Origin of the sequence: Variovorax sp. RCC_210 (assembly GCF_041355175.1) — a bacterium.
In the GTDB taxonomy this organism is placed as follows: domain Bacteria; phylum Pseudomonadota; class Gammaproteobacteria; order Burkholderiales; family Burkholderiaceae_C; genus Variovorax.
Window position 1 is genome coordinate 1,585,386 of sequence record NZ_JBFUPJ010000001.1, and the last position, 100,492, is coordinate 1,685,877.

At 66.8% G+C, this 100,492-nt stretch carries 91 protein-coding genes, 2 tRNA genes, 1 other RNA gene and 2 pseudogenes (1 of these 96 running past the window's edge); 31 read left to right on the forward strand and 65 right to left on the reverse strand.

What is annotated here, in order from left to right; all coding sequences use genetic code 11:
* Positions 1 to 531 carry the start of a phospholipase D family protein gene (locus tag AB6807_RS07475; RefSeq protein ID WP_371084058.1) on the reverse strand. It extends 1,044 nt beyond the left edge of the window, so the window shows 531 of its 1,575 coding nt (coding positions 1–531); its start codon is at positions 529 to 531; its stop codon lies beyond the left edge, outside the window.
* Positions 532 to 685: 154 nt separating this feature from the next.
* Between AB6807_RS07475 and AB6807_RS07480 the strand changes: the two genes are divergently transcribed.
* Complete coding sequence (locus AB6807_RS07480; RefSeq protein ID WP_371084059.1) at positions 686 to 1,258, forward strand: peroxiredoxin; 573 nt, start codon at positions 686 to 688, stop codon at positions 1,256 to 1,258.
* A 95-nt stretch (positions 1,259 to 1,353) separates the two neighbouring features.
* Positions 1,354 to 2,787: an aldehyde dehydrogenase family protein gene (locus tag AB6807_RS07485; protein WP_116907411.1), complete on the forward strand. Its 1,434-nt coding sequence runs from the start codon at positions 1,354 to 1,356 to the stop codon at positions 2,785 to 2,787.
* 114 nt (positions 2,788 to 2,901) lie between these two features.
* On the opposite strand, the gene AB6807_RS07490 is transcribed toward AB6807_RS07485, so the two are convergent.
* The gene (locus AB6807_RS07490; RefSeq protein ID WP_371084060.1) at positions 2,902 to 3,831 is read right to left on the reverse strand and encodes a ZIP family metal transporter; all 930 of its coding nucleotides are present in this window, start codon (positions 3,829 to 3,831) and stop codon (positions 2,902 to 2,904) included.
* An 11-nt stretch (positions 3,832 to 3,842) separates the two neighbouring features.
* Entirely contained in the window at positions 3,843 to 4,478 is a 636-nt protein-coding gene (locus tag AB6807_RS07495) for a superoxide dismutase (protein WP_371084061.1), read from the reverse strand.
* Between the two features lie 194 nt (positions 4,479 to 4,672).
* On the opposite strand from AB6807_RS07495, the gene AB6807_RS07500 reads away from it, so the two are divergent.
* From AB6807_RS07500 to glp, 4 genes are all read left to right on the forward strand, one after another.
* Entirely contained in the window at positions 4,673 to 5,410 is a 738-nt protein-coding gene (locus tag AB6807_RS07500; RefSeq protein WP_371084062.1) for a hypothetical protein, read from the forward strand.
* A gap of 111 nt (positions 5,411 to 5,521) precedes the next feature.
* Entirely contained in the window at positions 5,522 to 6,694 is a 1,173-nt protein-coding gene (gene moaA / locus AB6807_RS07505) for a GTP 3',8-cyclase MoaA (RefSeq protein WP_371084063.1), read from the forward strand.
* Positions 6,695 to 6,708: 14 nt separating this feature from the next.
* A complete protein-coding gene (gene mobA / locus AB6807_RS07510; RefSeq protein ID WP_371084064.1) occupies positions 6,709 to 7,353 on the forward strand; it encodes a molybdenum cofactor guanylyltransferase MobA in 645 nt (214 codons plus the stop codon).
* Positions 7,350 to 8,696, forward strand: a complete 1,347-nt coding sequence (gene glp, locus AB6807_RS07515) for a gephyrin-like molybdotransferase Glp (RefSeq protein ID WP_371084065.1) — start codon at positions 7,350 to 7,352, stop codon at positions 8,694 to 8,696. Before mobA ends, glp begins: the two co-directional genes overlap by 4 nt.
* Positions 8,697 to 8,706: 10 nt before the next feature.
* Here the strand turns inward: glp and AB6807_RS07520 are convergent, their stop codons facing one another.
* The 13 genes and pseudogenes from AB6807_RS07520 to AB6807_RS07580 all read right to left on the reverse strand — a co-directional run bounded on the left by AB6807_RS07520 (position 8,707) and on the right by AB6807_RS07580 (position 20,759).
* The gene (locus tag AB6807_RS07520; RefSeq protein ID WP_371084066.1) at positions 8,707 to 9,213 is read right to left on the reverse strand and encodes a GAF domain-containing protein; all 507 of its coding nucleotides are present in this window, start codon (positions 9,211 to 9,213) and stop codon (positions 8,707 to 8,709) included.
* Positions 9,214 to 9,241: 28 nt separating this feature from the next.
* Positions 9,242 to 10,237, reverse strand: a complete 996-nt coding sequence (locus AB6807_RS07525) for an acetamidase/formamidase family protein (RefSeq protein ID WP_371084067.1) — start codon at positions 10,235 to 10,237, stop codon at positions 9,242 to 9,244.
* A 20-nt stretch (positions 10,238 to 10,257) separates the two neighbouring features.
* Positions 10,258 to 10,968 (reverse strand): ABC transporter ATP-binding protein, encoded by a 711-nt coding sequence (locus tag AB6807_RS07530; RefSeq protein ID WP_371084068.1) that lies wholly within the window; start codon positions 10,966 to 10,968, stop codon positions 10,258 to 10,260.
* Positions 10,958 to 11,683 carry an ABC transporter ATP-binding protein gene (locus AB6807_RS07535; protein ID WP_371084069.1) on the reverse strand — a complete coding sequence of 242 codons (726 nt, stop codon included), beginning with the start codon at positions 11,681 to 11,683 and terminating at the stop codon, positions 10,958 to 10,960. The genes AB6807_RS07530 and AB6807_RS07535 overlap by 11 nt, the downstream gene beginning before the upstream one ends.
* Positions 11,680 to 12,774, reverse strand: a complete 1,095-nt coding sequence (locus AB6807_RS07540) for a branched-chain amino acid ABC transporter permease (RefSeq protein ID WP_371084070.1) — start codon at positions 12,772 to 12,774, stop codon at positions 11,680 to 11,682. Before AB6807_RS07540 ends, AB6807_RS07535 begins: the two co-directional genes overlap by 4 nt.
* Positions 12,775 to 12,793: 19 nt before the next feature.
* Entirely contained in the window at positions 12,794 to 13,660 is an 867-nt protein-coding gene (locus tag AB6807_RS07545; RefSeq protein ID WP_116907400.1) for a branched-chain amino acid ABC transporter permease, read from the reverse strand.
* Positions 13,661 to 13,707: 47 nt separating this feature from the next.
* Positions 13,708 to 14,931 (reverse strand): urea ABC transporter substrate-binding protein, encoded by a 1,224-nt coding sequence (locus AB6807_RS07550; protein ID WP_371084071.1) that lies wholly within the window; start codon positions 14,929 to 14,931, stop codon positions 13,708 to 13,710.
* A 59-nt stretch (positions 14,932 to 14,990) separates the two neighbouring features.
* The gene (locus AB6807_RS07555; RefSeq protein WP_371084072.1) at positions 14,991 to 16,391 is read right to left on the reverse strand and encodes an amidase; all 1,401 of its coding nucleotides are present in this window, start codon (positions 16,389 to 16,391) and stop codon (positions 14,991 to 14,993) included.
* Between the two features lie 222 nt (positions 16,392 to 16,613).
* Positions 16,614 to 18,025 (reverse strand): annotated as a pseudogene (locus tag AB6807_RS07560) (amidase).
* Positions 18,022 to 18,258 carry a hypothetical protein gene (locus AB6807_RS07565; RefSeq protein ID WP_371084073.1) on the reverse strand — a complete coding sequence of 79 codons (237 nt, stop codon included), beginning with the start codon at positions 18,256 to 18,258 and terminating at the stop codon, positions 18,022 to 18,024. The pseudogene AB6807_RS07560 and the gene AB6807_RS07565 overlap by 4 nt, the downstream one beginning before the upstream one ends.
* Before the next feature lie 118 nt (positions 18,259 to 18,376).
* Positions 18,377 to 19,312, reverse strand: coding sequence for a helix-turn-helix domain-containing protein (locus tag AB6807_RS07570; protein ID WP_116907395.1), 936 nt, complete (start codon positions 19,310 to 19,312; stop codon positions 18,377 to 18,379).
* Between the two features lie 192 nt (positions 19,313 to 19,504).
* Complete coding sequence (gene rnhA / locus AB6807_RS07575) at positions 19,505 to 19,954, reverse strand: ribonuclease HI (protein WP_116907394.1); 450 nt, start codon at positions 19,952 to 19,954, stop codon at positions 19,505 to 19,507.
* A gap of 34 nt (positions 19,955 to 19,988) precedes the next feature.
* Positions 19,989 to 20,759, reverse strand: a complete 771-nt coding sequence (locus AB6807_RS07580; RefSeq protein ID WP_286515859.1) for a class I SAM-dependent methyltransferase — start codon at positions 20,757 to 20,759, stop codon at positions 19,989 to 19,991.
* Here AB6807_RS07580 and gloB point away from each other — a divergent pair.
* Positions 20,758 to 21,594, forward strand: coding sequence for a hydroxyacylglutathione hydrolase (gloB, locus tag AB6807_RS07585; RefSeq protein ID WP_371084074.1), 837 nt, complete (start codon positions 20,758 to 20,760; stop codon positions 21,592 to 21,594). The genes AB6807_RS07580 and gloB overlap by 2 nt on opposite strands.
* Complete coding sequence (locus AB6807_RS07590; protein ID WP_371084075.1) at positions 21,591 to 23,189, forward strand: transglycosylase SLT domain-containing protein; 1,599 nt, start codon at positions 21,591 to 21,593, stop codon at positions 23,187 to 23,189. The genes gloB and AB6807_RS07590 overlap by 4 nt, the downstream gene beginning before the upstream one ends.
* 42 nt (positions 23,190 to 23,231) lie before the next feature.
* On the opposite strand, the gene AB6807_RS07595 is transcribed toward AB6807_RS07590, so the two are convergent.
* The 8 genes from AB6807_RS07595 to dnaX all read right to left on the reverse strand — a co-directional run bounded on the left by AB6807_RS07595 (position 23,232) and on the right by dnaX (position 30,846).
* The gene (locus tag AB6807_RS07595; protein ID WP_116907390.1) at positions 23,232 to 24,422 is read right to left on the reverse strand and encodes a low temperature requirement protein A; all 1,191 of its coding nucleotides are present in this window, start codon (positions 24,420 to 24,422) and stop codon (positions 23,232 to 23,234) included.
* Between the two features lie 86 nt (positions 24,423 to 24,508).
* Positions 24,509 to 25,354, reverse strand: a complete 846-nt coding sequence (locus AB6807_RS07600; protein WP_371084076.1) for an ABC transporter permease — start codon at positions 25,352 to 25,354, stop codon at positions 24,509 to 24,511.
* Positions 25,354 to 26,250: an ABC transporter ATP-binding protein gene (locus AB6807_RS07605; protein WP_371084077.1), complete on the reverse strand. Its 897-nt coding sequence runs from the start codon at positions 26,248 to 26,250 to the stop codon at positions 25,354 to 25,356. Before AB6807_RS07605 ends, AB6807_RS07600 begins: the two co-directional genes overlap by 1 nt.
* A gap of 55 nt (positions 26,251 to 26,305) precedes the next feature.
* On the reverse strand, positions 26,306 to 27,343 hold the full coding sequence (locus tag AB6807_RS07610) for an ABC transporter substrate-binding protein (RefSeq protein WP_116907387.1): 1,038 nt from the start codon (positions 27,341 to 27,343) through the stop codon (positions 26,306 to 26,308).
* Between the two features lie 185 nt (positions 27,344 to 27,528).
* Complete coding sequence (locus AB6807_RS07615; protein ID WP_371084078.1) at positions 27,529 to 27,921, reverse strand: MAPEG family protein; 393 nt, start codon at positions 27,919 to 27,921, stop codon at positions 27,529 to 27,531.
* 36 nt (positions 27,922 to 27,957) lie between these two features.
* Positions 27,958 to 28,548 carry a recombination mediator RecR gene (gene recR, locus AB6807_RS07620; RefSeq protein ID WP_116907385.1) on the reverse strand — a complete coding sequence of 197 codons (591 nt, stop codon included), beginning with the start codon at positions 28,546 to 28,548 and terminating at the stop codon, positions 27,958 to 27,960.
* Positions 28,549 to 28,555: 7 nt separating this feature from the next.
* Entirely contained in the window at positions 28,556 to 28,888 is a 333-nt protein-coding gene (locus AB6807_RS07625; RefSeq protein WP_007836669.1) for a YbaB/EbfC family nucleoid-associated protein, read from the reverse strand.
* Between the two features lie 71 nt (positions 28,889 to 28,959).
* Positions 28,960 to 30,846, reverse strand: coding sequence for a DNA polymerase III subunit gamma/tau (gene dnaX, locus AB6807_RS07630; protein WP_371084079.1), 1,887 nt, complete (start codon positions 30,844 to 30,846; stop codon positions 28,960 to 28,962).
* Positions 30,847 to 31,036: 190 nt separating this feature from the next.
* Here dnaX and ffs point away from each other — a divergent pair.
* Positions 31,037 to 31,133, forward strand: an RNA gene (gene ffs / locus AB6807_RS07635) — signal recognition particle sRNA small type.
* Positions 31,134 to 31,273: 140 nt separating this feature from the next.
* Positions 31,274 to 32,638 carry a chloride channel protein gene (locus tag AB6807_RS07640; protein WP_371084080.1) on the forward strand — a complete coding sequence of 455 codons (1,365 nt, stop codon included), beginning with the start codon at positions 31,274 to 31,276 and terminating at the stop codon, positions 32,636 to 32,638.
* Between the two features lie 46 nt (positions 32,639 to 32,684).
* On the opposite strand, the gene AB6807_RS07645 is transcribed toward AB6807_RS07640, so the two are convergent.
* The 3 genes from AB6807_RS07645 to AB6807_RS07655 are packed head-to-tail and all read right to left on the reverse strand — an operon-like array spanning position 32,685 to position 39,738.
* The gene (locus tag AB6807_RS07645; protein WP_371084081.1) at positions 32,685 to 33,923 is read right to left on the reverse strand and encodes a TIGR03862 family flavoprotein; all 1,239 of its coding nucleotides are present in this window, start codon (positions 33,921 to 33,923) and stop codon (positions 32,685 to 32,687) included.
* Positions 33,920 to 37,186: a UvrD-helicase domain-containing protein gene (locus AB6807_RS07650; RefSeq protein ID WP_371084082.1), complete on the reverse strand. Its 3,267-nt coding sequence runs from the start codon at positions 37,184 to 37,186 to the stop codon at positions 33,920 to 33,922. Before AB6807_RS07650 ends, AB6807_RS07645 begins: the two co-directional genes overlap by 4 nt.
* Entirely contained in the window at positions 37,183 to 39,738 is a 2,556-nt protein-coding gene (locus AB6807_RS07655; protein WP_371084083.1) for a PD-(D/E)XK nuclease family protein, read from the reverse strand. The genes AB6807_RS07650 and AB6807_RS07655 overlap by 4 nt, the downstream gene beginning before the upstream one ends.
* 158 nt (positions 39,739 to 39,896) lie before the next feature.
* On the opposite strand from AB6807_RS07655, the gene trxA reads away from it, so the two are divergent.
* On the forward strand, positions 39,897 to 40,229 hold the full coding sequence (gene trxA / locus AB6807_RS07660; RefSeq protein ID WP_042578306.1) for a thioredoxin TrxA: 333 nt from the start codon (positions 39,897 to 39,899) through the stop codon (positions 40,227 to 40,229).
* Between the two features lie 179 nt (positions 40,230 to 40,408).
* Entirely contained in the window at positions 40,409 to 41,674 is a 1,266-nt protein-coding gene (rho, locus tag AB6807_RS07665) for a transcription termination factor Rho (protein ID WP_013540932.1), read from the forward strand.
* Between the two features lie 54 nt (positions 41,675 to 41,728).
* Here the strand turns inward: rho and AB6807_RS07670 are convergent, their stop codons facing one another.
* A complete protein-coding gene (locus tag AB6807_RS07670; RefSeq protein WP_371084084.1) occupies positions 41,729 to 42,796 on the reverse strand; it encodes an oxidoreductase in 1,068 nt (355 codons plus the stop codon).
* 180 nt (positions 42,797 to 42,976) lie between these two features.
* Between AB6807_RS07670 and AB6807_RS07675 the strand changes: the two genes are divergently transcribed.
* The 3 genes from AB6807_RS07675 (at position 42,977) to AB6807_RS07685 (ending at position 46,410) form a co-directional block, all read left to right on the forward strand.
* Complete coding sequence (locus tag AB6807_RS07675; RefSeq protein WP_116907378.1) at positions 42,977 to 43,246, forward strand: type B 50S ribosomal protein L31; 270 nt, start codon at positions 42,977 to 42,979, stop codon at positions 43,244 to 43,246.
* An 87-nt stretch (positions 43,247 to 43,333) separates the two neighbouring features.
* Complete coding sequence (locus AB6807_RS07680; protein ID WP_116907377.1) at positions 43,334 to 45,070, forward strand: hypothetical protein; 1,737 nt, start codon at positions 43,334 to 43,336, stop codon at positions 45,068 to 45,070.
* On the forward strand, positions 45,067 to 46,410 hold the full coding sequence (locus AB6807_RS07685; RefSeq protein WP_371084085.1) for an MATE family efflux transporter: 1,344 nt from the start codon (positions 45,067 to 45,069) through the stop codon (positions 46,408 to 46,410). Before AB6807_RS07680 ends, AB6807_RS07685 begins: the two co-directional genes overlap by 4 nt.
* Before the next feature lie 24 nt (positions 46,411 to 46,434).
* Here the strand turns inward: AB6807_RS07685 and phoR are convergent, their stop codons facing one another.
* Genes phoR through pstS form a run of 7 tightly spaced genes read right to left on the reverse strand, consistent with a single transcriptional unit; the run spans position 46,435 to position 53,090 of the window.
* Positions 46,435 to 47,775 carry a phosphate regulon sensor histidine kinase PhoR gene (gene phoR / locus AB6807_RS07690; RefSeq protein ID WP_116907375.1) on the reverse strand — a complete coding sequence of 447 codons (1,341 nt, stop codon included), beginning with the start codon at positions 47,773 to 47,775 and terminating at the stop codon, positions 46,435 to 46,437.
* 50 nt (positions 47,776 to 47,825) lie between these two features.
* A complete protein-coding gene (gene phoB / locus AB6807_RS07695; protein WP_007836652.1) occupies positions 47,826 to 48,518 on the reverse strand; it encodes a phosphate regulon transcriptional regulator PhoB in 693 nt (230 codons plus the stop codon).
* A gap of 28 nt (positions 48,519 to 48,546) precedes the next feature.
* On the reverse strand, positions 48,547 to 49,248 hold the full coding sequence (gene phoU / locus AB6807_RS07700; protein ID WP_093122816.1) for a phosphate signaling complex protein PhoU: 702 nt from the start codon (positions 49,246 to 49,248) through the stop codon (positions 48,547 to 48,549).
* A 10-nt stretch (positions 49,249 to 49,258) separates the two neighbouring features.
* The gene (gene pstB, locus AB6807_RS07705; RefSeq protein WP_116907374.1) at positions 49,259 to 50,041 is read right to left on the reverse strand and encodes a phosphate ABC transporter ATP-binding protein PstB; all 783 of its coding nucleotides are present in this window, start codon (positions 50,039 to 50,041) and stop codon (positions 49,259 to 49,261) included.
* Between the two features lie 20 nt (positions 50,042 to 50,061).
* On the reverse strand, positions 50,062 to 50,946 hold the full coding sequence (pstA, locus tag AB6807_RS07710) for a phosphate ABC transporter permease PstA (RefSeq protein ID WP_371084086.1): 885 nt from the start codon (positions 50,944 to 50,946) through the stop codon (positions 50,062 to 50,064).
* Positions 50,943 to 52,025, reverse strand: a complete 1,083-nt coding sequence (gene pstC, locus AB6807_RS07715) for a phosphate ABC transporter permease subunit PstC (protein WP_116907372.1) — start codon at positions 52,023 to 52,025, stop codon at positions 50,943 to 50,945. Before pstC ends, pstA begins: the two co-directional genes overlap by 4 nt.
* 30 nt (positions 52,026 to 52,055) lie before the next feature.
* Positions 52,056 to 53,090 (reverse strand): phosphate ABC transporter substrate-binding protein PstS, encoded by a 1,035-nt coding sequence (gene pstS / locus AB6807_RS07720; RefSeq protein WP_116907371.1) that lies wholly within the window; start codon positions 53,088 to 53,090, stop codon positions 52,056 to 52,058.
* A 275-nt stretch (positions 53,091 to 53,365) separates the two neighbouring features.
* On the opposite strand from pstS, the gene AB6807_RS07725 reads away from it, so the two are divergent.
* A complete protein-coding gene (locus AB6807_RS07725) occupies positions 53,366 to 54,886 on the forward strand; it encodes an exopolyphosphatase (protein WP_371084087.1) in 1,521 nt (506 codons plus the stop codon).
* Positions 54,887 to 54,914: 28 nt separating this feature from the next.
* Here AB6807_RS07725 and AB6807_RS07730 read toward each other — a convergent pair whose 3' ends face one another.
* The 3 genes from AB6807_RS07730 to AB6807_RS07740 all read right to left on the reverse strand — a co-directional run bounded on the left by AB6807_RS07730 (position 54,915) and on the right by AB6807_RS07740 (position 58,676).
* Complete coding sequence (locus tag AB6807_RS07730) at positions 54,915 to 55,376, reverse strand: histidine phosphatase family protein (protein WP_371084088.1); 462 nt, start codon at positions 55,374 to 55,376, stop codon at positions 54,915 to 54,917.
* A gap of 19 nt (positions 55,377 to 55,395) precedes the next feature.
* Entirely contained in the window at positions 55,396 to 57,534 is a 2,139-nt protein-coding gene (gene ppk1, locus AB6807_RS07735) for a polyphosphate kinase 1 (RefSeq protein ID WP_116907368.1), read from the reverse strand.
* Between the two features lie 191 nt (positions 57,535 to 57,725).
* A complete protein-coding gene (locus AB6807_RS07740) occupies positions 57,726 to 58,676 on the reverse strand; it encodes a GNAT family N-acetyltransferase (RefSeq protein WP_116907367.1) in 951 nt (316 codons plus the stop codon).
* A gap of 178 nt (positions 58,677 to 58,854) precedes the next feature.
* Here AB6807_RS07740 and AB6807_RS07745 point away from each other — a divergent pair, with 178 nt between their 5' ends.
* The 3 genes from AB6807_RS07745 to AB6807_RS07755 all read left to right on the forward strand — a co-directional run bounded on the left by AB6807_RS07745 (position 58,855) and on the right by AB6807_RS07755 (position 61,457).
* The gene (locus AB6807_RS07745) at positions 58,855 to 60,534 is read left to right on the forward strand and encodes an FAD-dependent oxidoreductase (protein ID WP_371084089.1); all 1,680 of its coding nucleotides are present in this window, start codon (positions 58,855 to 58,857) and stop codon (positions 60,532 to 60,534) included.
* Positions 60,535 to 60,640: 106 nt separating this feature from the next.
* On the forward strand, positions 60,641 to 61,345 hold the full coding sequence (locus AB6807_RS07750) for a glutathione binding-like protein (protein ID WP_371084090.1): 705 nt from the start codon (positions 60,641 to 60,643) through the stop codon (positions 61,343 to 61,345).
* 35 nt (positions 61,346 to 61,380) lie between these two features.
* Positions 61,381 to 61,457 (forward strand) — tRNA-Pro (locus tag AB6807_RS07755).
* Positions 61,458 to 61,594: 137 nt separating this feature from the next.
* Here the strand turns inward: AB6807_RS07755 and AB6807_RS07760 are convergent.
* The gene (locus AB6807_RS07760; RefSeq protein ID WP_371084091.1) at positions 61,595 to 62,161 is read right to left on the reverse strand and encodes a GAF domain-containing protein; all 567 of its coding nucleotides are present in this window, start codon (positions 62,159 to 62,161) and stop codon (positions 61,595 to 61,597) included.
* A gap of 36 nt (positions 62,162 to 62,197) precedes the next feature.
* The gene (locus AB6807_RS07765) at positions 62,198 to 62,329 is read right to left on the reverse strand and encodes a hypothetical protein (RefSeq protein WP_371084092.1); all 132 of its coding nucleotides are present in this window, start codon (positions 62,327 to 62,329) and stop codon (positions 62,198 to 62,200) included.
* A gap of 21 nt (positions 62,330 to 62,350) precedes the next feature.
* Between AB6807_RS07765 and AB6807_RS07770 the strand changes: the two genes are divergently transcribed.
* The 5 genes from AB6807_RS07770 (at position 62,351) to AB6807_RS07790 (ending at position 66,285) form a co-directional block, all read left to right on the forward strand.
* Positions 62,351 to 62,427: transfer RNA gene (locus tag AB6807_RS07770), tRNA-Arg, on the forward strand.
* Positions 62,428 to 62,561: 134 nt separating this feature from the next.
* Positions 62,562 to 63,752, forward strand: coding sequence for a site-specific integrase (locus AB6807_RS07775; RefSeq protein WP_371084093.1), 1,191 nt, complete (start codon positions 62,562 to 62,564; stop codon positions 63,750 to 63,752).
* Positions 63,753 to 63,828: 76 nt separating this feature from the next.
* On the forward strand, positions 63,829 to 64,473 hold the full coding sequence (locus AB6807_RS07780; RefSeq protein WP_371084094.1) for a hypothetical protein: 645 nt from the start codon (positions 63,829 to 63,831) through the stop codon (positions 64,471 to 64,473).
* Between the two features lie 2 nt (positions 64,474 to 64,475).
* Entirely contained in the window at positions 64,476 to 65,549 is a 1,074-nt protein-coding gene (locus tag AB6807_RS07785) for a helix-turn-helix domain-containing protein (protein WP_371084095.1), read from the forward strand.
* Between the two features lie 208 nt (positions 65,550 to 65,757).
* Complete coding sequence (locus tag AB6807_RS07790) at positions 65,758 to 66,285, forward strand: hypothetical protein (protein ID WP_371084096.1); 528 nt, start codon at positions 65,758 to 65,760, stop codon at positions 66,283 to 66,285.
* A 15-nt stretch (positions 66,286 to 66,300) separates the two neighbouring features.
* Here the strand turns inward: AB6807_RS07790 and AB6807_RS07795 are convergent, their stop codons facing one another.
* From AB6807_RS07795 to AB6807_RS07810, 4 genes are read right to left on the reverse strand one after another with little or no spacing between them, the layout of a single operon-like run.
* Entirely contained in the window at positions 66,301 to 66,837 is a 537-nt protein-coding gene (locus AB6807_RS07795; RefSeq protein ID WP_371084097.1) for a DUF2514 family protein, read from the reverse strand.
* The gene (locus AB6807_RS07800) at positions 66,834 to 67,031 is read right to left on the reverse strand and encodes a hypothetical protein (RefSeq protein WP_371084098.1); all 198 of its coding nucleotides are present in this window, start codon (positions 67,029 to 67,031) and stop codon (positions 66,834 to 66,836) included. The genes AB6807_RS07795 and AB6807_RS07800 overlap by 4 nt, the downstream gene beginning before the upstream one ends.
* Positions 67,028 to 67,594, reverse strand: a complete 567-nt coding sequence (locus AB6807_RS07805; RefSeq protein ID WP_371084099.1) for a lysozyme — start codon at positions 67,592 to 67,594, stop codon at positions 67,028 to 67,030. The genes AB6807_RS07800 and AB6807_RS07805 overlap by 4 nt, the downstream gene beginning before the upstream one ends.
* A complete protein-coding gene (locus AB6807_RS07810; RefSeq protein ID WP_371084100.1) occupies positions 67,594 to 67,905 on the reverse strand; it encodes a hypothetical protein in 312 nt (103 codons plus the stop codon). Before AB6807_RS07810 ends, AB6807_RS07805 begins: the two co-directional genes overlap by 1 nt.
* Positions 67,906 to 68,010: 105 nt before the next feature.
* On the opposite strand from AB6807_RS07810, the gene AB6807_RS07815 reads away from it, so the two are divergent.
* Positions 68,011 to 68,196, forward strand: a complete 186-nt coding sequence (locus AB6807_RS07815; RefSeq protein ID WP_371084101.1) for a hypothetical protein — start codon at positions 68,011 to 68,013, stop codon at positions 68,194 to 68,196.
* Between the two features lie 32 nt (positions 68,197 to 68,228).
* Here AB6807_RS07815 and AB6807_RS07820 read toward each other — a convergent pair whose 3' ends face one another.
* The gene (locus tag AB6807_RS07820; protein WP_371084102.1) at positions 68,229 to 77,519 is read right to left on the reverse strand and encodes a PLxRFG domain-containing protein; all 9,291 of its coding nucleotides are present in this window, start codon (positions 77,517 to 77,519) and stop codon (positions 68,229 to 68,231) included.
* A gap of 108 nt (positions 77,520 to 77,627) precedes the next feature.
* On the opposite strand from AB6807_RS07820, the gene AB6807_RS07825 reads away from it, so the two are divergent.
* Complete coding sequence (locus tag AB6807_RS07825) at positions 77,628 to 77,864, forward strand: hypothetical protein (protein WP_371084103.1); 237 nt, start codon at positions 77,628 to 77,630, stop codon at positions 77,862 to 77,864.
* Positions 77,865 to 78,153: 289 nt separating this feature from the next.
* On the opposite strand, the gene AB6807_RS07830 is transcribed toward AB6807_RS07825, so the two are convergent.
* On the reverse strand, positions 78,154 to 78,486 hold the full coding sequence (locus tag AB6807_RS07830) for a HigA family addiction module antitoxin (protein WP_371084104.1): 333 nt from the start codon (positions 78,484 to 78,486) through the stop codon (positions 78,154 to 78,156).
* An 11-nt stretch (positions 78,487 to 78,497) separates the two neighbouring features.
* Positions 78,498 to 78,776 (reverse strand): type II toxin-antitoxin system RelE/ParE family toxin, encoded by a 279-nt coding sequence (locus tag AB6807_RS07835; RefSeq protein ID WP_371084105.1) that lies wholly within the window; start codon positions 78,774 to 78,776, stop codon positions 78,498 to 78,500.
* A gap of 235 nt (positions 78,777 to 79,011) precedes the next feature.
* Here AB6807_RS07835 and AB6807_RS07840 point away from each other — a divergent pair, with 235 nt between their 5' ends.
* Complete coding sequence (locus tag AB6807_RS07840; RefSeq protein ID WP_371084106.1) at positions 79,012 to 79,434, forward strand: hypothetical protein; 423 nt, start codon at positions 79,012 to 79,014, stop codon at positions 79,432 to 79,434.
* Position 79,435: 1 nt separating this feature from the next.
* On the opposite strand, the gene AB6807_RS07845 is transcribed toward AB6807_RS07840, so the two are convergent.
* Complete coding sequence (locus tag AB6807_RS07845) at positions 79,436 to 81,172, reverse strand: hypothetical protein (RefSeq protein WP_371084107.1); 1,737 nt, start codon at positions 81,170 to 81,172, stop codon at positions 79,436 to 79,438.
* 895 nt (positions 81,173 to 82,067) lie between these two features.
* On the opposite strand from AB6807_RS07845, the gene AB6807_RS07850 reads away from it, so the two are divergent.
* From AB6807_RS07850 to AB6807_RS07860, 3 genes are all read left to right on the forward strand, one after another.
* The gene (locus AB6807_RS07850) at positions 82,068 to 82,298 is read left to right on the forward strand and encodes a hypothetical protein (RefSeq protein ID WP_371084108.1); all 231 of its coding nucleotides are present in this window, start codon (positions 82,068 to 82,070) and stop codon (positions 82,296 to 82,298) included.
* A 106-nt stretch (positions 82,299 to 82,404) separates the two neighbouring features.
* Complete coding sequence (locus tag AB6807_RS07855; RefSeq protein WP_371084109.1) at positions 82,405 to 82,695, forward strand: hypothetical protein; 291 nt, start codon at positions 82,405 to 82,407, stop codon at positions 82,693 to 82,695.
* Between the two features lie 755 nt (positions 82,696 to 83,450).
* Positions 83,451 to 83,987, forward strand: coding sequence for an ankyrin repeat domain-containing protein (locus tag AB6807_RS07860; protein ID WP_371084110.1), 537 nt, complete (start codon positions 83,451 to 83,453; stop codon positions 83,985 to 83,987).
* A 127-nt stretch (positions 83,988 to 84,114) separates the two neighbouring features.
* Here AB6807_RS07860 and AB6807_RS07865 read toward each other — a convergent pair whose 3' ends face one another.
* Genes AB6807_RS07865 through AB6807_RS07940 form a run of 16 tightly spaced genes read right to left on the reverse strand, consistent with a single transcriptional unit; the run spans position 84,115 to position 99,135 of the window.
* A complete protein-coding gene (locus tag AB6807_RS07865; protein WP_371084111.1) occupies positions 84,115 to 86,223 on the reverse strand; it encodes a hypothetical protein in 2,109 nt (702 codons plus the stop codon).
* 3 nt (positions 86,224 to 86,226) lie between these two features.
* Entirely contained in the window at positions 86,227 to 86,919 is a 693-nt protein-coding gene (locus AB6807_RS07870; RefSeq protein ID WP_371084112.1) for a hypothetical protein, read from the reverse strand.
* Between the two features lie 3 nt (positions 86,920 to 86,922).
* Positions 86,923 to 87,510 (reverse strand): hypothetical protein, encoded by a 588-nt coding sequence (locus AB6807_RS07875; protein ID WP_371084113.1) that lies wholly within the window; start codon positions 87,508 to 87,510, stop codon positions 86,923 to 86,925.
* Positions 87,500 to 87,868: a hypothetical protein gene (locus tag AB6807_RS07880; RefSeq protein ID WP_371084114.1), complete on the reverse strand. Its 369-nt coding sequence runs from the start codon at positions 87,866 to 87,868 to the stop codon at positions 87,500 to 87,502. The genes AB6807_RS07875 and AB6807_RS07880 overlap by 11 nt, the downstream gene beginning before the upstream one ends.
* Before the next feature lie 43 nt (positions 87,869 to 87,911).
* Complete coding sequence (locus AB6807_RS07885) at positions 87,912 to 88,946, reverse strand: hypothetical protein (protein ID WP_371084115.1); 1,035 nt, start codon at positions 88,944 to 88,946, stop codon at positions 87,912 to 87,914.
* Entirely contained in the window at positions 88,946 to 90,676 is a 1,731-nt protein-coding gene (locus tag AB6807_RS07890) for a hypothetical protein (protein WP_371084116.1), read from the reverse strand. The genes AB6807_RS07885 and AB6807_RS07890 overlap by 1 nt, the downstream gene beginning before the upstream one ends.
* Positions 90,669 to 92,195, reverse strand: a complete 1,527-nt coding sequence (locus AB6807_RS07895) for a hypothetical protein (RefSeq protein WP_371084117.1) — start codon at positions 92,193 to 92,195, stop codon at positions 90,669 to 90,671. Before AB6807_RS07895 ends, AB6807_RS07890 begins: the two co-directional genes overlap by 8 nt.
* Positions 92,192 to 92,659, reverse strand: a complete 468-nt coding sequence (locus tag AB6807_RS07900; protein ID WP_371084118.1) for a hypothetical protein — start codon at positions 92,657 to 92,659, stop codon at positions 92,192 to 92,194. The genes AB6807_RS07895 and AB6807_RS07900 overlap by 4 nt, the downstream gene beginning before the upstream one ends.
* Before the next feature lie 2 nt (positions 92,660 to 92,661).
* Positions 92,662 to 93,096 carry a hypothetical protein gene (locus AB6807_RS07905; RefSeq protein ID WP_371084119.1) on the reverse strand — a complete coding sequence of 145 codons (435 nt, stop codon included), beginning with the start codon at positions 93,094 to 93,096 and terminating at the stop codon, positions 92,662 to 92,664.
* An 8-nt stretch (positions 93,097 to 93,104) separates the two neighbouring features.
* Entirely contained in the window at positions 93,105 to 93,605 is a 501-nt protein-coding gene (locus AB6807_RS07910) for a hypothetical protein (RefSeq protein ID WP_371084120.1), read from the reverse strand.
* Positions 93,602 to 94,846, reverse strand: coding sequence for a hypothetical protein (locus AB6807_RS07915; RefSeq protein ID WP_371084121.1), 1,245 nt, complete (start codon positions 94,844 to 94,846; stop codon positions 93,602 to 93,604). The genes AB6807_RS07910 and AB6807_RS07915 overlap by 4 nt, the downstream gene beginning before the upstream one ends.
* Before the next feature lie 3 nt (positions 94,847 to 94,849).
* Positions 94,850 to 95,551, reverse strand: coding sequence for a DUF6682 family protein (locus AB6807_RS07920; RefSeq protein WP_371084122.1), 702 nt, complete (start codon positions 95,549 to 95,551; stop codon positions 94,850 to 94,852).
* Positions 95,552 to 95,553: 2 nt separating this feature from the next.
* A complete protein-coding gene (locus AB6807_RS07925; RefSeq protein ID WP_371084123.1) occupies positions 95,554 to 96,120 on the reverse strand; it encodes a hypothetical protein in 567 nt (188 codons plus the stop codon).
* Between the two features lie 56 nt (positions 96,121 to 96,176).
* Positions 96,177 to 96,656, reverse strand: a complete 480-nt coding sequence (locus AB6807_RS07930) for a hypothetical protein (protein WP_371084124.1) — start codon at positions 96,654 to 96,656, stop codon at positions 96,177 to 96,179.
* Positions 96,657 to 96,713: 57 nt separating this feature from the next.
* Entirely contained in the window at positions 96,714 to 98,003 is a 1,290-nt protein-coding gene (locus AB6807_RS07935; RefSeq protein WP_371084125.1) for a DUF4043 family protein, read from the reverse strand.
* Positions 98,004 to 98,043: 40 nt separating this feature from the next.
* Positions 98,044 to 99,135 (reverse strand): hypothetical protein, encoded by a 1,092-nt coding sequence (locus tag AB6807_RS07940; protein ID WP_371084126.1) that lies wholly within the window; start codon positions 99,133 to 99,135, stop codon positions 98,044 to 98,046.
* A gap of 101 nt (positions 99,136 to 99,236) precedes the next feature.
* On the opposite strand from AB6807_RS07940, the gene AB6807_RS07945 reads away from it, so the two are divergent.
* Entirely contained in the window at positions 99,237 to 100,202 is a 966-nt protein-coding gene (locus AB6807_RS07945) for a hypothetical protein (RefSeq protein ID WP_371084127.1), read from the forward strand.
* On the opposite strand, the pseudogene AB6807_RS07950 reads toward AB6807_RS07945, so the two are convergent.
* Positions 100,172 to 100,492, reverse strand: a pseudogene (locus AB6807_RS07950) (hypothetical protein); the annotation flags it as partial. The gene AB6807_RS07945 and the pseudogene AB6807_RS07950 overlap by 31 nt on opposite strands.

Genomic DNA, 100,492 nt, shown 5'->3' on the forward strand with positions numbered 1-100,492 from the left:
CTTGTTGTGCATGCGGTGGTTGAGCCGCACGATGTCGAACGGCGACGCCGCGAAGCGCGACAGGAAGCCGTTGCGCCCGCAGCAGAACGGGTTGAACAGGCGCACGTCGACGTTCGGCGTCTCGGACAGCGCCAGCAGCAGCTGCTGGCTCTTCACGGTGTACAGGTCGTCCACCAGCACGCGCACCTTCACGCCGCGCGCGGCCGCCTCGCGCAGGGTGCGCAGCAGCAGCCGGCCCACGGCGTCGTTCTCGAGCTGGTAGTACTGCACCACCAGCGAGCGCTGCGCGCGCTGGGCGAGCTGGATGCGCGCGTCGAGCGAGTACACGCCCAGCGGCATCAGCCGGAAGCCCGAATGCTCGTCGGGCGGCGTGGAGGCCGCGGCAATCTTCGCCAGCGTGGTGCCGGGGTCGGCCGAGGCGGCGAACTCGGCGGGCCGCTCGCGCGTGGGCGGCAGCGAGCTGCAGGCGGCCAGCGCCGCCATCAGGAAGCCCGCGAGCGCGATGCGCAGGAAGGAGAGCGAGGCGTTCATGACGATGAGTGGTCCAGGTGATCCAGGTGATTCAGTCGGTTCTTGCGGGTCGGCCGTTGCTTCAGGTACGTCCGCCGGCCGGCGGCGGTTTCAGAAGCCCTTGCGCGGGGTGGCCGGGCCTAGAATTCCCGCCACACCGCACCGGAGTTACATCATGGCCCGTCCGACCCCCTCGCGCATCGCCCTGATGACTGTTTTTGCAGCCCTCTCGGCCCTGTCCCTCGTTTCCCGCCCCGCCTGGGCCGCGCTGGACATCGGCGACCCCGTCCCCCGCTTCACCGCCGACGCCGCCCTGGGCGGCAAGACCTTCCGCTATTCGCTGAACGACGCGCTCGCCAAGGGCCCGGTGGTGGTCTATTTCTTTCCGGCCGCCGACTCGGCCGACTGCTCCATCGAGGCCCACGCCTTCGCCGAGGCCATCGACAAGTTCGCCGCGCTGGGCGCCACCGTGATCGGCGTGTCGGCGGACGACATCGGTACGCTGTCGAAGTTCTCGGTCAAGTCGTGCCAGAGCCGGTTCCCGGTGGCGTCCGACGAGGCCAAGAGCGTTATCCAGGGCTTCGATGCCCTGATGCAGACCCGGCCCGACTTCGCCAACCGGCTGTCCTACGTGGTCGCGCCGGACGGCAAGGTGGCTTACTACTACCAGAACCTGAACCCGGACAAGCACGTGGAGCGCACGTTGAACGCGTTGCGGGCGCTGCCCAAGGCCACGGCGGCCAAATAAGGAAAAGAAAACGAAGGGCAGGCCCGGGCGCAAGCCCAGGGCCAGCCGCTTCGCCCGGCCACGGATTCGGCGCGCTTCGCGCAAAATCCTGCCCCATGCAGCTCAACTACATCGCCAACGCGGACGTTCCGTCCTCCTCCGGCCGCACCCTGCCGGTCATCGACCCCTCCGACGGCCAGGCCTTCGACGAAATCCAGCGCAGCAACGCCGCCGACATCGACTCCGCCGTGCGCGCCGCGCGCGACTGCTTCGAGGGCGTGTGGCACAAGGTGAGCGCCGCCGACCGCGGCCGCCTGCTCTACAAGCTCTCGCAGAAGATCGCCGAGCACGTCGACGAGCTCGCGCTCATCGAGCAGCGCGACTGCGGCAAGCCCGTGAAGCAGGCCCGCGCCGACGCGGTGGCGCTGGTGCGCTACTTCGAGTTCTACGCCGGCGCCTGCGACAAGCTGCACGGCGAAACCATTCCCTACCAGGACGGCTACAGCGTGTTCACCTGGCGCGAGCCACACGGCGTCACCGGCCACATCATCCCGTGGAACTACCCGATGCAGATCTTCGGGCGCAGCGTGGGTGGCGCCCTGGCGGCGGGCAACGTGTGCGTGGTGAAGCCGGCCGAAGACGCCTGCCTGTCGCTCATTCGCGTGGCGCAGCTGGCGGCCGAAGTCGGTTTTCCGGCCGGCGCGCTGAACATCGTGACCGGCTACGGCCACGAGGTGGGCGACGCGCTGGCGCGGCACGAAGGCATCGATCACATCAGCTTCACCGGCAGCCCGAAGATCGGCACGCTCATCCAGCAGGTGGCGGCCGAGCGGCACTGCCCGGTCACGCTGGAGCTGGGTGGCAAGAGCCCGCAGATCGTGTTCGCGGACGCCGACCTGAACGCCGTCATTCCGGTGGTCATCAACGCGATCGTGCAGAACGCCGGCCAGACCTGCTCGGCCGGCTCGCGCGTGCTGATCCAGCGCGACATCTACGAGCCGCTGCTCGAGCGCCTGGGCCACGCCTTCGAGGCCCTGCGCGTGGGCCCCGCGGCCATGGACCTCGACGTGGGCCCGCTCATTCGCCAGACGCAGCAGCAGCGCGTGTGGGACTTTCTGAGCGACGCCCAGCACGCCGGCATTCCGATGGTGGCGCAGGGCGTGGTGGTCGAAGAGGCGCCCGAGACCGGCTTCTACCAGGCTCCCACCCTGCTGCGCGACGTGCCCGTGGGCCATCGGCTGGCGCAGGAAGAAGTGTTCGGCCCGGTGCTGGCGGCCATGTCTTTCACCGACGAAGACGAAGCCGTGGCGCTGGCCAATGCCACTCAGTTCGGCCTGGTCGCAGGCGTGTGGACGCAGGACGGCTCGCGCCAGTTCCGCATGGCCAAGCGCGTGCGCAGCGGCCAGGTGTTCATCAACAACTACGGCGCCGGCGGCGGCGTGGAACTGCCGTTCGGCGGCGTGAAATCCTCGGGCTACGGCCGCGAAAAGGGCTTCGAGGCGCTGTACGGCTTCACCACGCTGAAGACCGTCGCGGTCAAGCACGGCTAGGACCTGGCGCTCCCCCAGGCTGCGCGCACTTCGTGTCGCTTCGCCAACCCCCTCGCCGGGGGCGACACCTGCGGCCCGGCGAAGCCGGTTCCGCGGTGTCCCACGAAGGGACACCTACCCCAGCGCGGTGTCCAGCAGCATCATCAGCACGAAGCCGATCATCAGCCCGCTGGTGGCAAAGGCCTCGTGCCCCTTGCGGTGCGATTCGGGAATGATCTCGTGGCTGATCACGAACAGCATCGCGCCCGCCGCGAAGCCCAGGCCCCAGGGCAGCAGCATGGCCGAATGGCCCACCACGGCCGCGCCCAGCACCGCGCCCAGCGGCTCCACCAGGCCCGAGGCCATGCCGATCAACACCGCGAAGACGCGGCTGTAGCCCGCGGCCAGCAGCGCCACGGCCACCACCAGCCCCTCGGGCACGTCCTGGATGGCGATGCCCGTTGCCAGCGCGTCGGCGCGCAGGCCGTTGTTGGCCGCATAACCCACGCCGATCGCCAGCCCCTCGGGCACGTTGTGCAGCGCAATGGCGAACACGAAGAGCCAGGTGCGGCGCAACTGCTTGGCCGTCTGCCCTTCGCGGCCCTTGATGAAGTGCTCGTGCGGCAGCACGCGGTCCATCAGCATCAGCACGGCGCCGCCCAGCAGGATGGCCGAGCCGATCACGCCGCCCGCGGCCCAGTTGCCGCCGCCGAACACGCCCACGTTCCTGGCCGCCTCCAGCCCCGGAATGATCAGGGAGAAGGCGCTGGCTGCCAGCATCACGCCGGCGCCGAAGCCGAACAGCGTGTCCTGCAGCCGGTCGGGCAGCTTCTGCGAGAACAGCACCGGCAGCGTGCCCAGCGCGGTGGCCAGCGCCGCGACCGAGCCGCCCACCAGCGCACTCCACACCAGCGGATCGGCGCGCACGAACTGCCAGAACTGCGAGGCCGCCACCAGCACGCCGGCCGCCACGATGGCCAGGCCGATCCATTCGCGCGCCGGACGCGCCGGGCGCGGCGGCTTGCGTTGCGCTCCGGGCACCGTGGCCTGCAGGGGGTCGTTCATGCGCGTGCTCCTCAGCCGCCGGTGGCCGCGGCGTGGCGCCGGGCCACCTCGGCCCAGCTCACCACGTTGTAGAAGGCCGCGATGTACTCTGGGCGGCGGTTCTGGTACTTCAGGTAGTAGGCGTGCTCCCACACGTCCAGCCCCAGGATGGGCGTGTTGCCCGAGCCGATGCCGCGCATCAGCGGGCTGTCCTGGTTGCCGCTGCTTTCCACGGCCAGCTTGCCGCCCGCGCCCACCGACAGCCAGGCCCAGCCGCTGCCGAAGCGCGTGAGCGCGGCCTTGGTGAAGGCCTCCCTGAAGGCGTCGAGGCCGCCCAGGTCGGTGTCGATGGCCTGCGCCAGCGCACCCGTGGGCGCACCGCCCCCGCCCTGGCCGACCGGCGCCATCACGCGCCAGAACAGGCTGTGGTTGGCGTGGCCGCCGCCGTTGTTGCGCACGGGCGCGCGCAGCGCCTCGGGCAGTTGCTCGACGCCGGCGATGAGCTCTTCGACCGGCACTTCCGCATGCGGCGTGTCTTTCAGCGCTGCATTCAGGTTGTTCACATAGGTCTGGTGGTGCTTGCCATGGTGGATTTCCATCGTCTGCGCGTCGATGTGCGGTTCGAGCGCATCGAAGGCATAGGGCAAGGCTGGCAGGGTGTACGGCACGGTCGAAAGCTCCTAGGTTGGAAGAGCCCTTTGCGTTGTCGACGGTGCTTGCGTACTCAGGCAGACAAATGATAGGAATTCTCATTGGCTACGTCAAGACATCGGCGACGCGTTGATTCAAACCGGCCAATACAAGAAGCTTTTGGCAACGATCGATACACTGCCTGCGGTACGTTTTTAGGGAGATTCCAACGATGAAATCCACGCGCTTCCTTCCGCTGTCACTGTCCCGTTCGCTGGCCGTTGCCCTGCCGTTTGCCCTGCCGTTTGCCGTGCTGCTGGCCACCGGCGCGGCCGGCGCCCAGACCGCCAACCCGCCCGCGGGCGACTACATCTTCGAGCGCGGCAGCGGCGCCCTGCGTGTCAAGGCCGACGGCCATTTCGACATCACCACCATCGGCGCCAACGCCCACACCTGCGCGCTCGACGGCACCATCGTGCGCGGCAAGGCCAAGATCGACGACACGGCCTGCGTGGTGAGCTTCGCGGTCAGTGCCGACAAGGTGCAGGTCAGCACCAACGGCGTCGACCAGTGCCGCGAAAGCTGCGGCGCGCGCGCCACCTTCGAAGGCACCTACACCCGACCCACCCCGGGCTGCACCGACAAGGCCGTGGCCGGCGCGCGCAAGAGCTTCAAGCGCCAGTACGACGCCAAGGACTACGCCGCCGCCCGCACCACCCTGACCCCGGTGCTGGCGGACTGCGCCCCGACGCTCGACTGGATCACCACGGGCTGGATCCGCAACGACGTCGCGCTGGCGCAGCTGCGTGCCGGCGACCGCGCCGCCTGCCTGCAGACCCTGCAGCCGCTGGCCGAGGACGCCGCGCTGAGCGACGACGGCATCAAGGAAAACTACCCGCCCGCCGACGCCGAGATCTACCTGCCCGTGGTGCGCGCCACCCGCACCAACCTCAAGCTCTGCCGTAGCTGACGGCAGGGTCAGCCCCGGCTGAAGGCGGGCGATGCCGCGGGTATGTGCCAGTAGCCTGCGCCGAACGGGCCCATGGTCGATGGCGCAAAATCGGGCCTCCCCCCTGAAGCCATGAAGAACAGCAGCAGCACCGTCATTCCGATTTCCGCCGTCGGCCACGCGCGTCCCGCCGTGGCCGTGCCGGACATCGCCGTGCCGGCCACCGGCGCGCTGCACGACCGCCTGGGCCGGCCCCTGACCGACCTGCGCATCAGCGTGACCGACCGCTGCAACTTCCGCTGCAGCTACTGCATGCCCAAGGACGTGTTCGACAAGGACTACCAGTACCTGCCGCACAAGGCGCTGCTGAGCTTCGAGGAAATGACGCGGCTGGCCCGCCTGTTCGCCGGTCACGGCGTGCGCAAGATCCGCCTCACCGGCGGCGAGCCGCTGCTGCGCAAGAACATCGAGGGGCTGATCGCGCAGCTCGCCGACATTCGCACGCCCGGCGGCGAGCCGCTGGCGCTCACGCTCACCACCAACGGATCGCTGCTGCAGCGCAAGGCCGCCGCGCTGAAGGCCGCCGGCCTGCAGCGCGTGACCGTGAGCCTCGACAGCCTGGACGACGCCGTGTTCCGCCACATGAACGACGTCGACTTTCCGGTGGCCGACGTGCTGGCCGGCATCGACGCGGCGCTGGCCGCGGGCCTGGGGCCCATCAAGGTCAACATGGTGGTCAAGCGCGGCACCAACGAGCAGGAAATACTGCCGATGGCGCGCTACTTCCGCACGCACCACGGCGGCAAGGTGGTGCTGCGCTTCATCGAATACATGGACGTGGGCGCCACCAACGGCTGGCGCATGGACGAGGTGCTGCCTTCGGCCGACGTCGTCGCGCGCATCCACGCCGAATTTCCGCTGGTGCCGCTGGAAGCCTCCACGCCCGGCGAAACCGCGCAGCGCTGGGCGTATGCGGACGGCGGCGGCGAAATCGGCGTGATCAGCAGCGTGACCCAGGCCTTCTGCCACGACTGCAGCCGCGCGCGCCTGTCCACCGAAGGCAAGCTGTACCTGTGCCTGTTCGCCACAGCTGGCCACGACCTGCGCCCGCTGCTGCGCGGCACGGCGAGCGACGACGACATTTCCTCGGCCATCGGCCACATCTGGCAGGGGCGCGCCGACCGCTATTCCGAACTGCGGGCCCTGCGCGGCCCCGAAGGCGACCACGGCCCCAGTGCGGGGAATGCAGGCGACGCTGGCGACAAGCCGCCCCGCCGCGTCGAGATGAGCTACATCGGCGGATGACGCAGGCGCCCGCCATGCCTGTGCACGCCATCGCGCCTGCCGACATCACGGGTTTGCTGCTGGCCGGCGGACGCGGCGCGCGCATGGGCGGCGTCGACAAGGGCCTGCAGCCCTTCCACGGCGAGCCGCTGGCGCTGCATGCCATTCGCCGCCTGCGCCCGCAGGTGGGCACGCTGATGGTCAACGCCAACCGCAACCGCGCCGCCTACGAGGCCTTCGGCGCGCCCGTGTGGCCCGACAGCCTGGCCGACTTCCCCGGCCCGCTCGCCGGCTTCCTGAGCGGGCTCGAACACTGCGCCACGCCCTGGCTGCTGACCGTGCCCTGCGACACGCCGCTGTTCCCGCTCGACCTGGCGGCCCGGCTCGCCGAAGCCGCAGCGAGTTCCGGCGCGGACATCGCCATGGTCGCCGCGCCGGAAATCGCCGAGGCCGGTGCCGACGCCGTACCTGTGCTGCGCCCCCAGCCCGTCTTTTGCTTGCTGCGCACAGACCTGCACGACAGCCTGCGCCGCTACACCGAGGCCGGCGGCCGCAAGGTGCAGGCCTGGGCCGCGCAGCACCGCACCGTGCGCGTGCCCTTCGACCGCCCCGGCGACGCGCCGCAGGCCTTCTTCAACGCCAACACCCTGACCGAGCTGCACGCGCTCGAGAACCGATGAGCCGCATCGCAGACATCGCCACCGCCCTGCCGGGCTACGACGCCGCCGACCTGAGCGTGGAGGCCGTGCACGCCTTCCTGCGGCAACTGACGGCGCAGGCTGTGGTTGCGCAGCGGGAGAGCGTGACGCTGTTCGACGCGCTGGGCCGCGTGCTGGCCGAGGACATCGTCTCGCCCATCAGCGTGCCGCCGCACGACAACTCCGCCATGGACGGCTACGCCTTCGACGGCGCCGTGCTCAGGCCCGACGCGCCCAGCGACGCATCGATCACGCTGCGCGTGGCGGGCACGGCACTGGCCGGCGCGGCATGGCGCGGCGCGCTGGGCGCCGGCGACGCGGTGCGCATCATGACGGGCGCCATGATGCCGGCCGGGCTGGACACCGTGATCCCGCAGGAGTTCTGCAACGTCGAGGGCGACCGCGTGCGCTTTCCGGCGCACGTGCTGCGCCGCGGCGACAACCGCCGCTTCGCCGGCGAAGACCTCATGCAGGGCCAGCCCGCGCTGCGCAAGGGCGAGCGACTGTCGCCGGCGGCGCTGGGCATGGTCGCGAGCCTGGGCCTGCCCGGCGTGAACGCGCTGCGCCGGCTGCGGGTGGCGTACTTCTCGACCGGCGACGAAATCCTGAGCCTGGGCGAGGCCCCGCGCGAGGGCGCGGTGTACGACAGCAACCGCTACACCGTGTTCGGCCTGCTCACCCGCCTGGGCTGCGAGGTGATCGACCTCGGCCTGGTGCGCGACGACCCCGCCACCCTGGCCGCCACGCTGCAACGCGCCGCCCGCGAAGCCGACGCCATCGTCACCAGCGGCGGCGTCAGCGCGGGCGCGGCGGACCACACGCGCGACGTGATGCAGCAGCTGGGCGACATGGCCTTCTGGCGCGTCGCGATGCGCCCGGGGCGGCCGCTGGCCGTGGGGCTCATCCCTCGTGCCATCTCTCGTGCCATCCCTCGTGTCGTCCCGCATGAACCCGTGCCGCAGCCGGCGCTGCTGTTCGGCCTGCCCGGCAATCCGGTGGCCGTGATGGTGACCTTTCTGGCCTTCGTGCGGCCGGCCCTGCTGCGCATGATGGGTTGCCACGAAACAGCCTGCGCCCCGCCGCCCCTGCTGCGCGCGCGCAGCACCGGCCCCATCCGCAAGAAGCCGGGCCGCACCGAATACCAGCGCGGCTTCGTCAAGCCAGTGGCCGGCGCGTTGCCGGAAGTGACCGTGGCCGCCAACCAGGGCTCGGGCGTGCTGAGCTCGATGGTCGAGGCCAACGGCCTGGTGGTGCTGCACCACGCGCAAGGCAGCGTCGCGCCGGGCGACGAGGTCGACGTGATGGTGTTCGACGGGGCGATCTGAGCCGGGCCGGCTAGCCTCGCGACCCCGCGTCGTGGGCCTGCTCATCGAGCGCCCGCTCCTCCAGCCGGGTGACCACCTGCTGCGCCAGGAACCGCAGCTGCTCGAGCGCCTCGGGGCTGATCTCGCGTGGCCGGGTGTCGATCACGCAGACCGTGCCCAGCGCCTCGCCGTTGCGCATCACCAGCGGCGCGCCCGCGTAGAAGCGGATGCTGGGGTCGCCCGTGACCAGCGGGTTGGCCTTGAAGCGCTCGTCGGCCAGCGCGTCGTTGACCACCATCACCTGGTCCGGCACCTGGATGGCATGTGCGCAGAACGCATGCTCCCGGGGCGTTTGCGCCGCGTTCAGGCCCACGCGCGACTTGAACCACTGCCGCCGCTCGTCGATCAGCGAAATGAGCGCGATCGGCGTGCCGCACATCTGGGCCGCCAGGCGGGTGATTTCGTCGTAGGCAGCCTCTTCGCTCGTGTCGAGGATGGCCACTCGGCGCAGTTCCGCCAGTCGGGTGATTTCGGTCATGCGGCGATTATCAGGCCCTCGAAAGTATTCATGGCACCAGGTACGTCTTCAAGATGCCCGCGCCCACCGTGTATTTCGGGTCCACGAAGTTGCCCAGCCGCACCTTGCCGCACTGGCTCAGCATCATGTAGGCGTCCCAGCGGTCGTAGCCGTACTCGGCCTCCATCCACAGCACCAGCTCCTTGTAGGCGATGCGGGTCGCGTCTTCCAGCGGGCGGGCGCTGCCGATGGCCATGATCATCCCGGCCGTTTCCAGCCGCGGCCACTCCAGCGTCCAGCCCTTGACGAGGTCGACGCGGATGGTCGTCAGGCTCGGGTACTCCACCGCCGTGCCGCACACCTCACCGTCGCCCTGGCAGGCGTGCGCGTCGCCGATGAACAGCCGCGCGCCCGGGGTGCGCACCGGCAGGTAGGTGATGCTGCCGGGGCCCATGTCGGGCAGGTCCATGTTGCCGCCATGCTGGTCGGGCGTGAGGCTGTTGATGGAGTCGATCTCGGGCGAGCAGCTCAGCGTGCCGATGTGCGGCCTGTAGGGCAGCGTGACGCGCTTGCTCCAGTACACGCCCTCCTCGTCCACGTCGATCTTGCGGGTGATCTCGGGCAGCGAGTCGCCCAGCAGCGCGGTGAAGGCGGTGCCGCTCAGGGCGCCGAACTGCGGAATCATGCAGCAGGTGCCGCGCGGGTTGGGGCCGCGCGGCGCCATCGACTCGATGTGCACCGCCAGCGTGTCGCCGGGCTCGGCGCCCTCGACCATGATCGGCCCGTTCTGCGGGTTCACGAAGGGCATGGTCAGCACCTTCGAGGGCAGGTCTTGCTCGGTCTTGACCTTGCCGTCGAAGGCGTCGCGTGTTTCCACCACGATGCGGTCGCCGGGCTTCACCGTCATCACCGGTTGCGAATACGGGCCGATGGTGAAGTGGAAGGTGCCCTGCTTCGCCTCGGTGAGTTCATGCGTGACGATGCTGCGTTCGCGGCCGATGCCGCGCGTGTGCATGATCGATTGGTCGAGCCAGCTCGTGGTCATGGTGGTGTGCCCTTGCGTTGTCAGATCATCAGGTGGTTGCGCACTGTCTGCGCGTTCATGTGGCCCGGCTCGATGAGGCCCACCACGCGGCCCTTCTCCATCACGTAGGCGCGCTCGCCCACGTCCAGGATGGTGTCCAGGTTCTGCTCGACGAACAGAATCGTCGTGCCCAGGTCGCGCCGGATGGCGCGCAGCACGTCGCAGATCAGTTGCACGATGGAAGGCTGTATGCCTTCGGACGGCTCGTCGAGCAGCATCAGCGCCGGGTTGCCCACCAGCGCGCGGCCGATGGCCAGCTGCTGCTGCTCGCCGCCCGACATGGTGCCGGCCAGCTGGTTGCGCCGCTCGGCCAGGCGCGGAAAGTACTGGTACACCAGGTCGGGCAGCTTCTTGCCCTGCGGCCCGCCGACCAGTTCGCCCACCATCAGGTTCTCGGCCACGGTCATGCGCGCGAACACCTCGCGGCCCTGCGGCACGTAGCCGATGCCCAGCCGCGCGCGGGCGTCGCTCGACAGCGCAGACACCTCCTGCCCGCGCAGGTGCACGCTGCCGCCGCGCGTGCGCAGCAGGCCGATCAGGCAGCGCATGGTGGTGGTCTTGCCCACGCCGTTGCGCCCGATGAGGCTCACGATTTCGCCCTTGCGCACCGTGAGGTCCACGCCCTGCAGGATGGGCGTGGCACCGTAGCTGGCGCGCAGGCCCTTCACGTCGAGCACGACTTCAGTGTTCATTGGTCTTCCCCAGGTAGATCTCGGCCACGCGCGGGTCGGCGATCACCTCGCCGATGGAGCCCTCGGCAAACACCTTGCCGAAGTGCAGCACCGTCACGCGCTGCGCGATCTGGCGGATGAAGGCCATGTCGTGCTCCACCACCAGCACCGTCATGCCCTCGGCGTTGAGCTTCTGGATGAGCTCGCCGGTCTTGAAGGTTTCCTCGGGCGACAGACCCGCGGTGGGCTCGTCCATCAGCAGCAGCACGGGCTTGAGCGCCAGCGCCATCCCTATCTCCAGCCACTGCTGCTGGCCGTGGGCCAGCTCGCCCGCGGGCTTGGCGGCATCGGCCGCGAGGTCGAGCAGCTCCAGCAGCCGGTCTTCCTCGCGCGTGAGTTCGGCGCGGCCCGCCACGTGGTGCTGCAGCGCGATGTGGATGTTCTGCCGCACCGGCAGTTCCTTGAACACGCTGGGCGCCTGCATCTTGATGCTCATGCCCTGCTGCACGCGCTGGAACGGGCGCTTGCGCGTCACGTCCGCGCCCTGGAAGGCGATGTGGCCCGAGGTAGCCTCGTGCGTGCCCACGATGAGCTTGAACAGCGTGCTCTTGCCCGCGCCGTTGGGGCCGATGAGGCAATGGATTTCGCCCTGCTTCACCGACAGGTCGACATCGGACACGGCCGCGTGGCCGCCGAAGTGCTTGGTGAGCGAGCGGGTTTGCAGCAGCGTGGTCATGCGCGCACCTCCTGTCCTTCGGCCACGGGCTGCACGGCGCGCTCTTTCACGACACCGCCGCCGCGCCGCGCGAACACGCGCCGCACCGCCTGCACCACGCCGATGACGAAGCCCTGCGGCGCCACCATCACCGTGCACAGCAGCATCGCGCCCATCAGCAGCAACGCCGCCTGCTGGCTGTACACCGTGATCGTCTGGAACGCCCACAGCACCAGGAAGGAGCCGACCAGCGTGGCCGTGATGTCCCCGCGCCCCGAGAACGCCACCCACACGATGGGCATGGCCGCCGCCGGCAGCCCGATGCTCGCGGGCGTGATGAACTGGCCCCACGAGGTGTAGAGCACGCCGCTCAGCCCCGCCAGCGCCGAGCCGATGACGAAGGTGGCCAGCTGGTACTTGCGCACGTCGTAGCCCAGCAGCTCGGCGCGCTGCGGGTCTTCGCGCACCGCGACGATCACGTTGCCGAAGCGCGAGTTCAGCAGCATGCGCAGGCCGATGTACACCACCACGATCAGCCCCACCACCAGGTAGTAGAGCGGTATGCCGTCGAAGTACAGCGTTTCGCCGCCCGGCAACGGGAGGTTCAGCGGCGCCATGTCCTTCATGCCGTTGAAGCCGTTGAGCCGCGCGCTGCCGATGTGCCATTCGGGCCCTGCCGTCTGCCCCAGGAAGAAGGCCAGCACCAGCGTGGCCGACAGCGTGACGATGCCGAAGAACACGCCGCCCACGCGCCCCCAGATCATGAAGTAGCCCAGCACCGCCGCGGCCAGCGCCGAGAGCAGCAAGGCCACCAGCAGCGCGAGAAAGGTGGTGCCCGCCTCGCCGCCCAGGTTGATGGCCAGCACGCCGTAGCCGTAGCCCGCGATGCCGAAGAACAGCGTCTGCCCGAAGGACAGCATGCCGCCGTAGCCCCACACCAGGCACAGGCCCATGGCCATGAACACCCAGGTCAGCAGGTAGGCCATGTTGCCCACGTCGTAGGCGTCGGCCACCAGCGGGTACAGCAGCACCGCGGCGAGCACCGCCAGGAAGGGAAGCCAGAACACGCGCGTGCTGCCCAGCGTCTGCGGTCCGTTGATGAGTTGGAACATGAAGAATGACTCCGTCGGTTCAGCGTGTCTTGCGGGCCAGCCAGCCCGAGACGCCTTCGGGCAGGATGCGGATGACCACGATCACCGCGAGCAGCATGCCGATCTGTCCCACGATCTGCCCGCCCCAGCCGTTCAGCCCGGTGCGGATCACCGCCAGCAGAATGCCCGCCGGCGCCGTGCCCAGCAGCACGTTGGCGCCGCCCACCACCACCGTGACGAAGCTCTCGACCAGAAAGGCCGCGCCCATGGTCGGTATCAGCGTCATGGTGGGCGCATAGAGCGCGCCGCACAGCCCGGCCAGCGCCGCGCCGATGCCGAAGCTCAGCGCATACACCCGCCCCACCCGCACGCCGGTGGCCTGCGCGATGGACGCGTTCTGCATCGTGGCCCGCGCATGCACCCCGAAGCGGGTGCGCATGAACACGAAGTAGATGCCGCCGAGCACCGCCACGGCGGCCGCGAACAGCACCATGCGGTACACAGAGAAGGTGTAGCCGCCCACCACGAAACTGCCCTCGGGCGTGCCGATGCCCGTGACCGACGAGCCCACCGTCAGCAGCATGCCCTGCGTGACGATCAGGCTCAGGCCCCAGGTGGCGAGCAGCGAATCGAGCGGGCGCTTGTACAGCTTGCGCACCAGGCTCCACTCCAGCAGCACGCCGATGAGCCCGGCGGCCAGCGTGCCGCACAGCTGCGCGAGCGGCAGCGGAAAGCCCGCATGCACCAGGCCCACCGTCACGTAGGCCCCGCACATGATGAACTCGCCGTGCGCCATGTTGATCACGCCCATCATCCCGAAGACGATCGCCAGGCCGGCGGCCGACAGGATGAGGAACGCGAACACGTCCGCGAACTGATAGAAGAACGAAAAGATTTCGGCGAACACCGCAAGGTCCTCTCAAGTGCGCAGGGGAAAGACGCGGGGGCTGTACGTCAGGACTTCTTCGGCAGGTCCGACGGCGTGTACTGCTTCTTGTCGTTGTTCTTGGTGAGGTCGCAGCCGATCTTGCCGAGCCAGTAGGGCTGGATGGTCCCGTAGTCCTTCAGCACGTTCACCTTGTGCTTCTCGTCCACGGCAATCAGGCGCATCTGGTGCGAGGCGTGCTGGCTCTTGGGGTCGATGCAGACCTTGCCCTCGCCCGCGTCGATGCAGGCCTCGCCCGCGGCGATCACCTTGCGCAGGTCGGCCAGCTTGGTCGACTTGGCCTTCTCGACCATGGTCTTGTACATGTACAGCGTGTTGTAGGCGTTGTAGCCCATGTCGTTGATGTACGGCTCGTTGGGGAACTTGGCGTGCCAGCGCTTCTTGAAGTCGGTGGCGGCGGGCGAGTCGATTTCCTCGAACCAGTTGGCCGTGGCGTGCATGCGGTTGAGCGCCGGCGGCGCGAAGCGCTTGTGCTCGAAGCCCAGCATCACCTTCACCGACGAGCCCATCGGCAGGTTCAGCTTGGCGGCGGCGGCCTGCTCGAAGAACGAGTCCTGCGCGGCGCCCACGTTCAGCATCAGCAGCCAGTCGGGCTTGGCCTTCTGGATGTTCTGGATGGTCTGCGCGAACTGCGACACGCCCAGCGGAATGAACTCTTCTCCGACCACGGTGCCGCCGATGTCCTTCAGGATCGAGCGGTTCCACTCGGCGCTGATCTGGCCGAAGTTGTAGTCGGCCGCCACCACGTAGACCTTCTTGCCGAACTTCTCGACCATGTACGGAATGAGCGTGGAAAACTGCTGCTCGGGCACCGCGCCCATGCTGATCATGTTGGCGTCGCACACGCCGCCTTCGTACTGGTTGGTATAGAAGTACGGCGTTTGCGTGCGGTCGACAATCGGGCGCACCGCCTCGCGCGAGGCCGAGGTGATGCCGCCGATGAGCACGTCGACCTTGTCCTTGCTCAGCAGGCGCCGCGTGAACTCCTGGTAGCGCGCGTTGTCGCCCTGCGGGTCGAGGTGAATCAGCTCGACCTGCCGGCCCATGATGCCGCCGGCCTTGTTGATTTCTTCCACGGCCAGCAGCGAGCCGTTGAGCTTGGGCTTGCCCATGAAGGCGAGGTCGCCCGAGACGTCTTCCATCAGGCCGACCTTCAGCGGGTCGGCGGCCCATGCGGAGGTGGCGAGCGCCACCGTGCAACCCAGGGAGACAAGCGCGTGACGTAGTTTCATGGTGATGTGCTTTCGAGGGATGTGATGAAGAAACGAAATGGGTTCGGAGCGGGAACGCTTCAGACCGCCGGGTGCTTGCGGTGCCAGTCGGTCGCCTGCTGGAAGGCGGCGCCCGCGCGCACCAGCAGCGCCTCGTCGAAGTGGCGCGCCACGAACTGGAAAGCCACCGGCATGCCCGCGGGCGTGAAGCCGCCAGGCAGCGTGATGGTCGGGCTGCCGGTCATGTCGAAGGGGCAGGTGTAGCGCAGCATCGCGGCCATCAGGTCGGCATCGACGCCCATCTGCGCCATGCGCTCCATGGTGGGCGACGCGATGCCCGTGGCCGGAATCAGCAGCAGGTCGATGTCCTGGAACATCGCCCTCACCTTGCCGCTGAAGTCATGGCGGCGCAGCACGATCTTCTGGTAGTCGACACCGCGCTGCGCCAGCCCCAGCTCGACCAGCCCGGCCACGGCGGGGCCGTACATGTCCTTGCGCGAGGGGTAGGTTTCTTCGTGCACCACGGCGGCCTCCATGCCGCACAGCGGGAACCAGTCTTCGATGGCCTGCGTGGGGTCTGGAAAGCGCACTTCGCGCACCTCGCCACCCAGCGACTTCACGGCGGCCACGGCCGCGTCGAACACGGCGCGCGTCGGCGCATCGACGCCTTCGGTGGCCCAGCGCGTGTCGATGCCCACGCGCAGCCCGGCCAGGCCCTTGGCCATGTCGGCGAGGTAGTCGGGCACGGGCAGCAGGCTGGCGGTCGGGTCCTTCGCGTCGGCGCCGGCAATGGCGCCCAGCATCGCGCCCGCGTCGGCCGCGCTGCGCGTCATGGGGCCGATGTGGTCGAGCGTGGCGGCCAGCTCGAAGGCGCCGTAGCGGCTCACGCGGCCCCAGGTCGGCTTCAGGCCCGTGAGGCCGTTGGCGGCCGAGGGAAAGCGGATGGAGCCGCCGGTGTCGGTGCCCAGCGAGCCGTAGCACAGCCCCGCCGCCGTGGCCACGCCCGAGCCGCTGGACGACACGCCCGGCCAGTGCGCCGCGTTCCACGGGTTGACCGGCGGCGACACCGAGGGGTGGTGGTCGGCATAGGCGCTCTCGGTGAGCTGCAGCTTGCCGAGAATGACCGCGCCCGCCTCGCGCAGCTTGCGCACCACGGTGCCGTCTTCGGTGGGCACGAAGTCCTTGTAGAGCGTCATGCCGGCGGCGGTGGGCACGCCCTGCGTCCAGCACAGGTCCTTCACGCCCACGGGCACGCCCTGCAGCGGGCCGCGCAGCTCGCCCTTGGCAATCTCGGCATCGGCGCGCGCGGCTTCGGCCAGGGCCGAATCGTTCATCGTGCGCACGTAGCTCTTCAGCGCGCCGTCGAGCTGGTCGATGCGCGCGAACTGCGCCTTCGTCACTTCGACCGACGACAGTTCGCGGGACTGGATGAGGCGGCCGACTTCAAGAAGCTCGAGGTAGTGCAGATCGTTGTTCGACATGGCGGGAGGACTCCGTTCGTTGTGTCAGTTGGGTCAGTTGGGTCGGGTGGTGTCGGGTGGTGTCGGGAACAGGCTCTGGGAGCGCTTTGGAAGCACGTTGGAAGCACGTTGGAAGCACATTGAGAACAGGTACCGAAGTTATCGGCCGGCGGCGGCGGGCGCTTTGCTGGCAGCGCCATTGCGATGTGCTGGTTCGGTCAGCCGCTGGTTTTCAGCCCAGGGTCAACCCAGCCGGGGCGCGCGCAGGTGGAAGGCGCTCGCAAGCTGGAAGGCATGCCCGGCGCGCAGCAGCGTGGCCTCGGCAAAGGGCCGGCCGATGAGCTGCATGCCGATGGGCAACCCGTCGGGGTCGAAGCCGCAGGGCACGTTCAGCGATGGCAGGCCCGTGAGGCTGGCCACGCCGGTGAACTGCATGATGGCCGAGAGCATGTCCTCGGGCTGGCCCGGCACGATTTCCACCGTGGTCTCGCCCATCCGCGTGGCCACGAACGGCAGCGAGGGGCAGACGAACACGTCCACGTGGCGGAATGCCTCCAGGAATTCGCTGCGCAGCAAGGCGCGGTAGCGCTGGGCCTGCAGGTAGTGCGTGGCCAGCAGCAGCTCGCCGGCCTCGAGCAGCGTGCGCACGTCGTCGCCGTAGTCCTGCGGACGCTCGCGCAAGGTGCGCTGGAGGTAGGTGCTGGGCTCGGCCGACTCGATGGTGAGCTGCGCCGAGATGTTGCCGTGGATGTTGCGGATGTCGACATCGACAGCTGCGCGCCCAGGTCGACGAAGGTGGCCAGCGCTTCTTTCACCGCGTCGTGCACGGGCGCCTGCAGGTGCTCGAAGAAATAGCCCGGCACCACGCCGATGCGCAGGTGCTTGCAGCCGTCGGCCAGGTCTTTCAGGTAGTCGTCGGTGGTGCGCTGCGCGCTGCCCGCGTCCTTGGCGTCGAAGCCGGCGATGGCGCCGAACATGAGCGCGCAGTCTTCCACTGTGCGCGTCATGGGGCCCACGGTGTCCATGCTCCAGGCGAGCGGCACCACGCCGTGGTTGCTCACGCGGCCGTAGGTCGGGCGCAGCCCGACGATGCCGTTGACCGCCGACGGCAGGCGAATGGAGCCGCCGGTGTCCGTGCCGATGGCACCGAAGCACAGGCGCGCCGCCACCGCCACGGCCGAGCCGCCGCTGGAGCCGGCGGGAAAGCGCGTCGGGTCCCAGGGGTTGCGCACCGCCCCATAGTGCGGGTTGGCCGAGGTTCCGCCCCACGCGAACTCGTGCATGTTGGTCTTGCCGATGAACACCGCGCCCGCCTGCCGCAGCCGCGTGGCGACGGTGGCGTCGGACGCGGGGAGCCAGTCGGCCAGCACCTTGCTGCCCGCGGTGGTGCGGGTGCCGCGCACGGCGACGTTGTCTTTCAGCGCGATCGGAATGCCCTGCAGCGGGCCGAGTTCGTGGCCCGCGCCCGAGAGCAGTTCGGCGGCCCGCGCGACCTGCAGCGCCTGTTCCTCGAACACGGTGATGAAGGACTTCAGCACGCCGTCGTGCTGGCGGATGCGCGCGAGCGAGGCTTCGACCAGCTCGACCGGCGACAGCTTGCGCTCCCGCACCAGCCGCGCCGCCTGCGAGAGCGTGAGTTCGAGCACGTCGCTCATTCGCCGCCCTCCGGCGCTTCGTGAGCGTGCGTGAACATGGTCACCGGCATGAGCGCCTGGTGCGCGGGCTCGCTCATCTTGCGGCTCAGCTCGTTGGCCGCCGGAATCCAGGCGGACAGGATCGCCTCGACCGCCGCGAGGCGTTCGGGGCTTAAGTCGAGCGCGGCGCAGCGGGCCAGCGCCGCTACATCGACCTCGACAGCGACATGCCCTGCGGGCGGTGGGGTTTGCATCGTCGTCTCCATGCGTGAAGGGTTGGCTTCACGATAGGGAACCACGGCAGCAAGGGCTTGGCTGCCGGCGCCAATGCATTGGACTGGAACCGCCAGCCGCGGCAACGACCCCGTGCGCTCAGTGCCGGCGCAGCAGCGTCTGCGGCGTCACGCCGTAGGCCTTTTTGAAGACGCGGCAAAAGTGCGACATGTCGCTGAAGCCGTGCTGGAACGCCGCCTGCGTCACCTGCCGCACACGCCCTTCCATCAGCGCGCGGTGGCTGGCCTCGAGCCGCTGCTTCCACAGCCATTGAATCGGGGTGGTGCCCTGCTCGGCGAACACGCGCGCCAGGGTGCGGGCCGAGACGTTCTGCGCGCGGGCGATCTGCTCGACATCGAGCTCGCAATCGTCCAGGTGCGCGGCGATGTAGTCGCGCGTTTTCTGGAACAGCGCGCTGTGGCCGGAGCGCGCCGCGTCGGTGCCCGCGGCCTGCACCTGCAGCACGGTGGAGAGCATGTCGAGCAGCGAGCTGGCCAGGCTGGCCTGCATGCCGTCGAGACCCGACAGCTCGAGCACCGCGGCCTCGCGGATCATGGTGCCCAGCAGCCGCGCCACCGGGTGGCCCTCGGCCAGGTGCATGGCCGTGAGGTGGTGCGCCTCGGGCACGCGGCACAACAGCTGCATGCGCGGAATGCGCACCAGCAGCGCCGACTCGGGCGCGAGGTCGAAGGTGAAGGGGCGCGCCGCGTCGTACAGCACGATGTCGCCGTTGCGCTGCACAACGCTGCGGCCCGACTGCGACAGCACGCCCTGGCCCGAAACCATCAGCCCCAGCATGAAGTCTTCGTTGGGGCCGCTGCGCAGGCACTGGGCATCGCGCTCCCACAGGCAGCGCGGGGACGACATTTCGGCGAGCGTGAGGCTGCCCAGCGAGCGCACCTGGAAGCGCGCATTGAAATGGGCGCGGTCGGGCACCAGGCTTTTTGCGGGAATGAAGTGCCTGCAGACCACGTCGCTCCAGTAGTCGAAGCGCTGGCTGGGGTCGACCGCGTCGGTGGTGTAGTCGAGGTTCATGCTGCGAGGGAGTGAGTGGCCGCGAGGCGGTAACTGGCCGGTGGCGCCCCGGTTGCTGCCGACGGCGCCACGCTCACATCACTCTAGCAACAACCATGCCCCTTGCGCAGGGGCCCGACCCTGAGACGGATGCGCGGCGGGAGCGCATCGCGGAGGGATCGGATGCGGGTCAGATGCGGGGTCTGATGCAGCTCAGATGCGTCCCAGCGCCTTGTCCACGCCCTTGTTGGCCAGCATGTCGGCGCGCTCGTTGCCGGGGTCGCCCGAGTGGCCCTTCACCCAGCGCCACTCGATCTGGTGGCCGCCCTCGGCCACCAGCTTGTCCAGCCGCTGCCAGAGCTCGACGTTCTTCACGGGCTGCTTGCTGGCGGTCATCCAGCCCTTGGCCTTCCAGCCGCGGATCCACTCGGTGATGCCCTTGCGCACATACTGGCTGTCGAGGTACAGCAGCACCTTGCACGGCCGCTTGAGCGCGGCCAGGCCTTCGATGACGGCGGTGAGCTCCATGCGGTTGTTGGTGGTGTTGAGTTCACCGCCGAACAGGTCCTTCTCGGTGGCGCCGGACTTCAGCCACGCGCCCCAGCCCCCGGGGCCCGGGTTGCCCTTGCATGCACCGTCGGTGTAGATCACGACTTCGTTCAAACTGATTTTTCCTTGTTCATTCGTTCGTTCATTTTCAATTCTTGCCAGCGTCCTGCCGGTGCACCTTGCCCGCGATGGGCACGGGCGCCGTGGCGCGCGCACCGGCACGTCGCCAGTCGGCGCTGAGCAGGCGCATGCCGCGCACGCGCTTCACCGCCACCAGGAAGTAGGCGGCACCGAAGATCGGCCACCAGCGCTCGCCCGCGGCGTCCATCCAGCGCGCGCGCTCCAGCCAGGCCTCGCTGCGCACGGCCGGCCGGTAGATGCCGAAGCGGCCCGACTCGACCTCGAAGCTCAACAGCCGCAGCCAGTCGCGCATGCGCCAGTAGCCGATGAACTCCCCGCCCTCGGGCAGGTAAAGATCGCCGACGCCCAGCTTGCGGTAGAGGTGCGCGCGGCGCTGCCGCATGCCCCACAGGCTGGCCGGGTTGAGCCCGCAGATCACCACGCGGCCCTCGGGCACCAGCACCCGCTCGACCTCGCGCAGCGTGGCGTGCGGGTCGGGGCTGAGCTCCAGCGCGTGCGGCAGCACCACCAGGTCGAGGCTGTTGGCCGCGAAGGGCAGCGCCGCGAAGTCGGTCAGCAGCGTGGCCTTGCCGCGGCGGGCCGGGTCGTCGAGCGCCAGCCAGCGGTGCGGCATGCGGTTGGTGCGCAGGGCATCGACCTCGGCCGCGCCCAGCTGCAATGCGTGGTAGCCGAACACGTCGGCCACCGCCTGGTCGAACTGGGCCTGCTCCCAGGCCAGCAGGTAGCGCCCCGGGGGGGTCGCGAACCAATCATGCAAACCTATAATTTGACCGCTCATGACCCTTGTTCCGCTGCCCGCCTTCGCCGACAACTACATCTGGATGCTGCACGACGGGTCCCACGCCATCGTGGTGGATCCGGGCGATGCCCAACCGGTGTTCGACGCGCTGGCGCGCCACAAGCTGCAGCTCGCCGCGATTCTAGTCACGCACCACCACGCCGATCACACGGGCGGCGTGGCCGCCTTGCATGCGGCCACCGGCGCGCCGGTGTGGGGCCCCGCGACCGAGCGCATCCCCGAGCCCTTCACCCCGATGGCGCAGGGCGACGTGGCCGAGATGCCCGGCGTGTTCGAGGTTGCCGGGGGCCTGCGCTTCCAGGTGATCGACGTGCCGGGCCACACGGCCGGGCACATCGCGTACTTCCTGCCGGCACTGCCCTCTTTGCATGCCCTTCCAGATTCACCAACGGCGCCCTCCCAGGCGCCGTTGCTCTTCTGCGGCGACACGCTGTTCTCCGGCGGCTGCGGGCGGCTGTTCGAGGGCACGCCCGCGCAGATGCTGCATTCGCTGGACGCGCTGGCCGCGCTGCCCGGCGACACGCAGGTGTGCTGCGCACATGAATACACACTTTCTAACCTGCGTTTCGCCCTCGCCGTGGAACCGGGCAACACCGAACTGAGTCACTACAACGCGCACTGCGAAAGCCTGCGCGCGCAAGGGCGGCCCACGCTGCCCTCGCACCTGGCCACCGAACGCCAGATCAACCCCTTTCTTCGCAGCCGCGAAGCCACTGTCCTTAGAGCGGTGCGTGCCCACGCCGAACTGGCTGCCGACGCAGCCGAAGCCGACGTGTTCGCCGCACTGCGCCAATGGAAAAACGACTTCCGATGAAATTCTTTGCTGCCACCTGCCTCGCAGGTTCACTGGTGCTTGCGGGCTGCGCGGGCACGAACAACGGCTCCGCACCCTCCTCTTCTTCCAACCCCTCAGCCGGCGGCACCGGCAGCGCGGCACCGGTCTATCCCCGCAGCGCGCTTTCTCCCCTGGCCAACGGCCAGGCGCAATCGCAGAGCGTGGTCACGCTGGCACCGCCGGTGGACATGTGGGACCGCATTCGCCGCGGCTTCAAGATGCCCAACCTCGACAGCGACCTGGTGCGCGACCGCGAGCAGTGGTACGCCAGCCGGCCCGACTACATCCAGCGCATGACCGCGCGCTCTGACAAGTACATCTTCCACATCGTCGAGGAGCTCGAGCGCCGCAACATGCCCACCGAGCTGGCGCTGCTGCCGTACATCGAGAGCGCCTTCAACCCGCAGGCCGTGTCCAGCGCGCGTGCCGCGGGCATGTGGCAGTTCATGCCGGCCACCGGCACCGACTTCGACCTGAAGCAGAACATCTTCCGCGACGACCGCCGCGACGTGGTGGCCTCCACCCGCGCCGCGCTCGACTACCTGCAGAAGCTCTACGGCATGTTCGGCGACTGGCAGCTCGCCCTGGCGGCCTACAACTGGGGCGAAGGCAGCGTGAGCCGCGCCATCGCCAAGAACCAGCGCCTGGGCCTGCCCACCACCTACAGCGACCTCACCATGCCGGCCGAAACGCGCATGTACGTGCCCAAGCTGCAGGCCGTGAAGAACATCGTGGCGAACCCGCAGGCGTTCAACGCCGAGCTGCCGGTGATTGCCAACCACCCGTACTTCCAGACCGTGACGCTCACGCGCGACCTCGACGTGGAGCTGGCGGCCAAGCTGGCCGACGTGCGGCTGGACGACTTTCGCGCGCTGAACCCCGCCGGCCACAAGCCGGTGCTGCTCGCCGCGGGCACCCCGCAAATCCTGCTGCCGTGGGACAACGCGGCCGTGTTCCAGCGCAACTTCGACGCCTACACGCAGGGCCAGTACGCCAGCTGGACGGCCTGGGTGGTGCCCACCACCATGACCGTGGCCGACGCGGCCCAGCGCTCGGGCATGAGCGAGGCCGACCTGCGCGCGCTGAACAGCGTGCCGCCGCGCATGCTCATCAAGGCCGGCTCCACGCTCATCGTGCCGCGCGGCGCGCGCGTGAAGGAAGACGTGGCCGCCGTGGTGGCCGACGAGGGCCACCTGAGCTTCCAGCCCGAGATCGTCACGCGCCGCACCACGGTGAAGGCCGGCCGCGCGGACAACGTGGCCAGCATCGCGCGGCGCTACAACCTCAAGCCGGCGGCCGTGGCCGAGTGGAACGACGTGCAGCAGAACCATGCGTTCAAGCGCGGCTACAGCGTGGTGGTGTACCTGCCGATCCGCGCGAGCGTCGCGGCGCGCGTGGGCACCGGCGTGCGCCCGGTCGTGCACACGATGGCGGCCGCCCCGGCGCGCCGCGGCAGCGTGCCCGTGAAGGCGGCGGCGCCACGCGGCGCCAACGTGGCCAAGGTGCCGGCGAGCAGCAAGCAGCAGGTCGTGCGCGAGAAGCGCGGCGGCACGCCGGCTAAAAAGAAGCGCTAAAAAAGAAACGCCGAGGCGCCGGGCGCCGACACCCCTGCGGTGTCAGTGCGCCTGCGCGGCCAGCGCCCTTCGCCGCACCACCGCTTCGAGCGCGGCCACGGCGATCATGATGAGCGTGGTCAGCGTGCCCACCGCCATCACCGTCAGGTGCGACACGAACACCACGTACACCGCCAGCACGGCCAGCAGCCCCAGCCCGTACAGGTGCGACTGCGGCGTGAAGCCGCGCACCACGCGCTTGAACAGCGCATTGCCGAACAGGTAGAGCGCCGGCCCGCCGATGAGCGCGCCCAGGTACTTGAGCTCGGCGTGGTGCCCGCCCTCGCCGATGGTCAGCTCGTCGGCCACGGCGCACACGATGATGCCGGCCACCAGGATGACGTGCGTGTAGTGGAACTTGGCGCCGATGCCGCCCGGGTCGCTCGAATGCTCGATGACATGCGACGCCTCCTTGGCGCTGGTGTCGAAGTACATCCACCACATCGCCAGGCTGCCCGCGAAACCGACCAGCAGCGCGAACAGGTCCGCGGCATGCCACTCGGCGTGGTGCCCGAAGGCGATGCCGGTGGCCAGCACCGACTCGCCCAGCGCGACGATCACGAACAGCTGGCAGCGCTCGGCGAGGTGGCCGCCGTCCACGGTCCAGTCGCTGGTCGACGAGCGCCCCAGGCCCGGAAAGCGCAGCCCGATCATCGGCGCGATGTACTCGCACAGCACGCCGCCGAACCACAGCGCGAGCCGCAGCGACCCGTCGGCGAAACCGCCCGCGATCCAGAACGCGCCGGCCACGCAGTTCCACGCCAGCAGGCGCCGAAAGTTGGGCGTGAGCGGGTCGTTGGGGCCGATGGCGATCAGCATGCACAAGGTGCGCCCCGCCTGGATGCCCACGAAGCACAGCGCGAACACCAGCCCGCGCTCGCCGAAGGCGCCGGGCAGCGCCGAGGCCATCACCATGGCCAGCAGCATGATCGCGAACAGCACGCCGCGGATGCGCAGCGTGCCGGGGTTGAACCAGTTGGTGGTCCAGGCCGTGTACTGCCAGCCCAGCCACACCGCGAACCACATCACCAGCGTCTGCAGCGCGCCCAGCAGCGTGAGGTGGTCCAGAAGATAGTGCGAGAGCTGCGTGACCGAGAACGCGTAGACCAGGTCGAAGAACAGCTCCTCGTTCGACACCCTGGCCGCCTGGTCGCGCGAACGCAAGGTCGTGGCCCGCTTGTGGTCCTGGCTCATTGTTTACCCCTGTGGATTCGTTGCGGCGCTCTGGTCGCCGCGCGGGATCATCGCACGCAAGCGCCGGGCCACGGCGGCCGGGCGCGCTACAGCTTCTCTGTCTCGCCGGTGCGGGGTTGCCACTTCATGAGGCGCTTCTCGACCAGCCCCACGATGCCGTCGAGCACCAGCGCGAAGGCCGTGAGCACCACGATGCCGGCGAACACGGTGTTCACGTCGAAGGTGCCCTCGGCCTGGAGAATGAGGTAGCCCACGCCGCGCGCCGAGCCCAGGTACTCGCCCACCACCGCCCCCACGAAGGCCAGCCCCACCGATGTGTGCAGGCTGGAGAACACCCAGCTGGTGGCGCTCGGCAGGTACACGGTGCGCAGCAGCTGGCGCTTGTTGGCGCCCAGCATCTTCGCGTTGGCCAGCACCACCGGGCTGACCTCGCGCACGCCCTGGTACACGTTGAAGAACACGATGAAGAACACCAGCGTGACCGCCAGCGCCACCTTGCTCCAGATGCCCAGTCCGAACCACAGCGCGAAGATGGGCGCGAGGATCACGCGCGGCATCGAGTTGGCGGCCTTGATGTAGGGGTCGAGGATGAGGCTGGCCGTGGGCGCCAGCGCCAGCCACAGGCCGCAGGCCAGCCCCATCACCGTGCCGATGCCGAAGGCCAGCACCGTCTCCAGCAGCGTGGTGCCCAGGTGCAGGTAGATGTCGGCGTTGCCCTTCAGCCCTTCGGGAAAGAGCGCGTTGGCCGGCACCTCGAACGGCAGGAACCAGCTCCAGATGCGCCCCGCCACCTGGATGGGTTCACCGAGGAAGAAGGCGAACTGCTGGTTGCGCGAAGCCACGTGCCACGCCACCAGAATGACCACCAGCAGCGCCAGCTGCCAGAAGCGCGCGTTGCGCTCATTCAGACCCAAGCGGCCAGGGCGGCTCATCACGCGGCCTTCCGGAGTTGCTGCGCATAGCCCTTGAGCACCTCGTCGCGCAGCACCTCCCAGATCTGCGTGTGCAGTTCGACGAAGCGCGGCTGCGTGCGCACCTCGGCCACGTCGCGCGGACGCGCCAGGTCGATGGCGAACTCGCCAATGGGGTGCGTGGCCGGCCCGGCCGACAACACCACCACGCGGTCGCTCATGGCAATGGCCTCGTCGAGGTCGTGCGTGATGAAGAGCACCGCCTTGCGACCTTGTGAGCCCCCGGGCGCTGCACGCTCGCTCGCAGCGGTGGTGAGCTCCGGCCTTGGGGCGGCCCGGCGGCCTTCGCTCGGCGCGCTCCAGAGTTCGAGCACCTCGTTTTCCATCAGCTGGCGCGTCTGGATGTCGAGCGCGCTGAATGGCTCGTCCATGAGGATGATGTCGGGGTCGAGCACCAGCGTCTGCGCCAATGCCACGCGCTTGCGCATGCCGCCCGAGAGCTGGTGCGGGTAGCGGTCGCCGAAGCCCGAGAGGCCCACGCGAGAGAGCCACGCCTGGGCCAGCGCGCGCGCATCGGCGTCGGGCACGCCGCGGTATTGCAGGCCCACCATCACGTTGTCGATGGCGCTGCGCCACGGCATCAATGCCTCGGTCTGAAACATGTAGCCCGCGCGCGCGTTCACGCCGTCGAGCGTCTTGCCGAACACTTTCACGCTACCCGACGAAGGCGCCAGCAGGCCCGCACCCACGTTCAGCAAGGTCGACTTGCCGCAGCCCGTGGGCCCCACCACCGAGACGAACTCGCCCGCCTTGATGCGCAGCGTGGTGTCGGCCACCGCCGTGTAGCGCTGGCCGGGGTCGTCCTTCGAGTGGAAGGTGCAGCTGATGTCCAGGAGTTCGAGAGCGTGGTCTTGCATCGTCGCAGGGGGAAGAAAAAACCCGGCCAAGGCCGGGTCGCGGGGACGTTCGGAATCAGGCTTTGAACCTGTCTTTCGCGCGCCTGGCAAAATCGTTGGTGTAGGTCTTGGCGAGGTCGATCTTGTCGGCCTTCACGCTGGTGTCGAAGCTGGCAATGGCGGTGAGCGCAGTCTTGGGGCCGTCGGCCGGCACCAGGCCGTCGGTGGCGATCGATTCGCGCACCTTGTCGAAAGACGCCAGGTACAGCGCGCGGTCGCCGAGCAGATAGGTCTCGGGCACCGTCTTGATGATGTCGCCGGGCCCTGCCGTCTGCAGCCATTTCAGGCCGTGCACGATGGCGTTGGCCAGCGCCTGGCAGGTGTTGGGGTTCTTCTGGATGAAATCGGCCGAGGCGTACAGGCAGGCCGCGGGCATCGTGCCGCCGAACACCTGCTGCGTGCCCTTGAGGGTGCGCGTGTCGCTGATGATCTTCACGTCGCCCTTCTGCTCGAGCATGGTCATCACCGGGTCGGTGTTGCTGATGGCGTCGATCTGCCCCGAGCGTAGCGCGGTGAGCGCGCCGGCGGCCACGCCCACGCCGATGAAGCTCACGTCGCTGGCCTTCAGCCCGCCGCGCGAGAGCACCAGGTTGGCGACCATGTTGGTCGAAGAGCCCGGTGCCGAGACGCCGATCTTCTTGCCCTTCAGGTCCTGGATGCCGGTGTAGCCGGCCATGTTCTTGGTCGACACGCCCACGGCGATCTGCGGTGCGCGGCCCTGCAGCACGAAGGCCTGGAAGATCTGGTTCTTGGCTTGCAGGTTGATGGTGTGCTCGTACGCGCCCGAGCACACGTCGGCCGAGCCACCCACCACCGCCTGCAGGGCGCGCGCGCCGCCGGCGAAGTCGGAAATCTCGACATCGAGCCCTTCGGCCTTGAAGTAGCCGAGCTGCTCCGAAATGGTGAGCGGCAGGTAGTAGAACGCCGCCTTGCCGCCGACCGCGATGGAGATCCTGGTCTTCTCCAGCTTCGCCTGCTGCGCAAAGACGCGCGGCAACGCGATGGTTGCGGCGGCGATGGCGGAGGCTGAGATGAGGGCGCGGCGATGGAGCATGAACGGTGCCTGTAACGTGGCCTGTAACGGGGCCTTTGACGTGGCCTGAAGCTGTGCCTGTGGGCTCTGTGATTCCTGTGGACTGAATCGAGCTTAGGGGCCGCACCACGCCACGGCATCGGGGTCATCCCGTGCGGGTTTTCACGTAAGCATGAAGGCCTCGCCGCGAAGCCTTCGCCCCAGCGTCAGCGCGCCAGGAAAAGTATCGCGATGTTCACCAGGAACGCGAGTGCCCAGACCGCGCTGCGCGCGCCGCCGACACCCTTGATGTACAGCGCGATGTAGATCGCGCGCAGCACCACGTAGGCCACGGCCAGCATGTCGAGGTGCGACTGCGCCGCGCCAAGCTGGTGCGCGATGACGACCGCGCCGATGAAGAAAGGCAGGCCTTCGAAACTATTCGCTTGCGCACTGTTGGCGCGTGCGCGCCAGCCGCTCTGCCTGGCGGCCCAGTCGCGCGGATGCTGGTTGTCGCGCGGGCCGAAGCTGCCCGCCTTGGCGATCCACGCCGAGAGGTACGGCAGGCCGCAGGCGACGAACACGCACCAGTAGGCGACGGTGAGCAATGAGAAGGTCATGGGGTCCAGTTGGCTTGGTCGTGGCCCGGCCGCGGCCTACCTGCGGTCGACCAGCGCGTGCGCGATGGTGCCGAGGTCGACGTACTCGAGCTCGCTGCCCGCGGGCACGCCGCGCGCGAGCCGCGTCACGGTGAGGCCGTGCTGCTTGAGCGCCTCGCCGATCACGTGCGCGGTGGCTTCGCCCTCGGCGGTGAAATTGGTGGCCAGGATCACCTCGCTGACGGTGCCGTCGCGTGCGCGGTCGAACAGCTTCTGCAGGCCGATGTCGTTGGGCCCGATGCCGTCGAGCGGGCTGAGCTTGCCCATGAGCACGAAGTAGTAGCCGCGGAAGGCGCCCGTGCGCTCCAGCGCGGCCTGGTCGGCCGGCGTCTCGACCACGCAGAGCTTGGTGCCGTCGCGCCGCGAGTCCATGCAGACATTGCAGATGGGCGCTTCGGTGAAGGTGTTGCAGAGCTGGCAATGCCGCACGTTGCCCGCGGCCTGCTGCAATGCGCGCGCGAGCAGCTGCGCGCCGTCGCGGTCGTGCTGCAGCAGGTGGAATGCCATGCGCGAGGCCGACTTGACGCCGACGCCCGGCAGGCGGCGCAGCGCATCGACCAGGGCGTCGAGCGAACTCGCGTCTGCCATGCAGCGCTTAGAACGGGAGCTTCATGCCGGGCGGCAGGCCGGGCATGCCGGCCGTGAGCTTGCCCATCTTCTGCTCGCTGGTTTCCTCGGCCTTGCGCACGGCGGCGTTGAAGGCGGCGGCCACGAGGTCTTCGAGCATGTCCTTGTCGTCGGCCAGCAGGCTGGGGTCGATGGTGATGCGCTTGACGTCGTGCTTGCAGGTCATGACGACCTTGACGAGGCCGGCGCCGGACTCGCCTTCGACCTCGATGTGCGCCAGTTCTTCCTGGGCCTTCTTGAGGTTGTCCTGCATTGCCTGCGCCTGCTTCATGAGGCCGGCGAGTTGTCCTTTGTTGAACATCGTGTGGTCCTGATCGGTTGAGATGGGTTGAAAAACGGGGGAAGGATAAGAGAGGCTGGAGCGACCTGCGCTCAGACCGGCTTGAGCGTGCCGGGGACGATCTTCGCATCGAAGTCGCGCATCAGCGCCTGCACTTCGGGGTCGCTCAGGATGGCGTCCTCAGCCACGCGCTGGCGCTCTTCGGCCGCGTGCTTGTTGCGCCGCGCGGGGCTGTCGACCACGCTGCCGATCTCGATGGACAGCTTGACGTCGTGGCCGATGTTGTTCAGCGCCGCCGTCAGCTTTTCGCGGCTGGAGGGCTGGTTGAGCGTTTCGCGCTCGATGCGCAGCATCCACTGGTCGGTGTCGCGCCCCACCAGCTGCGACTGCAGCGCGAGTTCGCGCGCAAGCGCCGCGATGGCTTCGGACGCGACCAGCTGCGTGACCGTGGCGTACCAGAAGTCGCCGTCTTCGCTGGGGGGAATGGGAACGAAAGGCGCGCGCTGCCCTTGGGCATGAGGCTCGTCGCGCGCGCCCGGCGGCGGTTGCACGCGAATCGGGACGCCGACGACCTTGGCGGGAGTGCTGTCCGTGGGGGTCGGGCGGGGGTCGGCGTGGCGTGGCTCGTCGACGACTGCGAGGCGTTGGCCGGCGGGGGCCTGGTTGACCGGTGGCGTCGGTGCGGCGGGCGCAGCGGATGCGATGGGTGCGACAGGTGCGGGAGCGACTGCTGCAGGGGCCTGCACAGGCGGCTTCGGCGTTACGGCCACCGGCGCTGGTGCGGGAGCGGCCACCGGCGCTCGCGGCGCAGCGGCCGCAGCTTCATTCAGAGTTTTTTTTTCCGTGGAGGCCGTCGCAGCAGCCGCGTTGGAGGGCTTGAAGGCCAGCAGCCGCAGCAGCACCATGGTCAGCGCCGCGTACTCGTCGGGCGCCAGGCCCAGCTCGCCGCGGCCGTGCAGGCAGAGGCTGTAGAGCAGCTGCGTTTCGTCGGCCGGCATCAGCGTGGCGAGCCGGGCCGTGTCGGCCGCGTCGGGGTCGGTGGCCGAATCGGCCGACTCCGCCCGCGAGGGCACGGCCTGCAGCACGGCGATGGCCTGCAGCACCGCCGTCATTTCTTCCAGCGTGGACGCGGCGGACATGCCGTCGACGCGCAGCGCCTCCGAAGTCTCGACCACCGTCTTGCCGTCGCCCTGCGCCAGCGCCTCGATCAGCTTGAACACATGGCCGCGGTCGACACTGCCGAGCATCTGGCGCACACCCGTTTCGAGCAGCTCGCCGTTGCCAAAGGCGATGGCCTGGTCGGTGAGCGACAGCGCATCGCGCATCGAGCCGCGCGCCGCGCGCGCCAGCAGGCGCAGCGCCTGCTGCTCGGCCGGCACCTGCTCCGTTTGCAGCACGCTGGTGAGGTGCTCGAGCACCGTCTCGGGCGCCATCGGGCGCAGGTTGAACTGCAGGCAGCGCGACAGCACCGTGACTGGCACCTTCTGCGGATCGGTGGTGGCCAGCACGAACTTGAGGTACTCGGGCGGCTCTTCGAGCGTCTTCAGCATCGCGTTGAACGCGGTGTTCGTGAGCATGTGCACTTCGTCGATCATGAAGACCTTGAAGCGCCCTTGCACCGGCTTGTAGACGGCTTGCTCGAGCAGCGACTGGACCTCGTCCACGCCGCGGTTGGAGGCCGCGTCGAGCTCGGTGTAGTCCACGAAGCGGCCCGAATCGATGTCGCGGCAGGCCTGGCAGACACCGCACGGCGTGGCGGTGATGCCCCCCTGCCCGTCCGGCCCCTGGCAATTGAGCGACTTGGCCAGGATGCGCGACACGGTGGTCTTGCCCACGCCCCGCGTGCCGGTGAACAGGTAGGCGTGATGCAGGCGCTGCGTGGTCAACGCGTTCTCGAGCGCCTGCACCACGTGCCCCTGGCCGACCATCTCGGCGAAGGTTTTCGGGCGGAACTTGCGGGCGAGCACGAGATAGGACATTGCGGGCATTCTAAAAGGCACGGGACACCCTTCCGGCCCACGCGGCAACAAACGCAAACCCTTTCCTTTTTCGTTTTTTTCATTTCCTTGCAGACGATGCGCGTCCGTCCTGCGCGCTTGTCCCGCCTCGGCGCAGGGGGTTGGCCCGGCGCGACGGAATGGCCGAAGTCTCGTGGTTAGAATGCAGGCTGACGGGCCTCCCTGCATGGTGAAGTGGCCAACCGGGTCAGGTGGGGAACCAAGCAGCCCTAACTGCGTAGTCAGTGCCAGGGGTAAGGCTCGTCAACCTAACATCAGAAAAGCTGCAAGTTCCCTGCAACTTGCGCGCCTCCAGGGGCTTGCAAAGCCCCTCCTCTCCAGTCTCCATCGAACCCGCCATGAACTTCAAGGCGGCTTCGCTCCGGTGCCTGCGTAAACTGGCCGCGGTATGAACCGAGAGCCGGATTTCCTCGAACACCTGCGCGCCGAACTGCGCGGCGGCCGCGTCTGGCTCGACCGCGCCATCGTGCTCGGCTACGCCATCGCGGCCGGCATCTTCGTGGTGGGGTTCACCTACGCCAGCGACTGGGTCTTCGGCCAGTTCCATCGCTTCTACCGTGCGTGGCCCTGGGCCGTGCTGCTGACGACGCCGCTGATCACCGCCGGCATCGTCTGGGCGACGCTGCGCTTCTTTCCTGGCGCGGGCGGTTCGGGCATTCCGCAGATCAAGGCGGCGCTGCACCCCGAACTGCCCGAAGAACGGCGTTTCATGTTCGCCTCGCTGCGGCTCACGCTCGCCAAGATCGGGCTGGGCGCGGCCGGTTTCGCGGCCGGCCTGTCGATCGGGCGCGAAGGCCCTTCGGTGCAGGTGGCGGCCGGCGTGATGCAGCACGCGCGGCGCTGGCTCTCGCCCGGCACCACCATCGACGCGCGTGCGCTGCTGGTGGCCGGCGGGGCCGCCGGCATCGCTGCCGCGTTCAATGCGCCGCTGGCGGGCGTGGTCTTCGCCATCGAGGAACTCTCGGGCCGGCTGGAGGCGCGTTCCAGCGGCCTGATCATCACGGCCATCGTGCTGGCCGGCCTGGTGGCTGTGTCGGCCTTCGGCAATGCCAGCTATTTCGGCGTGATCCGCGTACCCCGGCTGGGCTGGGACGCCCTGGGCCCCGGCTTGCTGGTCACGCTGCTGAGCGGCGCGGCCGGCGGCCTGTTCGCGCGGCTGCTCATCGCCTCGCTGACCGGCACGCCCGGGCGCTTCAACCGCTGGCGGGCGCGCTTTCCGGTGCGCTTCGCCGCCGTCGGCGGGCTGGCGGTGGCGGTCATCGGCCTGGTGACGGGCGGCGTCACCTTCGGCGCGGGCTCCGAGGCGGTCAAGCAGATGCTGCAGGGCCACGACGAACTCACGCCGCTGTACACCGTGCTGAAGTTCGTCGCCACATGGCTCACGGCCTGGTGTGGGGTGCCGGGCGGCATTTTCGCGCCGTCGCTGTCGATCGGCGCGGGCATCGGCGACCTCGTCGCGCGGCTGGCCAGCAGCGACCTGGGGCCGGCGCTCATCGCGATGGGCATGGCAGGCTTCCTGGCGGCGGTGACCCAGGCGCCGCTGACCGCCTTCATCATCGTGATGGAGATGGTCGACGGCCATTCGATGGTGCTGAGCCTGATGGCCGCCGCCATGCTGGCCAGCCTGGTCTCCCGGATGATCAGCCGCCCGCTGTACGACACGCTGGCCGAGCACATGGTGGGACGCGCCATCTCGTCCACGGTGCCCACGGTGCATCAGGATTCAGGCTCGACGCGTCCTTCGTCGCCATAAGCGACGGTTTCAGCGGATCAACGACCCGCGCGAAAGCACCGAAACGTCAGAGTCCCAGTTGCTGCATGGCACCGCGCGCCGCCGCGGCGCCGCTGGCCATCGACGCCGTGAGCAGGTAGCCGCCGGTCGGCGCTTCCCAGTCCAGCATTTCCCCCGCCACGAACACGCCCGGCAGCGCGTTGGCCATGAGCCGGGCATCGAGCGCATCGAAGCGCACGCCGCCGGCCGTGCTGATGGCCTCATCGACCGGCCGCGTGGCGACCAGCTTCAGCGGCACGGCCTTGATCGTGGCAGCCAGCTGCGCGGCGTCCTGCATCGCCTCGCGGCCCAGGGCTTCGTGCAGGACGCCGGCCTTGATGCCTTCGAGCCCGAGCCGGCTCTTCAGGTGGCTGCTCAAGGAACGGGCACCGCGCGGATGCGTCACCGCGGCCAGCACCTGTTCGGCGCTGCGGTCGGGCAGCAGGTCGAGCAGCAGCGTGGCGCTGCCGTTTGCGGCGATTTCGTCGCGCAGCAGCGCCGACGCGGCATAGATCAGGCTGCCTTCGATGCCCGTCGCCGTGGCCACGAACTCGCCCTTGCGCGCAAAGTGCCGGCCCTGGCTGTCGGTGAACGAAACGGCGACCGACTTGAAGGGCTGGCCGGCGAAGCGGCTGGAGAAATGCTCGCTCCAGCCCGCGCCGTCGAATCCGGAGTTGGCGGCCAGCAGCGGCGCCACCTCCACGCCCTGGGCTTGCAGCCAGGGCGCCCAGGCGCCGTCGGAACCCAGCCGCGCCCAACTCGCGCCGCCCAGCGCCAGCACCACGGCATCGGCCTTGGCCGTGACTTCGCCAGCCGGCGTCGCGAAGCGCAGCGCACCCAGGTCCAGCGTGCCGTCGCCCTGCCAGCGATGGCGCATGTGAAATTGCACCCCGGCCGCGCGCAGCCGCTGCAGCCAGGCGCGCAGCAGCGGCGCGGCCTTCATGTCGGTCGGAAACACACGCCCCGAGGTGCCCACGAAGGTCTCCACGCCCAGGCCGGCGGCCCAGTCGCGCACCTGCTGCGGGCCCAGCTGCGCGAGCATCGGCTCCAGCTGGGCGCGCCGCTCGCCGAAGCGGCTCATGAACACGTCGAAGGGTTCGGAGTGCGTGAGGTTCAACCCGCCGCGCCCGGCCAGCAGGAACTTGCGGCCCACCGAGGGCATCGCGTCGTACACATGCACCTGCGCGCCGGAGGCGCCCAGTACTTCGGCCGCCATGAGGCCGGCGGGTCCGCCGCCGATCACGGCAACGGTAGGGGAAACAGTCATTCGAGATTTACCAGTTCGCCCTGCCCGGTCAGGAACGCGACGCGCACCGTGGCACCGGGGTAGGCATGTTGCACCGCGGCGCGGTAGCGCTGCATCTGTGCGATCAGCGCGGCGTCCCGTTCAGGGCGCGCCGCGGATTTGTAGTCGAGGATCCACCAGGCGCCGCCGTCGCGCTCGCGCACCAGGCGGTCGATGCGCAGGGTTTCTCCTTCATGCACCAGCGTGACTTCGTTGCCATGCCAGTCGACCCTGCGATCGTCCCACACCCAGGCGCCCTCGCCCGCGCGGATGCGCTGGGCCAGCGCCGCGGCGCCGCGCGCCTGCTGGGCGTCGAGCATGAACTCGCGGGCCGCGGCGCGCACGTGCGCCGCCGGCAGCGCCTCGCCGGGCACGGCCCATTCGAGCAGCCGGTGCATGGCCTGGCCGAAAGCCGCGGCGCGCGCATCGACGGTGGTGTCGGCGGCTTTCTTCGCAGTCGCCGCTGGCGCATCGGACACGGCCAGGGGCGCCGCGGGCATCTGCTTCATCGCGAACGTGGCCGCGCCGGCTTCCGTCGGCAACGCGACCAATGGCTCGTCGGCCTCGGTGGGCGCGCACAGCGGCTCCAGCCGCGCCCACCAGCTGCCTTCGTTCGCGCGCGCGGGCCGCACCGACGACAGCACCAGCCGCTCGCGCGCCCGCGTGGTCGCCACATAGAGCCCGTTGAGTTCCTCGCGATGCCGCGCACGCTGCTCTTCCTCGAGCAGCGAGGCCGCGCAGGCCGGCGGCGTCTTCTCGCTCGCGAGGAACACGAAGCGCGTGGGCGCGCTGTCGCTGCCCTTCCATTCGACCAGCACGCCCATGGTCTGCGCGCGCGGCGGCGGGGCGTCGCAGTCGAGCATCAGCACGGTGTCGGCTTCGAGGCCCTTGGCGCCGTGCACGGTCAGCAGCTGCACCGCGTCGGGCGCGGCCACGTTCGGCGCGCGCACGCCGCCGGCACGCAGCGCGCGCACCAGCGCGTAGGGCGTGACGAAGCGCGCCCCGTCGATGTCGAGCGACGCCGTCAGCACGCCGCGCAGGTTGGCCAGCGCGCCCTGGCGCATCGTGGCGGGCACGGCAGCGCCGAACCTGGCGAGCAGGTCGCCGTCGTGAAAGATGGCGTCGAGCGCATCGTGCGGCGGCAGCGTCATCAGCCAGCGTTGCCACTTCTTCAGCTTGACGCCTGCTTCGATGAGCGCCGGCGGCAGGCTCTCGTCTTTCTGCACCAACGCGAACCAGCTGACCATGCCGCGCTCGCGCTGGCGCAACGCCAGCTGCACCAGCGCCTCGTCGTCGATGCCGAACACGGGCGACTTGAGCGCGCGCGCCAGCGACAGGTCGTGCGCGGGAGAGACCAGCGCGTCGATCAGCGCGACCACGTCCTGCACCTCGGGCGCGTCGTACAGCTCGTTCTTCTCGGGCTGCTGCACGGGAATGTGGCGCTGGCGCAGCGCGTCCTGCATGGCGGAGAGCCGGCTGCGGCGACGCGCCAGCACCATGATCTGCCGCGGCGGCGTGCCGTCGGCGATGCGTTGCGCGACCCATTGCGCGGCCTGCTCGCATTCTTTCTGCAGCAGTTGCTCCTCGGGCAGCACGCGCGGCGTGACCAGGCTGTCGCGCCAGTGCAGCATGCCGTCGTCGGCCGGTGCGGCAGCGCTGTCGCCGAGCGCGTCGCGCTCGATGGCCGGCAGCCTGAGCAGTTCGCCCTCGTCGCTGCGCTCGGTGGTGTGGGCGCGGTACCCGTCGAACTCGCCGGCGTCCTGCGCGGCCAGCATGGCCGTGTTGACCAGCCCGACCACGCCGCGTGCGTTGCGGTGCGTGTGGTCGCAGTTCAGCAGCTCGCCGCCCAGGCCTTCGCGCACGAACTTCTTCGCGGCGATGAACACCTGCGGCTCGGCGCGCCGGAAGCGGTAGATGCTCTGCTTCGGGTCGCCCACGATGAACACGCGCGGCGCGCTGCTGCCCGCGCCCACGTAGGCGCTGAGCCAGCCGTAGAGCGCCTGCCACTGCAGCGGGTTGGTGTCCTGGAACTCGTCGATCAGCAGATGCGCGATGCGCGCGTCCAGCCGCTCCTGCACCCAGCCCGACAGCGCCGACTGGCCCAGCAGCAGCTGCGCGGCCTGCTCGACGTCGTTCATGTCGACCCAGCCGTGGGCGCGCTTGACGTCTGCGAAGGCGGCGATCAGCAGGCGCGTGAGGCGCGTCATGCGCTGCTGGTAGAGCCAGGCGGCGTGCTGCGCCTGCGCGCCGCACAGCACCTGCAGTTCGGCCTCGGCCTCCTGGGCGGCCGGGAACTTCTGCAGGTTCTTGTTGAGCCGGTCTTCGGTCGCGACGAAGAAGCTCTTGCGCAACAGCGCGAGCGCGGCCGCCAGCGATTCGGCCGCGGGCTCGCCCGTGCCGAACACGTCGATGATGGCTTCGGCGGCCTTCTGCGGCGTCTTGTTCGACTCGCGCCCGAGCGCGGCGGCGCGGTCCAGCCAGCGGCGGCGCACCGGCTCGCCGCGCAGCGCATCCGTCGGCTCTAGCAGCCCTTCGAGCGAGGGATAGAACGCGCTGAAGTGCTGGACGGCGTTTTCAGCGTCGGCCAGCGAGAACTCCACCCGCTTGGACAGCGCCTCGCCCAGCGCCTTGGCGGTCTGCGAGCGGCCGTGCGTGGCGACGACGGCGTAGTAGTCGGCCAGCGCGCCGCTGTCGGCGGTCACGGCTTCGAAGAAGGGGCGCCACGTGTGGCCGCGCGCTTCGGCATCGTCTTCGAGCAGTTCGTAGTTCGAAGGCAGGCCCAGCTCGCGCAGCACCGCGAGCGGCGCATTGCGCAGCAGGCCCGCGAACCAGGCGTGGAAGGTGCGGAACTGCACCGGCCTGCCGCCTTCCAGCAAGCGCCGGTAGAGGCCCTTCAGGCGCGGCACCGCGGCGGCGGCGGCCGCGGGTTCGACACCGCGAATCACCAGCTCGCGCACCAGTTCTTCAGGCGTGCGCTCCGCGAAATCTTCGAGCCACTGGTCGAGCCGCTCGCGCATTTCGCCAGCCGCCTTCTTGGTGAAGGTGATGGCCAGGATCTCATGCGGCTCGCAGGCGGAATCGCCCTCCTCCAGCAAGGCACGCAGGATGCGCGACACCAGCATCCAGGTCTTGCCCGCGCCGGCGCAGGCCTCGACGGCCACCGAGCGGCGCGGATCGCAGGCGACGGTGTAGAAGGCCTCGCGCGCGACGTGGCGGCCGTTGTGTTCGTAGGCGGCGCCGTTCATTTCGAGAGTTCCCAGAAGTCCTTGCGGCACAGGCCGCGTGCCGCGCAGTAGTCGCACACGGCGCCCTCGCCCAGCGGGGGCAAGGCCGTGCCCTGCGCGATGCGCGAGAAGTCTTCGATGATGCCGGCCACCAGCGCGTCGCGCGCCTCGACCACGGCGGGCTGCTCGACGGTCTGCGTGCCGGAAGACTTCTCGCCCACGTTCACGTAGGCCGCGCGCAAGGTGTCGTCGGCCACCAGCGCGGCGTAGAACGCGAGCTGCGTGTCTTCGGTCGGGTCCTTGACGCGCTCCTTGGTCACCGACGACGACTCGGTCTTGTAGTCGATGACGAAGACCTGGCCGTCGGGCATGCGGTCGATGCGGTCGAGCCGGCCGATCAGCCGCAGGTTGCCCAGCGCCTGCTCCTTCCAGGGCTCGGCCTCGACGAAGACGGCACCGTTCGCCTCGTGGCCCGTGAGCCAGCCGAGGTAGCCGTCGCGCACCGCGGGCCATGCCGCGGCGAAGGGAAGGAACTCGGCGTCGGACAGCGCCATCTCGCGCGTAGCGCGCTGCGCGGCGGCCTCGATGAGCGCGAGGCGCTCTTGCGCGCCTTGCGTCGGTGTTTCGATCAGCGCCTCGTGGAAGTGGCCCAGCACGGCGTGCAGCCAGTTGCCGAAGTCGCGCTTGTCCACCTCGGCATCGAGCTCGTCGGCGCTGCGCAGGCCGAGCTGGCGCAGCGCGAAGAAGCGATACGGGCAGCGGCGCAGGTCTTCGTACACGCTGGTGGAGATGTTCTCCAGCGGCAGCAACGCGCCCGAAGGTTGCGGGCAGGCGGTCGGCTGCACGGGCACCTCGCGCGGCAGGCGCGGATCGGCGGAAGGGATCAGGAGGTGGTCGAGCCGCAGCGCCTGCACCAGCGGGCTCGGGCTGACCGGCTCGCCGGTGACGTCGGACTCGCGCCACAGCAGCTCGCAGCACGGGTTGCGCAAGGCCGCGGCCCAGGCGGCGCGCTGCGCGGCCTCGAGCACTTCCCGCAGCGGCAAGCCGAGCTCCATGCGCTGCGCCGCGCTCCAGTTGCCCGGCGGCTCGGGCGATGCGGGCAGGCGCCGGTCGTCGCACCCCGGAATGACCACGGCGCCGAACGCGCGGCCCAGCAGCTGGTACAGCGGCAGCACGACCACGCGCGGCGCCTGGTCGCCAGCGGGCGGCACGAAGCTCGCGTCTTCGAGCACGTCGCGAGCCCAGGCGGTGAACTCGGCCAGCGTGTGGCGGCCGCCGGGAAATTCTTCGTCGTCGCCGTGCGCGCCGGCATCGAGCCACAGCGCGCCGATGACCTTGCCGCCCGCGAAGTCATCGACCAGCAGTTGCCAGTGGCCGCCCGCCTCGAGCAGTTCACGCAATGCCTGCAGCCATTCGGCCAGCGGACGCGCGCGCGCCATGGGCATGCGGCGCGCCTCGACGGCATCGGTGAAGGGAAGCAGCGCGACGTCCTGCGCCTTCTCGCTGCGCGCCACCAGCGAGCACCAGGCCGACCAGTCGCGCAGACCTTCGCGTCGCAGCCGCGCCTCGAGCGTTTGCACGGTGGGGGCGTCGCCGTCGGCGCTGCCCTTGAGCCATTCGAGCACCTGGTCGCTGCCGGCGTCGTGTGCGCACGCCCGCAATGCGCTCATGAGCGTGGCGGCGGCGCGCGTGGTCGAGAGCTTCCAGCCGGTCTCGTCGTGCGTGACCACGCCTTGCGCGGCCAACTGGGCGTTGATGCGTCGGGTGAGTGCGCGGTCGGTGGCAATCAGCGCGACGGGGGCGCGGTCTTCGGCCAGGTGGCGCAGCACGCAGGCGGCGGCGAGCTGCGCCTCGTCCTCGGGGTCGAGCGCCACGTGGGACGCCGCCGGCTGCACCGGGGCGGCAGCCGGCACGAGCGAGAAACGCAGCGCGTCGTCACCCCACAGCGCGCACAGCGACTGGGTGAGCGGATCGGTCTGGAAGCCTTCGAGCACGATCAGCGCATCGACCTGCGCACGCGTCGAGTCGCGCAGCAGCACGTCGGTGGCATAGCCCGAGGTGGAGACCCACGCGACGGCGATTCGGATCAGCGCGCTTTCGGTGCGGAACCACTCCGATTCGCTGCCCGCCTCGGCCACGCCCGCCGCGCGCTGCGCCCAGGCGCCGACGCGCTCCTCGGGCGTTACGGCCGCGGCCAGCGGTGCCAGTTGGTAGGCCAGCTCGACCACGCGGCCGGCCAGGGCGAAGCGTTCGGCGGCGAAGCCGGACTGCGAAAGCAGCGCCTGCGCGGTGACCAGGTCGCGCGCCATGTCATGTGCGATGTCATAGCCGGTGGCCACGAAGCCGCCCGCGCTGCGCGCCCAGTTGTGCGTGGTCTCGAAACGCGGCACGAAGCCGGGACTGCCGCAACGCGCCCACATGGCGCGGGCCACGCCCATCAATTGCGCGTAGGGCACCAGCACCACGGTGCGCGCGGCGTGCAGCCGGCGCTCGGCAAGCGTACGGACGATGCGCGCGACGACGCCGTCGGCGGGGTCGCACCACAGGGCCTGGACGGGGTGGCCTTCGTTCATGTTCTATAGAGGGAATTCGAGAGCGTGGGGACGTGATGCGCAAGGGCTTTGGCTATCGGCGCCATAGCGTCCCGCACGGCACGCCACCCCTTGGTTTCTGTCACAATGACCAGCACTTTAGCTGCACCGAAACTCTCTGCGCACCAAGGACACATCACATGGCCAGCGAACTCATCAAACACATCTCCGATTCCTCTTTCGAGGCCGACGTGCTCAAGTCCAGCCAGCCCGTGCTGGTCGACTACTGGGCCGAATGGTGCGGCCCCTGCAAGATGATCGCCCCGATCCTCGACGAAGTGTCGGCCACCTACGAAGGCAAGCTGCAGATCGCCAAGCTGAACGTGGACGAGAACCGCGACATCCCCGCCAAGTTCGGCATCCGTGGCATCCCCACGCTGATGCTCTTCAAGGACGGCCAGCTGGCCGCCACCAAGGTCGGTGCCATGAGCAAGGCGCAACTCACGGCCTTCATCGACCAGCAACTCGCCTGAGCGATTTCAACCGGCCAGCGCGCAATGCGTTGGCCGGCGCGTTTTTCCTGTCATAATCTCCCACAGATCACCGGCCCTTTCAGGCAACCGGTTCGAGTTCCCCGGTTAGTGAAGCACTTCTCGCTTCACATTCAACCTCCCCCCGTTTTCCGTTCGATTACCCCGCGAGGGGTCATTCCATGCACTTAAACGAACTCAAGGCACTCCACGTGTCTGAAGTCCTCAAGCAAGCTGAAGCGCTTGAGATCGAAAACGTCGGCCGCATGCGCAAGCAGGAGCTGATGTTCGCGATCATCAAGAAGCGCGCCAAGGCGGGCGAGCAGGTCTTCGCAGACGGCGTGCTCGAAATCCTGCCGGACGGCTTCGGCTTCCTGCGCAGCCCCGACACCAGCTTCACGGCCAGCACGGACGACATCTACATCTCGCCCAGCCAGGTGCGCCGCTTCAACCTGCACACCGGCGACATGATCGAAGGCGAAGTGCGCACGCCCAAGGACGGCGAACGCTACTTCGCGCTGACCAAGCTCGACAAGGTCAACGACGGTCCGCCCGAGCAGAACAAGCACAAGGTGATGTTCGAAAACCTGACGCCCCTGTTCCCCAAGGAACAGATGAAGCTGGAACGCGACGGCGTCAAGGGCGAAGAGAACATCACGGGCCGCATCATCGACATCATCGCCCCCATTGGCAAAGGCCAGCGCGCCCTGCTGGTGGCACCGCCCAAGAGCGGCAAGACGGTGATGATGCAGCACATCGCCCACGCCATCAGCGCCAACTACCCCGACGTGCACATGATGGTGCTGCTCGTGGACGAGCGCCCTGAAGAAGTGACCGAAATGCAGCGCACGGTGAAGGGCGAGGTCATTGCCTCGACCTTCGACGAGCCCGCAGCGCGCCACGTGCACGTCGCCGAAATGGTGATCGAGCGCGCCAAGCGCCTGGTCGAACTCAAGAAGGACGTGGTGATCCTGCTCGACTCGATCACCCGCCTGGCCCGCGCCTACAACAACGTCGTGCCCTCGTCGGGCAAGGTGCTGACCGGCGGTGTCGACTCCAACGCCCTTCAACGCCCCAAGCGCTTCCTGGGCGCGGCGCGCAACGTGGAAGAAGGCGGCTCGCTGACCATCATCGGCACCGCGCTGATCGACACCGGCAGCCGCATGGACGAAGTGATCTTCGAAGAGTTCAAGGGCACCGGCAACTCTGAAATCCACCTCGACCGCCGCCTGTACGAAAAGCGCGTGTTCCCGTCGATCCAGCTCAACCGCAGCGGCACGCGCCGCGAAGAGCTGCTGCTGGCACCCGAGATCCTGCAGAAGACCCGCATCCTGCGCCAGCTCATGTACAACATGGACGAGATCGAGTCGATGGAGCTGATGCTCAAGAACATGAAGGCGACCAAGACCAATGTCGAGTTCTTCGACATGATGCGTCGCGGCGGCTGAGCACCACGCTCTTCCGCAAAAGCGCGTCGGCCCTCACGAGTCGACGCGCTTTTTTCATGGGCGCTCGATGCGGATGGCGCGGCCTTCCGCGGCGCTCTGGCGGCCGATGTCGAGCAGTTCCATGAGCGCGACGGCCTGCTCGGGCGGAACAGGGTTGGGCCCGACGCCCAGGATCGCATCGCGCACCGCGGCGTAGTAATCGACATAGTTGCCCGCGCGCGTGGGCACGGCACGCCGGCTTGCCATGCCGTCGATGCCGATCAGCGTGAGTTCGCCATCCAGCGGATCGGCGCCCCAGCCTTGCGCTGGCGGACGCTGCCCGGCGCGCAGCGCGTCTTCCTGCGTATCGACACCGTGCTTGACGTAGCTCCCTCGCGTGCCATGGACGATGTAGCGCGGCGCGGCATGCGCGGCCAGCGTCGTCGAATGCAGCACCACGCGCAAAGGCGCATGCGGGCCGCTTTCGTAGCGCAGCACCGCGTGAAAGTAGTCGTTGACCACCGCGCCGTCTCGCAGGACGGCGGTGTCGAGCTGGAGCGTGTCGGGCCGGCCGAACAGCTGCACGGCCTGATCGACCAGATGCGCGCCCAGGTCCACCCAGAGCCCCGAACCCGGCACCGCCTGCTCGCGCCAACGCACCTTCACCTCAGGCCGGAAGCGGTCGAAATGCGATTCAAGATAGACGACTCGGCCCAGTTCGCCACTGGCCAGCAGGTCTTTCAAGGTCAGGAAGTCGGCGTCGAATCGACGGTTCTGGTAGACGGACAGCATTCGATTGTTGCGCGAAGCCAACAGCTCAAGCTCCCTCGCCTGCGCGACATCGAGGGTGAACGGCTTGTCGACCACCACGTGCTTGCCGGCCTCCAGCGCCGCCTTGGCGACGGGATGGTGCTGCTCGTTCGGCGTCGCGACCACGACCAGGTCGATGTCCGCCCGTGCGACCAGCGCCGCCACGTCGGGCACCACCGCCACACCGGGCCAGTCCGCATGAACCTTGTGCGGCTGCGAACTGGCCACCGCCGCCAACGCGAGCCCGGGCACGGCGGACAGCACCGGCGCATGGAAGGTCTGGCCGGCAAAGCCATAGCCGACGAGGCCGGCGCGCAGGGGTCTGGAGGTCATGGAAGGGGCCGGTTTGCTCTGAAAAGGGGCAGTATGCGATAATCATGGGCTCCGCGAAAAGTGCGGCTGGGCAGCGTCGCCCGGCTCCCCAGGCTTCCCTGGGGCGGCAAGCCAGATCTGGCAAGCCGGTGGCTCTCGCATCGACCGCGCATTGATTCCAACAGCGCAAAAGGAAAGACCATGGCAAAAGAAGGCATCCACCCCAATTACCGCGACATCCTGTTCGTCGACATGTCGAACGGCTTCAAGTTCGTGACCCGTTCGTGCGCGAACACCAAGGAAATGGGCAAGACCGATGACGGTCGCGAGCTGCCCCTGTTCAAGCTGGACACCACCAGCGAATCGCACCCGTTCTACACCGGCACGCAAAAGTCGGTCGACAACATGGGCGGTCGCGTCGAGAAGTTCCGCAACCGCTTCGGCAAGACCACCGGCGCTGCTTCGAAGTAAGACACGCGCCTTGGCGTCGAGGGCAGCCCGGTTTACCGCGCTGCCCTTTTTCATTTTGAATCCCCCGCAACCTCTGCCTCCCGCCTTTTGAACCAGCCCACTCCCGCGATCGTTGCCCAGAGCGCCGTGCGCCGCCTGCCGCGCATCGCGTTGCTCCTGCTGTGCGCGGCCTACCTGCTGCCGGGCCTTGTCGGCCGGGGTCCGTGGAAAAGCGCCGACATCACCGCCTTCGGCTACATGGCCGAACTGGCCCGCAGCACCGAAGGCATCGCGCGCTGGTTCGATCCCATGCTGCTGGGCCTGCGCCCCGAAACGCCCGCGCTGGTTCCCTACTGGATCGGCGCCCTGGCCATCAAGATCGCCCCGTCGTGGCTGAACCCCGACCTGGCCGTGCGCATCGTGTTCGCGTTCCTGCTGTGGGGCACGTTCACCGCCACCTGGTACGCCGTTTACTACCTCGCCCGCACCGCGCGCGCCCAGCCCGTGGCGTTCGCCTTTGGCGGCGAGGCGCGCCCGACCGATTACGCACGCGCCATCGCCGATGGCGGCCTGCTCGCGCTGATCGCCTGCCTGGGCCTGGCCCAGCTCGGCCATGAAACCACGCCGGCGCTGGCGCAGCTGTTCTTCGCCTCGCACCTGTTCTACGGCGTGGCCGCCCTTCCTTATCGCCGCGCCGGCCCGGTCACGGCGCTGGTGGTCGGCACCCTGGGCATCACGCTGAGCGGCGCGCCCACGGTCGGCCTTGCGCTGGCCATCGGCAGCGCGCTGTACATCGCCTACGAGCGCCGGCTCGATGCCCGCTCGCGCAACGACGCACTCGGCACCGACGACAACGGCCCGGGCTACACGCGCGGCGCCTTGCTCACGATGGTCGGCGTCACCGTGCTGGCGGTGGTGCTGGTGTTCGGCCTGAAGCTGGAGCAATGGAAGATCACCATGACCGGCGGCTCGGTGCTCGGCGACGTACGCAGCCAGGCCAAGCTGCTGCTGTGGTTCACCTGGCCGGTGTGGCCACTGGCCCTGTGGACGCTGTGGCGCTGGCGGCGCCAGCTCACGGCGCGCCATGTGGCGCTGCCCTTCTGGTTCGCGCTGGTGCCGCTGGCCGCCACCTGGAGCACCGACTTCTCCGACCGCTCGCTGCTGCTCGCCCTGCCCGCCTTCGCCACGCTCGCGGCCTTTGCGCTGCCCACATTCCGGCGCAGCGCGGCGGCGCTGATCGACTGGTTCAACGTGCTGTTCTTCAGCGGCCTGGCCGTGCTGGGCTGGGTCTACTGGATCGCCATGCAGACCGGCGTGCCGCCCAAGCCGGCCGCCAGCGTGGCGCGGCTGGTGCCGGGCTTCGTGCCCGAGCTGTCGCCCATTGCCGTCGTGCTGGCGGTGGCCGCGACCATCGCGTGGTGCTGGCTGGTGCGCTGGCGCACCGGCCGCCACCGCGCCGCCCTCTGGAAGACGCTGGTGCTGCCGGCCGGCGGCACCGCGCTGTGCTGGATGCTGCTCATGACGCTGTGGCTGCCGCCCATCGACTACGCGCGCAGCTATGTGCCGCAGGTCAACGCGGTGGTCGATCGTGTCGGCAAGAACGGCTGCGTGGCCGAGCTCGCCCTGAGCCGCGCGCACATCGCCGCGCTGCGCCACCACGGCCAGCTCGACGTGAAACCGCTGCTGCTCGACAACACCTGCCCCTGGCTGCTGGCCAGCCCCGAGACCATCGAGCGGCTGCACACCATCATCCCGTTCGACCAATGGCGCTTCGCGGGCACGCTGCGCCGCCCCAGCAGCGCCGCCGACGACCTCCTGCTCTACCAGAAGATCACGCCGCAGTGAGTGGCGAACGCAGCCTGATCGCGCGGCACGCCGGCACGGTGCTGGTCGGCCAGCTCGCCGTGATGGCCTTCGGCGTGACCGACACCATCATCGCGGGCCGCTATTCGGAGCACGCGCTGGCCGCGCTGTCGGTGGGCGCGGCCGTGTTCATCAGCGTCTATGTGTCGCTGATGGGCGTGCTGCAAGCGCTGCTGCCGGTCTGGGCCGAGCTCCATGGCGCCGGCCGCGGCAGCGAGGTGGGCCGCTCGGTGCGCCAGTCGCTGTACCTGGCCGGCATTGCCATCGTGATCGGCATGGCGGTGCTGCTGTCGCCCGGCGCGGTGCTGCAGTGGACGCAGGTGCCGCCCGAGATGCGCGCCGAGGTCGAGGCCTACCTCATCGTGCTGGCCTTCGGGCTGGCGCCCGCCCTGCTGTTCCGGCTTTTCAGCACGCTCAACCAGAGCCTGGGCAAGCCGCAGCTCGTGACCTGGCTGCAGCTGGGCTCGCTGCTCGTGAAGCTGCCGCTGTCGGTGTGGTTCACCTTCGGCGGCGCGGGCCTGCCGGCCATGGGGCTGGTCGGCTGCGGCTGGGCCACGCTGTGCGTCAACTGGGCGATGCTGCTGTGCGCCGTCTGGCTGCTGCGCAGCAGCCCGCTGTACACCGGCTACCGGCTGTGGCAACGCCCCGAGGCGCCCGACTGGCACACCATTCGCCACTTCGCGCGCCTGGGCGTGCCCGCGGGCCTGGCGGTGCTGGTGGAGGTGACCTCGTTCACGCTGATGGCGCTGTTCATCGCCCGCCTGGGCACGGCGGCGGCTGCCGCGCACCAGATCGCCGCCAACCTGATGGCGGTGGCGTACATGGTGCCGCTGTCGCTGTCCATCGCGACCAGCGCGCGCGTGAGCTTCTGGCTCGGCGCAGGCGACGTGGCCAAGGCCCGGCATGTGTGCCGGCTGGGCTTCGAGCTGACGGTGATGTGCGCCCTGCTCTTCGCCACGGCCATGGTCACGCTGCGCTCGCAGCTTGCCAACGTGTATTCCGACAACCCCGCCGTGGTCGCGCTGGCCGCGGCGCTGCTGCTGCCGGTGGCGGCCTTTCACCTGTCGGACGCGATGCAGACGTTGTGCGTGTTCGTGCTGCGCTGCTACCGCGTCACGCTGGCGCCGCTGCTCATCTACTGCACGATGCTGTGGGGCCTCGGCCTTGGCGGCAGCTACCTGCTGGCGTACCGCGGCCTGGGGCCCTGGGCGGCCATGCAGTCGCCGCTGGCGTTCTGGATCATGAGCGCGGGGGCGCTGGCGCTGACGGCGACCATGTTCATCGCGCTGCTGCGCCACACGATGGCGAAGCGAACGGCTTGAAGCAACAAGCCGAGCGCGCTGCGTCTACTTGACCAGCACGCGCGCTTCCCGCACGCGCGTCGCGGGGAACACCAGCGCAAAGCGCGAGCCCTTGCCCACCGCGCTTTCGATGCGCAGCTCCGCGCCATGGCGCTGCGCAATGTGCTTCACGATCGCCAGGCCCAGGCCGGTGCCGCCGGTTTCGCGCGAGCGGCTGCGGTCGATGCGGTAGAAGCGCTCGGTCAGCCGCGGGATGTGTTCCGCGGCAATGCCCGGGCCCGTGTCCTTCACCGCGTATTCGCCGCGCCCGTCGGGCAGCACGCGCCAGCTCACGGCCACCTCGCCGCCGCCCGGCGTGTAGCGGATGGCGTTGCTCAGCAGGTTCGACATGGCACTTTGCAGTTCGGTCGGCGCCCCCGACACCTCCGACTCCGCGTCGATGGTGAAAGACAGGCGGTGCCCCAGCGGCGCCAGCCGCCCCGACAGGCCGCGCCCCTCGTCCTCGCAATGCGCGAGCAGCGCGCGAATGCGGATCCACTGGTTGCCCGAAGGTGCCGCGCTGCCTTCCAGCCGCGACAGCGTCAGCAGGTCGTTCACCAGCGTTTCCATGCGGTGCGACTGCTGGCCCATCAGCGCCAGGTAGCGCGTGCGCTCGTCCGCATCCAATGGCAGGTTCTGCAGTGTCTCGACGAAACCGGCCAGCACCGTCAGCGGCGTGCGGATTTCATGCGACACGTTCGCCACGAAGTCGCGCCGCATCGCCTCGGCCTGTTCCAGCGCGGTGATGTCGCGCGTGAGCAGCATGCGGCGGTTGCCCGCGTAGGGGTGCACCTGCACCGACAACCGCACCGCATGGCCGCGCTGGTGGGCGTGGTGGCCGATGCCGGGCGCGTCGATGACCACGTCGCGGCTGTAGTTCCAGGAGGCCAGGTAGGCCACGAAGGCCGGGTCGCGCACCAGGTTGGCCAGGTGCTGCGCCAGGTCGCGTTCGGCGTCGATGCCGAACTGCGCGGCCGCCGTCTGGTTGCACCATTCGATGCGGCCGTGCTCGTCGAGCAGCACCACGCCGTTGGGCGAGGCCTGGATGGCGGCCAGGAATTCCTGCAGCCGGTCTTCGGCCTGGCGGGTCTGCTGCTCGCGCTCGCGCAGCAGCTTGCGGATGCGCTCCGACAGCTCACCCCACACGCCCGGCGCGCGCGTCGGCAGGCCGGCTGCGTCGTTGCGCAGGACCTGCAGCAGGCGCTCGGCGCGCCAGGCGTCCAGCGCCAGCCACACCACCGCGCCCAGCCACGCGCCCATCCAGCCGAACTTCCAGCCGAAAGCAGCGACTGCGCCCGCCGCTATTGCGAGGGACGCTATTAAAAAAGTAGCAATGCGAAAAGGCATGGCGGGCGATTATCCGCGCCCGCCAGCGAACGACGCCGGGCCCACGGCGCTCAGACCGTGACTTGGGCCGTCAGGCGATAGCCCGCGCCGCGCACGGTTTCCACCATGGGAGCGGCCGCGCCCAGCGACTCGCGCAGGCGCTTGACGTGCACGTCGACCGTGCGTTCCTCGATGTACACGTGGTCGCCCCACACCTTGTCGAGCAGTTGCGCCCGGCTGTGCACGCGCTCGGCGTGCTGCATCAGGTAGGCCAGCAGCTTGAACTCGGTCGGGCCGACCTTCAGCGCGCCGCCCTGCCAGGTCACGCGGTGGGTGGAGGTGTCGAGCGCGAGCTCGCCGATTTCCACGCGCTCGGTGACCACTTCAGGCGCCCGGCGGCGCAGCACCGCGCGGATGCGTGCCAGCATTTCCTGGGTGGAAAAGGGCTTGGTGATGTAGTCGTCGGCGCCGGCGTCCAGTCCGGCCACCTTGTCGGGCTCGTCGCCGCGCGCGGTCAGCATCAGGATCGGGATGGCCTTGGTGCGCGGGTCCTTGCGCCACTGGCGCGCGAGCTGCAGGCCGCTCTGGCCGGGCAGCATCCAGTCGAGCAGGATCAGGTCCGGCAAGAACGCATCGATCTCGCGCTGGGCCGCGGCACCGTCTTCCGACCAGATCGGCTCGAAGCCGTTGTGGCGCAGGTTGACGGCGATCAGCTCGGCGATCGAGGACTCGTCTTCGACGATCAGGACTCTGGGTTTCTTCATGCTTTTTTGGGGAGTCTTGCCGCCGGGGTCACTGCAGCGCGGACTCGATTTCCTGCATCGAAGTGTGCCGCACATCGGCGCCCTTGACGATGTAGATGATGAACTCGGCGATGTTCTTCGCGTGGTCGCCGATGCGTTCGATCGCCTTGGCCAGGAACAGCAGGTCCAGGCTGGCGGAGATGGTGCGCGGGTCTTCCATCATGTAGGTGACCAGCTTGCGCACGAAGCCGTCGAACTCCTTGTCGATCAGGTCGTCGTCCTTCAGGATCGACAGCGCGGCCGCGGTGTCCAGGCGCGCGAAGGCGTCCAGCGCCGTGCGCAGCAGGCCCGAGGCCAGGTCGGCCGCGATGCGCAGCTCGGTGGTGGGCAGCTGGCGCGCCGAGCCGCTCTCGATGATCGACTTGACCATGCGCGCGATCTTGTTGGCCTCGTCGCCCACGCGCTCGAGGTTGGCCGTGGTCTTGCTGATGGCGATCAGCAGGCGCAGGTCGCGCGCGGTCGGCTGGCGGCGCGCGATGATGGACGACAGCTCGCGGTCGATGTCGATTTCCATCGCGTTCACGCGGTGCTCGGTTTCCATCACGCGGTCGGCCGCGTCGGCGTCGAACTGCAGCAGCGCGTACACGGCCTGGTGAATCTGCGACTCGACCATGCCGCCGAGTTCCATCACGCGCGACGACACGCCGTTGAGTTCGCTGTCGAACTGGCTGGACAAGTGTTTTTCAGTCATGGTTGTCTCCTTAGCCGAAACGGCCGGTGATGTAGTCCTCGGTCTCCTTGCGCTGCGGCTTGAAGAACATCTGTTCCGTGGCGCCGAACTCGATCAGGTCGCCCAGGTACATGTAGGCGGTGTAGTCGCTGCAGCGGGCGGCCTGCTGCATGTTATGCGTCACGATGACCACCGTGTACTCGTTCTTCAGCTCGGCGATCAGCTCTTCGATCTTCGCGGTGGAAATCGGGTCCAGCGCCGAGCAGGGTTCGTCCAGCAGGAGCACTTCGGGCTTGATCGCGATGCCGCGCGCGATGCACAGGCGCTGCTGCTGGCCGCCGGAAAGGCCCGAGCCGCTTTGCTGCAGCTTGTCGCGCACTTCGGTCCACAGGGCGGCCTTCTTCAGGGCCCATTCGACGCGGTCGTCCATGTCGCTGGAGGAGAGGTTCTCGAACAGCTTCACGCCGAAGGCGATGTTGTCGTAGATCGACATCGGGAACGGCGTGGGCTTCTGGAACACCATGCCGACCTTGGCGCGGATGAGCGCCACGTCCTGCTTGGAGGTCAGCAGGTTCTCGCCGTCCAGCGCGATCGTGCCTTCGGCACGCTGCTCGGGGTACAGCTCGAACATGCGGTTGAAGGTGCGCAGCAGGGTCGACTTGCCGCAGCCCGACGGACCGATGAAGGCCGTGACCTTGTTCTCGGGAATCTCGAGGTTGATGCCCTTGAGCGCGTGGAACTTGCCGTAGTAGAAGTTCAGGTCCTTGACCGAGATCTTCGAGCGCGACGGTTGTTGTGCGACGGTGTTTGGCATGTTGGCGTCTTCTTTGTTGTTCAGAGTTTGGTGCGCGTCAGCACACGCGCCAGGATGTTGAGGGCAAGCACGGCCACGGTGATCAGGAACACGCCGGCCCATGCCAGCTGTTGCCAGTTCTCGTACGGGCTCATTGCAAACTTGAAGATCGTGACCGGCAGGCTGGCCATCGGCTGGCCGATGTCGGCGGTCCAGAACTGGTTGTTCAGCGCGGTGAACAGCAGCGGCGCGGTTTCGCCCGCGATGCGCGCCACGGCCAGCAGAATGCCCGTGACCACACCGGCGCGCGCGGCGCGCAGCGTGATGCTCAGGATGACCTTCCACTTCGGCGTGCCCAGTGCGTAGGCCGCTTCGCGCAGGCCCGGCGGCACCAGCTGCAGCATGTTCTCGGTGGTGCGGATGACCACCGGAATCACGATCAGCGCGAGCGCCAGCGCACCGGCCAGGCCCGAGAAGGTCTTGAAGTAGGCCACCACCACGGCGTAGACGAACAGGCCGATCACGATCGACGGCGCCGACAGCAGGATGTCGTTGACGAAACGCGTCACCGAGGCGAGCCAGCCCTTGGGGTTGTACTCGGCCAGGTAGATGCCGGCCATGATGCCGATGGGCGTGCCCACGAAGGTGGCCAGCATCACCATCACGAACGAGCCGAAGATGGCGTTGGCGATGCCGCCCACCTCGTTCGGCGGCGGCGTCATTTCGGTGAAGGTGGCCAGAGCCAGCCCGCCGATGCCCTGGCGCAGCGTTTCCCACAGGATCCACACCAGCCAGAACACGCCGAAGGCCATCGCGGCGAGCGACAGCGTGAGCGCGATCTTGTTGACACGGTTGCGCGAGGCGAAACGCGCCTGGCGCGTTTCGGCCAGCGTCTTGGCATTCATCAGGTTTTGCGCGGTGCTCACGACTTGGTTCCTTCGCTCTTCTTCATCTGTGCCAGCAGCATCTTCGAGAGCGACAGCACGACGAAGGTGATGAAGAACAGCACGAGGCCGAGGTACATCAGCGCGGCCTGGTGCAGGCCGGCGCCGGCTTCGGCGAATTCGTTGGCCAGTGCCGAGGTGATGCTGTTGGCAGCCTCGAACACCGACAGCGAGTTGAGCTGGTTCATGTTGCCGATCACGAACGTGACCGCCATCGTTTCACCCAGCGCCCGGCCCAGGCCGAGCATGATGCCGCCGACCACGCCGGCCTTGGTGTAGGGAAGCACCACCTTGGAGACGACCTCCCAGGTGGTGGAACCCAGCCCGTAGGCCGATTCCTTCAGCAGCGGCGGCGTCACTTCGAACACGTCGCGCATCACCGAGGCGATGAACGGAATGATCATGATCGCCAGGATGATGCCGGCCGACAGAATGCCGATGCCCACCGGCGGGCCGGAGACCAGCGCGCCCAGGTACGGGATGCCGCCGAGCAGCTTCTGCAGCGGCTGTTGCACCCAGGTCGACAAGATGGGGCCGAACACCAGCAGGCCCCACATGCCGTACACGATGGAGGGCACGGCGGCCAGCAGTTCAATGGCGGTACCCAACGGGCGCTTGAGCCAGTTGGGCGAAAGTTCGGTCAGGAACAGCGCGATGCCGAAGCTCACGGGCACGGCGATCACCAGCGCGATGAACGAGGTGGCCAGCGTGCCGTAGATCATCACGAGGCCGCCGTACTCTTCCTTCACCGGGTCCCACGTGCTGTTGGTGAGAAAGCCGAGGCCGTATTTCGAAATGGCGGGCCAGGCGCCGATGACCAGCGACAGCAGGATGCCGATGAGCATCGCGAGCGTCAGCAGCGCGGCGCCCTTGGCGGCCCAGCCGAACAGGCGGTCGGCCATCGGGCCGGAGCGAGGGGCCTTCACGGGCGGTGGAGGGGCGGTGGCGCGACCGCGCTCGGCCGCGAGGTCGAGGGAGGTGGCTGCGGCGGGAAAGGTGGATGACACAGGTCGCTCCGGCAAAGACGAAAGCGGCGCGTCCTTGAGCGAGGAATTGCTCATGGGCGCGCCGGTCTGGACTGATGGTTGGATTTACTTGAACGCGACGGCCTTGCCCGACGCGTCCTTCACATCGCCCCATGCCTTGGCAATGGTGGCCTTCACGGCGTCAGGCATCGGCACGTAGTCGAGGTCGTCGGCCGTCTTGTCGCCGCTCTTGTAGGCCCAGTCGAAGAACTTCAGCACGGTGGTGGCGTTGGCGGGCTTGTCCTGCACCTTCTGCAGCAGGATGAAGGTCGCGCCGGTGATGGGCCATGCGCCCTTGTCGGCCTGGTTGGTCAGCACCTGGTAGAAGCTCTTGTTCCAGTCGGCGCCGGCGGCAGCGGCCTTGAAGGCGGTGTCGTCGGGCGAGACGAAGTTGCCGGCGGCGTTCTGCAGCTGGGCGTAGGTCATCTTGTTCTGCTTGACGTAGGCGTACTCGACGTAGCCGATCGAGTTGGGCAGGCGGTTCACGAAAGCGGCGACGCCTTCGTTGCCCTTGCCACCCGCGCCGGTGGGCCAGTTCACGGCCGTGCCTTCGCCGACCTTGCTCTTCCACTCGGCGTTGACCTTGCTCAGGTAGTTGGTGAACAGGAAGCTGGTGCCCGAACCGTCGGCGCGGCGAACCGGGGCGATGGCGGCGTCAGGCAGGGCCAGCGAACCGTTCAGCGCCTTGATGGCGGGGTCGTTCCACTTGGTGATCTTGCCCAGGTAGATGTCGCCCAGCACCTGGCCGTTGAGCTTCAGCTCGCCGGGCTTGATGCCGGTGATGTTGACCACGGGAATCACGCCGCCGATGACGGTGGGGAACTGCATCAGGCCCTTGGCTTGCAGTTCTTCGTCCTTCAGGGGAGCGTCGGAAGCGCCGAAGTCGACGGTCTTGGCTTCGATCTGCTTCAGGCCGGCGCCCGAACCGACCGACTGGTAGTTGATCTTGACGCCGGTGGCCTTGTTGAAGTCGGAAGCCCACTTGGCGTACAGCGGTGCCGGGAAGCTGGCGCCGGCGCCGGTCACGTCTTGCGCGAAGGCGGGAATGGTGAACATCGCGGCCAGCAGGCCAGCGGTTGCAAATTTGAACGTCGTTTTCATGAAGCTTCCTTTAGAAGTAAGAAGTAGTCCCTTTGGGGGCTTGGCACGGACTCTAAAAAGCTTGTGTGACATCGCTGTGACACCCCTCTGTCGAGGGAAAATGCCTCGATTCGCCTCAAGGTTCATATGACGCTGTCACAGAACCGTCATGCACCGCGCCTAGCCTTGCCACCCTTGCCGCTGCGTGCAATCTCGAGGTGCGGGAAGGCGGCGCGCCCCGCCACGGCGCTACGATCCATAACAAAGACATCCCCCGCCTTCTTCACCGGAACCACATGCAAAACGGCACCCGCCTCGCGGCAGTCGACCTGGGCTCGAACAGCTTCAGACTCGAAATCGGACAGGTCGACCACGGCCAGATCCACCGCACCGAATACCTCAAGGAAACGGTGCGCCAGGGCAACGGCCTGGACAGCGCACGCAACCTGACCACCGAGGCCATGCAGCGCGGCTGGGACGCACTGGCCCGTTTCGGCGAACGCCTGGCCGGCTTCAAGCGCGCGCAGGTGCGCGCCGTGGCCACGCAAACGCTGCGCGAAGCGCGCAACCGCGAAGAATTTCTGTTGCGCGCACGCACCATCCTGGGTTTTGGCATCGACGTGATCCCGGGGCGCGAGGAAGCCCGCCTGATCTACCAGGGCGTGTCGCACATGCTGCCGCACACCGACGCCTCCGACAGCGAGCGCCGGCTGGTGGTCGACATCGGCGGGCGCTCCACTGAAATGATCATCGGCCAGGCGCTGGTGGCCGAACGCATGGAGTCGTACCGCGTGGGCAGCGTCGCCTGGTCGATGAAGCATTTCGGCGAAGGCCTGTTCACCCCCGCCGCCTTCCGCGCCGCCGAGGTGGCCGCCAAGGCCGTGCTCGACGACGCACTGGCAACCTACACGCGCGACCAGTGGGACGTGGCGTACGGCGCCTCGGGCACCATCGGCGCGGTCGGCGACGTGCTGGCCGCCTCCGGCGCCGAGCCCGGGCTGGTCACCCGCGAAGGTCTCGACTGGTTGCTCGACCGCCTGCTGAAGGCCGGCAGCGTCGACAAGCTGCGCATCGACGGCATGCGCGACGACCGCAAGGCCGTCATCGGCGGCGGCGTGAGCGTGCTGCGCGCGGTGTTCGACCTGCTCGGCATCGAGGAAATGAAGGTCGCCCAGGGCGCGCTGCGCCATGGCGTGCTCTACGAATTGCTGGAACGCGACGACAGCGTGGCCGACATGCGCACCGCCACGGTGGCGCGGCTGGCCAACCGCTTCACGGTCGACGCGGCGCAGGCCAAGCGCGTGGGCGACACGGCCGCGGCGCTGTTCGTGCAGGTTTCGCCGGCCGCGCGCGGCGGCAGCACCGCCAGCCGCGCGGGCCGGGCCCTGCGCAAGCTGGGCTGGGCGGCGCAGCTGCACGAAATTGGCACGCAGATTTCACACAGCGACTATCACAAGCACGGCGCTTACATTCTCGACAACACCGACGCCCCGGGCTTCGCGGTCAACGAGATGCATGCGCTGGGCCAGCTGGTGCTGGGCCAGCGCGGCAAGCTGCGCAAGCTGGAAGTGGCGCTGGACGACGAAACCTTCGTGATGCAGCTGCTCGCGCTGCGGCTCTCGATCATCCTGTGCCACGCGCGCCGCGACCCCGATCCGCAGGCGCTGCACCTCGCGGCGCTGGGCGCGCGGGCCTTCACCATCGTGTGTGCGCCGGACTGGGCGGACGCCTATCCGCAGTCGGCGCACTTGCTGCGCGAGGAAGTGCTGGCCTGGCAGAAGACCAGCAGCTGGCGCGTGGAACTCAACGGCTGCTGAGCCGGCAAGAGAACCAGCGCAGCGCGTTCTAGAGCAGCTCGGGCGACTGCACCGTCACCACGACGGTCTGCACGTCGCCATCGCGCTCGCGCGTGCGAATCCACCACAGCGCGCCCTTGCGCACCGGGCAGCTGTCCTGCTTCAGGCCCAGCAGCAGCGAAATCGCCTGCCCCACCGAGGGCTGGTGGCCGATCATCAACACCACCGACTTGCCGTTGGGCCAGCCGGCCGCGCCCAGCAGGGTCTCGGCCGTGGTGTCGGGCGACAGTTCAGGGCGCACCTTGTATTTGCGCCCGAGTGCCAGCGCCGTCTGCTCGCAGCGCCGCGCCGGGCTGCAGATGATGCGGGTGCCGTCGGGCAGTTGGCGGTCGAGCCAGCTGGCCATGCGCTTGGCCTGCTTCTCGCCGCGCGCGGTGAGCGAGCGTTGCATGTCGTCGCAACCCTCGGTCCAGTCCTCGGCTTCGGCATGGCGCCAGAAGATCAAGTCCATGGTCATCGTCTTTCGGTCGTCAGTTGCTGGATGCATCTCTGAGATGCCCTCTGGATGCGTAGCGGTTCATGAGCGCAGCCTGCGCGCCGTGGGCCTCGATGGCGCGCGAGGCGCCCTCTTCGCCCGGGTGCGTGTCGTGGTCGATGCGTGTGTAGATGCCGTCCGCGCCCAAGTCCCAGGCGTCGCGCCCGTCGTGCAGGTACGCGACCAGGCATTCGTCGATCAGCCGCTGGCGCAGGCCCGGGTCGGTCACGGGCCAGGCGAGCTCGATGCGCCGCATCATGTTGCGGTTCATCCAGTCGGCGCTTGACAGGTACAGCGATTCGTCTTCGCCGCTGCGGAAATAGAACACCCGCGAATGTTCCAGGAAGCGCCCGATCACCGAGCGCACGCGGATGTTGTCGGTCAGCCCCGGCACCTGCGCGGGCAGCGTGCAGGCGCCGCGCACGATCAGGTCGATCTTCACGCCCTGCTGCCCCGCGCGAATCAGCGCGCCGATGATTTCCTCGTCGGTCAGCGCGTTCATCTTGGCGACGATGCGCGTCGGCTGGCCGGCCGCGGCGGCCACGCCCAGCGCATCGATCTGCGCCACGATGTTCTTGTGCAGGTCGAAGGGCGCGAGCCACATGCGGTTGAGCTTGGGCAGCCGGCTCTGGCTGGCCAGGTGCACGAACACGGCCTCCATGTCGGCCGTGAGCAGCGGGTCGGCCGTGAGGTGGCTGATGTCGGTGTAGAGCCTGGCGGTGCGCGGGTTGTAGTTGCCGGTGGACAGGTGGCCGTAGCGGCGCATCTGCTTGCCTTCGCGGCGCGTCACCAGCAGCATCTTGGCGTGCGTCTTCAGGCCGACCACGCCGTACACCACCTGCGCGCCGATCGACTCGAGCATCTCCGCCCAGTTGATGTTGGCCTCTTCGTCGAAGCGCGCCTTCAGCTCCACCACCACCGTGACTTCCTTGCCCCGGCGCACGGCCTCGCGCAGCAGGTCCATCAGCTCCGAGTCGGCGCCGGTGCGGTAGATGGTCTGCTTGATGGCCAGCACCTGCGGGTCGAGCACGGCTTCGCGCAGGAATGCCAGCACGCCCTCGAAACTTTCGAAGGGCTGGTGGATGAGCACGTCGCCGCGCTGCAGCCGCTCGAAGAACGACTGCGAAGGCGACAGCGTGACCGGGTAAGACGCCGGGTACGGCGGAAAGCGCAGCTGCGGCTCGTCGAGCAGGTCGGCCAGCTGCGTAAGCCGGGCCAGGTTCACCGGGCCGTGCACGCGGTACAGCGCCTCGGGCGGCAGGTTGAACTGCGCCAGCAAGAAGCTCGCGAGCGACTCGGCGCAGCTCGCCGACACCTCCAGACGCACGGCCTGGCCGTAGTGGCGGTGCTGCAGGCCCTGGCGCAACGCGGTGCGCAGGTTTTTCACGTCTTCCTCGTCCACCGCGAGGTCGGAATGCCGCGTGACGCGGAACTGCGAGAAGTCGCCCACCTCGCGGCCCACGAACATGCTGGCCAGGTGCGCGCGCACCACGCTCGACAGCGCCACGAACAGCGTCTTGCCGTCGGACACCTTCGCCGGCATGCGGATCAGGCGCGGCAGCACGCGCGGCACCTTCACGATCTGGATGGGGTTCTCGCGCCCGAAGGCGTCCTTGCCGCCCAGGCGCACGATGAAGTTCAGCGACTTGTTGGCCACCTGCGGAAACGGGTGCGCGGGGTCGAGCCCCACGGGAATCAGCAGCGGGCGCACCTCGCGCTCGAAATACTCGCTGACCCACTTGCGCTGCGCCGGGTTGCGCTCGCCGTGCGAAATGATGTGGATGCCGTGCGTGGCAAAGGTCGGCATCAGCTCGTCGTTGTACAGCGCGTACTGGCGCGCCACGAGCGTGTGGGCAGCCTCGGCCAGGCGCTCGAACGACTCGACCGTATAGGTGCCCTTGTGGTCGCCGGCGCTGCCCGCGATCAGGTGCGGCGCGGCGCGGACTTCGAAGAACTCGTCGAGGTTCGACGACACGATGCACAGGTAGCGCAGCCGCTCGATCAGCGGCACCTCGCGCCGGTGCGCCCAGTCGAGCACCCGTTCATTGAACGAGAGGATGCTGTGGTCGCGGTCGAGCAATGTGAACGTGGGCGCCGCGACGGCGAGCGACCGGTCTGCGGGGGCGGATGGCATGGGCACTGATTCTGGAGCAAGGGGCACGGGAGCACACGTAGGCGGAAATATGACAGTGTCGACGTCGTTTGTGACGTTCTCATGACATTCGCGTGACGCTCCCGAACCCCCTGTCGCAATGACCTTGTGGGGCTCCATCATGCCCGGCGGGTGGGCGGACGGCCCGTTGCCAGACGGGACGGCCGCGGGCTTCATGCGCCCAGGAAGTGCTTGCGGTAGCGCGCCGGCAGGTCGTCGATGCGCATCAGCATCGGCAGGTCGGCGGCATTGAAGTCAGGGTCCCAGGCGGGCGCGCCCAGCACCTTGGCGCCCAGGCGCAGGTAGCCCTTGATGAGCGCGGGCGGCTCCACGTCGAGCGTGCTGTCCAGCCGCTCGACCGGCAGCGGCAGGCGCGGCTGCACCTGGTATTGGATGGGGGCCATGTGCTTGGCCGACACCTGGCGCCAGATGCTGGCGGCCGCGTCGCCGTTGGTCACGCCGTTGTGTGACATCGGGATGCTGGCGCAGCCGATCATCGTGTCCAGTTTGTTGCGGTGCATGAAACCGGCCAGCGCACCCCACAACGCGAGAATCACGCCGCCCTGGCGGTGCTCGGCATGCACGCAGCTGCGGCCCAGCTCGACCATGCGCTCGCGCAGGTCGCGCAAGCGGGTCAGGTCGAACTCGGTGTCGCTGTAAGTGCTGCCCACGCGGCGGGCCTGCGCCGGCGTGAGCACGCGGTAGGTGCCGATGACCTGTTGGGTCAGTTCGTCGCGCACCAGCAGGTGTTCGCAGAAATCGTCGAACAGGTCGATGTCGTGGCCGGCCAGCGGCGAGGACACGCGGGCACCCATTTCGCCGACGAACACGTCGTAGCGCAGGCGCTGGGCGGCGCGCACGTCGTCCAAGTGGCGGGCCCAGCCCACCGTGATGCCTTGCCTGGGCTCGATGGCCGGCGGCAGGATGACGGCCGGCGCCTGGGGCACCGGCGTGCTGACCACGGCGGCCGCATTGGCAGAAACAACGGCGGAGACAGCAGCCGAAACAGCGGCCGACACGCCGGCCGACATATGGGTTGCAACGCCGGCAACGGGAGCGGGCCACAAGGCCGCGCGCAGCCCTATCTGCGAAAGCGGAAACGTCGGGTTGGGCAGTTCTTTCATGGGGAACCCTTTCTGCCGAGGGAGTCTGCGCACCTGGAATGAAGCGTGCATGTCAGTGAGATTGCAGGTGCATGACGGTGTTACAGGCCGTGCCGGGCGCAACCGACTCCGCCCGACGCGCGCTTTGCACGCACTTCGTCGTCTAATGCGCAAGATTCGCGACATGGAGTTTTCACGCATGGCAACCGACGCAAACGGCACCGACAGCAGCCGCCTCCACCAGACCTTTCCCGTCCTGAGCGACACCGAGATCGCGCGCATCGCACGGTTCGGCAGCGTGCAGCAGTTTGCGCGCGGCACCCGCCTGTTCACGGCCGGCGAGACCGGGCCCGGCATGTTCGTGCTGCTGAAGGGCGTCGTGAGCGTCACGCAGCGCGACGGCCTGGGTCATGTGGTGCCCGTGGTGCGGCAGGGGCCCGGCGAGTTCCTGGCCGAAGTCGGCCAGCTCAGCGGCCGCCCCGCCCTGGTCGACGGCCACGCCGACGAAGACGTGGAGGCGCTGCTCGTCTCGCCCGCGCAACTGCGCGCGCTGCTGGTGGCCGAAGCCGACCTGGGCGAGCGCATCACGCGGGCGCTGATCTTGCGGCGCGTGGCGCTGATCGAGTCCGGCGCCAGCGGGCCGGTGCTGATCGGCCAGCCGCAGTCGCCCGACATGGCGCGGCTGGAAAACTTCTTGCGCCGCAACGGCTACCCCTACCACCTGGTCGACGCCAACGAAGACCCCGACGCCGCCGCCCTGCTCTCGCAGTACGGCGCCGGCGACCTGCTGGCCGTGTGCCCCGACGGCTCGGTACTGGTGAACCCGAGCGACGACGGCCTGGCGCGCTGCCTCGGCATGGTCGACACTGCGGCGCGCGACGAGCTGTTCGACGTGGCCGTGGTCGGCGCCGGGCCGGCCGGCCTGGCAACCGCCGTGTATGCCGCCTCGGAAGGCCTGCGCGTCATCGTGCTCGACTGCCGCGCCTTCGGCGGCCAGGCCGGCGCCAGCGCGCGCATCGAGAACTACCTGGGCTTTCCGACCGGCATCTCCGGGCAGGCGCTGGCCGGCCGCGCCTTCGTGCAGGCGCAGAAGTTCGGCGTCGAGATGCTCATACCGGCCAAGGTGCTGTCGCTGGACTGCTCGCGCGAGAACGCGCTCGAATGCCTGCGCATTGCGCTGGCCGACGGCCGCACCATCAATGCGCGCACCGTCGTCATTGCCAGCGGCGCGCGCTACCGACGCCCCGAGGTGCCGCGCCTGGCCGAGTTCGAGGGCCGCGGCATCTGGTACTGGGCCTCGGCCATCGAGGCGAAGATCTGCGCGCAGCAAGAGGTGGCGCTGGTCGGCGGCGGCAACTCGGCGGGCCAGGCCGCGGTGTTCCTGTCGCGCCATGCGGCCAAGGTGAACGTGCTGGTGCGCGGGCCCTCGCTGGCGGCCAGCATGTCGCGCTACCTCATCGATCGCATCGAGGCCACGCCCAACATCGAGCTGCACCCGCACACCGAACTCGTGCGCCTGAACGGCGGCGCCGACACGGGCCTGACGGGCGCGACCTGGCGCTGTCACACGAGCGGCGCCGAACATGACTGCCCGGCGCACAACATCTTTCTGTTCGTGGGCGCGGAGCCCGAGACCTCATGGCTCGAAGGCTGCGGCGTGTCGGTCGACAAGCACGGCTTCGTGCTGACCGGCGACGCCGCGAGCCGCGGCTTTCCGTCGCGGCCGGCCACCACGCTCGAGTCGAGCGTGTCAGGCGTGTTCGCGGTGGGCGACGTGCGCTCGGGCTCGGTCAAGCGCGTGGGCGGCGCCATCGGCGAAGGCGCGGCGGCGGTGGCGCTGATTCACCAGCATTTGTCGCAGGCTTCGGCGGTGGCTTGATGGCCCCTGCGCAGACGCGTGCCGCGGCGAATGCCCGCCGCGACACGCGTTTGACATCGCACGTATATGCTGCCGGCTCGCCACCCCACCCACCGGAGCACGAGACATGTCCGCATCGCCCATCGAGGTCTATTCCTGGCCGACACCGAACGGCCACAAGATTCACATCATGTTGGAGGAGTGCGGCCTGCCGTACCACGCGCACCCCGTCAACATCGGCAAGGGCGACCAGTTCGCGCCCGAGTTCCTGCAGATCAGCCCCAACAACAAGATCCCGGCCATCACCGACCCCGACGGGCCGGACGGCAAGCCGATCTCGCTGTTCGAGTCGGGCGCCATCCTCGTGTACCTGGCAGGCAAGACCGGCAAGCTGCTGCCCACCGGCGACCGCGAGCGCTACGACGTGCTGCAGTGGCTCATGTTCCAGATGGGCGGCGTCGGGCCCATGCTGGGGCAGGCGCATCACTTTCGCCTGTACGCGCCCGAGAAGATCGCATACGCCATCGAGCGCTACAGCAACGAGGCCAAGCGCATCTACGGCGTGATCGACAAGCAACTGTCGAAGAACAGGTTCATCGCCGGCAAGAGCTATTCCATTGCCGACATCGCCATCTTCCCGTGGCTGCGCAGCTGGGAAAACCAGGGCATCACCCTCACCGACTACCCGCACCTGAAGGAATGGTTCGACGGCATTGCCGCGCGCCCCGCGGTGCAGCGCGGCGTGAAAGTGCTGGCCGACCTGCGCCAGCCGCTCACCGGCGACAAGGAGCGGGAAACTCTTTTTGGCAAGACGCAGTACGAGAAGCGTTGAAGCGCTGTTATTCCGGGCTAGAATAGAAGGCTTGTCGGGGTGTAGCGCAGCCTGGTAGCGCATCTGGTTTGGGACCAGAGGGTCGAAGGTTCGAATCCTTTCGCCCCGACCAAAGAAATCGTAATGCGGACAGTCATTCAAATGGCTGTCCGCATTTTCGTTTCTGCTTCCGATTTCTTGCTGGGGCCCGGCCAACATCCCAGCCTAGAAGCTCAGGCCGTCATTCCCAGACGGCCCTCCATCCGCAGACTACGAACCAGCGCCCGAATCCGACGGATACGGCGGAACGTGGCCGCCCAGCGCCAGGAAGCTGGCGACGCTGAGCATCAACTCGATGTCCACCTGCGCCACGTCGCGCGGAACCAGGTCGTAATGGCACAGCGTGCCAAGAATGTTGCCGAAGCTGTCCATGACGGGAACGCCGCAGTAGCTCAACACCTGTTCGCGCGCGGGATGCGAGCCCAGCCGAGCGTCGACCAATGCATTCGGCGTCATGAACGGCTGCCCGCTTTCGCGCACGTAGCAGCAGTACGTTGCGGTGTCGGGCACTTCGGTGGCCGTGAGGACTTCGGGATTTTCGCGGTCGTAGTGCACGACCGCATTGGCCTTGCCGTTCTCGAAGCGCCAGATGCCGATGAAGCGGTAGTCGGTTCGCTTGAGAAGAAGCGCAAGGCCGTCGCGCACGCTGTCACTTCTGACCTTCACGGCAAAATTGGCGAACGCACGGCTTTTTTCGGGATCCATCGATTGCTTCAGGCTGTACCGGCGGGCGCCAGTCTTGTGAATGATTTTGTCATGGGGCCCTGGCTTGGCCACGTAGGAGCATCTCTCGCGGTCTTTTGATTGTTGGAGTCACGAGACGGCCTGTACCGACGCGGCGTTGAACTGGCAGGCGTCGCCGTCGCCCGGGAGAAAGCATGGAACTGGGTAGAATCCGCCGCTGCCGGCGCTGAACGAAAAGCGCGCCAAGCCATCGATCTGCATGGCTTCTTTCCGGCCTCATATCTGCCCGTAGCTCAGTTGGATAGAGCACCTGCCTTCTAAGCAGGTTGTCGGGGGTTCGATCCCCTCCGGGCAGGCCATCCAAGTCATTGATTTCATTGCGTTTTCCTGGAACCGCAGTAAATCAGTAGCGTCTCGAAGCGGCCCAAAACGCCTCTCCGCTACCCAAAAAGGTAGCGGCGCTACCCCGCCCTTTCTCTTATGCTTTGACGCCATGGCGCAGAACATTCAAGAGCGAGACGGCCGCTTCCAACTTCGCATTAAGCACAAGCTGCTGGACCGGCCCTACTTCTCCACCTTCGACACCGAAGCCGAGGCCGAGGAGTACCGCGACACCCTCAAGTCCTACCTGAAGCGCGGCATGGTGCCGCGCGGCATCCAGCCCGATGCGCCAGCGACGCAAGATCCGCTCGTTGTGGAGGTGGTGCGCTCATACGAGAAGCTCGGCCCGGTCACGCCGTTCGACGCGGAGATGCTCAGCGCCACCATGGGCGACTTCCTGGGCGTGCGCGTCTCGAGCATCACGGCCGAGTGGGTCGACGCCTTCGTGAAGAACCTCAAGATGGTGGCCAACAACTCGCCCGGCACCATCCGCAAGAAGGTCGGCGTCTACGGCCGCATCTTCGACTGGCACATCCGCCGCACTACTGCGCGCGGCGCGCAGAAGCCATCGAACCCCTTCCGGCACCTGCCGAACGGTTACAGCACCTACACCCGCGACGAGGCCAAGCACCTCGACGCCGAAGCCAAGAAGGCGGTCACCATGGGGAAGCCGGTCAAGGTCAAGAAGGCGAAGCGCGATCAATCGCGCGTGCGGCGGCTGGGGCCGGATGAAGAGGTGCGCGTGCGCACCGCGCTGCGCGGCGAGCGACTGCCGGGCGCGGTCTGGATCCGCCCGCCGAACCCGGACCTCTCGATGCTCTTCGAGCTCATCGTCGACTCCGGCCTGCGCCTGCGCGAGGCGTACACGCTGCGCGTCGACTATCTGCAGTTGGACCGAGGCTTCACGAAGGTCGACGGCACCAAGGGCCGAGGCGGCGAGGTGAAGCCGCGCATCGTGCCGCTGAAGCCGGCGCTGGTCGACAAGCTACGTGCGTATGCCAAGGGAAAGAACGACATCCTGTTCCCCTACTGGGACGGCACCGAAGAGTGCAAGAAGAAGGCCACGCGCGCGCTGGTGCAGGCGTTTCGGCGGCTCTTCGCGCACGCCAAGGTACACGACTTCAAGGAGCACGACCTGCGCCATGAGGCGTGCTGCAGGTGGTTCGAGCTCCGCGGCAAGGACGGTCACTGGCTCTACAGCGATGTGGAGATCTGCAAGATCATGGGATGGACCGACTACTCAATGGTCTTGCGATACGCCTCAATCCGCGGCGAAGATCTCGCCGCTCGCATGGCCGCGTAACGGTGATGGCAAAAAAAACTTCGATGTTGATTTTTCTGACCTACAATGGAGGTCCTAAAAATCAACATCGACTGCCATGCTGAATCTACAAACGCAGATCATCGAGGAACCCGCGGACGCGGAGCGGGAGCTCGCGGCCCTCGGCCTGACCGTTGAAATGGTGACCAGGGTTGCACGGCAGTCACGAAGCGCGAAGATGGAGACTCTGCCCATCGACCCCTGTAACTCGCCCGGTACTCAATCCTACATCTACGGGGTGCGTGCCATTCGCAAGGCGCAACTTCGGAAAAAGGGATGGCGGATGTGTCGCGATGGAAATCTGGAGGCGACAGTCAACGACAAGCTCGGCATCCAGCTGCTCTTCCAAAACGTCGACTGTGCATGCGGCGTCGGGCGCGACCCGGAGTCAATGTCCGAAAAAGGCGGTGGGGCACGACGCCTCGTGCAATCAGGCAACCAACGCGAGTTATTTGGTGGCGTTCAGCCTGCCAAGTTCGGCAAAATTGGGACCACTCCGAAAGTTTGGCTGATTTGCGTCAGCAGCGACGAAAAGACGTTGAAAGCGGAGGTCTCTGCGCCAATGGATTTCGAGGGGAACCAATATTCTGGATTTTCGAAGCGTATATTTGTTGTGAACGAGCGATTCGATCCGGAAGTTACCCCAATCAACAATGACGATACTGGTGGACCTGACGTAGAGGTGCTGGTTAAAAGAAAGTAAGCATGTTTAATTCTGGCCGACTGTCGATTGCTAGGCAGCGTCGCCAACTCACGAAAAAAGGCTTGGCCGAATTAGCGGGAATCACCCCGCTTACACTCACCAGGCTTGAAGGCGGCGCAACTGTCGATCCTGAGCGGGGTACGCTTGAAGCGCTCGCTCGGGCACTGCAATATCCACTTGAATTCTTTTTCGGCGACGACGCGGATGTCTTCCCCGAAGAAGCAGTGAGCTTCCGTAGCCTGAGTTCTTTAACAGCGCGCCAAAAGGAGGCTGCGCTGGCAGCCGGGCATCACGCCTTAATGGTAGATCGCTGGGCGCGGGAGCGTTTCGAATTACCTACGGCCGACTTCATAGACTTGAGGGGTGAAGACCCAGAATCCGCCGCGATTGCCCTGCGAAGCCATTGGGGTCTTGGCACGAGGCCGGTGCCAGACATGGTGAAGCTCTTGGAGTCCAAAGGTGTGCGCATCTTTTCGCTGGAGGAAGCGAATTTAAACGTCGATGCATATTCCTGCTGGACCGGAGGCATTCCATTTGCTTTTCTCAATACCATGAAGTCAGCCGAGCGCAGCAGATTTGATGCGGCGCATGAGTTGGGCCATTTGGTATTGCATATCCACGGAACATTCGGGAGCCGTGACAATGAACGCGATGCGGACCGCTTTGCATCAGCTTTTCTAATCCCTCGCGACGATTTAATATCAATCGTGCCCCACACACCGAAACTCTCAAAATTAATTGAGCTAAAAAAGCGTTGGGGCGTTTCAGTTGCCGCATTAGCCCGCGCTACATTTGAGGTTGGACTATTGTCCGACTGGCATTACAAAGAACTTTGCAAGCAAATTAGCATTGCCGGCTATCGGCGTGAAGAGCCGCTCGGAATGGCCAGGGAGCGCTCGGTTTTATGGCGGAAGGTTTTTGAGGCGCTTTGGGCTGAGGGCCTATCAAAGGACCAAGTCGCTAAGCTGTTGACATTGCCGGTCGATCAATTGCGAGCTTTGACAAGCGGCGTCCTAGATGAAAAGGATTTGCCTGCACTATCACGACCGGAAAAGCCGCAACTCCGCGTCGTTTAAATTTGCACGTACGAAGTACGGGTGTTCCGCAGCAGTTTTCTATAGGATCAGCGAGCGTAGGAGCGTTCGCAGAGCTTCCCCGCGATTCGGCACGGTCAGCAATTTGGCCCGCCCGCCCCAGACGGAGAAATAAGCCCTAGAGGGCCGCGTCCGGGTTAAAGTTTCGGGTTTCTTATTGCGCAGTGCAATACGCGATCGCCATCGTCTCATGGCTTCTACAAATCCAGAATTTATGAAACTCAAACAATTTTATTTCGCTGTGACTGCCTGTTTGGTCGGAGCTGCGTCAGCCCATTCCGGTGAAGTCGTACGCACCGTTGAAGCGACAGTTCTGAGGAATGGCACTCACACAATTGGTCCGGTCGTCGCAAGCGTCGGCGGAGTTCTGGGCCCGTCCGCCATGCGCGAACAGTATGAAAACCTCGACCAAGTCGAAGTGACATGCGCAGCTGGAAATCTACTGTCGATGAAGGCCGTGTCTCGCAAGGTTGCCCTCAAGCTTGAGCTCACTGAAACTCAGGAGGGCGTTGAAGCGACAACAGACGTTTTCTTTGCGGTTCCTCAAGAGCCGGTTGCGTCGATGCCCATTTGTCAGCCGCGTACGCCCTCGGCGCAATTTCAACGCCGCCTTAAGGTCACGTTGAAGTCCACAGCGAGCCCGACGCAGAGGATCACAGAGGAACTTGGCGAGGGGTTGACGCTCGTGTTGATGACATCCTGGAGAGCGGCGGACTGAAACCTTCAGGGGTTGCTAGGGTTGGCCAGGTTGTAGTCCATCAGCATACCGTTCGCATGTCGAGCCCGCGATCCCAAGCGCGTCAGCGTATCGCTCGACAATTCCCGCTCGGCGGTCAGCCCGTTCAAGCAGCCCCGCGAACACTCCGATGGGATCGGCACTTGGCTCACCCGTCCCTGGGCTGGCAGCGGCGGAATCCGCACGCGCTCGTTCTGCGGCAGCGCGGGCGGCGGCAAGCTGCTCTGACAGCCGAGCAGCAGCAGCATCAGCGCGGCCAGCAGCAGCGCGCGCGGTGACGGTTTGGGAATGGGCTTCATCGATGACCTTTCCAGTGATGACTTGTAGGCGTGCCTCTTCAGCGCGGGCAGCCCGCAGCATCAGTACGGTGTTCTCCGCAGCCGCAGCTTTGTAGCTCGCGAGGTTGGCGCGGCCCTCGGCAATCTGCGTGCTCGCCTCCGCGAGGCGCACCGTCTGCACTCCTAGGACGAACACCAGCGCGGCCAGCACCAGGCCGACCAGCACCAGCTTCCAATTGGTCAGGAGCGCCTTCATGCCGTCTCGTTGGTGGGGGTTTTCTCGAACTGCTTCTGCGCCACGTTGGCTAGCCCATAACCCGAAGCCGACAGGCCCCAGGCCGACAGCAGCCCCGTCTGGTCCAGCAGGTCGAAGTAGCGCATCACCGTGCCGGCGATCGCGATGTAAGCGCAGAGCAGCCACTTGCGGCTCAGGTACTTGGATTCGCTCACGACCAACCCTCCAGACAGGTTTTCGTTTCATCGGCGCGGCGGTTGGCCAAGCCCTGGCGGAACACCAGCACCTTCTTGCCGCCGACCCACTTGCTGGTGAAGCTCCAGACCACCCGGCCGTCGTCGCCGCGGCTCAGGCGTTGGCAGCCACGCTCGAAGTCCCCACGATTGAAGGCAGCCATTGCGCCGCTCGAGCAGGTCGACGACGCGCCAACGTTCCATGCGTGGCTGGTAGCCATGTCGAACACGACCTGTGGCGGCGCGACCTTGAAGCACGGCGCGAGCTGGGCCTGCACGCGAATGACGGCGGCCGCTTCCTCGGCCTCGCATTTCTCGTTGCTCCAGACCTCGCCGACGATGATCGGCGTGGTGGTGACGTGCCGCGTCAGCCCATCGCAGACCGTGGGCAGGTCGCCAGCCAGCTTGTCGGCGTAGACGACCAGCACGCGGGCCTTGCCGCTCTCCCACTTCTGCAGGAAGCTCATCAGGAAGGGGCTGCCTGCCACCAGGGTCGCGCCGGCCACCACGACGGTGGCAACGATGTTGCGATTCGGGCCGGCCATCAGTCGGTCTCAGTGGGCCGAAGAGCAGCCCATTCGCTGGGCGTGAGCACCAAGCGCGGCTTCGGCTTGATCCAACCGATGCGCTCGAAGAACGGCCGCCAGAACTTTTTCCAGCAGAACTCGAAGAGCAACGCCAAGGTGTAGATGGCGGCAGCTGCAGACGCAATGTTCGGCCAGTTCAGCACGAGCAGATCGGAGAAGATCGAGGTCGCCTTGGAAGCGCTCTCCACGACCTGCGCCCCCGCGGCGGATGCGATCGCGGCCCCGGCCTTGATGGCTGGCGCGCTTATGGTGGTGGGGTCTTCGTTCATGCCCCGATGATTTCGGCGCGCTGCCTGGTAGTCGAACCCTAGAGGGGGATTGCACTGATGCTCCACATGACGTGGACATGCGAAAGTTGCGGCGAGGAGCACCACATGACCAGCAGCTACACCGGCCTATACGTCCAGCGGCTAGAAAACGGGGACATTCACAGCGTTCAGGTTGTCGACACTGGGGGCAACAGCATCCCACTCGACCCCCAGGTATATGTCGACCGCGGGGTACTCCCCCCGATCGGCACGCTTCCCGATCAGGAGGACTACGTGAAGTCGCAGCCCTGAAAATCGGACCGTCTAGCCGCCGCAGCAAAGCATCAGAGATCCGACGTTTGTGCCCGGGCAGCGTCCTGTCGCATCTGGGCGCGCATAGCTCGCGGGGCGGTGTCGGCGATGCGCTGGTCCTTCGGCTTCTGCATTTCGCGCACCCGACGCATGACATCGGGAATGCGCATCAGCATGGGCTGCTCGGGATTCTTGGCGTTCCACTCCGCGACGGCTGCGCGCGCGTCGCGCACCTTTCCCTCGTCCCTCTCGAAGATGCCGGCGGCCCACTGGCCACGGATTTCCTGCGCCCGCAGGTTGTAGAAGCCCTTCGCCTGCTGGTTGAGGCTGTTGGCCTCCTGGATGGTGGCCACGCTCTGGGGCTGAAATCCGATCGCCTTCAGCGCCGCTTCCAGGTGGTTGGTGTCTAGCACCTTGTAGCCCTTGGCGTCCCGATACATGCCGGTCGCGGCCATGTCGACACCCTTGGCCGCGTTGCGCACCGCCGCGGGCGACACCTCCAGGAGCCCGGCTCCAACATGGCCAGTCGCCACGTGGAGCGCGCCCGAGAAGATGCGGCTCGCGAAGTCGCCGGCAGGCCCGGCGATTTCCAGCACGTCGCGCGTGTGGCTGGTCTTCTGCTGCAGCAGGTCCGTGCCCGGGACCAAGTTGCCCATGCCCAGCCGGCCCGACACATCGAGCGGCGCGCCCGGCAGGCCGCTCACGCCCTTGTCCAAGAAGTCAGCGATGCCCTTCGGCAGCATCGCCTCCAGTGCTTCTTGCCGCGCCTTCTTAGCCGAGAAGTTGTAGCCCAGCAGCTGCGCGAGACCGTCAATCACATCCTCGAGGTCTTCCGCGAAAGGCAGCCCGCCCGAACCGCCCATCATCATCAGCGTGCCCAGCGCCAGAAGCGCGGCGCGCTTCCCTTCGGGGCCCCCCTGGGTGTACATGCGGTGCAGCAGCTCCAGATAGGCGATGGAGTAGGTCTTGAAGGTCATCAGCGTGCCGCCCACAGCGCCGCGCCCCCACTGCATCTTCGATGCCTTCGAGTAGACGAACTGCGTTTCCTTCACGGCCCGGCTGGCGAACGCCGCCGGGTCAGCTTCTCCGCGATCGCGCGCCACGCGGTACGCGGCGATGAAGGTGATGCGGCGGTTCACCTGTTCGGCCGCGCCGAACACCTTGCCCCATGCGAGAGACAGCCGCGCCAGCGCGTTCTGGCCGGCGGCACGTGCCTCACCCAGCCGCGTGCCGTCTCCGGCGCGTAGCGAGCCCGAGCCGCGGGCTTGCGCCATCAGCTGGTGCACCTCCTGCGGGCTGACCACGCCCTCCTCCTCGGCGGTCTTGAGCGCCTTCGCCAGATCCGGCTCGTACTCGAAGCCCCTCGTGGCCATGTTCTTGGCTGCGGTGCCCAGCGCCGCGGCCGCCTTGCGCGCGCCGCCGTACTGACTGAGCCACGGGAAGGTCACAGCGGCCGGCTGCGTCATGTTCACGAACGCCGATGCGATCGAACCGCCCAAGTACTGCGCGAACAGCAGGCCGCGCACGGCCTGCGCCTCCTCCTGCGGGTTCTTCACGTACTCCGCCAGGCGCACGGCCACGTCCATCAGCTCCCCTTGCTGCTTCGGGATCGCGTTGACCGCTTCGCCCAGGTCCCCCATGTTCAAGCCGGCGGCCGTTTGACGGGAATTGCTGTAGATGAACGATGCCAGCACGCGGCCCACGTCTTCGCTGAAGCCGGCGATGCCCTTGCGGTGGATCAGCCGGCGCATCGCGCTGCGGTTGGTCTTCGTGAGCTTGAGGTACTCCTGGAACGCCTGGTCCTGCGCGCGATCGCCGGTCGAGTCCAGACCCAGGGCGTTGCCGAAGAGCTCGAGCGTCTCGGGCGTCACGCCGGCGAACATCTTGAAGGCCTCCTCGGACAGCGTGCCTTGGCTCACCGCGGCGTCACCGAACTCGCCGCGCATGTTCGCGGCCATCGTGTTCGCCTCGCGCGCGGTCTCGAAGAGACCAAAGTACTGCCGCTCGCCCTTCGCGTCCACGACGTCGACGGTGTAGCGGCCGAAGCGCGACAGGGGCGCGTAGCCGCGGGCCTGCAGATCGCGCACCTTGTCGGCCCGATCGATGATGCCGTTGGCAGTGTTCATCAGCAGCGTGTAACGGTCGGGCTGGTCGCTGGCCAGCTGCGCCAAGTGGTCGCGAATCAGCACCGCCGCCGTCTGCGCGTCCGGCGCATCCATCACCATCGCGCGCAGGCCCTTCGCGTCGTCGCCGGCGAAGCGCAGCATGTCGGCGCGCGCCATGGTGTCGAGGCTGCGGTTCGTGGCGTCCCGGAACTCCTGGTACAGCGCGACCTGGTCGTCGGTCAGCTGGAAGATGCTGCGCAGCTCGGCGTCGCTCCAGACCACGCCGGGCTGCAACATGCGCGACTCGTAGCGCGATGCCACTGCCTTCTCATAGGATTCGAGCGGCATGCCCTGCCAAGCCTTCAGCATGCGCTCGTCGATCTGCCCGTTGCGCAGCAGGCGCTGGGCCTTCTGCTCGGCGGTAAGGCCGGCTGCGGCGTCGATCAGGGTCTGTACCTGCACCGGCTTGCCCTGCTCGTCTCGCGCCCAGGTCAGCGTGCCCTCGAAGACGGGCTTGGCCACCGCCGTGTTGTCGGCAGCCGAGATAGGCGATTTCTTGATGTCGCGCCACGTCTCCAGCTTCGGCAGCAGCTTGGGTGCCAACTCGGCCGCGTCGGTCGCGTAGTGGCTCACGTCGTCGACGAAACCCTGCGCGGCATCGAACACGGGCTTGAACGCCGGCGAGCGTTCGGCCAGGTTGTACATGGTGCCGATCGTCTTGTGCCACCAGCTGAGCCGGCCAGGCGCCGAGAACGTTTTGTTCAGCTCGGCGGCTGCGGTGCGCGCGTACTCGCCCACGGTCGACCGGCTGAACATGATGTCCGGGTTCGACTCATCGAAGGTGCCAGCGTTGCCGGTCGCACTCTTGATTTGCGTCGGCTGGAAGGCAACGAACTCGCGCTCGCCGCCCTTGTGGTTCACGATGATGCCGTCGTAGCCGCGGCTGGCCAGCTCCTGCCGGACATAGTCCGCGTCCATTTCGGCCCCCGGCTGCTCCATCACCTCGTTGACAACCTCCATCGGAGCGGGGTTCTTGATCGACAGGTAGACCTCGAGCGTTCGACCTTCTTCGCCCTGCGCATAGCCGTCCGCCGCCTGCTTCGAGTCGGTGAAGTAGAAGCCGTTGCCCCAGTCGGTGTTTCCGTTGCCCTCCCCGATGAACTCGTCATCGAAGGCTGTGAAGGCCTGGTCGGTACCGTGGTAGGCCTTGAGCGGTTTGCCTTCGCCGTCGACAACCTTGCTGTCCCCGAACCAGGCACGAAACGCCGGCGTTCCGGTCTGGTCGGCGGTCGCGGCGGACGCGCCCGCCGGGTTGACGGTGTAGATGCGATCGAGGACACTACGAATTGCTCCGGCACCCGCTCTGGCCTGCACCCCAGCTTCCGCTGCATCTGCACCAGTTTTGAAGGCGGTCTGCCGGAGTTTTTCTTTCAGGACTACCTCGTGCACGTACATGCGCTTGGCATTCGAGTCCGCCCTTACCAGCACCACCTCCACCATGTCGCGATCGCCGATGCGTACCGGCGCGGCCACGTGGTAGACCATGCCGGCGTCGCGCGAGCCTTCCATCGCCTCGGCGTGGATGATCTTCCCGTTCTTCAACACGTCGGGCACCGCGGCAAAGGCAGTTGCCTTGTCCCGGCCGATGCCGTGGAACAAGCTGCTCTTCACCGCCTGCCGGTCCAGTGACACCAGGCCGATGCCCGCCACGTCCACCTGCGTGTTGCCGGTGTTCTCGTAGAACTGGGTCACCTTCTCCGTCAGCGGCACGCCGTCGGACGCAAACTCCTTGCCGCTCATCTCCGCCACCGGCGCTCCATCGAGAAACGCGCGGCTCTCGGCATCCACGTCGGCGCCCTCTACACGGCTGAATGCGAGCTGCGCACCTGGCTTGGTTGCGCCTGCGCCGCGCTCCACGAACTGGCGCGCCGGGAGGATGAAGTTGCGGATGATCTCGTCGTCTGTCAGTCGTAGGCCACGGTAGCCCGGCACGTGTGCGCGCAACCAGGTCCTGATGGCAGCCACTGCCCGGCGCACGAAGTGCAGTTCGGGCGTGTTCTGCGCCATCTCCGCCAGCACCTCTTCGGCGGCCGCGCGGCGGTCCAGTTTGCTGACGCCTCGCAGGCCGTACTCGCGGATCTTTGCGTCCACGTCTGCGCGCCGCATCGTCGCGATCTGGTTGAGCACGCCGTCGAGCTGCTTGCCAAAGCGGCCACGCAGCCCGTGGTGGCCGAGCACCTCGTGGTAAAGCACGCGCGCCGCATCCTCTTGGCTGGCCAGCCTCGATGCCATCAGGTAGGCCTTGCCGCGATAGTAGAAGCCCTCGGGCGCACCGCGGGCACCGCCGCTGCGCTGGCGCAGATCGGCGCGGCGCGCCGCCTCTGGCACCACTGCATCGTTCATGTCGAACGCCACCACCACATCAGGTGCGTTGGCCCAATTCGCACGGACCGCGTCGACCGTCTTCTGCACGCTCTCCACAGCCTGCATGCGAGCCCTCGGCGAGTACGGCATCCGGCTCAGCGCACGCATGGCCTCGGCGGCCGCCGGGGTCATGTTGGCCAGCCCGTCGTCCGAGCGGCGGAACAACGCCATGTTGCCGCCCTCGCCTTCCCGCGTCTGAATCACGCCGACCAATTTGTCCAGCGCGCTGTTGATGGCGACACGCTCGGCACCATGCGGGAAGGGCCGCTTGACCCCCCAAGGCGTCAGGATGCCGGCGTTCTCCGGGCCGTAGTTCAGGAAAGGGCTCGTGCCGCCACGCTCTGCGATCTTGTCCTCCACGTAGCCCTGGAAGGCTCGCGCGGCCATCTCGTGCGGCGTGGTCCAGTAGTCTTGCCCGCGGCCCTGGTCCAACTCGCGCGCATCCATGGCGAAGCTGGTGGGCACGGCGCGCGTCTTCTCGGTGCTCTCCTGTGCGTCGGCCAACATCTTCAGGCGCTGGCTGTAGCGCTGCATGTCGCCGCGCAGCGTATCCAGCGTGCCTTTCTGATCTGCGGTGAACCCAGCCTGGCCGCGCACAGCCTTCAGGATGCCGCTCATCTTCTCCAGAACGTCATTGGTCCAACGAAAGCCGGCCAGGCGCGCGGCTGCCTTGGGGTTCTTCGACTGCACGCGCAGTTCCAGAGCCTCGCCGTTGATGATCTGTTGCGCCAGCGTGTCGAACTCGGCCAACTGCTCGGCCGTGGCCGGCTTGTTGTTGCGCTTGAAGTAGTCGGGGAGCTTCTCCGAGAGGTTTTTCCGGATGCTCGCCAGTCGGATCTCCACCTCATTGCGAGACGTCGCGACGAACTTGTCGGCCTTCGCCGTATCTTCGGTGTACTGCTCCGCCTTGCGCGTGATGGTGTTCATGAGCGTGCGGTAGGCGTCCTGAACCTCGGCGCGCATGCCCGAGCGCTCCCCGCGCGTGCCACCGCTGGCGGCATTGCGCTCGAAATCACTGTTCACCTTGAGCGAGCGTGTGCCGTCCTTGTCCGTCACCCACTCGGTGGGCGCCTTGCCATCCTGCCGCCCGAAGTAGTGGTCCATGGCGTGGAACCACTCATGCGCCAGGGAGCCAGCGCCGTTCATCTTCGTCAGGTTGATGACGGCCTTTTCAGGTTCGTAGTGCGCGCGCGCGCCGCTTAAGCCGCTGCCGCGAGCTCCGAATGCCAAAGCGAGTTCACCGTCGAGGCTGATGGCCCGCGGCGGGATGCCCATGACATCGGCCAGGTCCAGCAGGCCATCGTATGCATCGTTCAGCAGCTGCTGGCGGTCGGCTTGGTTGTTCCAGTTGCCGAACTCCACCCCGCGGAAGCCGAAGGTGTCGCCGAAGTCGCCGTCCTTCACGTCGCCCGTGCGGCGCGCGGCGCCGATGCGCTGCTCACTTGCGGGGCGCGGCAGATCCGCTTCCCCGAAAGTGGTGTTGGTCTCGATGATCGCCGGGGCGTTCTCGGCGAGGTAGCGCAGTGCGTCCTCGCGCGTGTCGAAAGACTGTTCCACCACCTTGACGCGCTTGCGGTCGGTCACGTCGCGCCAGATCTCGAACTTGCCGTCTCGCGTGAACGTCACGCGGTGCTTCAGGGAGACAGCCGCAAGAGGAACCGCAGCCTCCGCTTCCTCGCGGGTTGCGTAGGTTTCGCGGCCCACCTGCCGGGCCTGCTTCATAAAGTCGAGCGAACGCGAATCACGAATGACCCAATGCCCGTCCTCACTGCCGTCTCGGCTCTTCGCGATCTGCGACACCTCGAAGCGGCGCGCCCACGCCGGGCGCCCGTCCTTCGGCGTCGCCGCCGTAGCGCGAGCACCGGTTTTCTCGGCGCGATCTTTCCGGGCACCTCCGATCTTTTCGCCGAAGTCCACGATCTTCTCGTCACGCTGGGACGTCGCGGCGGGCTCAGGCGCGCTGGTGGCCTTCGCCTTTTGCATCTTCGCCAACACGCCGCGAGCAGGCTTGGCAACCGCTTGCAAGCTCGGCGACAACGCTTTCTTGAAGCGGCCCGCTGCCAATCCGGCCTTGAACTCGTCCACTGACATGGCCGTGATCGGTCCCACCTTCCAGTCAGCGTCGTAGCTGCCGAGGTACGCGGCCACGGCCTCGGCCTTCGTGTTGAAGCCGAACAGGGCCTTGGCCTCGTCGTAGGAGCCATCTGCGTTGACCTGGTCCACCACGTAGACCGTGGGTGCGGTAGCGGCGTGCGGGCCGACGAACACGTCTACATGGTCGCCGTCAGCAGCCTCGGTGCCCTTGACGTAGCCATAGTGCGCGGCCATCGTGTTGTTCCACTCAGCGCCGTCCGGCGAGGTGCCGCTGCGCGTGCTGCCCTGCGGGTTCTCAATGCTGATGCGCAGGCCTTGCACCTCGTCGCCGGACAGGTGGCCCATCTTGTAGTTGCCGGCCTCCTTCTGCGCCTGCGTAGGCGCGGGGGTGTCATTCCGCGGGCTCGTGGCGGCTTCGTGCGCGGAAGCGTCCACTGAGGCGGCGGGCGCCGGGCCTTCACTCAGTGCAGGCTGACGCTCGCCGGCGCGAGCTGCATCAGGTACAGCTTCGAGCACAGGGGAAACAGATGCGGCGGAATCGACTCCTCCCGCTCCAGCACGTTCATTAGGCTGCGCGCCTCGTGCCGGCCGGCCTGCCGCGTTCGGCGCAGCACCAGCAGCGCCGCGTGCGCCGTCATCTGCCACCCGAACACCTCGTGCGGCTGCAACATCTTCACCTCCTTGCGGTTGCGTCTGCTGGTTCGTGGCCTTGGCCCGGACGACGAATCGACGTTTGTCGGGAACCACCTCGTGGGTGTCCGCGATACCCGAGGTGTCCACGAAGGCCTGAGCCTTGTCGCGAGATAGGAACCATGCCTTGCCTTCTTCCACGCGGCGGACTGCCTTCTCGCGCCGCGCTGCTGGCGCTATTGCGGCGACCGGAGCCTGCACGGGTGCGGCGGCAGACGCTGACGAGGGGCTGCGACGCGTGCGCGCACGGACAATACCCTCCTCCACACTGGCCGGAGCGTCCCCGGCCAGGCCAGGCGCAGCGCCTGCCGCCGTGGGCGCTTCTGCGGCTACTTGCGCGGGTTTGGCTTGTCCTTGCTCGACCGGATCTGCTCGAGCAGGCGATCTCGCGCCTTCGGCGACATCTGCCGCAGGCGCAGCAGCGCGGACAGCACCTTCTTCCGGGCCTGCGGCTCCGCGGGCAGCTTGAATGACATCTGCAATCTCCTGGTCGTTCGCGCCCATGGCGCGGAGGAATTGTTCATCGGTGACGTTTCGCGCGCCGAAGTCGGGCACGTCGCTCTCGAGCGCGGCGGCCATGTGGCCCTCGGTCTCACGATCGAGCGAGCGGTAGTAGTCGTCGTAAAGCGCGCGATCGCGCGGATCGAGGTCGGAATAGTCGAGCACCGGCGGCGCCGCGCGATTCGCTGCCTCCGCCTGGTCTTGCTCGGCAAGCGCGGCAGAGTCTGCTTGGCTCTGAGCGTCTTGCAGCAGCTGCCCGTGCGCGCCGGAGTCCACCGCGATGGCTGCGCCGGTGGACAGGGGACCGGAAGCCGGGTCGATGCCCATGGCTTGCGACGGCAACGGTGCGGCACGCACGGCCGGCGCGCCTGCAGCTGATTCGGTCGTTGGACGCGATGGCTGCGGGGCCATGCCCATCAGGCCCGCACGCGCTGCCGCCCGTTGATCTTCAGGCAGACGGGCGAGGTACGCATCCACATCGGTCTGCCGGCCCACCGTTCCATCGGGAAACGCCACCAGCGGATCGGGCTCGTGGCCGAGCTGCAGCGGCTCCTCGGCGGGTTCAGCCGGCGATTCAGATGTGCGCGTTGCTGCGGGCGCGTCCGCCCGGCGTTGAATCGCCGCACCAGCACCGCCGAGACCGCCGCCCAGCGCGCCAAGCGCAGTCGAGTCCACGTAGTCGCGAATTGCTTCTCCGTCCGTCAGGTTCTGCTGCGCGCCCCAACGCTCGATACCGGTCTGTAGACCCTCGGTCACACCTTCGCGCGCCATGGCCGTTGGCACGGTGCGAGCGGCGCGCCCGATGATGCTGGGCGCCGAAGAGCCGCCGTGCGCCAGCCCTTTGAACATGAGAGCATCCGCGGCAGTGTCGACCGCGGCCGCACCGACAGCAGCACCTGCAACGCGCGCCAGGTCGCCACCAGTGAGCTCTCTGCCGTCTTTGTGCGCCTGCTCCACGGCCTCGGGATAGATCGAGCCGGCCTCCTGCACTAGGTTGTTGCCCCCAACGGCAGTTCCGGCACCGATCGCTGCGCCGCGACGCGCTGCAATTTTCGCCGCCTCCTCGCCTACCGCCTCACTGATTCCGCGCTGCGCAACCTTCTTGCCGACGAAGCCGCCCACGCCGCCGGTGGCCAACGCCGTGAGCGCCTGGCCGCCGACGTAACCCGTGCCGTACTTCAGAAATTCAACCGGGTCGGCGTTGCCCTGAAGGACGTTGGTGAATGAATCGCTGTCGCGCGATAGATCCTTGATCTTCTCGGACTGCTTGTTGTAGATGTCCATGCCGTAGTCGCGCACGGCATCGGAGCCAACTGCATCGCCTACGAGGCCAATGGTGCCGCCAATGGTCTGGGGCACCTGGCGCATTGCGGTCTTGAAGCCGCGGGCGAAGGAGCCATCGCCTCCCTCATTGAGGAAGCTATCGATCTGACTGGCTTCCTGGCTAGGCTTGTTCGGAGCTGGCGCCGCTGGAGTTGCGTCAGTCAGGAATTGGTCAATGTCGCTCATGCCCCCAGTCTTCCGCCGAGGGCTCCGGGCGTCGAACCCTATAGGGGTCCGCCCCTCGCGGGGTAGAGTCCGGTCACCACAACACGGACCCCGCGAGGGGCAGACAAAATGACGGATCCTGATGCGACGAATACGGCACTGACTCTCGCGGGTGCTGCGTTAGCACTGCAATGTGAAATCCTCGATACCTTGATGACGTTGCAAGTCATCCCCGCCTCAGAAGCATTGTTAACAGTGCAGCGAGCACGACGAAAGCTGGAAGGCACCGGGCAGCCAGGCGGAGTGCGCGCCAGCATTTATCTGGAGCCGGTAGAGGAAGACGTTCGACAACATATCGTCGATTAATCTCCTCACCCACCCGTATCGCAGCGCTCGCTCGCGAGCTCGCGTGCTCCTTCTTTCCAGGCATGTGCAGCCCCGTCCTTTGGGTACTAAACGTCATTCCGCCACCCTCCTCGCGCCAATAGGTCGAGCCGCAGCGGTCGCTGCCGAACCACGTTTAAGATCGGTGTGGGTGTCCATCCGCCCCACTCTGCCAAGGTCCGTTTCCTGAAGCGAGCCCTACAAGGGGGTACGTTGCTAGCGAAAAGCAAAACGGCCCCAGAAGGGCCGTTCGCCAGGATTTACGGAATCCTTAAGCCGCAAGCGCGAAACGCTCATCTTCCGCCGCGGCAACCATGTGATCGAGCACAGCCTTCTTGATCTTGACTCTATGTTGCTTCCGAGCTTCCCATAAGTCGTACTCAGCCTGCATCCGTAACCACAAACCCGCATCACCACCAAGCCATTCAGCTAGGCGGATGGCCATCTCGGCGCTGATTGCTGCGTGCTCATTGACGACGCGCGATAGCGCCGGCCTAGAGATCTTCAGCTGCGTCGCCGCTTCCGTAACAGTCAGCTTCATCGCAGGCAGCACGTCCTCCCGAAGGATCGAGCCAGGATGGGGGGGGTTGAACATGTTAGTCATCACTATTCCTTTCAGTGGTAGTCCTGGTAATCGACCAAGATTGCGTCCCCGCCCTCGAAGGTGTATGTCACGCGCCAATTCCCATTGACCGAAACAGCCCAGTGCCCAGCCAGATCGCCAGCCAAGGCATGCCAACTGAATCCAGGCAAATTCATAGCGTCGGCACTAGATGCAGCATTCAGCACGCCCAACAGGCGCCGAAGTTTGTCTGCATGGTGGGGCTGGATGCCCTTCTTCTTTCCCGTCAGGAAGAATTCTTCCAGCCCCTTGTGGCGCCAGGTTTTTATCATTCGACGATTGTAGCGCGTAACGCTACACGATTCAAGTTGGCGAAGCGACGACTAGTTCAGTTGCCGATTCAAGATGCTGAACAGGACCTTGTCCGTTGGCATTCACGATGAGTCTTCGGCGTAGCCTTCGGAACTTCATTCAGATTGGCAATCGGCCGATGGGCGCCCTCTCTGAGCAAACTCTACAAAGGCCCACCCTGCTACATTCCGTTGCATTCACTGCAATGGAGGGGGCATGGGTTTCGTTTCAGACCTTTGGGGTGGGCGCGTCAAGTTGTGGCGGGCCTTCTGGCTCTTGGGCATCTTGGGCGGCATCATCTGGAAAGCGTTCTTCTGGCTCGCCCCTCTTGAGGGCTGGGCCGAGCTGATCGCCAAGTTTCTCTACATCGCCTACTTCACCATCGTGCTGGTTGGCATCTGGCGCTCGGCGTTCGCCGGCAACCCGCGAAATCCAGTTCTTCCAGCCTTGGCACGCATCAGCGTGGTCCTTGGGTTCATCGCTCTGGCCTTCATCGTGGTCGATGTCGCCGAGACCGTGCCGAACCGTATGGGCTCGACCCTTCCGCATAGCGCTGCGGAGCGCGGTGGCACGCGACCGACGCAGTCCGCCAAGCCCTGCGGAGAGATCGATACCTTTCTGGGGGCATGCAACAAGTGAACTAGCTGTACCCGAGCTTCTGCAGCGCTGCGCGCTTCTGTTCGAGGCTCAGGTTCGCATTGTTCTTGATGGCCAGAGCCTGCGGGTTTTGCGCGATAGGCGAAGTTGCTCCGCCCTGCGCATCGAACTTTTTCATTTCGCCCGTGCGCTGGTTCACAGCTGCCAGCACGCCCTCGGTCTTGTTGCCCATTGCGTCGGTGCTGCCAGGCAGTGCAACCGCCTTCCACGACTCCGGCTTTTCCTTGCCCTGAATCTCTCGGATCTGCTGCGCGATGGCGGCCCGGTCTTCCGGCTTGGCACTCGCATAAGCGGTCTGCAGGTTCTCCAGCTGGCGCGCAGCGCGGGTCTGAAATCCAGCTGCGGTCGAATCGAGGGCAAGACGTTCGCGTGCGATCGCACTGCCCGCGGTATCGCGCTGGGTGTCGGCTGCAACGCGCATGGCCTCCCGCTGACCCGCGGACTGAAACCCCATCTGCGCACGCTGGGTTTCGCCGGCTTGCCGGCCCGCCTCGATGTCCGTCTGCTGCTGGGCCTGCACCGGCAGCGCTGCTGCCCGAATCGCACCGTCGTCGGACTGGAAGCCTCGACGCGGCGACCAAGATCCGCGCGCAGCTGCGGTGCGCATTGCGGCGCCATCGAACATGGATTGCGCTGCGGCCGGCCCGGGGTTCCCGATCACGGTGAGACCGGGCGTCGGGTCGCTAGGGTTGCGCCAAGTCTGCTTGTCTTTCTGAAAGCTGATGTCCCGATTGACTTGCGCAAGACGGTCCGCCGCTGGCGCACTCCACCCTCCCAGGTCTGTGACGATGCCGCCGGCAGAAAGCGGGCCAAAGCCGGCAGCTGAGCCGACGGGTGCCGCTGCGCTGGGGATTGGCGCGGTTGTCGGCACAACCGAGCTGGTCGCACCGGGTTTTACCGCCGAGGAGCCCGGCTTCGGCGCGCCGCCAGGAACGGCCGCTGCGGGCACTTCCGAACCGAGCAAACCCTTTCCAAAATTGACCGCAGGCTGTGCCAAGTTCATCAGGTCGTCGCCGGCATCCGCGAATGCAGCTGGGACCGCCGCAAGCGTGCCCCGCACCAGCGTGCCGGCTCCGCGCATGTACTGGCCTTGCTTCCACTGGTCGGCGACATCTTCCCCGGTGCCGCGCAGCACGGCCTGGGTTCGCCATCCAGAGCCGTCAGAGCGGTGCTGAGGCAAGAGGTTCGCCCCGAAGCCTTGGCCGTCGCCGGATGCCGGCGCCGGGCTCGTGGCAGCAGCTCCGGCAAAGCCGCGGCCAGAACCAGGAGCGACGGGAGGGCTTGGGGAATTGGCGGCCAGCTGCGCAGCCTGAGGGCTGGGTAGCAGCGACGCCGAGAGCATGGGCAACGGAGCCGGAATACTTGCGCTGACATCCACACCAGGCGTAGGCGCCGCCGGTGCAGCCGAAAACCCACGCACCTGAGTCATTCCGGGATTCGAGGCGGCTGCGGCGGTGTCCCCAAAGCTGTTTGGCCGCCAGCGCGCTTCTTCATTGACCACACCACCGTTCGCGAAAAACAGCTCAGGCTTGAAACCGGCCGGCTGCGAGTCGGTGGGCACATGGGTGGCGTCCTTCATTTGGTCCAACGCCTGCACTCCGATGGCGTGCACCTGGTCGGGCGGCAACTGGTACTCACCATTGCTCAAGTTCACGGGAACTGGAGCGCCCATCCCTGCAAGGCTCTTTTCCCCGATTTGTGCCGTCGAATCAGCCGGCATGATGTACGAGCCATCTTCGACAGCGGTTTGGATCGAGTCCGACGTGCCAGAGCCAGGCCCGCGGACCGGACCACCGTTCGCCATGCCTCGACGGAAGCCACGCTGGTTTTGGTCAGGCTTGCTCCTCGAGCTTGGATGAAAGCCATGCATAGGCCACCTCTGAGAATGTTGATCGGCCATTTTTCTCGGCGGTCCGCCCGTCCTCAACCCCTACAAGGGGCCGCGCCGAGGGACCGTCCCAGCATGAGCACTGGGGCGCCTTGCGTCCCGACCAGCGCCCCTTGAGCCAAACCGTTTCCAAAGCTGCGCTCCTAACCTGCGGCCGCCGGGATGATGCCGTCGTGTGCTTGCCAGAACGATGGCGCTATCAGTGGCGTTGCTTGCCTTGGCCTTGCCGCAGACAGGGCAGAATGCGCTCTTTTGGCCGCCCTCGGCCAGCAGCGGACATTTCCATCAATCTCGTAAGAGAAGTCAGTGTGAGCGCCACCAATGACCCCAAACGTTGTGAGTTGCTTCGAGAGCTGGAAGCTATGGACGCGATGGTGCATGCAGTCATGGCCGGTGAAAGCCTCAACTGCAGCCGCTGTGGTTCACCTCTGGTTTTCCACCGTCCCGGTTCGGGAGTGCATCCCAGTGTCTCTTGTGGGCAAGGCTGCACCGAGGTATCCCTCACAATGGCGCCAACAAAGAGCCTCCTAAGGTCCTGAATGGCCACCATCGACCAGAAGTAAAAGCCGATACCGGCCACGACCGGACATTCATCCCATTTGCCAAAATGCCAGTTCCAAACGACATTGACCACACCGTACTGGGCAGGAGTTGCCAGCAAGCGATTGCTGCGTTCAGGTCCTCGCCCTTGTCTGTGTCGTCGTGCAGACTCGTTCACTATGTAGGGGTGGACAAGCCGAACGCCAAAGACGTTGCCGCGAGTGAAGTCGAGGCCGAGATTGCCGGCTGTCGCGCTGAAGGGTTCTACGTCGACTGCCTATATGAGGGTGGCCAACTGTTCATTCTGGTTCAAGAGCCGGGCTGCCCGATACCTTCTTGGCAGCAGGTCATGGATGAAGAAGCCATCATGGACGTTGAGGGCCTTTTGGAGGCTGCTTCCCGACGGGGCGAGCTTTGACTCGATTCGGCCAGAACCAGTCGTTCCCGGTCTGCTGAACATCGACTGATAGCAGACGTTCCTCAGGCCGAACAAAACGAAGACGGTGACACACACAGAGGTGCAAATGGCATTCGAGATAGACGAGGGCACTCGAAATGCGATTGAGCGGGTTCTTGGCCACTCAATCGCGACGCAACGTGGCAACTTATCTGGCTACGACGAAATCGCTGACGCCGATCTAAACGAGCTGCGCCGGCTTTGGTCTAGCGGTGGAGTGATCACCGTCAGCTACCTTCTGCACCGACTGGACGGACGTGGTGGCCTGCAGAATGCCAAGATGTACATCCATCATGTGATCGGTGTTAGAGATATGACAACGAGCGAATGGTTGGAGCGGTCGTCGACACTTGAGTAATACGAGTTGCAAGTAAGCCCGCTGTCGGCCAGGACCGGACATACCTGATGCCTCCTCAAATTGTGAACACCGCCCTTGTCGCCTCGCAGCGATGGAAGCTCTGGCTTTGTGCATTTGCAGGCGCACTGGTGGGTGCTTGCCAGTTCGCACCGACATGGGTGGCCGACGTTCGGCGCTGACGTGGCGACCATAAGGCTATTGGCGCTTGTTGGAGCCTGCCTGCTCTTGGTCCTAGCATGCATCTCAATTCGGTGCCCTGCTTGCGGCCTCGCTCTGGTTTGGCAGGGTATGCGACGACAACCTGTATCCCAGTGGCTCGCTTGGCTTTTGCGCGTTGAGGCCTGTCCGCGTTGCGGCTTCTCTCACGGGCCATTCGAGCACGGAAAATAGCGGTAGCCGACGTTAGTCGGCCAAAGGCGGACATTCCAATGACCTCTGCAAACGACATTCATCAGGAATTTGACGCAGCGTTGCGCTCTACTACTTGCCCGGCGTGCGAGTTGCCCTATTCAGACGCGGCGGTGCAGTGGTGCAATGGTTGGCTCGCGGGTCGGTACGACCTTATGAAGGCAATCGGAGGACAAGAGCGTGATGGGCCAGTCCACATCCGGTGTGAGATGTGTGGCACAAAAGCCTCCTTCGATATTTTCACAACGACTGCTACTGCTCTTCCCGAGGATGTCTAGGCTCAATGTCCGGGAAGGGCCCCGCAACGCCAGCAGTGCAAAGGCTATAGTCGCCCAGGACCGACAGAGGTGCTCGGAGCCTCGAGTAGTTCATGCCACAAAGGATCTACGTTGCGACCGCCACTCCCCATCTACGACGCAGCAGTTTTTGGAGACGTTGCTCTCGTGGCTCGTCTGCTTGACGAAAACCCAGCATTGGTCAACGCCGCCGACGAGTGGGGCTTCACGCCGTTGCACGGCGTGGCCGGCGAAGATCAGCTTGAAATGGCGAAGTTACTCATCGCGAAGGGTGCAAACGTCAACGCACAGAATGACTCGGGGATAACTCCACTTCACCTTGCAGCCTACCCCTTCATGGCAAGGCTTTTCGTCGAGGCAGGGGCGTTGCTCGAAGCAAGAGAGGGCGGTGAGGGCACGCCGTTGCACATACTCAGCGAGAGCGACGACAGGCTCGACGTGATGGAGGCGCTGCTTGAACTTGGTGCCGATGTGAATGCAAAGGACCGTCGCGGCCAAACCGCGCTTGACACCGCTGTGGACAGGGAGGATCAAGAAATGATTGACCTTCTGACCCGATTCGGCGGCACCCGAGGCGTCCACCCTTGACGCTGCTGGTCAGTCTGTTGAACGACCGCTGTTGAGCGCTTTGAACTTCCGCTTTGGGCCCTGAGCTGCCGCTCGCAGTTCTCCAAAAGCGGTCATAGCGCTCCACTGCAATCCGTCAGAACGGGCTTCAGGCATCCGAGGTTTCGTAGACACCACTGAGCCGGAGAACAGCACCACTCAGGCCGGGGTAGTTGTTGTTGTACGTGAAGATTGTGCAGTTCTTCGTGCCAAGCGTGCAGACGCCCTGCAGCATGTTGCCTGTTGCGGCGTCCTCCCGCCCAGCCAGCACGGCACCGTTATTCGCCGTCCACGGCAGGGTAAGTCGCACGCCTCCGCCACCGGTGTTGTTATTCGTGATCGTCAGCGAGGCGTTGATGAAAACCGTCTTGCCAATGCGCTTGTGCCACACAAGTCCGGAGGCATCAGCAAAAGCGCCGCTTACCGGCGCGAAAGTGGCGGCAACACTGGTCCAGGCCGTGCCGGTGTCGCCGGTGCCGCCGCTGCCCACAGGCAGGGGCTGGGCCAGCGTGACCACGTTCGTAGCGCTGATGGCCACAGGGTCGGCGGTGGGGCCGGTGGCGTTGCCGCGCGAGATCTTGAAGCCGCCCGCGCCGTCCACACGCATGGTGAAGTTCTGCGTCGCGGTGGCGCTGCTGCCCACCTGCACCCCGCTCGAAGCCTCGATGGCTGAATAGAAACGTGCCGTGCCACCGCGCGTGAAGTATGCGAACAATTGCTGGACGTTGGAGGCGTCGTAGTAGTACAGCGGCAGGTTGTGGGACGTGTCGCCGACCGCCAGGCCCATTTGCCAGCGCACCGCGCCGGCCTGATCCCATTGCAGGTATGCGGAATGGTCGGTCGCCGTGCGGCCCACCGCCAACACGGCGTCATTGCCCGAGCCGGACGAACCCGTGACCACCAGGTGCTTCACCGGCCCTGCGTTGGTGTGCGTGAAGTTCGCCGCCGTGACGATGGTGCTTCCGTTGATCGCGGGCGAGGTTAGCGTCTTGTTCGTGAGCGTCTGCGCCGTGTCGGTGGTCGCGATGTTGCTTGGCAAATTGGCGATCGGCAGCGTGCCCGACACATCGGTGGCAAGTCCTACCTTGCCCCATGCAGGCGCCACGCCCACGCCCCCGGAGCGCAGCACATTGCCGACTGCCACGGCCGCCAGCTTGCTCAGCACGGTGGTGCCGCTCGCATAGAGCATCTCGCCCACGGTGTAGCTGGTCTGGCCCGTCGAGCCATGGTCTACGCCCAGCAGCCCCGACATGGCAGTGCTGGTCAGATCCACCGCCGTCACTGGGACGTTGATCGCGGAAGACCCGTCGAAGTTGGTAGCGGTGCCAGTGATGGCGCCGGTGATGCCGATCGCGCGCGGGGTGGCCAGCTTAGTCGCAGTGGCCGCGTTGCCGCTGGTGTTGCCCGACATGGCGCTATCGGTGTAGGCGATCTGCTTGGGCACGTTCCAGGTCGAGCCGTTCCAGCTGCCCTGGTAGTGATACAGGGCTGCGCCGCCCTTGCTCATGAACAGCGCATTGACCAACCCGCCGCTGGCATCCGTGTAGTTGCTCAGGCTAAGCACGTCGCCGTAATCGGTGCCCACGGTGCCGGTTTCCATGCCAGTCTTGGACGAGAACCACGAGCGCGTGCCCCACGGAATGCCGGCGACGGCAGATGGTGAGAAGTCCGAAGGCTTCAGGATGCGGTTGTCGGTTGCTTGCAGCACGCCGGCGCGCGCGGCGGTCGTTGCCGTCGCGACGTTGCCGCCTTCCGTGGCAAGCGCTACCCATGTGCCCCACACGCCGCTCACCGCACCGCGCACCCACAGTTTCTGGGTGCGCCAATCCCCGGTCATCTGGTACGAATAGCCGCCACCGCTGTACGTCATCGACATGATGGCGCCATCAACGATGCCAGAAGGCTTGTCGGAAGCGGAGCTCGCCAGGAACCGTGCACTCCATCCACCGACGTTTGAGGCTGCGTCAGCAGTAGCAGCTGTCTGGCTCAGCAAGAAGTTGGTGGCAGTTGCGCCTGTGATCGTGGCCGCGTTCCCAGAGATCGATATGGCCCAACTACCGCTGGCGCCAACACCCGTTGTCGATGGTGCACCCAGCGCCGCCAGCGCCGCAGCGGCCGTGGTCGCCCCTGTTCCACCGTCCGAAATCGGAATGGCATCCGCCGCAGCCAGCTCTTGAATGCTGCCCGAGTAGATGACCAGGGGGTGCTTGGCCGCCACCAGTTACGCCAGCACGATGGGGTCGCTGGCCTCGAAGTTCAGCGCCGTGGCCGAGACTGCGATACCAAGGCGCTGCACAACATTCCCGGATGCGCTGGGCGCCGCGGAAGTTGCGCCGCCGGCGGTGGTATTCAGGAACTGCGGGCCAGGCGTCAGGCCGGTCATCGCAGTGTTGGTGCCTTCGAAGTACACCGTGGCGTTCGCGCCACTGGCCACAGCGCCGAGCACAAACCCGTGCGCTTCCTTGCCTTGGGTCGTCGCGTCGGCTTTACGCACGTTGGCGGTGCCGGCGTTGTTGTAGATGTTGACCAAATTGCCCGCCGACAGAGCTTCGCTCGCCAGGATCGTTGCCGTATCGGCGCCGATGCCCACAGGCAGCATGGTGCTGTCCAGCCGGCCAGAGCCGTCGAGCGCGGCCACCTTGCCAGCCGAGCCTGCGCCTGCCGACGTGGTTGTGGAATTGACCAGCGTGGGGTCGAGGATGCCGCTCGCGTTGAGCGCCGCCACCTTGCCGCTGTCGCCCGCGCCGGCGCTGGTAGTCTTGCTGTTAACGATCGTGGGGTCGAGCACGCCCGCGGCGTTCAGGGCTGGCAGGCGGTTCGCATCGCCCGCGCCCGCGCTGGTGGTCAGCGCGAATTCTTCGGTGGTGGTGCCGGAGACTTGCTTGAGAAACTTCTTGGTCGAGTTGGTGCCCATGATTTACTCCTGAAGGACGATGGGCGCCTTGGCCCCGATGAGAATTTGGGTCGGCAGCGTGGCGATGCCGACAATGAGGCTGAAGCCGGTGGTGGGCGAAGGTTGCGTGAGCACGCCCTCCAGGCCGACGAAGACAGGCTGGTCGGGCGTCCATGCCCACGATGGCTCAGTCATGAGGCCGCCGAACTGGATCTGCGCGAGCGCGCCCTCCTCCACCGCGCCGCGCGTGATGCCGAGCACCGCATTGGCGTCGGCGACAACGGTGTGATCGGCATAGATGGCCTGGCCAGCCAGCAGCCGCACAGCGCGGTGCCCGCCGAGCGGCACAGCGGCCGGGAACTCGACGTAGGCCTGCCCCAAGCCGCCGGGTGGTCCAGGTGGGCCCTGCCGACCCTCGTCCACGAGCACGATCTGCGCGCCCTCGGTAACCACCAGCAGGTCGGGCTCGGTATCGACCAGCATCTGCGGCGGCTCGATGTCGGCGACCTCGGCACCGGGATCGGCAACTTCGACAAGCAGCTCACGCTGTGTTTCAACCAGCGTTTCCTGCTCGACGATCTCCAGCAACTCGGTGTTGCAGTCACGGGCCACGTGTGACCTCCGGGGAGACCGCGACGCTGCCGGACAGCAAGCGGCGCACCGTGCCATCTGCGAACACCACCTCTAGGTCATACACCGCAGTGCGCCATGTGATCGCCGCAGTCGCGTCCGCCTCGATGCGCAGCGTGACGGTGCCGACCGCGGCGCCGAGCACGATGCCGCCGTTGGTCGTGGTGAGCTCGATCAGCACCTCCGGTGCTTCGAGCTTCTCGCGGATCTGCATGCGCGCCGCAGCTCCGGTGAGGTCGACCGGCGCAGGCGGCTTTCCAGTCTTCCAAGTCACAGTCTTCGTGAACGTGGCGCCCTGGTCGATTTTGAGAGAGAGCTTGAATGCAGCCATCGCCGGCATGGTGCCGGCGTATGGCGAGGCGGGCGAACCCTACAGGGGTGGGTCAGAGCGAACTGGAATCGCCCCCGCTGATGCTTGCGCCTGCGTTCAGACCGTTCCACGAAGATGCAACCACGCCGCCCACCGTGCTAGCGTTGGCCAGGGCGGCGCGCACGCGGTCGCTGTTCGCTTGCGACTTCGCGTTCAGGTTCGCCTGGTTCGCCGCTGACTGCAGCTGCGCGTCGGTGATGTTCAATCGCACCAGTGGCTCGATGGCGGCAACCTCCGCCGAATACATGGCGGTGAGCGCGCGTGCCAGTTCCGTCTTGAGGCCGGCCAGCGACGTGGCCAGTTGCACTGCTGTCTGCGGCCCGAGGATCAGCGTGCGGATGTACTCGCTGGCCAGCTGCAGCGCGGACTTGCGCAGGTCGATGGAGGTGGTGATAGCGAAGCGGGTGTTTTCGAGCTCAGTCTCGAAGGTCTTGATGGCAATGTCGCGGCTCTGGCCGGCCAGCTCTTTCGAAGCCGCCAGACGGATCTGCGTGACCTGCGCGGCCGCGGCACCGGGCGGCAGCGGAAAGCCTCGGTTCGCCCAGGTGGCCACTGCAGACTTCTCGAGCTGCTGAGCCTGGGTCAGGATCCGAGCCTTGTCTCGCTCCCAGATCTGCTGTTCCACTGAAGCGTTGACGCCGGTACCGCCCTGCGAGAGCGCGGTGTCCAGCCACGCCAGCGCGGCCGGGTAGAAGTTGCCGTCTGGGAAATAGGTCTGCAGGAACGTGCCATAGCCGCCTTGCAGCAGCGCGTTGATTTCGGCGCGACTGTCGTCATAGATCGCCTTCGCCTCGTTCGGATCGATGTTCGGAAGGTTCGGCGGCAGCGGCGGCAGGTAACTCTTGTCGAGCAACACGCCCGGCATCTGGGGCGCGGGATTGGTCAGCGCGATCGCGTTATCGCTGATCTCGAAGAGCTTGTTGAGCAGCGAAAAACCGTTCTTCCACTTCGCATTCATCACCTGTGAAACGATCACCGGCGCGCCAGCGCCACCAGTCGAAGGGTCAGGAACAGAAACGATGTCGCCGGGGTTGATCGGAGTGGTCATCAAATTTTCCTTTGTAGGTCTGCAACCTGCAGTTGCACGGTGTCGATCTCGAAGTCGGCCCCGTCTTGGTTGAAAAGCTCCAGCTCGAAGTAGTTGGCCTTCAGCCCCTTGCCAATGTCGACGCGCTGTTGCTGCAACACGTCGCTATGGCTGCGCGTGCGATAGTCGAAGGTCCTCCCTTCCGCCGTCACCCGCAAGATCAGCTTGTCCTCGCCGGCCATACCCACATAGCACTCGGCAACGGTCTTGCGCTGGGCGTTGCCGAGGTCCCGTTTTCCGAAATGCACGTGCGCGGCGATCGGCGCGCCGTTGTCTGTGGCGCCGTCCAGATCCACGATGCCGCTCTCGCCCGCGCCGAGGTAGCGGTCGCCCAGGCGGGCGAAGCTGTTGAAGTCGAATGCCGAGTAGCTGGTGTTGCCAAAGCCTTCCAGGTTCACCACCAGCGTCTGCATCTCGCCGGCTGGCACGCCGAGCATGGCGGCGCTGCTGGCAACCGACGCCATCAGCGCTTCCTGCATCGCCTCGATGCCCATCACGCTGTCCAGCACCGCACTCGAATCCATGCGCGCGTCCTGGACCGATTGCACGGTCATGGCGCCCGCCACCTGCGCGTTGCTGCTCATGAACACCACCAGCAGGGTGGAGGCCTTCATGCTGCTGCTCGCCTGCGTCGCGGCGCCCAGCGTGGCGTTGAAATTGCCTTCCAGCGCCTGCAGGCTCAGGCCCAGCGGCGCGAGACGCACGTCCATTTCCGCGTACGGGTGGTCGGCGTACAGCGCCTTCAGCGATGGGAGCTGCACCGCCATCTGCGCCAGGTTGCCCACCAGGAGGTCGAGGCTGGGCTGCAGCTGCGGGAGATCGATCTCCATCACGGTGAAGCTGGGCGCCACGAAGCCGGCCAGCAGGTTGGGCCGCAGCGGCGGCAGCGCGCATTCGAGGATGGCCGACACGCCCGACATGAAGTACTCCGCGAGCGACGGCAGCACGACGTTCATGGTCATGTTGTTGCTGGTCGGCAGCGCGCCCACCTGCGTCATCACCGGGTCGAACACCTCGTCGTAGGCCGAATACATGGCGGCTTCGAGCCACACCGGCGCGGTGCCGGCCGCGGCGTTCGTGTACTTCGTGGCGCCATTGACCTTGTAGGCCACGCTCGAGCCGCTGCGCTCGATGCGGAACACGCTGGCGCTGGTGTACGCGCCGGCGCTGCCCTTCACCACGCCGTTCTCCATGATCAGCGCCTGGCCACGGAACAGGTAGAAGGCGAAGTCGATGAGGTTGCCGCGGTATTCCTGCGTGCCGTCGTCGCTGTTCAGGCCACAGATGATGCCCACGGCCGAGCCGCTCGCCTTGAACTCGGCCCACCCGTCGCCGAAGATCACGTCTTTCGAGCGACCGCCGCTGTTCCAGCCCAGATTGAAATCGGCGTCGGTCGTCAGCCGGTCCTCATAGTGCGCCGGCACAGCCGGGTACTGCACCCGCACGCTCTCGTCCGAGCACGCCCAAACGCCCTGCACGCTGCCGTTCTTGATGGGCTCGTTGGGCGTGAACTGCAGCGTGGCGCCGCCGGTGGCCGGGTCCACCACCGCCGTGTAGCTGCCCGGCACGCTGTAGCGCAGGCCGCAGACATAGCGGCGCTCGAGGGTCGTGCGCGCGGGCTGCGCAGGCACGAAAACCGGCTTCACCACCGGCACGTTGTTGGTCTGCTTGATGAGGCGATTGCTAGGCATGCTCGATCCTGATGTCGGTCAGCCAAGGCGTGGCCGGGTATGGATTGATCGGTTGGTCGCCGCTGCGGGCGAACACCACGTCGCTGAAGTCAGCGAGGTTCTGAAACTGGTCGGTGGGCTGCGGTGGTCGACTGTCGGTCGCGATGACCGCTCGGCGCGTCCAGCTCGCGCCCTGGTCGATGGATTGCAGTAGACGGTGCGCGCCCTCTTCGTAGACCGGCACCACCAGGCGCCGCGGGCTCAGCGCGCGCACGGTACCGGTGTGGTTCTCGGCCAGCGGCAGGTTGCCCACGTCGGTCAGGGTCACACCATCGGTCGTCAATCGCACGCGGGCGGGCTGCGGCCAGATGGCGGAAATGTCGGGTGCTGTGGGCCGGGTCAGCACCAGCACGCCCGCTGGCATGGCGATCGCGTCCTTCAGGTAGGTGTCGGCCAGGAGCGGCGTGGTGGCGTCGAGTAGCACGGTGCTGCCCGTGATCGCGCCGGTGGCCACATCCACCACGCCCATCTTGACGCGCGCGCGCAGCGTGCCGCCGTCCATGTAGGGAACCACGGCCAGCACGACGCTGGTGGCGCGCGACAGCGGCGCGGTGACGACGCGCACCCAACTGGCCGCCTCGTTGAAAGCATCGATGGCCGACGGGTTGCCGCTGTCATTGGGCAAGCTGTTGATGGTGGCCAGCTCGGCGCCGAACAGGGTGGGCGTTGGCACCGCGGCCCACGTCGCGCCGGCGTCGGTGGATTTCGTGACGACCAGCACCGCCGCGGCGCTGTACGGCGCGCCGGCGCGGAAATACCGGTCGAACTTCATGAGCACGCCCGGCGCCAAGGTCGTGACCGACCCGTAATAGGCCACGGCGCCCGCGAAACCCAGCGTGGCGCCCAGCGCGAAGCCGCTCTCCCCGTCGTCCCGCAGGAACACCATCACCGGGTTGCCGCCCGCGCCCATCTGTGTGACGCACGCGCCGCTGTAGAACTTCGGGGTGCCGCCGGCGTCGCGGTAGCCGCTCTGTGCCTGGATGAGCACGTAGGCGCCGCGCGCCGTGAGGATGTTGTTCGTGATCGAGTTGGCCTCGTAGTAGGGCGTCACGTCGATGCCGCGGCGCGACCGCGCCTGCTGGAACACCGCCTGCGTCCACTGGCCGCCGTTGAAGTCGCTGATGACCGGCGTGCTCGAGGCGACCAGGCGCAGGGACTGCATCAGCGCGCGGCCGTAGTGGCGGGTGTTCGGGTCGATGCTCACGCCGTCCCATGGCGCGCCGACCAGTCCGAACAGACCCTCGGCGTTGGTGGCGCCGCGCACCTGCCACACGCCGGCGGCCGTGCGGCCCAGGCTGTAGACCGCTGCCAGATCCTGTTCGACCTTGAAGACCGTGAAGAGGTCGCCATTGCGCACCGCTACCGCGCCCGGGGTGCGCTTGCGCTGCCAGGCCGGGCCCAGCGAGCGGCGCAGGTGCTCTACCGCCCCACTTCCCCCCGGGTCAAACCCGTTCGGGTACTTGGTGGGCTGCTGGCTCACGCAACCTCGCGCGTGCCGGCCAGGGCAGTCCAGAAGGTCGGAGTGACCGGAATGCTCAACGGGACGATGTGGCGCACCACGCTGCCGCCATCGTTCACGCTGATGTACGTGCCCACCACCACGTCGAGCTCGTTGAGGAATTCGACCTTGTAGATGCCCGCCGTGGGACACAGGGTGTCGATGCGAAGGTCGTCAGCGACGATGTCGGCAGCGCCTCCGTTGTCGTACATGACGAAGGTAGTGACAACGCCAGGCGCAACCGTGCCGGTGCTGGCACTATCTACGCGCGTCGGCGACGTAGAGCCAAACCGGCCAGCTGCCGGGCCGCCCGGGTCGGTGAATCGGAAGTTGCCCGCCACCACGCCGCCCACGCGATAGCCGCCACCGAAGTCAGAGGCCACCAGCACGTTTGCCGGGCAGGACGCCAGCGCCGTGACGACTGCCTTTTTTACGGTGACGGCCATGCTCAGGCCGCGGGCATCGTGATGTTGCCGGCGTCGACGGTCTGCGTGGCGCCGCTTGCGATGCTGGTGCTGGTCATGTTCAGCTCGGACGTGCTGGTGCCGCACTTGCCCTGGATGCGCTTCGCGGTGGTGCTCGCATTGCCAGTGTCGGCGGTGTCGGTCAGCCGGAAGTGCGTGGCGGTACCGCCCGCCACCGCGACACCGGACCACACTTGGCTCGAAGCCTTGGGCAGCGCGCCGCCCACGGCCGCATCGAACGCCAGCGCGGCGGCCGATGGACCCGTGAGCGTCACCAGCAGCGTGCCGGTGATCGCATCGTTGGCCGAGACGGGCTCAGTGCCGGAGTAGATGCGCATCACAAGGGTGGCGAACGCGCCCTTGACGGAGCCGGTCTCCAGCATGTGGTTGCGCATGCCGTCGGAAAGTTTTGCAGTCATGGGGTTCCTTATGCAGCGGAGGTCAGAGAGTTGGCGGCCACCACGGTCAGCTTGTCGCCGGGGTTCATCAGCTTGGGGGAGCCGAACTTCACGGCGCTGGCCAGCACGCCGTTCACGGACCCCTTGGCCTGCGACGATGTGATGACGCCGCCGTAGATGGTCTTGTTGTCGTTGAAGATGAACTCGGCCTTGTTCGAGCTGTTGTCCACTGCGCCGTTCGACACCGAACCGGTAACGAAGTCCGGCCGGCTGATGGCGTCGTAGGCGGTGCACTCGAGTGCAGTGCTGGGGAACGCGGCGGCCGTGAGGCCGGGCTGGGGCGTGTAATCGCCCTCGAAGAGCGCGATGTACCACTGCGTCACCTGGGCGCCGCCCTTGAACTCAGTGGCCATCATGTGGTTCAGGCCCTCGGTCGGCACCAGGTTGCGCACGCGCTCGCGCTCGATGCGGCCATCCGCGCGTTCGATCGTCACCAGCCACTCGAAGCCGACTTGAGCTGCGGATTTCATTGGAACGTTCCTTTCTTCATAATTTCTGCTTCCATGTAGCTGCTTGCCACGGCTACGCTGGGCTCCACGCGCGTGCGGGTTGCGATGATTTGCCGCAAGCCGTCGCGGTCCCGGAACAGGGTCGCACCGGCCGTCGCGCTGGGCACGTCGAGTGCGTCTTCCTGCACGTTGGCCAGGCTCAGGTCGGGGTTGCCGATCACCAGGCCGTGCACCGACTGCCAGAACACCTGCGAGCCCTGTTTGCTGCGCGGCAGCGTGCCGCTCGTGAAAGGAATGGCGCCGTACGGCAGCCGCTCGACGAGTTGGCCTTCGACCAGATCGGCCAGCGCATAAGTCTTGTCGGCCGCGATGAAGATGCCGCCGTCGACGACCTCCACCACGCTGATCGGCTCGGCGAAAGCCAAATAGCCCGACGCGGGGTCGTAGACGCCGTACTGATACGGCAGGCTGTAGAACAGCAGGTTGCCACTGACCACCAGCATGCGGCCCTTGTAGTGGCGCACGATGGTGCCGGGCGGCATGGGCGCCAGGTTCAGGGTGTCGCACTCGCGCCCGCTCTGGGTGTGCACCGGCACGCTGCCGCCGAGGCCCAGCGTCTGGTAGATCAGGATTTCGCCATTGGGTGCCGACAGGAAGACGTTCACCACGTCGCTGGCGCTCCAGCTGATGGCGCTGCCCTCGGGCACTTGCAGTTGAACAATGGGCGTGGCGGCGGACTCGCCATCCGGGCCCGTGCGGGTGAACGCAACCAGGTAGCGGCCGGCGCGCAGCGAGCCCTCGCCCTTTCCGACGGCGACCAGCGGCGCGGTGTCGAGCGCGTCGGTCACGGCCGGTCGGTCCTCGCCGTTGATGACGCGGCGCAGCGTCACGCCGTTTGACCAGTACACCGCGTTGTCGGCGCCGCGCGAGAACGACACCGGCAGCTGCGGCATGTTGGGGCGCACGATAACGCGCGTGAAGTCTGCACCACCGTCACGCAGACGTTCCAAGTTGCCATTTATGACGGCAAAGGCTTCGCTGAAAGGCGAAGTCGACCAGATCGAATGCGCGCGGCCCGAAATTGCTGTGGTCTGCCCGCGGCGGCGCTTCAGGTAGCCCTTGGCGTTGATGTCGACGTTATCGGCCGCGTAGAGGTAGGTCGCCGGCCTTCGGTTGGGCAGCGCGGTGTCAAGTTGCGTCGGCTCCAGCCGGTTGTTCAAACCGGGAGCGAGAGAGCCGATGGGGACGGAACGAACTGCCATGGCTCACCACCGGTGCACCGCAATGACGTGCGGCTGATTGGCCCGCTGGTCCTTGCGAAGGTCTGCATCAGGGCGCAGACCGAAGTACTGCTCGAACGCAGCCAGCGCCACAGCGGCCTTCTGCGGATTGAACATCTCGGTATCTGGCTTGCTGTACGCGCGATGCAGAGCCCAATGCACTAGGAAGCGATGATGAATTGCCCCGATCTCCGGTATCGTTTCGCCGTCCGAGTCGGATGTGATCGGTGACAGTGGCGTCCGATACCCTTCAAGACGCAGCATGTAGGACCCATCCACGATGCCAGGAAGTACCACCCGCGTGTCGTCTTGAACGAGGTAGCGGGGGCGTCCCCGCTCGTCGCGCCAGCGCGGGCAGACCTCGTCTAGCTCATCCCGAGTCGTGATGTGAAGTTCCTGAATGCATGCGCTGTCGGCGACGCTCAGCAGCCTCGCCTTCGTGACCTCGAACATCCGCGAGTCGAGGGGATACGAGCTCCTATTGGCGACAACAGCGATCTGGACAATGCTCAGGGTGTAGTCGTCGAACAGCAGCCGCTTTCGGATCGCAGCCTCCTCCTCGGCCTCGCCCAAGAAGCGCGCGACCTCCGCGTCTTTCCAGAGCAGATCATCATCGCCGCCACCGATGCTCGAGGGAGCATCGTCGGCATCCGACCGAAACGAGGCAATTAGGTCGTCGAGCGTCATGCTCAGGGAACCCCGTACTGATCGATCATCTCGACAATGCGAGCGCGCATGTTCTCGACCGAAAGGTTCTTGGGCACCTTCTGGTTGAACTTCGCGACACCCCAGTCCTGCAGCGCTTCCTTGTCCATCGAGTCCAGCGTTTGCACCAGGTCGAGGCGGTTCTGCTCAGCCAGCTTCTGGTCGTCTTCGAGCTTCTTGGCCGCAGCGAGGCGCGTGGCCGTGTCGTCCTCTGGCTCCTGGGCGGACTCGTCCTTGCCGCGTGGTACATCGCCAGGCGGCGCCACCGGGGTCTGCGGAGCGGCACCACTCTCGCTGGAGCTGCCCTCGCCCGTAGGCACGACGGGCGACTGCACGGGCGCGGGCGCTGGGGCGGTCGCCGCAACGGCCGGCTGAAGCACGACTCTCTCGAAGCAGTCGTCGTGCCGCAAAAACTTCGCGACCAGATCCAGATCGGTGATGACGCGCACCTGGCCGGGCACGAACGGAAGGTTCGAGCCGTAGAGGCGGTCGTAGAACGGGTCTTCGCGCCCGATGTACTTCACGGACACGCCATTCGTGTTGGTGGGCATGAGAGCTCCTTGAGTGGTGAGAAACGGGGAAGGCGCTGCCGCCCTCCCCTGCGACTTCACTTCGCGCCCAGGCGCTCGCCGTGGACGATGAAGTCGATGCGGCTGACCTTGGCATTGGCCGCGCCGGCGATCGTCAGCACCAGGAAGGCCTCCTTGGGCAGCGTGACCGGCGCCTTCGCCGAGCTCGTGCGCAGGCGAGCCGCGGCGTTGAGCACGATGCCGGTGCCGAAGTACGCGAGGTCCTGAGGCACCTCGACGCTATCCACGCCGTCGGCGTACTCGAAGCCGAGCGAGCCGGTTACGGCTGCGGTCATGGCGGTGGACACGATCGCTTGCAGGTCCTCGGCGCGGAAGCCGGCCGGCAGGCTCTGCAGGTAGACCTTGTCGCCGATGCCGAGAGGCGTGGTCGCATTTGCACGCACAGCTGCGCCGGTGGCGTCGGTTTCGAGCGTGGCGCGCAGCGTGGTGACGTTGCCGTAGGCGGCCATGCCGCCGAACTGGTTGATGCCCAGTCCCTTGAGTTTGATGTTGGCCATGTGAGGCTCCTTGATGGGGTGAAGGGAGAAAGGCCGGGTTGCCCCGGCCCTGGGTCATCAGCCGCGCGGCTTGATGATCGGCACCACCGTGTCGAGCACCGTCACACCGTGGTCGGTGAATTGGGTCTCGTCGCCATGGTCGATCGCGAAGCGAACCTTGGACATGCCCAAGATGGCGCCGATCAGGATTTCCATCTTGTCGCCGTGGTCGTCCTTCTCTTCGCTCCAGAAGAACGGCATGCCGCTGTGCTCCGAGGCGCCGAACGCCTGCGCGAGGCCCTGACCGCCCATCAGGATGGCGCGGTCGATGGCGAACTTCGTGGTGAAGCTAGCCGGCACGACCGCGGCCGTCTCGACCTCGGAGTCGTATGCGGCGCAGTACCGGATGGTGTCGCCTGCATAGAAGCGGATCGGCTTCGGCATCTTGACCATCAGGATGCCGCCCCACAGGCCCGCTTCCATCAGGAACAGCGGGTGGTCCTTGGCCAAGCGTGCGCGGGCCACCGCGTTCGCCTGGAAGTTGCGGAAGGCTGGGTCCGTCGCGAAGCCGCTGTACTGGGCAGGCGAAAGCAGCATCACCCGGATCGGGCTGTCGGTCGCGGCCTGGTCGTCGTCGAACTTGACCGGGGGCGGCGGCAGCGGGATCTGGTCGATGTAGGTGCGCACGGCGTCGACGGTCCCCATCTTCAGCAGGTCGGTCGATGCGATGTCGACCTCGCCCGCGTTGACGGTGAACTGGTCGATCGCACCGGCCTTGGCCATGAAGTGGCGGTTCTTGGTCGGCGCCTTGACGCGGTTGACCATGATCTCGTTGAACTTCGGATGCGTCTCGACCGGCACGCGCCATTCGATGTTGTCGTGGAAGCCGCGAGCGCCGCCAGCGTGGACCAGGATCGACTGGTCCAGGAAGTCGTCCATCTTCTGCTGTGCGAGCGGGCGCCCGACACGGCGCAGATCCACAGGGCTGCGAATCTGCGACATCACGTCGCCCATGTCGATCGGGAAGCGCGCCTGGTTGACGCGAAGCCGGTCTTCGGACAGCTTGATGCCCACGCCGCGGCCCTTGGCGTACTCGCTGCCCATGATCGGGTAGCCGCCGCTCGGGTTGATGAGGTTGAACTTCACCTCGTCGCCCTTGCCCTGGCCCAGATCCTGCGCCTGCACGATCGGCATGTGGTTGGTGGACTGCTTCTTGATCGTGCTGATCGCGCCCTCCAGCTTCGGCATCTTGCCGACAAGCCGGTTCATGGTGGTGTTGCGTTGCTGGCTGACGGCGAACACGCCAGCTGCCTGCTGGACCATCGCCTTCGGGTCGCCGTACGCGGTTTGCGTTTTCGTTGCGGTCATCTAGACCTCCTTGTGTGTGGTGCTGTGTGGGCCAGATGGCTCACAGGGATCGGTTCAGAAACGCATCGATCTGTGCGGGCGTCATGCCTTGCATGGCGTCGGCCATCGATACGGGGTCCATGGCCGCCAGTCGCTCGTGCGGCGACAGCGCGTCGGCCCGCCCGCCCGGGATGTCCGAGAGGGAGGCCGGCACGGCTGGCGCCGCGGCAGCGATGGCGGCTTGCGCCGCGGCCATAGGATCGGTCGCAGCGGCCTGACCCTTTCCAGAGGCTGCGGCTACAGCGGGCGCTGCGACAGCCTTCTTGAAATCGTTGAACAGCTCGACCACCTGCGACGTGGAACCCTTCTCCAGCACATCGCGCAACGTCGGTTGCAGATAGCTGGGTTGGGCGCCGATCCACTTTTGCAACTCGGCGCTCTCCACGAGGGAGTCCGCGTCGGGATGCGCCTTGTAGATGGCATCGAGGTGAGCCTCGTGCGCAGTGCGCTGCTGTTGCTGCTGGTACGGCGCCATGGCCTTGCCAACGTGGGCTTGGACCTGCTCCTGCACCTGCTGCACTACCAGCGTCTGAATGCCCTTGGCCAGCGCCTCTTCGGAGAAGTCCCCGAAGATGGCCGGATCGACACCCTTGTCGATAGCCGCTTGCGCGGCCGCAACTTGGTTGTCGGTCTTCGTCGGCGCTTGACCCGCATCAGCGCGCTCCTGCGCCTGGGTCTGTAGGTCCGCAAGTTGGCGCTGGGCCGTCTCCGCTTGCGCCTTCCAATGCTGCTCACCCTCGCGGGCCTGCACCAGCTTCTCGTACGGGATGGTGTGCTTGCCATCCTTCGCGAGCAAGATGGCGTGGGACGCATCGGGCTCGGCTACTGGAGCTGCTGCAGGCGCCGCGGAGGGCGCTGGGGCGGGGGAAGGTGCAGGCGAAGAGGCCGGAGCGGCTGCGCTGCTGTTCGTGTTGGCGACACCCGCTTCGGCGGAAGCGGCGGCGTCTGCAGCAGTGGTGGACGCGGGCGCGCCACCGTCATCCAGCCCGAAGCTGGTATCGCCCGATGCGAGCTCGAGGAGCTGCGCAGCCTGCTGCGGCGTCAGTGCGCCAGTGATTTCGTTGTTCTGGAAAAAGTCGTTGGATGTCGTCATGCCTGTCCCGCCACATATCGCCGTGGCCGCAAAGGGGCCAGCAATCCGGTGCGAGCCACGTGGGCCCGCGTCATCTGCCTTGAATCCACGGCGTTGCCACCGTGACGTCGCCCCAACGCTCGCGCGCGGTGCTTGAAGGCAGTTTCAAGAAGCAGGAGACAAAGACGAAACCCTACAGGGGGTTCAAGCCGCCAACTGCAGCACCCGGCACTGGTGAGGCAAACTTGACGCTTCAAGCTCGTTGTTCATTTACAAAACCCATGCAATCGTTTCAGCTAGAAGATCGCGGCTTTTTCTGGAAGTCTGACGAGGCGCTACCAAATGGCGAGGTTCCATCAGAAGCGGTCCCCGGCTCGCTCACAATCGACTCCGAAGGGAAAATACAGCTAGAGCTGGACGGAATTTTTTCAGGCAGTAGCCACCCATGGCAAGTCATCTTCGATGACAAGATCGACGATCTCAAAGACCGTACGTTCTTGGGGCTGCTAAAAAAGAGCAACCAGTACGTCAGGCTCAGCGGCTTGCTTAGAAATGGCGGGGCTGCACGAAGCCGCGGAATCTCATATGTGAGTTACCTTGTTCAGACCTGCTTGGTAGCCGGCGGACCTTTTTCGGATGCCGACCTCGACAAAGACATTCTTGAACTCGAAGTCGATATTGAGGGATTTGAAGAGTGGGTTGGACAGGGGCAACTACAACCCAAGCAAACTCCGCGAACCTTGAGCGTCAAACACATAGCGAGCAAACCCAAACGCTATCGGTTAGACGACGGATATTTGGAGATACGCTTCGAAGTGGATGTGCCAGCTGTCACTCAAATGAGGCGACACCGCATGGAGCTCAGAACACGACACTTTGTTTCGTGGACTCCTCGACAGCCGATTGCGACGGCTGACGCGATTGAGCGATACAAGATTCTTCAGGACCTGATGATTCTTCTCACCGGCTCTGACCGACCGCTTGAATGGCCGACAGTGACGCTAGGTCCAAAAAGGGTGAGCGTCCAGTCCGACCATCTTGACCGGCCGCACGCGGTTCACTTGGGCTGCAGCTGTGCTCCGACGTAGGCAACGCACTCCACGAGGTTGAGGGCGGCTAGCAGCAAGAACTTCTCGGCGTCAGTTCGCACGCGCAGCAGGTCGTGCTGGCCAAGGTGGCCATACACAAACGCCAGCAGGTAGCACTCGGGGTGGTCGACGCAGAACTTCGTGATCATCTGCTCGACGAGGTCTGGCGGCACGCCCTCGGTGAACTTCATCGTCGCCGTCAGCCGCTGCAAAGTAATAGTCCGCTCAAGGCCGTCGTTGACGGCCGGGTGCTTTATGGCGTGATGTCGGCCACGTGCTGGAGCAGGCCG

Coding starts and splice junctions, on each gene's coding strand:
- AB6807_RS07480 (WP_371084059.1), top strand. CDS start 686: ATGGCCCGTCCGACCCCCTCGCGCATCGCCCTGATGACTGTTTTTGCA.
- AB6807_RS07485 (WP_116907411.1), top strand. CDS start 1,354: ATGCAGCTCAACTACATCGCCAACGCGGACGTTCCGTCCTCCTCCGGC.
- AB6807_RS07490 (WP_371084060.1), bottom strand. CDS start 3,831: ATGAACGACCCCCTGCAGGCCACGGTGCCCGGAGCGCAACGCAAGCCG.
- AB6807_RS07500 (WP_371084062.1), top strand. CDS start 4,673: ATGAAATCCACGCGCTTCCTTCCGCTGTCACTGTCCCGTTCGCTGGCC.
- moaA (WP_371084063.1), top strand. CDS start 5,522: ATGAAGAACAGCAGCAGCACCGTCATTCCGATTTCCGCCGTCGGCCAC.
- mobA (WP_371084064.1), top strand. CDS start 6,709: ATGCCTGTGCACGCCATCGCGCCTGCCGACATCACGGGTTTGCTGCTG.
- glp (WP_371084065.1), top strand. CDS start 7,350: ATGAGCCGCATCGCAGACATCGCCACCGCCCTGCCGGGCTACGACGCC.
- AB6807_RS07520 (WP_371084066.1), bottom strand. CDS start 9,213: ATGACCGAAATCACCCGACTGGCGGAACTGCGCCGAGTGGCCATCCTC.
- AB6807_RS07525 (WP_371084067.1), bottom strand. CDS start 10,237: ATGACCACGAGCTGGCTCGACCAATCGATCATGCACACGCGCGGCATC.
- AB6807_RS07530 (WP_371084068.1), bottom strand. CDS start 10,968: ATGAACACTGAAGTCGTGCTCGACGTGAAGGGCCTGCGCGCCAGCTAC.
- AB6807_RS07535 (WP_371084069.1), bottom strand. CDS start 11,683: ATGACCACGCTGCTGCAAACCCGCTCGCTCACCAAGCACTTCGGCGGC.
- AB6807_RS07540 (WP_371084070.1), bottom strand. CDS start 12,774: ATGTTCCAACTCATCAACGGACCGCAGACGCTGGGCAGCACGCGCGTG.
- AB6807_RS07550 (WP_371084071.1), bottom strand. CDS start 14,931: ATGAAACTACGTCACGCGCTTGTCTCCCTGGGTTGCACGGTGGCGCTC.
- AB6807_RS07555 (WP_371084072.1), bottom strand. CDS start 16,391: ATGTCGAACAACGATCTGCACTACCTCGAGCTTCTTGAAGTCGGCCGC.
- AB6807_RS07565 (WP_371084073.1), bottom strand. CDS start 18,258: ATGCAAACCCCACCGCCCGCAGGGCATGTCGCTGTCGAGGTCGATGTA.
- AB6807_RS07570 (WP_116907395.1), bottom strand. CDS start 19,312: ATGAACCTCGACTACACCACCGACGCGGTCGACCCCAGCCAGCGCTTC.
- gloB (WP_371084074.1), top strand. CDS start 20,758: ATGACCCTTGTTCCGCTGCCCGCCTTCGCCGACAACTACATCTGGATG.
- AB6807_RS07580 (WP_286515859.1), bottom strand. CDS start 20,759: ATGAGCGGTCAAATTATAGGTTTGCATGATTGGTTCGCGACCCCCCCG.
- AB6807_RS07590 (WP_371084075.1), top strand. CDS start 21,591: ATGAAATTCTTTGCTGCCACCTGCCTCGCAGGTTCACTGGTGCTTGCG.
- AB6807_RS07595 (WP_116907390.1), bottom strand. CDS start 24,422: ATGAGCCAGGACCACAAGCGGGCCACGACCTTGCGTTCGCGCGACCAG.
- AB6807_RS07600 (WP_371084076.1), bottom strand. CDS start 25,354: ATGAGCCGCCCTGGCCGCTTGGGTCTGAATGAGCGCAACGCGCGCTTC.
- AB6807_RS07605 (WP_371084077.1), bottom strand. CDS start 26,250: ATGCAAGACCACGCTCTCGAACTCCTGGACATCAGCTGCACCTTCCAC.
- AB6807_RS07610 (WP_116907387.1), bottom strand. CDS start 27,343: ATGCTCCATCGCCGCGCCCTCATCTCAGCCTCCGCCATCGCCGCCGCA.
- AB6807_RS07615 (WP_371084078.1), bottom strand. CDS start 27,921: ATGACCTTCTCATTGCTCACCGTCGCCTACTGGTGCGTGTTCGTCGCC.
- recR (WP_116907385.1), bottom strand. CDS start 28,548: ATGGCAGACGCGAGTTCGCTCGACGCCCTGGTCGATGCGCTGCGCCGC.
- AB6807_RS07625 (WP_007836669.1), bottom strand. CDS start 28,888: ATGTTCAACAAAGGACAACTCGCCGGCCTCATGAAGCAGGCGCAGGCA.
- dnaX (WP_371084079.1), bottom strand. CDS start 30,846: ATGTCCTATCTCGTGCTCGCCCGCAAGTTCCGCCCGAAAACCTTCGCC.
- AB6807_RS07640 (WP_371084080.1), top strand. CDS start 31,274: ATGAACCGAGAGCCGGATTTCCTCGAACACCTGCGCGCCGAACTGCGC.
- AB6807_RS07645 (WP_371084081.1), bottom strand. CDS start 33,923: ATGACTGTTTCCCCTACCGTTGCCGTGATCGGCGGCGGACCCGCCGGC.
- AB6807_RS07650 (WP_371084082.1), bottom strand. CDS start 37,186: ATGAACGGCGCCGCCTACGAACACAACGGCCGCCACGTCGCGCGCGAG.
- AB6807_RS07655 (WP_371084083.1), bottom strand. CDS start 39,738: ATGAACGAAGGCCACCCCGTCCAGGCCCTGTGGTGCGACCCCGCCGAC.
- trxA (WP_042578306.1), top strand. CDS start 39,897: ATGGCCAGCGAACTCATCAAACACATCTCCGATTCCTCTTTCGAGGCC.
- rho (WP_013540932.1), top strand. CDS start 40,409: ATGCACTTAAACGAACTCAAGGCACTCCACGTGTCTGAAGTCCTCAAG.
- AB6807_RS07670 (WP_371084084.1), bottom strand. CDS start 42,796: ATGACCTCCAGACCCCTGCGCGCCGGCCTCGTCGGCTATGGCTTTGCC.
- AB6807_RS07675 (WP_116907378.1), top strand. CDS start 42,977: ATGGCAAAAGAAGGCATCCACCCCAATTACCGCGACATCCTGTTCGTC.
- phoR (WP_116907375.1), bottom strand. CDS start 47,775: ATGCCTTTTCGCATTGCTACTTTTTTAATAGCGTCCCTCGCAATAGCG.
- phoB (WP_007836652.1), bottom strand. CDS start 48,518: ATGAAGAAACCCAGAGTCCTGATCGTCGAAGACGAGTCCTCGATCGCC.
- phoU (WP_093122816.1), bottom strand. CDS start 49,248: ATGACTGAAAAACACTTGTCCAGCCAGTTCGACAGCGAACTCAACGGC.
- pstB (WP_116907374.1), bottom strand. CDS start 50,041: ATGCCAAACACCGTCGCACAACAACCGTCGCGCTCGAAGATCTCGGTC.
- pstC (WP_116907372.1), bottom strand. CDS start 52,025: ATGAGCAATTCCTCGCTCAAGGACGCGCCGCTTTCGTCTTTGCCGGAG.
- pstS (WP_116907371.1), bottom strand. CDS start 53,090: ATGAAAACGACGTTCAAATTTGCAACCGCTGGCCTGCTGGCCGCGATG.
- AB6807_RS07725 (WP_371084087.1), top strand. CDS start 53,366: ATGCAAAACGGCACCCGCCTCGCGGCAGTCGACCTGGGCTCGAACAGC.
- AB6807_RS07730 (WP_371084088.1), bottom strand. CDS start 55,376: ATGGACTTGATCTTCTGGCGCCATGCCGAAGCCGAGGACTGGACCGAG.
- ppk1 (WP_116907368.1), bottom strand. CDS start 57,534: ATGCCATCCGCCCCCGCAGACCGGTCGCTCGCCGTCGCGGCGCCCACG.
- AB6807_RS07740 (WP_116907367.1), bottom strand. CDS start 58,676: ATGAAAGAACTGCCCAACCCGACGTTTCCGCTTTCGCAGATAGGGCTG.
- AB6807_RS07745 (WP_371084089.1), top strand. CDS start 58,855: ATGGCAACCGACGCAAACGGCACCGACAGCAGCCGCCTCCACCAGACC.
- AB6807_RS07750 (WP_371084090.1), top strand. CDS start 60,641: ATGTCCGCATCGCCCATCGAGGTCTATTCCTGGCCGACACCGAACGGC.
- AB6807_RS07765 (WP_371084092.1), bottom strand. CDS start 62,329: ATGCAGATCGATGGCTTGGCGCGCTTTTCGTTCAGCGCCGGCAGCGGC.
- AB6807_RS07775 (WP_371084093.1), top strand. CDS start 62,562: ATGGCGCAGAACATTCAAGAGCGAGACGGCCGCTTCCAACTTCGCATT.
- AB6807_RS07780 (WP_371084094.1), top strand. CDS start 63,829: ATGCTGAATCTACAAACGCAGATCATCGAGGAACCCGCGGACGCGGAG.
- AB6807_RS07785 (WP_371084095.1), top strand. CDS start 64,476: ATGTTTAATTCTGGCCGACTGTCGATTGCTAGGCAGCGTCGCCAACTC.
- AB6807_RS07790 (WP_371084096.1), top strand. CDS start 65,758: ATGGCTTCTACAAATCCAGAATTTATGAAACTCAAACAATTTTATTTC.
- AB6807_RS07795 (WP_371084097.1), bottom strand. CDS start 66,837: ATGAAGGCGCTCCTGACCAATTGGAAGCTGGTGCTGGTCGGCCTGGTG.
- AB6807_RS07805 (WP_371084099.1), bottom strand. CDS start 67,594: ATGGCCGGCCCGAATCGCAACATCGTTGCCACCGTCGTGGTGGCCGGC.
- AB6807_RS07810 (WP_371084100.1), bottom strand. CDS start 67,905: ATGAACGAAGACCCCACCACCATAAGCGCGCCAGCCATCAAGGCCGGG.
- AB6807_RS07815 (WP_371084101.1), top strand. CDS start 68,011: ATGACCAGCAGCTACACCGGCCTATACGTCCAGCGGCTAGAAAACGGG.
- AB6807_RS07820 (WP_371084102.1), bottom strand. CDS start 77,519: ATGAGCGACATTGACCAATTCCTGACTGACGCAACTCCAGCGGCGCCA.
- AB6807_RS07825 (WP_371084103.1), top strand. CDS start 77,628: ATGACGGATCCTGATGCGACGAATACGGCACTGACTCTCGCGGGTGCT.
- AB6807_RS07830 (WP_371084104.1), bottom strand. CDS start 78,486: ATGACTAACATGTTCAACCCCCCCCATCCTGGCTCGATCCTTCGGGAG.
- AB6807_RS07835 (WP_371084105.1), bottom strand. CDS start 78,776: ATGATAAAAACCTGGCGCCACAAGGGGCTGGAAGAATTCTTCCTGACG.
- AB6807_RS07840 (WP_371084106.1), top strand. CDS start 79,012: ATGGGTTTCGTTTCAGACCTTTGGGGTGGGCGCGTCAAGTTGTGGCGG.
- AB6807_RS07845 (WP_371084107.1), bottom strand. CDS start 81,172: ATGCCGGCTGATTCGACGGCACAAATCGGGGAAAAGAGCCTTGCAGGG.
- AB6807_RS07855 (WP_371084109.1), top strand. CDS start 82,405: ATGGCATTCGAGATAGACGAGGGCACTCGAAATGCGATTGAGCGGGTT.
- AB6807_RS07870 (WP_371084112.1), bottom strand. CDS start 86,919: ATGGGCACCAACTCGACCAAGAAGTTTCTCAAGCAAGTCTCCGGCACC.
- AB6807_RS07880 (WP_371084114.1), bottom strand. CDS start 87,868: ATGCCGGCGATGGCTGCATTCAAGCTCTCTCTCAAAATCGACCAGGGC.
- AB6807_RS07885 (WP_371084115.1), bottom strand. CDS start 88,946: ATGACCACTCCGATCAACCCCGGCGACATCGTTTCTGTTCCTGACCCT.
- AB6807_RS07890 (WP_371084116.1), bottom strand. CDS start 90,676: ATGCCTAGCAATCGCCTCATCAAGCAGACCAACAACGTGCCGGTGGTG.
- AB6807_RS07900 (WP_371084118.1), bottom strand. CDS start 92,659: ATGGCCGTCACCGTAAAAAAGGCAGTCGTCACGGCGCTGGCGTCCTGC.
- AB6807_RS07905 (WP_371084119.1), bottom strand. CDS start 93,096: ATGACTGCAAAACTTTCCGACGGCATGCGCAACCACATGCTGGAGACC.
- AB6807_RS07910 (WP_371084120.1), bottom strand. CDS start 93,605: ATGAAATCCGCAGCTCAAGTCGGCTTCGAGTGGCTGGTGACGATCGAA.
- AB6807_RS07915 (WP_371084121.1), bottom strand. CDS start 94,846: ATGGCAGTTCGTTCCGTCCCCATCGGCTCTCTCGCTCCCGGTTTGAAC.
- AB6807_RS07920 (WP_371084122.1), bottom strand. CDS start 95,551: ATGACGCTCGACGACCTAATTGCCTCGTTTCGGTCGGATGCCGACGAT.
- AB6807_RS07925 (WP_371084123.1), bottom strand. CDS start 96,120: ATGCCCACCAACACGAATGGCGTGTCCGTGAAGTACATCGGGCGCGAA.
- AB6807_RS07930 (WP_371084124.1), bottom strand. CDS start 96,656: ATGGCCAACATCAAACTCAAGGGACTGGGCATCAACCAGTTCGGCGGC.
- AB6807_RS07935 (WP_371084125.1), bottom strand. CDS start 98,003: ATGACCGCAACGAAAACGCAAACCGCGTACGGCGACCCGAAGGCGATG.
- AB6807_RS07940 (WP_371084126.1), bottom strand. CDS start 99,135: ATGACGACATCCAACGACTTTTTCCAGAACAACGAAATCACTGGCGCA.